Annotated in this window: 86 protein-coding genes (2 of these 86 running past the window's edge); 42 read left to right on the top strand and 44 right to left on the bottom strand. The window is 71.8% G+C overall.

Annotated elements, in window-relative coordinates; all coding sequences use genetic code 11:
- Positions 1–388: the 5' portion of a YIP1 family protein gene (locus VIS07_11945; protein HEY8516217.1), read on the bottom strand. It extends 185 nt beyond the left edge of the window; the window shows 388 of its 573 coding nt (coding positions 1–388); it begins with the start codon at positions 386–388; its stop codon lies off the left edge, out of view.
- A gap of 63 nt (positions 389–451) precedes the next feature.
- Positions 452–1,753, bottom strand: a complete 1,302-nt coding sequence (locus tag VIS07_11940; GenBank protein HEY8516216.1) for an AarF/UbiB family protein — start codon at positions 1,751–1,753, stop codon at positions 452–454.
- Between the two features lie 844 nt (positions 1,754–2,597).
- Here VIS07_11940 and VIS07_11935 point away from each other — a divergent pair.
- The 4 genes from VIS07_11935 to VIS07_11920 all read left to right on the top strand — a co-directional run bounded on the left by VIS07_11935 (position 2,598) and on the right by VIS07_11920 (position 9,664).
- Entirely contained in the window at positions 2,598–6,371 is a 3,774-nt protein-coding gene (locus tag VIS07_11935) for a hypothetical protein (GenBank protein HEY8516215.1), read from the top strand.
- A gap of 502 nt (positions 6,372–6,873) precedes the next feature.
- Complete coding sequence (locus VIS07_11930; protein ID HEY8516214.1) at positions 6,874–8,316, top strand: metallophosphoesterase; 1,443 nt, start codon at positions 6,874–6,876, stop codon at positions 8,314–8,316.
- Between the two features lie 185 nt (positions 8,317–8,501).
- Positions 8,502–8,789, top strand: a complete 288-nt coding sequence (locus tag VIS07_11925; GenBank protein ID HEY8516213.1) for a hypothetical protein — start codon at positions 8,502–8,504, stop codon at positions 8,787–8,789.
- A gap of 161 nt (positions 8,790–8,950) precedes the next feature.
- Positions 8,951–9,664: a hypothetical protein gene (locus tag VIS07_11920; protein ID HEY8516212.1), complete on the top strand. Its 714-nt coding sequence runs from the start codon at positions 8,951–8,953 to the stop codon at positions 9,662–9,664.
- Between the two features lie 383 nt (positions 9,665–10,047).
- Here VIS07_11920 and VIS07_11915 read toward each other — a convergent pair whose 3' ends face one another.
- Positions 10,048–10,764, bottom strand: coding sequence for a carbonic anhydrase (locus VIS07_11915; GenBank protein HEY8516211.1), 717 nt, complete (start codon positions 10,762–10,764; stop codon positions 10,048–10,050).
- A gap of 573 nt (positions 10,765–11,337) precedes the next feature.
- Here VIS07_11915 and VIS07_11910 point away from each other — a divergent pair.
- The 3 genes from VIS07_11910 (at position 11,338) to VIS07_11900 (ending at position 13,589) form a co-directional block, all read left to right on the top strand.
- A complete protein-coding gene (locus VIS07_11910; protein ID HEY8516210.1) occupies positions 11,338–11,760 on the top strand; it encodes a DUF3597 domain-containing protein in 423 nt (140 codons plus the stop codon).
- Positions 11,761–11,985: 225 nt separating this feature from the next.
- Positions 11,986–12,846 carry an acyl-CoA thioesterase II gene (gene tesB, locus VIS07_11905; GenBank protein ID HEY8516209.1) on the top strand — a complete coding sequence of 287 codons (861 nt, stop codon included), beginning with the start codon at positions 11,986–11,988 and terminating at the stop codon, positions 12,844–12,846.
- Positions 12,843–13,589, top strand: coding sequence for a glucose 1-dehydrogenase (locus VIS07_11900; GenBank protein HEY8516208.1), 747 nt, complete (start codon positions 12,843–12,845; stop codon positions 13,587–13,589). Before tesB ends, VIS07_11900 begins: the two co-directional genes overlap by 4 nt.
- A 21-nt stretch (positions 13,590–13,610) precedes the next feature.
- Here VIS07_11900 and VIS07_11895 read toward each other — a convergent pair whose 3' ends face one another.
- Entirely contained in the window at positions 13,611–14,582 is a 972-nt protein-coding gene (locus VIS07_11895) for a YihY/virulence factor BrkB family protein (protein HEY8516207.1), read from the bottom strand.
- 186 nt (positions 14,583–14,768) lie between these two features.
- Here VIS07_11895 and VIS07_11890 point away from each other — a divergent pair, with 186 nt between their 5' ends.
- Positions 14,769–17,525 carry a bifunctional acetate--CoA ligase family protein/GNAT family N-acetyltransferase gene (locus tag VIS07_11890; protein HEY8516206.1) on the top strand — a complete coding sequence of 919 codons (2,757 nt, stop codon included), beginning with the start codon at positions 14,769–14,771 and terminating at the stop codon, positions 17,523–17,525.
- Positions 17,526–17,614: 89 nt separating this feature from the next.
- Here the strand turns inward: VIS07_11890 and VIS07_11885 are convergent, their stop codons facing one another.
- Positions 17,615–18,187: a hypothetical protein gene (locus VIS07_11885; GenBank protein HEY8516205.1), complete on the bottom strand. Its 573-nt coding sequence runs from the start codon at positions 18,185–18,187 to the stop codon at positions 17,615–17,617.
- A 94-nt stretch (positions 18,188–18,281) separates the two neighbouring features.
- Here VIS07_11885 and VIS07_11880 point away from each other — a divergent pair, with 94 nt between their 5' ends.
- Positions 18,282–19,529: a CaiB/BaiF CoA-transferase family protein gene (locus VIS07_11880; protein HEY8516204.1), complete on the top strand. Its 1,248-nt coding sequence runs from the start codon at positions 18,282–18,284 to the stop codon at positions 19,527–19,529.
- 7 nt (positions 19,530–19,536) lie between these two features.
- Here VIS07_11880 and VIS07_11875 read toward each other — a convergent pair whose 3' ends face one another.
- Positions 19,537–20,466 carry a DUF547 domain-containing protein gene (locus tag VIS07_11875; protein HEY8516203.1) on the bottom strand — a complete coding sequence of 310 codons (930 nt, stop codon included), beginning with the start codon at positions 20,464–20,466 and terminating at the stop codon, positions 19,537–19,539.
- Positions 20,463–21,632 carry a radical SAM protein gene (locus VIS07_11870; GenBank protein HEY8516202.1) on the bottom strand — a complete coding sequence of 390 codons (1,170 nt, stop codon included), beginning with the start codon at positions 21,630–21,632 and terminating at the stop codon, positions 20,463–20,465. The genes VIS07_11875 and VIS07_11870 overlap by 4 nt, the downstream gene beginning before the upstream one ends.
- Before the next feature lie 117 nt (positions 21,633–21,749).
- Between VIS07_11870 and VIS07_11865 the strand changes: the two genes are divergently transcribed.
- Both VIS07_11865 and VIS07_11860 read left to right on the top strand, forming a co-directional pair.
- A complete protein-coding gene (locus VIS07_11865) occupies positions 21,750–24,167 on the top strand; it encodes a tetratricopeptide repeat protein (protein HEY8516201.1) in 2,418 nt (805 codons plus the stop codon).
- A 143-nt stretch (positions 24,168–24,310) separates the two neighbouring features.
- Complete coding sequence (locus VIS07_11860; protein ID HEY8516200.1) at positions 24,311–24,445, top strand: hypothetical protein; 135 nt, start codon at positions 24,311–24,313, stop codon at positions 24,443–24,445.
- A 68-nt stretch (positions 24,446–24,513) separates the two neighbouring features.
- Here VIS07_11860 and VIS07_11855 read toward each other — a convergent pair whose 3' ends face one another.
- Entirely contained in the window at positions 24,514–25,359 is an 846-nt protein-coding gene (locus VIS07_11855) for an SDR family oxidoreductase (protein ID HEY8516199.1), read from the bottom strand.
- Positions 25,360–25,458: 99 nt separating this feature from the next.
- Between VIS07_11855 and VIS07_11850 the strand changes: the two genes are divergently transcribed.
- Both VIS07_11850 and surE read left to right on the top strand, forming a co-directional pair.
- Positions 25,459–26,451, top strand: coding sequence for a D-2-hydroxyacid dehydrogenase (locus VIS07_11850; protein ID HEY8516198.1), 993 nt, complete (start codon positions 25,459–25,461; stop codon positions 26,449–26,451).
- Between the two features lie 49 nt (positions 26,452–26,500).
- The gene (gene surE / locus VIS07_11845) at positions 26,501–27,400 is read left to right on the top strand and encodes a 5'/3'-nucleotidase SurE (GenBank protein HEY8516197.1); all 900 of its coding nucleotides are present in this window, start codon (positions 26,501–26,503) and stop codon (positions 27,398–27,400) included.
- 44 nt (positions 27,401–27,444) lie between these two features.
- On the opposite strand, the gene VIS07_11840 is transcribed toward surE, so the two are convergent.
- Together VIS07_11840 and VIS07_11835 are read right to left on the bottom strand one after the other, a co-directional pair.
- Positions 27,445–28,203 (bottom strand): enoyl-CoA hydratase-related protein, encoded by a 759-nt coding sequence (locus VIS07_11840; protein HEY8516196.1) that lies wholly within the window; start codon positions 28,201–28,203, stop codon positions 27,445–27,447.
- Positions 28,204–28,214: 11 nt separating this feature from the next.
- Positions 28,215–30,494, bottom strand: a complete 2,280-nt coding sequence (locus tag VIS07_11835) for a sulfatase (GenBank protein HEY8516195.1) — start codon at positions 30,492–30,494, stop codon at positions 28,215–28,217.
- Positions 30,495–30,722: 228 nt separating this feature from the next.
- Between VIS07_11835 and VIS07_11830 the strand changes: the two genes are divergently transcribed.
- Genes VIS07_11830 through VIS07_11820 form a run of 3 tightly spaced genes read left to right on the top strand, consistent with a single transcriptional unit; the run spans position 30,723 to position 38,843 of the window.
- Positions 30,723–32,285, top strand: coding sequence for an MFS transporter (locus VIS07_11830; GenBank protein HEY8516194.1), 1,563 nt, complete (start codon positions 30,723–30,725; stop codon positions 32,283–32,285).
- Positions 32,286–32,295: 10 nt separating this feature from the next.
- A complete protein-coding gene (locus VIS07_11825; GenBank protein HEY8516193.1) occupies positions 32,296–35,538 on the top strand; it encodes a fused MFS/spermidine synthase in 3,243 nt (1,080 codons plus the stop codon).
- 41 nt (positions 35,539–35,579) lie between these two features.
- The gene (locus VIS07_11820; GenBank protein ID HEY8516192.1) at positions 35,580–38,843 is read left to right on the top strand and encodes a fused MFS/spermidine synthase; all 3,264 of its coding nucleotides are present in this window, start codon (positions 35,580–35,582) and stop codon (positions 38,841–38,843) included.
- 16 nt (positions 38,844–38,859) lie between these two features.
- On the opposite strand, the gene VIS07_11815 is transcribed toward VIS07_11820, so the two are convergent.
- Complete coding sequence (locus VIS07_11815) at positions 38,860–39,285, bottom strand: HIT family protein (protein HEY8516191.1); 426 nt, start codon at positions 39,283–39,285, stop codon at positions 38,860–38,862.
- 62 nt (positions 39,286–39,347) lie between these two features.
- Between VIS07_11815 and VIS07_11810 the strand changes: the two genes are divergently transcribed.
- The 3 genes from VIS07_11810 to VIS07_11800 are packed head-to-tail and all read left to right on the top strand — an operon-like array spanning position 39,348 to position 42,530.
- Positions 39,348–40,874 (top strand): PQQ-dependent sugar dehydrogenase, encoded by a 1,527-nt coding sequence (locus VIS07_11810; protein ID HEY8516190.1) that lies wholly within the window; start codon positions 39,348–39,350, stop codon positions 40,872–40,874.
- 60 nt (positions 40,875–40,934) lie between these two features.
- Positions 40,935–41,825, top strand: coding sequence for a hypothetical protein (locus VIS07_11805; protein HEY8516189.1), 891 nt, complete (start codon positions 40,935–40,937; stop codon positions 41,823–41,825).
- Positions 41,826–41,864: 39 nt separating this feature from the next.
- Complete coding sequence (locus tag VIS07_11800; GenBank protein HEY8516188.1) at positions 41,865–42,530, top strand: SGNH/GDSL hydrolase family protein; 666 nt, start codon at positions 41,865–41,867, stop codon at positions 42,528–42,530.
- Here the strand turns inward: VIS07_11800 and VIS07_11795 are convergent.
- From VIS07_11795 to VIS07_11785, 3 genes are all read right to left on the bottom strand, one after another.
- Complete coding sequence (locus VIS07_11795; protein HEY8516187.1) at positions 42,527–43,504, bottom strand: hypothetical protein; 978 nt, start codon at positions 43,502–43,504, stop codon at positions 42,527–42,529. The genes VIS07_11800 and VIS07_11795 overlap by 4 nt on opposite strands.
- Before the next feature lie 116 nt (positions 43,505–43,620).
- Positions 43,621–45,837: a TonB-dependent receptor gene (locus VIS07_11790; protein HEY8516186.1), complete on the bottom strand. Its 2,217-nt coding sequence runs from the start codon at positions 45,835–45,837 to the stop codon at positions 43,621–43,623.
- 147 nt (positions 45,838–45,984) lie between these two features.
- Positions 45,985–47,199 carry an MFS transporter gene (locus VIS07_11785; protein HEY8516185.1) on the bottom strand — a complete coding sequence of 405 codons (1,215 nt, stop codon included), beginning with the start codon at positions 47,197–47,199 and terminating at the stop codon, positions 45,985–45,987.
- Between the two features lie 177 nt (positions 47,200–47,376).
- Between VIS07_11785 and VIS07_11780 the strand changes: the two genes are divergently transcribed.
- The 3 genes from VIS07_11780 to VIS07_11770 all read left to right on the top strand — a co-directional run bounded on the left by VIS07_11780 (position 47,377) and on the right by VIS07_11770 (position 52,740).
- Complete coding sequence (locus VIS07_11780; GenBank protein HEY8516184.1) at positions 47,377–48,621, top strand: serine hydrolase domain-containing protein; 1,245 nt, start codon at positions 47,377–47,379, stop codon at positions 48,619–48,621.
- Positions 48,622–48,755: 134 nt separating this feature from the next.
- Positions 48,756–50,846, top strand: a complete 2,091-nt coding sequence (locus tag VIS07_11775; GenBank protein ID HEY8516183.1) for a DUF4838 domain-containing protein — start codon at positions 48,756–48,758, stop codon at positions 50,844–50,846.
- Between the two features lie 250 nt (positions 50,847–51,096).
- On the top strand, positions 51,097–52,740 hold the full coding sequence (locus VIS07_11770) for a choice-of-anchor A family protein (protein ID HEY8516182.1): 1,644 nt from the start codon (positions 51,097–51,099) through the stop codon (positions 52,738–52,740).
- 131 nt (positions 52,741–52,871) lie between these two features.
- Here the strand turns inward: VIS07_11770 and VIS07_11765 are convergent, their stop codons facing one another.
- Positions 52,872–53,858, bottom strand: coding sequence for a hypothetical protein (locus VIS07_11765; protein ID HEY8516181.1), 987 nt, complete (start codon positions 53,856–53,858; stop codon positions 52,872–52,874).
- Between the two features lie 142 nt (positions 53,859–54,000).
- Positions 54,001–54,294, bottom strand: coding sequence for a hypothetical protein (locus VIS07_11760; protein ID HEY8516180.1), 294 nt, complete (start codon positions 54,292–54,294; stop codon positions 54,001–54,003).
- Positions 54,295–54,358: 64 nt separating this feature from the next.
- Here VIS07_11760 and VIS07_11755 point away from each other — a divergent pair, with 64 nt between their 5' ends.
- Entirely contained in the window at positions 54,359–55,093 is a 735-nt protein-coding gene (locus tag VIS07_11755; GenBank protein ID HEY8516179.1) for a glutathione S-transferase N-terminal domain-containing protein, read from the top strand.
- A gap of 10 nt (positions 55,094–55,103) precedes the next feature.
- Here VIS07_11755 and VIS07_11750 read toward each other — a convergent pair whose 3' ends face one another.
- From VIS07_11750 to rsgA, 8 genes are all read right to left on the bottom strand, one after another.
- Entirely contained in the window at positions 55,104–55,679 is a 576-nt protein-coding gene (locus tag VIS07_11750) for a glutathione S-transferase family protein (GenBank protein HEY8516178.1), read from the bottom strand.
- Positions 55,676–56,647: an adenylate cyclase regulatory domain-containing protein gene (locus VIS07_11745; protein HEY8516177.1), complete on the bottom strand. Its 972-nt coding sequence runs from the start codon at positions 56,645–56,647 to the stop codon at positions 55,676–55,678. The genes VIS07_11750 and VIS07_11745 overlap by 4 nt, the downstream gene beginning before the upstream one ends.
- Before the next feature lie 7 nt (positions 56,648–56,654).
- Complete coding sequence (locus VIS07_11740; protein HEY8516176.1) at positions 56,655–57,401, bottom strand: N-acyl homoserine lactonase family protein; 747 nt, start codon at positions 57,399–57,401, stop codon at positions 56,655–56,657.
- Between the two features lie 186 nt (positions 57,402–57,587).
- Positions 57,588–58,868: an MgtC/SapB family protein gene (locus VIS07_11735; protein ID HEY8516175.1), complete on the bottom strand. Its 1,281-nt coding sequence runs from the start codon at positions 58,866–58,868 to the stop codon at positions 57,588–57,590.
- Positions 58,869–59,035: 167 nt separating this feature from the next.
- Positions 59,036–59,665, bottom strand: a complete 630-nt coding sequence (locus VIS07_11730) for a glutathione S-transferase (protein HEY8516174.1) — start codon at positions 59,663–59,665, stop codon at positions 59,036–59,038.
- 72 nt (positions 59,666–59,737) lie between these two features.
- On the bottom strand, positions 59,738–61,123 hold the full coding sequence (locus VIS07_11725; GenBank protein HEY8516173.1) for a chloride channel protein: 1,386 nt from the start codon (positions 61,121–61,123) through the stop codon (positions 59,738–59,740).
- A gap of 2 nt (positions 61,124–61,125) precedes the next feature.
- On the bottom strand, positions 61,126–62,907 hold the full coding sequence (gene pgi / locus VIS07_11720; protein HEY8516172.1) for a glucose-6-phosphate isomerase: 1,782 nt from the start codon (positions 62,905–62,907) through the stop codon (positions 61,126–61,128).
- A gap of 170 nt (positions 62,908–63,077) precedes the next feature.
- A complete protein-coding gene (gene rsgA / locus VIS07_11715) occupies positions 63,078–64,145 on the bottom strand; it encodes a ribosome small subunit-dependent GTPase A (protein ID HEY8516171.1) in 1,068 nt (355 codons plus the stop codon).
- Between the two features lie 77 nt (positions 64,146–64,222).
- Between rsgA and VIS07_11710 the strand changes: the two genes are divergently transcribed.
- The 3 genes from VIS07_11710 (at position 64,223) to VIS07_11700 (ending at position 69,630) form a co-directional block, all read left to right on the top strand.
- A complete protein-coding gene (locus tag VIS07_11710; GenBank protein ID HEY8516170.1) occupies positions 64,223–65,701 on the top strand; it encodes a DUF2868 domain-containing protein in 1,479 nt (492 codons plus the stop codon).
- Positions 65,698–67,116: a DUF3482 domain-containing protein gene (locus tag VIS07_11705; protein HEY8516169.1), complete on the top strand. Its 1,419-nt coding sequence runs from the start codon at positions 65,698–65,700 to the stop codon at positions 67,114–67,116. The genes VIS07_11710 and VIS07_11705 overlap by 4 nt, the downstream gene beginning before the upstream one ends.
- Before the next feature lie 234 nt (positions 67,117–67,350).
- Entirely contained in the window at positions 67,351–69,630 is a 2,280-nt protein-coding gene (locus VIS07_11700) for a dynamin family protein (GenBank protein HEY8516168.1), read from the top strand.
- Here VIS07_11700 and VIS07_11695 read toward each other — a convergent pair.
- Positions 69,561–71,702: a hypothetical protein gene (locus VIS07_11695; protein ID HEY8516167.1), complete on the bottom strand. Its 2,142-nt coding sequence runs from the start codon at positions 71,700–71,702 to the stop codon at positions 69,561–69,563. The two genes, VIS07_11700 and VIS07_11695, sit on opposite strands and share 70 nt — an antisense overlap.
- A gap of 62 nt (positions 71,703–71,764) precedes the next feature.
- Between VIS07_11695 and cyaY the strand changes: the two genes are divergently transcribed.
- From cyaY to VIS07_11680, 3 genes are all read left to right on the top strand, one after another.
- Complete coding sequence (gene cyaY / locus VIS07_11690; protein ID HEY8516166.1) at positions 71,765–72,088, top strand: iron donor protein CyaY; 324 nt, start codon at positions 71,765–71,767, stop codon at positions 72,086–72,088.
- 45 nt (positions 72,089–72,133) lie between these two features.
- Entirely contained in the window at positions 72,134–73,564 is a 1,431-nt protein-coding gene (locus VIS07_11685; GenBank protein HEY8516165.1) for a YdiU family protein, read from the top strand.
- 243 nt (positions 73,565–73,807) lie between these two features.
- Complete coding sequence (locus tag VIS07_11680) at positions 73,808–77,242, top strand: AAA family ATPase (GenBank protein ID HEY8516164.1); 3,435 nt, start codon at positions 73,808–73,810, stop codon at positions 77,240–77,242.
- Positions 77,243–77,247: 5 nt separating this feature from the next.
- Here the strand turns inward: VIS07_11680 and VIS07_11675 are convergent, their stop codons facing one another.
- Positions 77,248–78,579 carry a PQQ-binding-like beta-propeller repeat protein gene (locus tag VIS07_11675; protein HEY8516163.1) on the bottom strand — a complete coding sequence of 444 codons (1,332 nt, stop codon included), beginning with the start codon at positions 78,577–78,579 and terminating at the stop codon, positions 77,248–77,250.
- A gap of 211 nt (positions 78,580–78,790) precedes the next feature.
- Here VIS07_11675 and VIS07_11670 point away from each other — a divergent pair, with 211 nt between their 5' ends.
- Complete coding sequence (locus tag VIS07_11670) at positions 78,791–79,555, top strand: methyltransferase domain-containing protein (protein ID HEY8516162.1); 765 nt, start codon at positions 78,791–78,793, stop codon at positions 79,553–79,555.
- Here VIS07_11670 and nth read toward each other — a convergent pair.
- Positions 79,510–80,418 (bottom strand): endonuclease III, encoded by a 909-nt coding sequence (gene nth, locus VIS07_11665; GenBank protein ID HEY8516161.1) that lies wholly within the window; start codon positions 80,416–80,418, stop codon positions 79,510–79,512. The genes VIS07_11670 and nth overlap by 46 nt on opposite strands.
- Positions 80,419–80,537: 119 nt before the next feature.
- On the opposite strand from nth, the gene VIS07_11660 reads away from it, so the two are divergent.
- Positions 80,538–82,148: a peptide chain release factor 3 gene (locus tag VIS07_11660; GenBank protein ID HEY8516160.1), complete on the top strand. Its 1,611-nt coding sequence runs from the start codon at positions 80,538–80,540 to the stop codon at positions 82,146–82,148.
- 72 nt (positions 82,149–82,220) lie between these two features.
- On the opposite strand, the gene VIS07_11655 is transcribed toward VIS07_11660, so the two are convergent.
- Both VIS07_11655 and VIS07_11650 read right to left on the bottom strand, forming a co-directional pair.
- Entirely contained in the window at positions 82,221–82,904 is a 684-nt protein-coding gene (locus tag VIS07_11655; GenBank protein HEY8516159.1) for a DJ-1/PfpI family protein, read from the bottom strand.
- Positions 82,905–82,911: 7 nt separating this feature from the next.
- A complete protein-coding gene (locus VIS07_11650; GenBank protein HEY8516158.1) occupies positions 82,912–83,499 on the bottom strand; it encodes a Uma2 family endonuclease in 588 nt (195 codons plus the stop codon).
- A gap of 129 nt (positions 83,500–83,628) precedes the next feature.
- On the opposite strand from VIS07_11650, the gene VIS07_11645 reads away from it, so the two are divergent.
- Complete coding sequence (locus VIS07_11645; GenBank protein ID HEY8516157.1) at positions 83,629–83,874, top strand: hypothetical protein; 246 nt, start codon at positions 83,629–83,631, stop codon at positions 83,872–83,874.
- A 54-nt stretch (positions 83,875–83,928) separates the two neighbouring features.
- Here the strand turns inward: VIS07_11645 and VIS07_11640 are convergent, their stop codons facing one another.
- The 4 genes from VIS07_11640 to VIS07_11625 form a co-directional block, all read right to left on the bottom strand.
- Positions 83,929–84,495, bottom strand: coding sequence for a Uma2 family endonuclease (locus tag VIS07_11640; GenBank protein ID HEY8516156.1), 567 nt, complete (start codon positions 84,493–84,495; stop codon positions 83,929–83,931).
- A gap of 149 nt (positions 84,496–84,644) precedes the next feature.
- Positions 84,645–86,111, bottom strand: coding sequence for a carotenoid oxygenase family protein (locus VIS07_11635; protein ID HEY8516155.1), 1,467 nt, complete (start codon positions 86,109–86,111; stop codon positions 84,645–84,647).
- Positions 86,112–86,123: 12 nt separating this feature from the next.
- Positions 86,124–86,891: an SDR family NAD(P)-dependent oxidoreductase gene (locus VIS07_11630; protein HEY8516154.1), complete on the bottom strand. Its 768-nt coding sequence runs from the start codon at positions 86,889–86,891 to the stop codon at positions 86,124–86,126.
- Between the two features lie 60 nt (positions 86,892–86,951).
- Positions 86,952–88,136, bottom strand: a complete 1,185-nt coding sequence (locus VIS07_11625) for an acetyl-CoA C-acetyltransferase (protein ID HEY8516153.1) — start codon at positions 88,134–88,136, stop codon at positions 86,952–86,954.
- Between the two features lie 62 nt (positions 88,137–88,198).
- Here VIS07_11625 and VIS07_11620 point away from each other — a divergent pair, with 62 nt between their 5' ends.
- Complete coding sequence (locus VIS07_11620; protein HEY8516152.1) at positions 88,199–90,097, top strand: ABC transporter ATP-binding protein; 1,899 nt, start codon at positions 88,199–88,201, stop codon at positions 90,095–90,097.
- A gap of 101 nt (positions 90,098–90,198) precedes the next feature.
- Positions 90,199–90,990, top strand: coding sequence for a hypothetical protein (locus VIS07_11615; GenBank protein ID HEY8516151.1), 792 nt, complete (start codon positions 90,199–90,201; stop codon positions 90,988–90,990).
- Between the two features lie 140 nt (positions 90,991–91,130).
- Here VIS07_11615 and VIS07_11610 read toward each other — a convergent pair whose 3' ends face one another.
- Complete coding sequence (locus VIS07_11610; protein ID HEY8516150.1) at positions 91,131–93,671, bottom strand: PAS domain S-box protein; 2,541 nt, start codon at positions 93,669–93,671, stop codon at positions 91,131–91,133.
- Positions 93,672–93,997: 326 nt separating this feature from the next.
- Between VIS07_11610 and VIS07_11605 the strand changes: the two genes are divergently transcribed.
- On the top strand, positions 93,998–95,131 hold the full coding sequence (locus VIS07_11605) for an Hsp70 family protein (GenBank protein ID HEY8516149.1): 1,134 nt from the start codon (positions 93,998–94,000) through the stop codon (positions 95,129–95,131).
- Positions 95,132–95,229: 98 nt separating this feature from the next.
- Positions 95,230–96,804, top strand: a complete 1,575-nt coding sequence (locus tag VIS07_11600; protein ID HEY8516148.1) for an alpha/beta hydrolase domain-containing protein — start codon at positions 95,230–95,232, stop codon at positions 96,802–96,804.
- A gap of 63 nt (positions 96,805–96,867) precedes the next feature.
- On the opposite strand, the gene rssA is transcribed toward VIS07_11600, so the two are convergent.
- Positions 96,868–97,836 (bottom strand): patatin-like phospholipase RssA, encoded by a 969-nt coding sequence (gene rssA / locus VIS07_11595; GenBank protein ID HEY8516147.1) that lies wholly within the window; start codon positions 97,834–97,836, stop codon positions 96,868–96,870.
- 127 nt (positions 97,837–97,963) lie between these two features.
- On the opposite strand from rssA, the gene VIS07_11590 reads away from it, so the two are divergent.
- Positions 97,964–98,770: a sterol desaturase family protein gene (locus VIS07_11590; protein ID HEY8516146.1), complete on the top strand. Its 807-nt coding sequence runs from the start codon at positions 97,964–97,966 to the stop codon at positions 98,768–98,770.
- A gap of 88 nt (positions 98,771–98,858) precedes the next feature.
- Here the strand turns inward: VIS07_11590 and VIS07_11585 are convergent, their stop codons facing one another.
- Positions 98,859–99,338, bottom strand: coding sequence for a hypothetical protein (locus VIS07_11585; GenBank protein ID HEY8516145.1), 480 nt, complete (start codon positions 99,336–99,338; stop codon positions 98,859–98,861).
- A gap of 192 nt (positions 99,339–99,530) precedes the next feature.
- Between VIS07_11585 and VIS07_11580 the strand changes: the two genes are divergently transcribed.
- Genes VIS07_11580 through VIS07_11570 form a run of 3 tightly spaced genes read left to right on the top strand, consistent with a single transcriptional unit; the run spans position 99,531 to position 101,967 of the window.
- Positions 99,531–100,895: a chloride channel protein gene (locus VIS07_11580; protein HEY8516144.1), complete on the top strand. Its 1,365-nt coding sequence runs from the start codon at positions 99,531–99,533 to the stop codon at positions 100,893–100,895.
- Positions 100,892–101,578: an HAD family hydrolase gene (locus VIS07_11575; protein ID HEY8516143.1), complete on the top strand. Its 687-nt coding sequence runs from the start codon at positions 100,892–100,894 to the stop codon at positions 101,576–101,578. The genes VIS07_11580 and VIS07_11575 overlap by 4 nt, the downstream gene beginning before the upstream one ends.
- Positions 101,575–101,967, top strand: coding sequence for a protease inhibitor I42 family protein (locus VIS07_11570; protein HEY8516142.1), 393 nt, complete (start codon positions 101,575–101,577; stop codon positions 101,965–101,967). Before VIS07_11575 ends, VIS07_11570 begins: the two co-directional genes overlap by 4 nt.
- A gap of 48 nt (positions 101,968–102,015) precedes the next feature.
- Here VIS07_11570 and VIS07_11565 read toward each other — a convergent pair whose 3' ends face one another.
- The 4 genes from VIS07_11565 to VIS07_11550 are packed head-to-tail and all read right to left on the bottom strand — an operon-like array spanning position 102,016 to position 105,783.
- Positions 102,016–102,897, bottom strand: a complete 882-nt coding sequence (locus VIS07_11565; GenBank protein ID HEY8516141.1) for a hotdog domain-containing protein — start codon at positions 102,895–102,897, stop codon at positions 102,016–102,018.
- Between the two features lie 58 nt (positions 102,898–102,955).
- Positions 102,956–103,966, bottom strand: coding sequence for an HTTM domain-containing protein (locus tag VIS07_11560; protein HEY8516140.1), 1,011 nt, complete (start codon positions 103,964–103,966; stop codon positions 102,956–102,958).
- Positions 103,963–104,385, bottom strand: a complete 423-nt coding sequence (locus VIS07_11555) for a hypothetical protein (protein HEY8516139.1) — start codon at positions 104,383–104,385, stop codon at positions 103,963–103,965. The genes VIS07_11560 and VIS07_11555 overlap by 4 nt, the downstream gene beginning before the upstream one ends.
- A gap of 9 nt (positions 104,386–104,394) precedes the next feature.
- The gene (locus VIS07_11550; GenBank protein HEY8516138.1) at positions 104,395–105,783 is read right to left on the bottom strand and encodes an MATE family efflux transporter; all 1,389 of its coding nucleotides are present in this window, start codon (positions 105,781–105,783) and stop codon (positions 104,395–104,397) included.
- 209 nt (positions 105,784–105,992) lie between these two features.
- On the opposite strand from VIS07_11550, the gene VIS07_11545 reads away from it, so the two are divergent.
- Positions 105,993–107,333: an alkaline phosphatase family protein gene (locus tag VIS07_11545; GenBank protein ID HEY8516137.1), complete on the top strand. Its 1,341-nt coding sequence runs from the start codon at positions 105,993–105,995 to the stop codon at positions 107,331–107,333.
- 264 nt (positions 107,334–107,597) lie between these two features.
- On the top strand, positions 107,598–108,929 hold the full coding sequence (locus VIS07_11540; protein ID HEY8516136.1) for an LssY C-terminal domain-containing protein: 1,332 nt from the start codon (positions 107,598–107,600) through the stop codon (positions 108,927–108,929).
- A 105-nt stretch (positions 108,930–109,034) separates the two neighbouring features.
- Here VIS07_11540 and VIS07_11535 read toward each other — a convergent pair whose 3' ends face one another.
- The 4 genes from VIS07_11535 to VIS07_11520 form a co-directional block, all read right to left on the bottom strand.
- On the bottom strand, positions 109,035–109,403 hold the full coding sequence (locus VIS07_11535; protein ID HEY8516135.1) for a limonene-1,2-epoxide hydrolase family protein: 369 nt from the start codon (positions 109,401–109,403) through the stop codon (positions 109,035–109,037).
- A 106-nt stretch (positions 109,404–109,509) separates the two neighbouring features.
- The gene (metH, locus tag VIS07_11530; protein HEY8516134.1) at positions 109,510–113,211 is read right to left on the bottom strand and encodes a methionine synthase; all 3,702 of its coding nucleotides are present in this window, start codon (positions 113,209–113,211) and stop codon (positions 109,510–109,512) included.
- Between the two features lie 154 nt (positions 113,212–113,365).
- Positions 113,366–114,460 (bottom strand): membrane dipeptidase, encoded by a 1,095-nt coding sequence (locus tag VIS07_11525; protein HEY8516133.1) that lies wholly within the window; start codon positions 114,458–114,460, stop codon positions 113,366–113,368.
- A gap of 164 nt (positions 114,461–114,624) precedes the next feature.
- On the bottom strand, positions 114,625–115,343 hold the 3' portion of the coding sequence (locus VIS07_11520; protein ID HEY8516132.1) for a hypothetical protein. Its footprint extends 232 nt past the window's final position; only the last 719 of its 951 coding nucleotides appear in the window; the start codon falls outside the window, past its right edge; its stop codon occupies positions 114,625–114,627.

Here is a 115,343-nt window from a genome sequence, read left to right as displayed (position 1 = left end):
ACAGCGCAGGCCCGAGCGGCAGCGCGCCGAGCAGCCAGAGAAGCTTCGGCGCGTTGGTGAAGCCGAGCGTGCGCAGCAGGTCGGGATACTCCGCGCGCGCGCCGAGCAGGCCGACGCCGACCAGCCAGATGACGGCGGTCGAGACGATCCAGCCGAAGAAGCCGGACAGCACCATCGCGGCGATGCCCAGGATCAGCTCCGAGGTGCTCGTCGCCTGCACGCCGCCGATCCCTTGCGCGAGCGCGCCCAGCGCGACCACGGCGGCGGCCTGTCCCATCGCGTCGGGGTCGCGCGCGACCTCCGCGAACACGCTCTGGTCGAGGCGCAGCGCCCCCAGCAAGCGGTCGGTGAAGGGGCGTTTCCACTCCGTCGGTCGGGGAGACGTCATCATGGCGATCGCTCGTGCTCGTCCTGCAGCCCTATGCCTTGCCGGCGTCGCGCGGCAACCGCGTCACGCGGCACCTCGCGGGGCGGGCAACCCGAGCGCCTCGGCGAGGTAGGGCAGGGCCTCGTCGGTCAGCGACAGGTCGGGGGCGAGGCGCTTGCCGAGGCCCTCGGCCGTCATCATCGCGACGTTGACCATCGTCATGTGGCTGCGCGCCTGGATGCGGTGGCGGCGCAGGATGTCGAAGATGCGCCCGATCTCGCCGGTCACCTGCAGGTTCGCGAGACCCTTGCGCTTCACGTTGTCGACGAACGCCACCATCTCGCGCTCGTAGGCCGCGTAGTCCGGCGTCGCCGCGTGCGTCGCGTTCTCGTGGAAGAGCCGCGCGACCGTGACGCCGTCGCCGGTCGAGAGCGCGAACAGCGTGCGCGCGGTCATCAGGCGATCCTCGTCGGTGAGCTCACCGACGAGACCCAGGTCGAGCAGCACGAGGCGTCCGGGCGGCAGGAAGCGCAGGTTGCCCGGGTGCAGGTCGGCGTGCACGAAGCCGTGCAGGAAGATCATCCGGCAGATGCAGCGCATGCCGGTCGCGACCAGCGCGCGCGCGTCGACGCCGCGCTCCTCGAGCTCGTCCTCGTGAACGCCCTCGACGAAGTCCATGGTGAGGACGGAGTCCGAGCACGCCTCCGGGTGGAGACGCGGGAAGAGGATGTCGGGGTCGTCGGCGAAGTTCGCCGTGAAGCGCGCGTTGTTGCGCGCCTCGTTGGTGAGGTGGATCTGCTGGCCGACCGCGTCGCAGAACGTCCGGAGCGCGCCCTCGAGCGCGATCAGGCGCAGCGTCGGGAACAGGCGCTCGAGCGTGCGTCCGACGAAGAGCAGGATCGCGCGGTCGAGGCGCGCCTTCTCGAGGATGTCGGGACGCCGCACCTTGACCGCGACCACGTCGCCCGTCGAGCGCAGCACGGCGCGGTGCACCTGCGCGACCGACGCCGCCGCCACCGGCTCCACCTCGAAGCTCGCGTAGATCTCCTCGAGCGGGCGCCCGAAGTCGTGCTCGACGATGCGTCGTACCTCGGCGAACGGGAACGGCGGCACGCGGTCGCGCAGCAGCGCGAGCTCGTCGACCAGCGGACCGGGCAGCAGGTCGGAGCGCGTCGACGCGATCTGCCCGACCTTGATGAAGGTCGCGCCGAGCGTCGTGCACAGCCGCGTCAAAGCGTGGCCGAGCGCGCCCGGGAGCGCGTCGCGTCCGCGGTCGCGGCGGCGAACGAGCTCGCGCAGGAAGACCACGGCGGCGATCACGGCCGCGCGCGCCATCTGCGCGCTGCGCACGGTGATGCGCCAGAGGGAGGAACGGGGTGCAGGCATGACGGTCGAGTGCTCGGGCCCCGCGCAGCATAGGCATCGAGGACGGCGGGGACCACTGCGGCGGACGGCGCGTCCGGAGCGGCGAATCTTCCTTCGCCGTCGTGCCGCTCGACGCAGGCGACGGACTGCGGCTGCGGACCCGCGCGCTGGTGTGCAGAGAGAGCGAGCGTCTAGCAAAAAAGAACCGGCGAAGTGCCTTGATTCGAAAGAGTCGCGGCAGTAAGCGCGGCGATGAGCCTGGTGCGCCGACTGGTCACTGGCGTCGACTGCTGACGGGCGCGCGCACCGAATTCCACGACATGCCGTAGACCCGCGCGCGGGTCTCCTCTCTCGATCTTGCCGAAGGGCACCGGGCTCGGGAGCGAGGATCAGCGGCCCCGCCGCGCTCTGGCCGCCACCTCTTCCCGTCCGCGACGAGAACGAAGTCCGCGGGAGACGGCGATGTCGCGCAGCTCGAACCACCGTTCGGCGAGCTCGACCCGGCGTAGGTCGGCCGGTCGGGACGCGCCGGCGGTGCTGCCGGGGCCGGTTCGAGCCCGGACCCGCGCGAAGCGCGGCGCCTCGCCCGCCCTGCGCGACGTCGTCCGCACAGCACGCAAGACCGCCACTACCCGCCGCGTCGAATGAGGATTCGGGGGATCGCGCGGCGGCCTGAACCGAGGAGGGAGAAGCGATGTCGTTCACACGTTTTTGCGCTGCTCGCCCGGTCGTTCGACGACGCTCGACGGTCGCCAGACGACGAGCGGGGCTAGGCGACGGCGGCGTCCGCGCCGCAGACCCGGGCGGGAGCCCGCCGGCACGTCTCGCCGCGCGGCTCGCCCGGCTCGCGCTCGCCGTCCTCGTCGTGAGCGCGTTCGCCGCGAGCGCGCAGGCGGCGGAGAGCCACCTGCTGCTGAGCGAGTTCACCGGCGCCGACACGCCCGCCGGATCGCTCGGCAACAACGCCGACCGCGTCGACATTCGCCAGTCGAACGGCGACGTCTACGTGATCGACAAGCAGCACGGCGTGGTCGTCCGCTTCGACGCGGACGGCAACTTCCTCTCGGAGATCGGTCCGTTCTCGTTCAACGCCGAGCCCGGGCTCGCGGTCGACAACTCCGACACCGACTCCGAGGGCAACCTCTACGTCCTGCCGGAGTTCGGACCGCTCTCGGCGTACGACGCGTCGGGCACGCTGCTCTACCAGCTCAACGGCTCGACCACACCGGACGGTCCGTTCGGCGACGCCTGCGGCACGGCGGTCGATCCGGACGGCAACGTCTACGTCGCCGACTTCAGCCATCAGGCGATCTACAAGTTCGACTCGGCGGGAGCCTACCTCTCGACGATCGACGTCGCCTTCAACCCGTGCGACCTCGCGATCGACAGCGACGGCACGATCTACGCGATCGCCTGGCTGAACGCGGTGCACAAGCTCGCACCCGACGGCACCGACCTCGGCATCATCGACCAGGAGAGCCCGCGTGCGGTCGGCGTCGATCTCGCGACGCACCACGTCTACGTCGTCCACGAGAGCTTCGTCCGGGAGTTCGACGAATCCGGCAACCTCGTGAGCGAGTTCGGCCAGAACCTGGTCTTCAACGGGCGCGGCGTCGACGTCAATGCGGCGACCGGCAACGTCTACGTGACGTCGAACCCGTCGGTGGGCGCGCGCGTCCTGATCTTCGGACCGCTCGTCCCGGTGCCCGAAGCGACGACGGGTGAGGCGACCAACGTCATGACGACCAGCGCGACGCTGAACGGCGTCGCCGATCCCGCCGGCGCGGGCGACATCGCGGAGTGCCACTTCGAGTACGGCACGGACACCAACTACGGCAATTCCGCGCCGTGCGTGCCGGCGCCGCCGATCTCGGTCGAGACCGCGGTGTCGGCCGACGTGAGCGGTCTCACGCCGTCGACGGTCTATCACTTCAAGCTCGTCGTCGGGACCTCGGACGTCGGGACGGTGAGCGGCGCGGACATGACGTTCCGCACGAGCGGCCCGCCGCTGATCGGCCCCCAGGCGGCGACCGACGTCACCGACAGCAGCGCGAGGCTGAACGCGGCGGTGAACCCGTCGGGCTTCGACACGAGCTGCGTGTTCGAGCTGGTCGACGACGCGACCTTCCAGACGTCCGGCTTCGACGACGCCGACACGCTGCCGTGCGTGCCGGCGAACCTCGGCGCGGGCTTCGACCTCGTGCCGGTGAGCGCCGACGCGACGGGTCTTGCGTCAAGCACACTCTATCACTTCCGCGTCGTGGCGACGAACGCGGAAGGCACGACGAACGGCAACGACACGACGTTCCGCACCGCGGGTGTTCCGATCGTGATCGCCGAGTCGGCATCGGAGATCAGCGACACGAGCGCGCGGCTCGACGCGACCATCGTTCCGTCGGGCTTCCCGACGTCGTGCTTCTTCGAGTACGTCGACGACGCGACCTTCCAGTCGAGCGGCTTCGACGATGCGGCCACAGCGCCGTGCACGCCGGATCCGATCGGCGACGGCTTCGGCGAGGCGACGGCGAACGCCACGATCACCGGGCTCGAGCCGGGCACGACCTACCACTTCCGCGTCGTGGCGGAGAACCAGGTCGGCACGGCGACCGGTGACGGCGACACGTTCGAGACCCGACTCTCGTTCCTCGATCTGGTCGACACGTTCGGCGGCAGCGGGTTCGCCGGCGGACAGTTCTCGTCGCCGCTCGGCATCGCGGTCGACCAGCGCGGCGGCCGGTTCTACGTCGCCGACAGCGGCAACGCGCGCATCCAGCGCTTCAGCGCGCGCGGGCGCTTCCAGAGGGCGTGGGGCTGGGGCGTGCAGAACGGCTCCAACGCGAGCCAGGTGTGCCGCACCGCGGCGACCTGCCTCCCCGGCATCCCGGGCTCGGGCCCGGGCCAGTTCGAGGTCCCGGCCTTCATCGCGGTCGACAACTCGAACAGCCCATCGCGGCGCTCGGTGTACGTCGGTGACGCGGGCACCAACGTCGTGCAAAAGTTCAGCCCGGCCGGCAAGCTGCTCGCGACGATCGACGGCTCGAACACGCCGCAAGGGTCGTTCGGTGTCCTCGTCGGCGTGGCGGTCGATCAGAGCGGCAACCTCTGGGTGGCCGACGCCGCGAGCGGCACCGTCATCCAGTTCGACCACGCCGGCAACTTCCTCCAGCAGTGGACGACGACGTCGTTCGGCATCCAGGCGATCGCCGTCGACTCGGCGAACGACGCCGTCTACCTGATCAACTTCAGCGGGGCGACGGAGCGCTTCTCGCTCACCGGCGGGCCGGCGACCCCGGTCGATCCGGGCCCCGGCACGGCGCTCGCGATCGATCCCAAGACCGGCAACCTGTACGTCGACCTCGGCGACGCCGTCGCGATCTACGCGCCGACGGGTGAGCTCATCGACGAGCTGTTCTCGCTCCGCGGCGCGACCAACTCGCGCGGCCTCGCGTACTGGTCGGCGGGCTCGCCGGCCGGTCGTCGGCGGACGAGCCTGCTCGTCACCGACGCCGTCCTCGACGTCGTGCAGGCGTACGGCGCGCGTGGACCGGGTGCGCCGTTCATCACCGCGCAGCGTGTGGTCGGCGCCGGCAAGACGGCCAAGACCGTCGAGGCGACGATCGTCACGCGCGGTCGCCGGACGACCTGCAGCGTGCAGCTCGTCACCGCGGCCGAGTTCGAGCAGAACGGCTACGCCAACGCGACCACCGTTCCGTGCACGCCATCGGCGCTGCGTGCGGGCTACGACTACCAGGAGGCCAGCGGGACGGTCAGCGGGCTCGTGGTCGGCGACTTCTACCACGTGCGCGTGGTGGCCACGAACTCGGGCGGCACGACGTTCGGGCCCGACACCACGTTCCAGGCGGGTCCGGGCGCCTGGACGCCGTTCAACCGCTGCCCGGTCGACGATCCGGCGATGCTCGCCACCGACGGCGTGACCGTGACGCCGGTGTGCGTGGCGTCGAACTCGAGCCACGGCAGCATCAAGCTCGGCAACCTGGAGCCCACGATCACCGGCAACAGCAACCTGCAGGGTGGGCTCGTCGCCGACATCAACACTGCGACCTTCACCTTCATCGCGCCGCTCGACGGCGCGCTCGTGGCCGACCCGGTCGACACCATGGTCGGCACGGCCGTCATCACGGCGACCGTCGAGTCCGCGGGCACGCCGACCGACTTCGATCTCCTCGCCGGGATCGAGGTCGGCAGGCCGATCCTGACGCTGCCGGTCAAGATCCACCTCGTCGGCCAGAACATCGACCTGGGACCGAACTGCTACATCGGCTCGGAGGCGGATCCGATCGTCCTGCACCCGGCGAACACCGACATCTCGAACGCGATGGCGGAGTTCGTGTCGTTCGATCCGGACGGCACACCCAACCCGAACGGACCGCTCTCGGCGCTGATCGTCACCGGGACGACCCAGGGCGACAGCACGTTCTCGGTGCCGGTGGCGACCGGTTGCGGTCCGAACGGAGACGGCTCGCTCGACGCGGTGATTAACGCGCTCGTCGGCCTGCCGTCGCCGTCGGGCAACAACGTCCTCGTGCTCGAGGACGCCGGCTCGGCGCTCGCGCTGCCGGCGGTCCCGCTCACCGGGGCCGAGTTCGCGGCCTTCTGGCACAGCGCGTTCGACGACTGAGCGAACGCGCGGCGGCGCCGGGTGGGGGCAACCCACCCGGCGCCAGCCGGCGGTGGCGAGTGTTCGAACAAGACTGCGCGATCGCCGGCTCGCAGCTCCGCAGGGGCGCGCCGTTCTATACGTGTCGGACGAGCGGTGGCGCGGGGGAAGGTCCGCCGGCGCCCGAGACACGCTATGACGCAACGGGACCGACTCGCGATTCGCAGGGCCGTGACGCTGCTCGTGCTCGCGCGACGGACTCACTTCAGCGTCGTGGCTTCACGTGTGAGCCGCATTCGACGACGCACTTCTTGCGTGGATCGCGTCGCGACTCGCTGACTGCGAGCCGTGGAACGTGGAGTCCACCGCAGCGGACACGCTGTCCATTATATCGCACAGCGCCGATCGCGATTCGTCGTCTGGACACAGGCTTATACTTGACTGATGGCGGCACGTATCGTGCTCTTCGCGGTCCGACCAAGATTGGACCGCACTTGGGCGGGCCTCGGCACGGAGCGGCTAGATGGAGACCGAACTGAAGGAACTTTACCGCGAGCTCGGCTTCACCGGCCGCCTCGAGGACGCGCATCTGCTTGCGAGTCCGGGCGCGCTCTTGTCCGGATCCTTCGCTGAGGAGCTCGCATCAGGTGCCGTCGTCGACGGATTCATCGCCAAGGCCCTCTCCAGGGTGCTCGAGGAGGACCCTGACGGTCTGGTCGCGATCGTTCGCAAAACCGTCAAGCAGGACGTGTCCGCGAACGACCTGCGCGCAGCAGTCGGACAGATCACGCAGGCACTTCGCGATCCCGCCCCATTCGCGGCACAGCTCCGCGCGACGCGTGCGGCACGCGAAGCGGCGTTCCCTCCGCCGGATGGAATCCCCGTGTACGATGGGATTACCGTGTCGCCAGGCGAGCAACGCTACGAAGTGCGCGGTGATCTGCTCGGCTGGGTCGCGAACTGCGGCGGGTATTGGTTGCTGCAGAAGGCACATCTGCTGAAGCGCGCTCGGCGTCCCGTGCACGCGGCAACGTCTCGGTTTGTTTATCCGATGCGGCTTCGGAACGGCGACCTGGTTGGCAAGAACGACACGATCTCGGTCGCGCTGTTCAGCGACTTCGCGACCGGAACGTACGGGTCTCGTTACGTGGCAAAGGCCATCGAGATCCTACACCCGACCTACGCGATCCATTTGGGCGACGTATACTACGCCGGGACGTGGGGAGAGGTGGATGCGCATCTGCGCCGGCCACTTGAGCCCCTCTTTCCGACGTCGCGGGTCTTCGCGCTCAACGGCAACCACGAGATGCTGTCAGGGGGATTCGCGTACTTCGACTTCATCGCGCGCAAGCGCGGCGAGTACCCAGGCATGCAGGAGCAGGAGTCAAGCTACTTCTGCCTGCGCGGGCCCTACCACCAGATCGTCGCCATCGACACCGCCTACGACTACGCAAACGACGGCCGTCACCTTGCTCCCGAGCTCGGAGAATGGCTGCACGACCGACTTTGCGAGGGATACGACGCCGATCTGAAGAACATCCTTCTGAGCCAGCATGAGCCGTTTGGGCTTGGGGATGTCGAGGCGCGTCCGCTTTTGGAGGATGTTCGCAAGTATGCGCGCGACGCGAAGGGCAAGTGGTTGGTCGACTTGTGGTTCTGGGGCGATGAGCATTACTGCGCACTCTTCGACCCATCGGACGACGCGCCGTTCGTGGCGAGCTGTATCGGGCACGGTGGCTTCCCAGTGGATATCGCCGACGTCCAGCGACGCGAGTCCGCTGCCCGGCTCAACGGTGCATTTGGCAAGATGAAATGGGTTGACGCCTCTCCTCGTTTCCCCACCATCCGGGAGAACGAACTCGGCAACACCGGTTTCTGCGTGATGCAACTCGGTCCGGACGGTGTGTCGCTGACTTACCGCAACTGGCTTGATCAGGAGCTGCAGTCGCTTTCGTTTGCCGCATGAGTATGAAGCCTGGAGGGACACGCGATGAGCCCAAAGCGAACGAAGTTCCGCGAAGCGATTCAGCTCGAGTTCGAGAGGCGTGGCGAGACTCCGGCTCGTGGCGTTATCGCAGCGCTCGCCGACGTGGGTGTCGGGCACATGGAAGCGCAAGGGGCTGGCTCCCGCTCGATCCTGATCCTCAGACGATGCGGAGGCTCACGGCATCTCAGCTGGTCGTCAAGTACCTCGCCGGAGTCGATCCCAGTCCGCTGACCAAGGCGGTGTATCGGGGGCAGTTCTACACGAATCTCGACGCGCTCTTGGACGACGAGATTCGCGATGGAAAGCTCGCGCTGGCGGACATCGACGACGACGTGCAGCAGGCTCTAGCCGCGTTTGCGCTCGGCTGCTGGGACGAGAACGACTACCGCTTCATGCGCACGCTGATCCCCGGCTTCGTTGCGTCGTACTTCGTCCTTGGGACACGAAGCTGACGCCGCCGCGCCGCGTAGGTTGCACGTACGCAACTGATGACACTCGAATGGGGAGGCGGATGTCCCTCCGTGAACTAAGCGACCAGCTCCGGGACCGTGCGAATGCGAATCTCGCGGAACTGCTGCCGGGTACGTCGGTGCGCGGCTTCGGTGTTGGACCAATGCTGCTCCTGGCCGCGCTCGGAACTCGAGACGATAGAGATTCGTCTTCCGCCACAGCTGGCGCGGACCACGATCTGCAGCCGATCACGCATGACCTCGTCGAGCGGATCGTTCGCGAGGCGACGGATCGTGCGAACGTCCCGTTCCGCGAGGAGGAGGCGCGCAAGGTTCTCGAGCTGCTACGCAGCGGCGAGTTTCACCGCGACCTCGCGAGCGGCATCGTGAGTCTCCTCGTGCTGCTGCAGATCGCGCCTGGCCGAATTGTCGAGGAAGTTCTTGCCCTCCCCACGCTTCCCGCGGATCTGTTGTCTGCCGCGAAGCGGGATCTCTTGCGCACGCTCACCGATGTGGAGGTGCGTGGGCTCTTGGTGGATCTGAAAGATGGCCGGATCGACGATCCGCCCAACTTTCTTCGTGAGACGCTACGCGAGGTCCTGAACCGCGCGACCATCAACGCAGTGGTGGAAACGCTGCGTGCGCTGATTGCCTCCGAGAACGAGACCTTCCGGCTCGCCCTCATCGTCTACGCACGATCCCAGGGATACGACATCGACGAGGCCGACCTCGACGCACTCCACGCTGCACTGGATCCGGCGAACCCGAATGTCGAGCTACTCTTTGACCGTGGGCTCCAGTACGTCCGTCGTCGAGCCGGAGGTCCGGGCGAGGCTTCGGAGATCATCCAGCGCCTCGCGTTCTTGAGTCCTGCGTAGTTCTCCCGTTCGAGGATCTCAAAACGTCTGCCGCGCAGCCCCCGATCCACCTCTCGAGCGCTCCTTCGATGTGGTCTATGCAGGCCGGGAGGCGTCGACCTCGAGCCGCGGTAGCATCGAGCTCGGTAAGCTGCCGCCCACGATCACTGGCAACGGCACCTGCGGGGTGGCTCGTCGCCGGTCTCAACGCCGCTGTCTTCACCGTCATCGCACCGATCGACGGTGCGCTGGCGGCCGACCCGGTCGATACGATGATCGGCACGGCCGTCATCACGGCGACCGTCGAGACCGCGGGGACGCCGACCGACTTCGACCTCCTCGCTGGGATCGAAATCGGCAGCTCGAAGGGGTCTGCGAAGCACCCGAAGGCGCTCGGCGACGCGTCACTCGATGAAGCTCACCACGCCGGTGCGGATGTCGTAGACCGCGCCCGCGATCTTCATCTTGCCCGCGCTCTCCGCCTCGCGCAGCAGCGGGCTCTTCTCGCGAATCCGCTTCTGCACGGCGACGACGTTGCGGCGGACCGCGTCGTCGACGTCGCTCGCGCCCGCGATGCCGGGCGCGATCACGTCGACGATCGCGTCGATGTGCCCACCCGGGCGCTTGCCCTCGAACGCGGCCTGCACGGCGCCGCACGAGGTGTGGCCGAACACGAGCAGCAGCTTCGCGCCGAGCGCAGCCTGCGCGTACTCGAGGCTGCCGAGGTTGGTCGGCGAGTCGGCGATGTTGCCCGCCTCGCGCACGACGAAGATGTCGCCCAGGAACTGATCGAAGATGATCTCCGGCGCGAGCCGCGAGTCCGCGCAGCCGAGCACGGTCGCGAACGGTGCTTGACCGGTCGCGAGGTCGACCCAGATGTGCTCGATGTCCTCCGTGCTGCGCACGCGGGGCTGGTTGTCGACGAAGCGCCGGTTGCCCGCGCGCAGCGCCGCGAGCGCCTCGTCCGGCGTCGCGGGCACCGGATCGCGCGGCGGGACGTCGCCTGCACGGCTCGGCGCGGCGCGCGAGGTCAGGGCGAGCGCGCCGACGGCTCCGCCTGCGAGCCCCGCGAGGACGCGCCTTCGCGTCGTGTGTTCACGGACGTCGCTCTTCGTACGCATGTGGCAAACCTCCTCCAGGCGCACGTTCGGCGCCTGTGTCGTGCGGCCCGCGACTCGAGCCCCGTGATTCCAGCCTGGCGGATCTTTCGGAGCGCACGCGATCGGCAAACCGAGCTCGTCCGCCTCGGGGTAGGCGACTATGACCCGAATGTCGGATGGACCGCAAAGGCCCGTCCGATTCGCTCGCGGGTCGGCGACGAAAGACGCGACGCCGGAGCCAGCCATCGCGATCGCCTTGCACGGTCGCGTCCATCTCGAGCTGCCGAGAGATGGCGAGACGGAGCGAGCATGCTGCTGTTCATCCGCTGACTTCCCCGCTGCGCCTCGCAGCGGTGACGTCGAAGGCGTACGTCAACCTGCTTCGTGCTACGGCGTGCTTGCGTCGCGATGAGGTCGGGGAAGCGTCGTGGAGGCGTGGGCTTCGTAGATCCCCACAGGACCGAACGCGATCGGCTGCAAAGCCGGGCCGGCTCGCAGCACCGGCTGGATCCTCCGCGAAGGCCGTTCTTTCGTCTCTCGCCCTCCACTACGAGTGGGACACGGTCTCGTGCGACGCGAGGCAAGGAGGGCGCGATGAGCATCTTCGGCAAGATCCTGGGGAAGATCTTCGGCTCCGGGCGTGCGGAGGCGACGACGGCGTCAAGTAGCTCGGCCCCAGCCTCGAGCGCGCGACCCGCCGCGCCCGTGGCCGGCGGCTCGGCGGGAGCGGCCGCCGCACCGGCGCGCGCGCCGATGTCGCAGGTCGACGTCGCGGCCGTGCTCGACGACCTCGCTGGCAAGAGCAAGCAAAAGCTCGACTGGCGGCATTCGATCGTCGACCTGATGAAGCTCCTCGACCTCGACAGCGGCCTCGGAGCGCGCAAGGAGCTCGCGCAGGAGCTCGGCTACCGCGGCGACACCAGCGACTCGGCGACGATGAACATCTGGCTGCACAAGCAGGTGATGGTGAAGCTCGCCGAGAACGGCGGCCGCGTACCGGACGAGCTCAGAAGCTGAGCTCTGTCGGTCACGCCCGGGCTCACGCAGGAGCCGCTCGACTGGGCGTGATCCGCTGCGGACCACTCGCGACGCGACGACCGGCGTGAGGGGCGCGGCGTTCGTCGTGCGTCTCGTCGCGGGGGGACGTCGCCCAGGAGCGGGTCGAAGACGATCTCCGCCGCGAGCTGCGCGTCCGCGCCGCCGTCCCTTGTGACGGCGCATTCTTTTCCCGACAGTACCCGGATGCAAGAAGTTCTCGATCGCCTGATCGAGCTCCTCGACCTCGAGGAGCTCGAGGTCAACATCTTCCGCGGACGCAGCCCGCAGGAGAACCGCCAGCGCGTGTTCGGCGGGCAGGTGGCGGGGCAGGCGCTGGTCGCGGCGGGACGCACGGTCGAAGGTCGCGTCGTGCACTCGCTGCACGCGTACTTCCTGCGTCCGGGCGACCCGTCGATCCCGATCCTCTACGAGGTCGACCGCATCCGCGACGGCGGCAGCTTCACCACCCGCCGTGTGGTCGCGATCCAGCGCGGACACGCGATCTTCCACCTGTCGGCGTCCTTCCAGAAGATCGAGGACGGACCCGAGCACCAGCTCGCGATGCCCGAGGCGCCCGATCCGGAGACGCTCGAGCCCTGGGCCGAGTGGATGACCGAGCGCATGGGCCGCGTGCCGGAGCAGGTCAAGCAATGGTTTCTACGCGAGCGGCCGATCGAGGTCCGCTACGTGCCGCCAGACAAGAACGCGCCGCCGGGCTCCACGCGCCAGCTCGTCTGGATCCGCGCGCGCGGACGTCTTCCGGACTCGCCGCTGCTGCACCAGTGCGTCGTCGCCTACGCGTCGGACCTGACGCTGCTCGACACCGCGCAGATCCCGCACGGCATCACCTGGGCGGACCCGCGCTACCAGGTGGCGAGCCTCGACCACGCGATGTGGTTCCACCGTCCGTTCCGCGCCGACGACTGGCTGCTCTACGTGCAGGACAGCCCGTCCGCCTCGGGCGCGCGCGGGCTGTGCATGGGTCACCTGTTCACCCGCAGCGGTCAGCTCGTGGTGTCGGTCGCGCAGGAGGGGCTGATGCGGCCCGTGCGGGAGAAGCGATGAACGGACTCGCGGGGAAGGTGGCGCTCGTCACCGGCGCCGGCAGCGGAATCGGCAAGGCGATCGCGCTGCGGCTCGCGCGCGAGGGCATGCGCGTCGCGGTGACCGACCTCGACGAGCAGGCCGCGCTCGCGGTCGCGCGCGAGGCGGGGCAGGGCGCGATCGGGGTGCGCCTCGACGTCGCCGACGAGGAGAGCGTGCGCGCCGGCGTGGCGCGCATCGAGCAGGAGCTCGGCGGCATCGACTTGCTGGTGAACAACGCCGGCTGGGACAAGGTCGAGCCCTTCGTCGAGAGCCGCCCCGAGACCTGGGACAAGCTGATCGCGATCAATCTCAAGGGACCGCTGCTCTGCGCGCACGCGGTGCTGCCGGGGATGATCGCGCGCGGCCGCGGACGCATCGTCAGCATCGCGTCCGACGCGGGGCGCGTCGGCTCGAGCGGTGAGGCGGTGTACTCCGCGGCGAAGGCGGGCGTGATCGGCTTCTCGAAGACGCTCGCGCGCGAGGTCGCGCGCCACGGGATCCTGGTGAACGCGGTCTGCCCGGGCCCGACCGACACGCCGCTCTTCCATGGCATCGCGCAGGAGAACCCGAAGCTCGGCCAGGCGCTCACCCGCGCCGTGCCGCTCGGTCGCCTCGGACGCCCAGAGGACGTCGCGGGCGCCGTCGCGTTCCTCGCCTCGGACGACGCCGCCTACATCACCGGACAGACGCTGTCGGTGAGCGGCGGGCTCACGATGGCGTGACGCCGAGCGCTCGGCGACGCGTCACGGCGTCTGCGCGACGGTGTCCGCGACGTACGCGCCGCGCTCGCCGAGCGCGCGCTCCGGACCGACCGTCGAGTCGCGCTTCGTCTGCTGCTCGATCTCGGCGTTGAGCTCGGCGCCGAGCACGACGACGTAGGCGCTGACCCACATCCACATCAGCAGCACGACGATCGCGCCGACCGAGCCGTAGGTCTCGTTGTAGCTGCCGAAGCTCGCGACGTAGATCGAGAAGCCGGCGGAGCCGACGAGCCACAGGACGGTCGCGACCAGCGCTCCCGGGCGCACCCACGCCCAGGTGGCCGGACGGCGCGACGGCCCGAAGCGGTAGAGCAGGGCGAGCGCGTTCATGCCGGCGAAGAACAGGATCGGCCACGGCAGCAGACGCGCGAGCCAGGCGAGCCACGTCGGCAGGGGCAGGAGTGCGACCAGCGCGGGCACGGCGACGATCAGCAGCAGCGCGAAGACCACGAACAGGATCATCCCCGCGGTGAGCCCGAGCGAGAGCAGCGTCAAGCGCAGGAAGCCGCGCTTCTCTTCTTCCTCGTAGGCGACGTTGAGCGCCATGATCAGCGCGTTGACCGCCTTCGAGGCGCCGTACACGGCGAGCAGCACCGCTCCCGCGAGCCCGAGCCCGAGCGCGGACGACGGCGTCTCGGCGACGTGCCGCGCCTGCTCGGCGATGATCGTGCGCGCTTCCTGCGGCAGCGCCGGCGCGTTGGCGAAGAACTCGGTCGCCGACGCCGGGTCGGCGACGAGCCCGAACACCGCGATCACCGCCGCGATCGCCGGAAACGCGGCGAGCAGCCCGTAGAACGCGACCCCGGCGGCGATCAGCGACGCGTTGTCGCGCGAGAGCTCGCTCTTCGTGCGCCACAGGATGTCGCGCCAGCCCGAGCGCGGAATGCCGGCGGGCGTGCGCGCCTCGCGGCCGCGTCCGCTCTGGTCCTCGGGTCGTACGACGGGGTCGCCCACGAGGCGGGATCGACGCAAGGCTCGTGCCCGCGGCGGGACGCGCGGTGCTGCTTGACTGGCGCGGCTCTGCACTCGCGGGCTCGCGCGAGGAGCGTGAGGAGCGTGCAGAACCTACAGCCCTGCGGAACGGTTGGGGACAGCGCGCCGACGCGAGTATGGTGGTCGACGAACGGAGGAGGATGCCCCATGCCCACGCGAGCGACCGCGGCCGCCAATCGCGGCGACCGCGCCACCCAGATCCTGGGACACGCCGCACACCCGCTCGACGCGCTCTTTCGCCCGCGCTCGGTCGCGGTGGTGGGCGCCACCGAGACGCCGGGCAAGGTCGGGCGCACGCTGCTCGCGAACCTGATCAGCAGCCCGTTCGGCGGCACGGTGTTCCCGGTCAACCCGACGCGCTCGAGCGTGCTCGGCGTGAAGGCCTATCCGAATCTCGCCTCCGTGCCCGATCCGGTGGAGCTCGCGGTGATCGTCACGCCGGCCGAGACCGTGCCGGGCGTCGTCGAGGAATGCGTCGAGCTCGGCGTCCGCGGCGCGATCATCATCTCCGCGGGCTTCAAGGAGACCGGCCCCGAGGGCGCCGCGCTCGAGGCGCGCATCCTCGCGACCGCGCAGCGCGGCGGGCTGCGCATCGTCGGCCCGAACTGCCTCGGCGTGATGAACCCGGTGACGGGCTTCAACGCGACCTTCGCGGCGGGCATCGCGCGCGCGGGCTCGGTCGGCTTCATCAGCCAGTCGGGCGCGCTGATCACCGCGGTGCTCGACTGGGCGCACCGCGAGCACACCGGATTCAGCACCGTCGTGTCGCTCGGCTCGATGCTCGACGTCGGCTGGGGCGACGTCATCTATTACCTCGGCGACGACCCGCACACGAAGAGCATCGTCATCTACATGGAGACGATCGGCGACGCGCGCGCGTTCCTGTCCGCGGCGCGCGAGGTCGCGCTCACCAAGCCGATCATCGTGCTGAAGCCCGGGCGCACCGCGGCGGCGGCGCGCGCCGCGGCGTCGCACACCGGCTCGCTCGCCGGTAGCGACGATGTGCTCGACGCCGCGTTCCGCCGCGCCGGCGTGCTGCGCGTCGACAGCATCGCGCAGCTCTTCGGCATGGCGGAGGTGCTCGCGCAGCAGCCGCGGCCGAAGGGCAAGCGGCTCACGATCGTGACCAACGCGGGCGGGCCGGGCGTGCTCGCGACCGACGCGCTGATCGAGGGCGGCGGCGAGCTCGCGCCGCTTCCCGACGAGACCAGGTCGGCGCTCGACGCGCTGCTGCCCGCCGCCTGGAGCCACAACAACCCGATCGACATCCTCGGCGACGCCCCGCCGCAGCGCTACCGCGAGGCGGTCGAGATCGCGGCGAAGAATCCCGAGAGCGACGGCCTGCTGGTGATCCTCACCCCGCAGGACATGACCGATCCCACGGGCAGCGCGGAGCAGATCAGCGGGCTCGCGCGCGGCACCGGTGGTCCGGTGCTGGCGAGCTGGATGGGCGGCCGCGGCGTCGAGGAGGGGACGCAGCTCCTGCAGAAGGCCGGCATCCCGGTCTACGAGTACCCCGACGTCGCGGTGCAGATGTTCAACTTCCTGTGGCGCTTCTCGGAGAACCTGCGCGCGCTCTACGAGACGCCCGCGAGCACCGCGCCGACGGCGGAGCGCGAGCGCGTCGCGGCGATCATCGACAAGGCGCGCGCCGAGCGCCGCACGATCCTCACCGAGGACGAATCGAAGGACATCCTCGCGGCGTACGGGATTCCGGTCACCGACACGCGCGTCGCCGCGAGCGAGGACGACGCCGTGCGCGCCGCCGACGCGATCGGCTACCCGGTGGTGGTCAAGCTGTTCAGCCACACGATCACGCACAAGACCGACGTCGGCGGCGTCAAGCTCAATCTCAAGGACGCCGACGCCGTGCGCGAAGCCTATCGCGCGATCCGCGCCTCGGTCGCGAAGGCCAAGGGCGACGAGCACTTCCAGGGCGTCACCGTGCAGCCGATGATCAACTACAGCGGCTACGAGCTGATCATCGGCTCGAGCGTGGATGCGCAGTTCGGGCCGGTGCTGCTCTTCGGCATGGGCGGCACGCTGGTCGAGGTGCTGCGCGACCGCGCGCTCGGCCTGCCGCCGCTCACCACGACGCTCGCCCGGCGCATGATCGAGCGGACGCAGATCGCGAAGGCGCTGCACGGCGTGCGCGGCCGCGACCCGGTCGACCTCGCGGCGCTCGAGCAGCTGCTCGTGCGCTTCAGCGAGCTCGTCGTCGAGCACCCCTGGATCGCCGAGATCGACATCAACCCGCTGCTCGCGTCCGCGAAGCAGCTCATCACGCTCGACGCGCGCGTCGTCCTGCACCCGCCCGACACCGACCCCGCGAAGCTGCCGCGTCCCGCGATCCGCCCGTACCCGACGCAGTACGTCGACGAGTGGCGCTCGCCGAGCGGCGCGACCTTCACGATCCGGCCGATCCACCCGGCCGACGAGCCGCTCGTGGTCCGCTTCCACGAGCAGCTCTCGGAGGAGACGGTCTACGCGCGCTACTTCCAGCACCTGAAGCTCAGCCAGCGCACCGCGCACGAGCGCCTGACGCGCATCTGCTTCATCGACTACGACCGCGAGATGGCGCTGGTCGCCGAGTACCGCGATCCCGAGACCGGCGAGCGGCAGATCGCCGGCATCGGACGCCTGTCGAAGGCGCGCGGCCTGCCCGAGGCGGAGTTCGCGATCCTGATTGCGGACCGCTGGCAGCGCCACGGCCTCGGCACCGAGCTCCTGCGTCGTCTGGTGACGGTCGGGCGCGCGGAAGGACTCGAGCGCATCTGGGCCGAGATGCTGGCGAGCAACGCCGGCATGCGCCGCACGAGCCAGCGCGCGGGCTTCCACCTGCGGATCTCGCCGGATGACGCCACGCTGGTGCGCGCGGAGCTCGATCTGCGTGGCTCTACTTGACGGACACGACGGGGCGAGCCGGTGACGGAGCGGGCGGGGCGGCGTGGCGCGTCGCCTTGCGATGAAGAAGCTTCCGCCCGCCGTGCCCGCTACTGCACGCTCGGCCGCGCGCGGCCGACCTGCGCGAGCTTGAGGTCGAGCAGCTGACGCACCGCCGGGCGGCGGAAGAAGGGCAGCAGGTCCTCGACCGCGATCGTCGTGCCTTCCTCGTCCTCGCGGATCGTCCAGCCGAGGTCGCGCGCCATCGCGCGGATCACGTTGAGCGGCAGCTCGGACTTGACGCGCTTCAGGTTCACCTTGGTCAGCCGGATCGGCTGGTAGTCGGCGACCACGCGCGCGCGCTCGATGCGGTAGGAGAGCATCTCCTCCGCCATCTCCGCGAACGTCTCGAGCACCTTGCGCGGCGGTCCTGCGGGCGCGGTGCCGTTGCCGGCGCCGTTGGCGGCGCCGTCGAGGAGCGCACGCACCTCGGCGGCGGTCGCGGCGTCGCGGTCGGGAAGCACCGCCTGCCAGACGCGTTGCGCGACCTCGGGCGAGAAGCCGCACTCGACCGCGTCCGTGGGACGCAGGACGAGGTGGCGCCAGCGCACCCAGCGCTCGTTCGCGTTGGCGGCGTTGCTGCCGTTCGTGGAGTTGTCGGTGCTCGTGACCTCGGCGGACATTTCGACTGTCCGTACCAAACCGCGGCGCTTCGCCAAGATTGCTTCCTTCGCGACCTGCCCGTAACGTCCCGCCGTTGCGCGACGGAGGTGACGGATGACGACGCAGTGCGACGATGGAAAGCTCCTCGGCGGGGTGCGCGTCATCGAGAGCGCGCTGCTCGGCCCGGGCGCGGTGGGCATGCACCTCGCCGACCTCGGCGCCGAGGTGATCAAGGTCGAAGGGCCGGGCGGCGACTACGTGCGCAAGATGGCGTTCCCGATCGTCGACGGGATCTCGCTGCTGCACTGGCACCTGAACCGCGGCAAGAAGTCGATCGTGCTCGACCTGCGCAAGCCCGAGGCGGTCGAGGCGTACCTCGACCTGGTGCGCGGCGCCGACGCGGTGATCGAGGCGATGCGTCCGGGCGCGCTCGAGCGCCGCGGCATCACCTGGGAGCGCATGCTCGAGGCGAACCCGCGCATCGTCTTCTGTCAGATCTCGGGCTACGGCGCGACGGGTCCGTACAAGGACATGCCGAGCCACGGCATCGCCTACGACGCGTGGGCCGGCGTCGCGCGCCCGACGCTCAACGAGCACGGCATGCCGACGATCCCGAGCTACACCGCGGTCGGCATCAACGCGGGGCCGCTCTACGCCGCGCTCGGCATCTGCGCCGCGATCATCCGCGCGCGCGCGACCGGGCAGCCGTGCCGCTTCGAGGTCGCGCAATCCGACGCCGCCGCCGCGTTCAACTGGAACGGCATCGAGGGCAACAAGGCCTACGAGCGTCCGGAGGACGAGGTCACCGGCAACGACGGCGACGGCAAGGGACCGCGGCGGCCGGTCGGTGACGACAGCATGCGCGACTCGGTGCGCTACCAGATGTACCGCTCGAAGGACGGGATGATCCTGTTCATGGCCTCCGAGCGCGAGTTCTGGAAGAACTTCGCGTACGGCGTCGGACGCCCGGAGCTCTACGAGCAGAACCCGGGCGCCAAGTACGCCGACCACGCGCGCGGCAACCTCGAGCTGCGCCGCACGCTGGCGGAGATCTTCGCGCAGCGCACGACCGCCGAGTGGGTCCAGTTCGGGCTCGAGGTGAACACGCCGATCTGCCCCGTGAACGACGTCAAGAACATCGTTCGCGATCCGCAGTTCCAGCACCGCATGCCTTTCCGGCCCTACCAGGAGGCGGGCACCGACCTGATGCCGTCGCCGATCAAGCTGATCGGCGGCGAGCTGCCGGTGCCGGAGAAGGCGGCGGTCGAGCCGGGGCGCGACACCGCCGAGGTGCTCGAGCGCGTGCTGGGTTACGACGCGGCGCGCATCGAGCGTCTGCGCGCGGCGGGCGCGCTCGGCTGAACGCGCGTCAGCGCGACGGCGACGTCGGCGCGGTGCCTGCGCTCGCGTCCGCCCGCGCCTGGTCGTTGAGCCCCCAGTCGTAGGGCACGAAGCGGATCTCGTAGCCGCGCGCGCGCTCGAGCTCTGCGCGCCGCTCGGGCGTCACGTAGAGCGCGACGTAGTCGAGCAGCGTCGCGTCCTTCCCGGGATACCGCTCCTCGAGCCAGCCCGTGAAGTCGCCATCGTACCAGTCGAGGAGCGACGACAGGGAGACGACGCGCGCCGCGTGGTCGATGCGCAGGTTGCGCTCCTCGGCGAAGAAGCGCCGCGTCTCGTCGTCGAGCTGGCGCTCGAGCTCGTCCGCCGCGAACGCGCGCCGCGGCAGCCGCGGGCAGCCGAGCGACGCGCAGTTGAGCGCGAAGTGCACCCGCGGCTCGCGAAAGCGCGGCCGGATGAGGGAGTTCTCAAGCGCGTAGAGGCTCGTCGTCTCGCCGCCGAGCGTGATCCGCTGCAGAAGGAAAAAGCCGATCTTGTCCGACGCGAGCGACAGCGGAAACGGCGTGCGCAGCGCGGTGACGCTCGGGATCGGGTAGTGGCGCAGCACCGTCACCAGCACGGCCGCGTTGTAGGCGTTGATCCAGTAGGCGAGGCGATCGTCGCGCGTCGGGAAGAGGTCGGGGTGGCTGTCCGGGCTCACCGCGGCGAGCAGCGCGTAGTACCGCTCGAGGTCGTCCGGCTCGCGCGCGAGCGCGGCGTAGTCGACCAGCCCTCGATCGTCGACGTGGCGCGCGAGCACGCGGTCGAGGAGCGCGTGCGAGAACGGCGGCGCCGATGGCGGCGGAACGCCCGGCACGGTCGGACGGATCGCCGTGCAGCCGCCGCAGAGCGCGCCCAGCGCCGTCACCGAGGCGAGCGCCAGCGCCGCGCCGACGCGCACGCGACGAGCAGCGCCGCTCACGCCGCGCCGGCCGCCGCGCGCACGCGCTGCGGGAAGCGGTGCAGGTTGTTGAACGCGCAGAACGAGTACACGCCTTCCGCGTCGGTGATCCCGTAGCAGCAGCGCGCAATGCGCTCCGGATCGAGCGCGTCGCGCTCCATGAAGCTCTTCGCGAAGAGCAGGATGTGCTGCGAGCGCAGCACGTTGAGCGGGTTGCGGCCGAAGATCGGCGCCGCCTTGGCGATCAGCGCCCACGCGTTGCGGTTGCACAGGTACTCGAAGAAGAAGTCGCGCTTGCCGCGGAAGAGGGCGAGCACCTTCTCGCGCGCGTCGTCGCCGAGGAAGCGCAGCAGGTCGTCGCGCGTCACGTACTTGAAGAGCGGCTCGAGCCGCCCGTCGACGACGAACGCCAGCGACATCGCGTTGCACAGCGGGTGGCCCAGGTGCTCGGAGCGGAAGGTGTCGGCGGGAAGCCCCGTCTGCTCCTCGATCAGGCGCAGCAGCGCGGGCAGCGGATAGCCGCCGTGCTCCTCCGGCAGGTCGAAGCGTCCGGTGAAGCGCGTCGCCGACTGGAAGTTGATCGCGCGCACGGTGTCGATGTTGGCGATGCCGAAGCGCACGACGTCGCCGAGCTCGCCGTCGTTGACGCCGCGGGTGACGGCGACCGCGAGCGTGCAGCACAGCCCCGCGCGCCGCGTCGCCGCGACCGCGCGCTCGCGCACCTCGGTCATGTCGCGTCCGCGCAGCGCGAGGTAGGTCTCGCGGCGCAGGCCGTCGAACTGCAGGTAGACCGCGGTGAGCCCGCGCTCGCGCAGCCGCAGCAGCAGGTCGGGATCCTGCGCGATGCGGATGCCGTTGGTGATGAGCTCGATGTTGCGAAAGCCGAGCTCGCGCGCGATCGCGACGACCTCCGGCAGCTCGCGGTGCACGGTCGGCTCGCCGCCGCTGATCTGGATCGGGATCGGCTGCCCGGTGACGGCGAGCAGGCGCTCGAGCCGCCGGCGGACTTCCGGCACGGGCACGTCGTGCGCCGGGTTGTTCGCGTCCGAGAAGCAGACCGGGCAGTCCATGTTGCACCGGTTGGTGATCTCGACCATCGCCATCATCGGGCGCGTGCGGCCGGCGACGAACTCGCCGGCGCGCGGCTGCGGCGCGAGCGCGGTTGCGGATTCGGCGAGCGTCGTCATGGCGGCATTGGATGCGGGCTCGGCCCGCGCGATGCAAGCGGATCGCGGGTGCGAGCCGTGTCGCGCGTCTCGTCGCACGTCTTGCAGGCCCTATCGTTCTTCGATTGAAGCGCCGCCATGGCAGGCGTGCCGCCGCGTGGCGAGAGGGTGCCGGCGGAGCCGCTGCGCACGGGCGACGTGAACGAGGGGGAAGAGGGGAGGAGCGCGCCTGCGCCGGACGCCGGCGAGCGCGTCGGGCGGAGGTCCGCGGCGCGCGCGCTCGGAGCCGGTCGCCGTCTCGGGCTCGTCGCCGTCGTGCTGTGCGCGCTCGCGGCGACGCTCGCCTACTCGAACTCGCTCGAGAACGAGTTCGCGCTCGACGACAGCCACTCGATCGAGAGCAACGCCTGGATCCGCAGCCTGCGGCACGTGCCGCGCTACTTCGTCGACGCGACGACGTTCTCCACGCTGCGCACCAACGTCGACTACCGCCCGCTCCTGCAGACGACCTACGCGCTCGACTACGCGATCGCCGGCTACGACGTGCGCGTCTGGCGGGCGACGAACCTGCTGATCCACCTCGTCACCAGCGCGGCGCTCTTCTTCCTCGGGCGCAGGCTCTTCGGCTCGCGCGGCGTGGCGCCGCTGCCCGGGCTCGCGCCGCGCGACGGCGACCTCGCCGCGCTCGCGGCGGCGGCGCTCTTCGCGGTGCACCCGATCGGCACCGGCGCCGTCAATTACATCTCCGCGCGCTCGAGCTCGCTGGTCGCCGCGCTGGCGCTGCCGGCGCTCGTGCTCTACCTGCGCGCGCTCGCCGAGCCGCCCGCGCGGCTCGCGCGATTCGGCGCGCTCGTGCTTCTCGCGGCGGCGCTGCTGACCAAGGTCGAGGCGGTGAGCTTCCTCGGCGTGCTCGTGCTCGCCGAGCTGCTGCTCGACCCGGCGAAGCGCGATCGCGGGCTCGGCGCGCGTCTGCTCGACCTCGCGACCTGGAAGCGGCTCGCGCCGTTCGTCGTCGTGTGCGCGGCGTATCTCGTCCTGTGGTCGTCGCAGACCGCGCTCGACAGCGCGGCGACGCGTGCCGGCGCCACGATGACGCCCAAGGTCTACGCGCTCACGCAGCTGCGCGCCTGGTGGTACTACGTCGGCCTCGCGATCGCACCGCTCGAGCTGGTCGCCGACTACCCGTCGTATCCTCTGTCGCGCTCGCTCGCCGAGCCGCGGGTGCTGCTCGCGCTCGTCGGCTGGCTGCTCGTGCTGGCGGTGGCGCTCGCCTCGGCGCGGCGCGCGCCCGCGGCTTCCTTCCTGCTGCTCTCCTTCTTCGTCTGGCTCGCGCCGCACTCGAGCGTCGTGCCGCTGTCCGAGCCGGTGAACGAGCACCGTCCGTACCTGCCGCTCGCGGGAGTCTTTCTGCTCTTGACGGCGGGCGCGACCTGGGCGCTCGCGCGCTCGACGCGTCGTCCGCGGCTCGCGCTCGCGCTCGGCGTGGCGGTTCTCCTGGTGCCGCTCGTCGCTTTGACCCGCGAGCGCAACCTCGACTGGCGCAACGCGCTGACGCTCTGGCAGGACACGGTCGAGAAGGCGCCCGACTCGCCACGCGCGCAGATGAACCACGGCCTCGCGCTGATGCGCCGCGGTCGTCACGCGGAAGCCGAGGCGCGCTTCCGCGAGGCGGTGCGACTCGCGCCAGGCTACCACTTCGCGCACATCAACCTCGCGATCGTGCTCGCCGCGCAGGGCAAGGAGGCCGAGGCGCGCACGCACTACGACCGCGCGGTCGCGCTCGCATCGGGCGCCGACGCCCCGTACTTCTGGCGCGGGCGCTTCCGCGCCTCGCGCGGCGACTACGCCGGCGCGATCGCGGACCTCGAGCGCGCCGCCGAGCGCTCGGCGGCGCCGTTCCGCGAGTGGGTCGCGCTGAGCGTGCTGCTCGAGCACCTGGGACGTGCCGAGGAGGCCGAGCGCCGGGCCGCGCAGGCGCGCGCGGTCGACCCGGCGGGCTTCGAGGCCGAGCGCGCCGAGCTGCGCGCGACCCTCCTCGGGAATGCGCCCAAGCCCGCCGCCACCTCCGACGACGCCGTACGGATCATGAACGACGGCGTCGCGGCGATGAAGGACGGGCGGCTCGCCGAGGCCGAGGGCCGCTTCCGCCGCGCGCTCGAGCTCGCGCCGCGCTACGACCGCGCGCACACCAACCTCGGCATCGCGCTCGCCGCGCAGGGACGGCTCGAGGAGGCGCGCGCCGCGCACGACCGCGCGGCGGAGCTCGGCACCGACGGCGAGGCGCTCTACTGGCGCGGCCGCTTCTTCGCCGAGCGCGGCGAGCTCGCGCTCGCGGCCGACGACTTCGCGGCCGCCGCGGCGGCGAAGCCGGGCGGCGCGTCGCCCCGCGAGCTCGCGGCGCTCGCCGAGACGCTCGCGCGCGCCGGACGCGCGGACGAGGCCGCGGCCGCGATCGCACGCGGCGAGGCGCTCGACCGCAGCGCGTTCACCCGCGAGCGTGCACGGTTCGTCATGTCCGTGCTCTCGAAGAGCGAGCGTGCCGAGGAGCCGCGCTGACCGCTGGCCGGAGCCCGTCGCTCGCCACGGCTCGCACCTCGGCGTCGCATCCCTCGTCCCTCGGCGCGCGCCCGCCTCGTACCGTCCGCGCGTGTGGAAAGGCGCTTCCACTTTTCGCTTCGGCGCGGCATGCTGGCGGCACGATGGATCTCCACGGCAAGCTCTCCGCAGCACAGGTTCTCCTCGGGCTCACGCTCCTGACCTTCGTGCCGCTCGTCCTCACCACGCTGCTCGCGCCGTTGCGCGTGCGCGCCGAGCGCAAGTCGCGCCGCCGCTGACCCGCAGGTCGCGCCCGCTGATCCGCCGCGCGCGCCGCCGACGAGCCGCTTTGCCGCTCGGCCGCCGATCAACCGCGCGCGCGCCGCGGCAGCACGTCCGGGCCGAAGAAGCGCTCGATCATCGAGTCGATGCGCGGGCCGCGGCGCAGCGTGTGGCCGCCGTCGATCGCGAAGCACTGCCCGGTGACCCAGCTCGACTCGGGGCCCGCGAGGTAGCGCACGCCTTCCGCGATGTCGTCGACCGTACCGAGGCGCGCGATCGGCATCTGGTCGAGGTAGTCCTCGACGATCGCGCGGTCGTCGGTGAGCGGCATCGCCATGTCGGTCGGGACGAGGCCGGGCCGCACGACGTTGGCGCGGATGCCGAGCTCGCCGAGCTCGTCCGCCGCGACGCGGATCAGCATCTCGATCCCGGCCTTGCTCGCGCAGTAGGGCGCCATGTAGCGGTGCGTCAGCGGCCCCGCGATCGAGGAGATCGCGACGATCGAGCCGCCGCCTCCCTGGGCCATCTTCTGGCCCGCATGCTTGACGGTGAGAAACGTGCCGGTCAGGTTGACGTCGATCGTGTAGCGCCACATCTCGAGCCCGGTCGAGAAGATCGGACCGCCGGCACCGGCGCCTGCGTTGGCGACTGCGACGTCGAGCTTGCCGGTCGGACGCGCCGCGAGCTCGACCGCCGCCACGACCGCGTTCTCGTCGGTCACGTCGCACGTCGTCCACTGCACCTGCGCGCCTGCCGGTGCCTGCGCCGCGAGCTCCGCCGCGGCGCGCTCGAGCTTGTCTGCGGTGCGGCCCACGATCGTCACCGACGCGCCGTCGCGCAGCAGACGACGTGCGCAGGCGAGCCCGATGCCGCTGCCGCCGCCGGTCACGAGCGCGGTGGTTCCTGCGAGAGCCAGCTTCTGTTCGCTCACGAGCGTTCCTCCATGGTTGGGCCGTCAGGGTGCCGCGTCCGACGGCGGTCCGTCCATCGTTGACTCCCCGCGGCGCAGGTGCTCCCCTGCGCGCGAGCGATGAAGGTCGTTTCGTTTTTTCATCTGAAGGAGGTGCGCTGGGCGATCCCCGAGCAGGAGATCGCCGCGATCCGCGCCGAGCTCCCACAGGTCGAGATCTGCTCGGTCGAGGACGAGGCCGATCTTCCGGCCGCGATCGCCGACGCCGACGCGTTCGTCGGCTGGATCCTTCCTGCCCGAGCCTTCGCGCACGCGAAACGGCTACGCTGGGTACACTCGGCGAACGCAGGCGTCGAGGCGATTCTCTATCCCGAGATGGTCGAGAGCGACGTCGTGCTGACCAACGGCGCGGGGCTACACTCGGTGTCGATCCCCGAGCACGTGCTCGGGATGATGCTCGCGTTCTCGCGCAACCTGCACCAGGCGCTGCGCGTGCAGGCGCGCGGCCAGTGGGACCGCTTCGGGGTGATCGTCTTCGGCGGCGGCATCCGCGAGCTCGCCGGCAGCAACCTCGCGATCTTCGGCGCCGGCGCGATCGGACGCTCGCTCGCGCTGCTCGCCGCGGGGCTCGGCATGAACGTCCGCGTCCTGCGCCGGCGGCCGGACAAGCCCGTGCCGGGCGCAGAAGCCGTCGTCGGACCGCAGGACAAGCTCGCGCTGCTCTCCTGGGCCGACTTCGTCGTGCTCGCGACGCCGTCGACGCCCGAGACCGTCAACCTGATCGACCGCGAGGCGCTGCGCGCGATGAAGTCGTCGGCCTACCTGATCAACGTCGCGCGCGGCGATGCGATCGACGACGAGGCGCTGGTCGAGGCGCTGCGCAGCGGCGCCATCGCCGGCGCCGGGCTCGACGCCTTCCGCGAGGAGCCGCTGCCGCCGTCGAGCCCGTACTGGTCTATGGAAAACGTGATCTTGACGCCGCACGTCTCCGGCTACACGTCGGACTACTTCGGGCGCACGCTGGAGCTTTTCCGTGACAACCTGCGCCGCTTCGTCAACAGCGAGCCGCTGCGCAACGTGGTCAACAAGCGGCTCGGCTACGTCGAGGAGTGACGCAGATGCGCGCGCCGTGCGAAGCCGCGCAGCCGAAAGAGAGGGAATGATGAAGACACGCAAACCGATGCTCGCCACGGCCCTCGCGGCCGCTTTCGCCTTGGTCACGATGCTCGCCGCGCCGCCGCAGGCGGGCGCCGCGCCGTTCCGCATCGTGGTCGGCAACGACGACGGATACTCTGCCGAAGGCATCGCGGAGCTGGTCCGCGCGCTGACGCGCAACCGCTCGCTCGAGGTCTACGTCTTCGCGCCGGCGACCAACCAGAGCGGCACCGGCGACCGCACGACGCTCGGCCCGCTGCGGATCGACCCGAACGTGACGACGGCGTTCGGCTACCCGGCGACCGCGGTGGCCGGCTTCCCCGCCGACGGCGTGCTGTTCGGGATCCTGCAGGGCCTCGACCAGCGCCCCGACCTCGTCATCAGCGGCATCAACGAGGGCCAGAACATCGCCGAGCTGGTGAACATCTCGGGCACCGTCGGCGCGGCGCTGTGGGCGGCGCGCAACGGCGTGCCGGCGTTCGCCGTGAGCCAGGGGCTCGCCGCCGAGATGCACTACGAGGAGGCGGCCGACTACACGGCGCGGCTCGTCGCGCGCTACCGCTCGAGCCCGTCGTTCCGCAAGCTGATGCGGATCTCGAAGGACCGCGCGCGCGTGCTCAACATCAACTTCCCGACCTGCGTGACCGGCAAGCTGCGCGGCGTGCGCGCGGTGGCGGTCGGCCGCGCGCAGCAGATCGTCGGCTACGAGCAGGGCTCGAGCCCGAACACCTGGGACCCGATCGTGGTGACGATGCCCGCCGGCAGCACCAACTGCGACTCGACGCTGCGCCACCCGACGACCGACATCGAGGCGATGAACAACGGCTTCGCCTCGGTGACGCCGCTCAACCCCGATCTCACGAGCGACGAGACGATCAAGCCGCTCGTCCGTCTCGTCGAGGAGTGACGAGCTAGCCGCGGAGGATTTCACGGACGCGCGCCGGCGCGGTCTCAGCCGCGTCGGCGCGCGAAGAACTCCGTGATCGCCGCGATGTTCTCCGGCGATCCGATGCGCTCGGCGAACGCCGCGTCCTCGCGTGCGCGCGCGGCGCGCACGGCGTCGGCGCGCGTCGCGAGCAGGAGCTGCTTGGTGTGGCGCACGGCGCGCGGCGGGTGCGCGGCGATCTGGCGCGCCTTCGCGAGCGCCGCGTCGAGCAGCTCCGCGTCGGGCAGCATGCTCGCCGCGATGCCGAGCTCGACCGCGCGCGGGGCGTCGATCCACTCGGCGGTGTAGAGCACCTCGGCCGCGCGCTGGAAGCCGATCGTCGCCGGCAAGAGGTAGCTGCTCGCCGCCTCCGGCACGACGCCGAGCGTGACGAACGGGCAGCGCATGCGCGCGCTCTCGGCGACGTAGACCACGTCGCAGTGCAGCAGCATCGTCATGCCGAGCCCGACCGCGACGCCGTTCACCGCGGCGATGAGCGGCTTGTCGAACGCGCACAGCTCGTCCATCAGCGTCTGGAAGCCATGCGGACCCTGGTCGGCCGGCGGGGCGTCGGTCATTTCCGAAAAATCCTGACCCGCGGAGAAGCCGGCGCCGGTGCCGGTGAGGACGACGACGTGCACCGCGTCGTCGTCGCGCGCGGCGCGCAGCGCGCCGGCGAGCGCACGGTAGAGCGCGTGGTTGAACGCGTTGCGCCGCTCGGGGCGGTTCATCGTCAAGAGCAAGACGGCGTCGTGCCGCGTCTGCAGGATGAGCTCGCTCGACATGGGTGGGCTCCTCACTCGACGTATCCGAGCGCGCGCAGCTTGCGCTCGATCCGCTCGTCGGGCTCGGGCGCCGGAGTGGCCTGCGCCGGCGCCTCTTGCTCCGCCGCGGCTCCGGCAGCCTCTTGCGGCGCGGTCGCGGCGAGCGAGCGCGCCCGGTAGTCGGCGGCGGCGGCGTAGACGATCGCGAACTCCGGCCGCTCGTCCGGCGAGCGCGGATCGTGCTCCTTGGGGTCGGCCGCGAGGTCGTAGCACGCGTCCTTGCCGCCCGGCGCGCGTGCGATGCACTTGACGTCGGCGCTGCGCGCGACGAAGCCGCCCTTCGGCATCACCGGCGAGTTCGGGAATTCGCCGAACACGACGTGACGCTCCGGCGCCTCGCCCTCGCCGGTCAGCAGCGGAACGAGGCTCACGCCGTCGACGTCGTTCGGCAGCTTCACGCCGACCAGCGAGAGGATCGTCGGCGGCAGGTCGATCAGCGACACCGGCGTCGCGATGCGCTCGCCCGGCGGGATGACGCCCGTCCACACCATGATCAGCGGGATGTGCATCACCTCGTCGAAGAGCTGCAAGTGCGTGGTCGCGCGGTGCTCGTAGAACTCCTCGCCGTGATCCGCGGTGATCACGACCAGGAGATCGCGCTCGGGGACGACGCGGTAGAGCCCGTCGAGCAGGCGGCCGACCTGGTCGTCGAGGTAGCGCACGACCTGCTCGTAGGCGCGCTGCGCCTTGCCGAGCTCCGCGCCCGCGCCGTCGGTGAAGAGCTTCCGGTACTCCTCGGGCGGCTCGTACGGATGGTGCACCTCGTAGGTGTGCACGAAGAGGAAGAACGGCTCGTCGGCGTGGTGGCCGGCCCACTCGAGCGCGCGCCCGAACGTGCCCTCCGAGTCGCCCGTTCCGGCGGCGATGGTCGAGTTCTCGTAGTAGGTCGAGAAGCCCCGATCGAAGCCGCGGCGCGCGTCGAGCAGCGCGTCCTCGGTGAAGGCCGCCGTCGCCCAGCCTGCGCGCCGCAGCGCCTCGGCGAGCGTCGCATGGCGAGGGTTGAGCACGTCGGTCGGTCGGCGCACCTCGTGCGTGACCGGCAGCAAGCCGGTCAGCATGCTCATGTGCGAGCCGAGCGTGTTCGAGAAGGTCGTGAACGCCTTCTCGAACAGCGCTCCGCGACGCGCGAACGCGGTCATGTTGGGCGTCGTGTCGAGCGCGTAGCCGTAGGTGCTCATGCTGCGCGCGCGCAGCGTGTCGAGCGACACGAGCACGATCGACGGGCGCCGCTTCTTCTCCGAGGCCTTGCCGAGCAGCCGCGGATCGCCCCACACCGGCAGCGACGGTCGGGCGTCCCACTGGTCCACCGGCTCGGTGATGAAGCGCAGGCGCACGCGCTCGCCGGCGAGGTCGCTCAGATCGACGTCGGCGTCGAACCAGCGTCGGTGCTCGGGGCGTCGCGCGGGGTCGAGGCTGCGGCGCATCAGGTCCTGCTGATCGCCGCTCTCGCGCTCGACGACGATGCGGAAGGCGACGGGCGCGGAGTCGATCCACCACGCGGCCTCCTCGACGCCGTAGCCGAGGCGCAGCACGGCGTCCTGCGGCACCTCGAAGGCCTCGGTCCGGATGGTGCGGTCGCCGAGGAACGGCACCGAGAAGACCTTCGCGAAGTACGCCTCCTTGGCCGGAAGCCGCAGCCGTCGGGGGGCGTCCGGCGCACCGAAGAGCTGCACGGAGATCCTCTGCTCCGGCTCCTGGTGCGTCTGCGCGTGCTCCGATGACGTGCCATCGTGCGCCGCGTCGCCGTGCGCCGCGTGCTCGGCGACGTCCGGCGCGGCGTCGACGTGCGCGGTCGGCGTCGGCGCTGCGGCCTCGTCCGCCGCTGCAGCGTCCGGTGCGTTCGCATGCGGCGCGGCAGCGTCCGCGGTGGCCCCGCGCGACGCGGCGCGCTTCTTCGCGGCATTCGCCAGCGCGGGCCACGTACGACGGCCGAGGATCGGCCAGGTGAGGATGGTCGCCGCACCGTCGGGGATGGCGCGCGCCGGCAAGACCTCGCACTCGCGCTTGCGCGTGTCGGGCGAGGGCGGCGGGCAGTCGAGCGTCGGCTGGAAGGGCCGCGCGGCGCTCAGCACCGGACGCGACACGTCGGCGAGCGAGACGCGCACGCCGCGCTGCAGCCGCCGATCGCCGAGCGGCTCGATGCCACGGTCGACGAAGCGCAGCTCGGTTTCGAGGCGCGGCGCAGGCGGCGCCGGCGGACGCTCACGGCTGCAGCCAGCCGCGGCGACGAGCATCGCGGCGAGGACCGTCACACGCCGAGCGAGGCTCGAGCGCGGGATCCGGCGTTGGTGGGAAACACGCACGATGGGTGAAGCGGGCGCCTGTCGCGACGGCGCGACGAGCGCGTCGCGACGCAAGCGCCGCGCCACGTTACCGGTCGAGGCGGCGCGACTGCAAACGGCGCTTCGCGGAATCCGCCGCGCGCGGGCTTACGGGGCGCGTCACCGCGGTGTAGAGAAGCGCTGCGCAGGGCGCGGATCGTGGCAGGCGAGGTGGAGCAGCCGGAGACGACGCGCGCGGAGTCCGACCGCGACGCCGCCGTGCCCCAGACGGGCGCTTCGCAGCCCGCGCTCTGGGTGTCGAGCACATATTTCGCCGAGGGCTTTCCCTACGGCGTGGTGAACAACCTCGCCGAGATCCTCTTCAAGGAGCTCGGTGCGAGCCTGCAGGTCATCGGCCTCACCTCGCTGTTCCACCTGCCGTGGAACCTCAAGTTCCTCTGGGGGCCGCTGCTCGACGCGTACGAGACCAAGCGCTCGTGGATCATCGCCACCGAGGTCGCGCTGTCGATCGGGCTCGTGCTGCTCGCGCTGCTGGTCGGCGCCTCGCCGGGGCTCGGCGCGATCGCGCTGTGCTTCGCCGTGCTCGCGTTCCTCTCGGCGACGCACGACATCGCGATCGACGGCTACTACCTCGAGAGCCTGCGCGAGCGCGACCAGTCCGCCTACGTCGGCTACCGCGCGACCGCCTACCGGCTCGCGACGCTCGCGATCGGCGGACCGCTGCTCTACGTGATCGGCGGCGTGCTCGGCTGGAGCGGCGGCTTGTTGCTCGCCGCGGCGGTGATGGCGGGCCTGACCGCGTACCACGCCGGCTGGCTGCCGCGTACCGAGCGGCGGCGCGCGCCGTTCGACGAGCTCGTGCGGCAGATCGCGACGCCGCGGCGTCTCGCGTGGCTCGCCGGCGTGTGCGCCGTGGCGCTCGGCGTCGTCCTGCTGCTGCGCACGCTGCCGCTCGACGAGGCGACGGTCGCCGCGCTCTGGGAGACGGCGGCGCGCGCCGGCGTCACCCTCGCCGGGTGGACGGCGATGGCGCTGCTCGTCGTGCTGATCGTCGCGCTCGCCTCGCTCGACCGCATCCGCGGACGCCTCGAGCTTCGCAATTCGGTCTACGCCGACGCGTTCGTGAGCTTCCTCGAGCAGCCGCGCACGGCGCTCGTGCTCGCGTTCATCGTCGCGTTCCGCGTCGGCGAGTCCTTCCTGGTGAAGATGCGCTGGCCGTTTCTGCGCGACACCGTCGGCCTGTCGCTCGAGGCGTACTCGATCGCGAACGGGACGCTCGGCGTGGCCGCGGGCTTCGCCGCGACCATCGTGGGCGGCAAGCTGATCGCGCGCGACGGGCTGCGGCGCTGGATCTGGCCCTTCGTACTCGCGCAGAACGCGCTCAACCTGCTCTACGTCTGGCTCGCCGCGCTCGGCGCGTCGGCGTCGATCACGATGACCACCACGGTGATCGCGGTCGAGCAGTTCGGCGCGGGGCTCGGCACCGCGGTGTTCATGGTCTACCTGATGCGCTGCTGCGACCCCGCGCACCGCGCCGCGCACATGGCGATCGTCACAGCGCTGATGAGCGTCAGCTTCACGCTCGCCGGCGTCGCGAGCGGCTTCCTCGCCGACTGGATGGGCTTCGGACCGTACTTCCTGCTCACCTTCCTGGTGACCATCCCCGGCATGGCGCTGGTGCCGTTCCTGCCGCACCTCGACGGACGCGAGACGACGCCGCAGCCCAGAAAGCGTCTCGAACGTCGCCGAACGTCGTTGTAGCCTGCGCGCCATGCTCGCCCGGCGGGGTCTCCTCGTGCTCGGCGCCTGCTTCTTCCTCTCCGGGATGGGAAGTCTCGCGCTCGAGGTGGTGTGGACGCGGCAGATGCGTCTCGTGTTCGGCTCGACGACGCTCGCCGCGAGCACGATTCTCGTCGCCTACATGCTCGGGCTCGGCCTCGGCGGCCTCGCCGGCGGCCGCGTCGCCGGGCGCCTGCGCGACGGCGTGCGCGCGTACGGCTGGATCGAGATCGCGATCGGCGCCTACGCGCTCGCGGTGCCGTGGCTCCTGCTGCGGCTGCCCGACCTGAACCGCTCGCTGCTCGCCGGGATGAGCTTCTGGGAGGCGGCTCTGTGCCGCTTCGCGATCGCGCTGGTGCTGCTCCTGCTGCCGACGGTGCTGATGGGCGCGACGCTGCCGATCGTGGTCGACGCGGTGGTGCGGCGCGACCCGCGGGTCGGCGCGAGCACGGGGCTCTTCTACGGGCTCAACACGCTCGGTGCGGTCGCGGGCGTGTTCGTCGCGACCTTCGTCCTCTTTCCGACGATCGGGCTGCGCTGGACGAACGCGTTCGGCGCGCTGCTCGACGTCGTGGTCGGCGCGCTCGCGCTGACCATGGTCGCGCCGCGGCTGCGCGCGTGGCAGCCTGCGGCGGGCGGCGTCGGCGACCGCGCGCCAGCGTCGTCGGAGCCCGCCGCGCGCGCCCGCCACGGCGCCGCAGCCAGCGACGTGCCGGTGCCGCTCGCGCTGACGCTCGTCGTCTACGCGGTGGTCGGCTTCTCGGCGCTGCTCTACGAGGTCGCCTGGACGCGCGCGCTCGCCGTCGTCCTCGGCTCGTCGATCTACGCGTTCTCGTCGATGCTGGGCGCGTTCCTCGCCGGCATCGGGCTCGGCAGCCTCGTCTTCCGCCGCTGGATCGACACGACGCGCGCGCCCTACGCGCTGCTCGGCGGCGGCATCGCGCTGCTCGCCGTGCTGGCGCTCGCGACGACGCTCGCGGTGCCGCACCTGCCCGACGTCTTCCTCGAGCAGCTCGCGACGCCGGAGCCGTCGCCGGGCCGCATGCTCGCCGCACAGATCGCGCTCTGCATCCTCGCGATGCTGCCGCCGGCGCTGGTGCTGGGCGGTCTGTTCCCGCTGGTCGCGCGCCTCGTCGCCGAGCGCGCGCACGACGCCGGCGACGCGGTGGGCAAGGTCTACTTCGCGAACACCGTCGGCTCGGCGAGCGGCGCGTTCTTCACGGGCTTCGTCCTGATCCCCGCGCTCGGGCTGCGCGACACGCTCGCGCTCGGCGCAGCTCTCGACCTCGCCGCGGCGGGCGCGCTGCTCCTCGCCTGCGCGCGCGGCAGGCGAGCGGTGCAGGCGGCGGGTGTGGCGGCGCTCGCCGGGTGCGCGGCGCTCGCGCTCGTGCCGATCCCGTTCGACCGCGAGACGTTCACGCGCGGCGTCTTCAAGAGCCCGAGCCTGATGCTCGACTTCGGCGTCGAGTACGTGAAGCTCGAGGGCGTGCGCGACAAGGAGCTGCTCTACTACCGCGACGGCATCAACGCGACGGTGTCGGTGCACCGCGGCGGCGCGACGACCTTCCTGCGCGTCAACGGCAAGCCCGACGCCTCGAGCCACGACGACATGCCGACGCAAGTGCTGCTCGGCGAGGTCCCGCTCTTGTTCGGCGCGCCGGCGAAGAGCGTGGCGGTGATCGGCTACGCCTCGGGCGTGACCGTCGGCTCGGTCGCGCGGCACGCGGAGGTCGAGCGCATCGACGCGATCGAGATCGAGCCCGCGATCGTCGAGGCGTCGCGCTTCTTCGACCCGCAGAGCGGCAGCCCGCTCGACGACCCGCGCGTGACGCTGATCCTCGACGACGCGCGCTCCTACCTCGCCGCGACCGACCGGAAGTACGACGTCCTCATCTCCGAGCCCTCGAACCCGTGGATGAGCGGCGTCTCGAACCTGTTCACGCGCGAGTTCTTCGCGATCGCGAAGCGCGCGCTTGCGCCCGGCGGACGCTTGCTGCAGTGGGTGCAGCTCTACGCGATGGATCCGCAGGCGCTCTACTCGATCCTCGCCGCGGTGCGCGCGGAGTTCCCCTACGTCTATGGCTTCGCCAACGAGGAAGGCGGCTCCGACCTGCTGCTGCTCGCGATGGAGCGTCCGCTGACGCGCGACGAGCTGCCGCGCTGGGAGGACCTCTCGCCGAAGGTGCGCGCCGACCTCGAGCGGGTCGGGACGTACTCGACCGCGGACCTCTGGAGCCTCGTGCGGCTCTTGCCCGCGGACGTCGACGCGCTCGTCGCGCAGGCGCCGGTCGTCAATACCGACGACAACCTGTACGTCGAGCTCGGCACGCCGCTCATGCTGCAGGAGGACACGCTGACGCCGAACTGGGAGGCCTTCGCGAGCTTCCCGCGCGGCGTCCTGCCGCTGCTCGAGTCGGTCGGCGAGCCGCTCGACGCGACGCTGCTCGGCGAGCTCGCGCTGTCCTACATCGAGCGTCGCACCGATCCGACGGTCGGGCCGGAGCTGCTGCGCATCGCGCAGGAGCGCGGCAAGAGCGCGCCGCTCGTCACCGCCGCGGTGGTGCTCGGCCGGGCGGTCGGCGAGGAGGGCTTCTCGCTCGCGAACCAGATCGCGTCGCTCGACGACGCCATCGCGCTCGATCCCGCGGCGTTCGCGCCGCGGCTCCTGCGCGCGCAGATCCTCGCCGAGGCGGAGAACCATGCGGCGGCGCTCGAGGCGGTCGATGCGGCGCTGCTGCTGCGGCCGGGCGACGCGCGCGCGCGTGCGCTGCGCGCCAGGACGCTGTATGCGCTCGAGCGCTACGACGAGGCGCTTGCCGAGATCGAGACGCTCGCCGCGTCGGACGTGCCGCTCGAGGACGAGCTCGCGCAGCGCCGCGCCGAGCTCTACCTGCGCACCGGGCGCACCTCCGAGGCGGTGGCGGCGCTCGAGGAGGAGCTCGAGGTGAAGGATTCCACCTGGCTCGAAGGCTGGGTGATGCTCGCCCAGGCGTACGAGGAGACCGGCGACCGGACCGGCGCCGAGCGCGCGCGCCGCAACGCGCAGGCGACGCTGCGCAACCGCGCCCGCTCGTACCAGTGGCTCGCGCGCAGCGCGCTCTGGCGCGGCTGGCGCGACGACGCGATCCCGCTGCTCGAGACCGCGCTGCGCGCGGAGCCGGACAACCCGACGATCGCGAGCGACCTCGCGGCGCTGCGCGCGTCGCAGGCCGGCCAAGGCGCCGCGGAGCACTGATGCAGCCCGCTCGCGCGCAGCATCCTGCAGACGACGCACCCGTGTCCGCACGTCGCGGCACGCTGGTCGCGGTCGCTGCCTGCTTCTTCCTCTCCGGTCTCGGCAGCCTCGCGCTCGAGGTCGTGTGGACGCGCGAGCTGCGCCTGGTGTTCGGCTCGACGACGCTCGCCGCGAGCACGATCCTGGTCGCGTACATGCTCGGGCTCGGCCTCGGCGGGCTCGCCGGCGGCCGGGTCGCCGGGCGCATCGCGAGCGGCGTGCGCGCCTACGGCTGGTTCGAGATCGCGATCGGCGCCTATGCGCTCATCGTGCCCTGGCTGCTCGCGAAGCTGCCGGCGCTCAACCAGACGCTGCTCGCCGGGCTCGACTTCTGGCCGGCGGCGTTCTGCCGCTTCGCGATCGCGCTCGCGGTGCTGCTGCTGCCGACGCTGCTGATGGGCGCGACACTGCCGATTCTGGTCTCGACGCTCACGCGGCGCGACCCGCGGATCGGCGCGCAGACGGGTCTCCTCTACGGCCTCAACACGCTCGGCGCCGTGGTCGGCGTGGTGGCGACGACCTTCGTCTCCTTCCGCGTGCTCGGCCTCACCTGGACGAACCGCGCCGGCGCGCTGCTCGACGTCGTGGTCGGCGTGGTCGCGCTGCTGCTGATCGCGCCGCGGATGGCGACGGGTGACGCGGCGGAGGTCGGCGCGTTGCCGTCGTCGGCGGCGTCGCGCGAGCAGCGGCGCGGCGCGAGGGCAGGGCGGGCCGGCTCGCGCGGGGAGCGTCGCGAGGTCCTTGCGCGCGACCTGCTCGGCGAGGAGCGCGCGCCCGCGGCGGCGCTGCTCGCGGTGTACGCCGTCGTCGGCTTCACGGCGCTGCTCTACGAGGTCGCGTGGTCGCGCGCGCTCGCGGTGGTGTTCGGCTCGTCGATCTACGCCTTCTCGTCGATGCTCGCGGCGTTCCTCGCCGGCATCGCGCTCGGCAGCCTGATCTTCCGGCGCTGGGTCGACCGCACGCGCTCGCCGGTCGCGCTGCTCGCGGGCGGTCTCGTCGCGCTCGCCGTGCTCGCGACCTGCACGACCGCCGCGCTGCCGCACCTGCCGGCGATGTTCCTGCGCGTCGTCGAGTCGTACGGGCTCGACAGCGCGCGCATCGCGATCGCGCAGGCGGTGATGTGCGCGCTCGTCATGCTGCCGCCGACGCTCGTGCTGGGCGGACTCTTCCCGCTGGTCGCGCGCATCCTCGCGGACCAGGTCGGCGAGGCCGGCGACGCGGTCGGACGCGTGTACTTCGCGAACACGCTGGGCTCGGCGGCGGGTGCCTTCGCGACCGGCTTCGTGCTGCTGCCGACGCTCGGCCTGCGCGAGACGCTGGCGCTCGGTGCGGCGCTGAACCTGCTCGGCGCGGCGCTGCTGCTGTTCGCGGCGTCGCGCGACGCGCGCCGGCGCGCTCTCGCGCTCGCTCCCCTCGCCGCCGCGGCGCTGCTGCTCGTCGTCCCGATCCCCTTCGACCGTCAAGCACTGACGCGCGGCGTGTTCAAGGCGCCCGACGCGGAGCTCGACTTCGGCATCGAGCTGCTGCCCGTCGACGGACGTCCGGTGCAGGAGCTGCTGTTCTACCGCGACGGCATCAACGCGACCGTCTCGGTGCACCGCGAGGAGGGCATCGTCGCGCTGCGGGTGAACGGCAAGGTCGACGCGTCGAGCTTCGGCGACATGTCGACGCAGGTCCTGCTCGGGCAGATCCCGCTGCTCTACGGACCGCCCGCGAAGAACGTGCTGGTGATCGGCTACGCGTCCGGCGTCACGACCGGCTCGGTCGCGACCCACTCCGAGGTCGAGCGCATCGACGCGGTCGAGATCGAGCCCGCGATCGTCGAGGCGTCGCGCTTCTTCGACCGCGTGAGCGGCAGCCCGCTCGACGATCCGCGCGTCCACGTCGTGCTCGACGACGCGCGCTCGTTCCTCGCCGCGACCCGCGAGAAGTACGACGTCATCATCTCCGAGCCCTCGAACCCGTGGATGAGCGGCGTCTCGAACCTCTTCACGCGCGAGTTCTTCTCGATCGTGCGCCGCGCGCTCGCGCCCGGCGGACGCCTGCTGCAGTGGGTGCAGCTCTACGCGCTCGACCCGCAGGCGCTCGCGTCGATCATCGCCGCGGTGCGCGCGGAGTTCCCGTACGTCTACGGCTTCGCCGACTTCTCCGGCAGCCCCGATCTGCTGCTGCTCGCGATGGATCGTCCGCTCGGGCTCGAGGACCTGCCGCGCTGGGAGAAGCTGCCGCCGAAGGTGCAGGGCGATCTGCAGCGCATCGGCAACTTCTCGACCATCGACCTCTGGAGCCTGATGCGCGTCACGCCCAAGGACGTCGACGCGCTCGTCGCCAAGGCGCCGGTCGTGAACTCGGACGAGAACCTGTTCATCGAGCTCGGCACGCCGTGGATGCTCTACGACGAGACGTCGACCGCGAACTGGAAGGCGCTGGTCAGCACGCGCGGCGCGATCCTGCCGCTGCTGCGTGCGCTCGGCGAGCCGATGGATCGCGACCGCATCGGCGAGCTCGCGCTCGCGCACGCGCGCAAGGAATCGCAGGCGGTGAACGATCTGCTGATGGAGGCGGGCCGCACGGGGACGGCGATCGCGGCGGCGACGATCGTCGCGCGGCGGTACAACGACGGCTCGCTGTCGCTCGAGAACCAGCTCGCGACGCTCGACGAGGCGGTCGCCCTCGCGCCGCAGTCGTTCGAGGCGCGCTTGCTGCGCGCGCAGGTGCGCGAGGAGGCGGGCGACCTCGAGGGCTCGCTCGCCGACGCGTCGCGCGCCGTCGAGCTCTCACCCGGCGACCCGCGCGCGCGTGCGCTGCGCATGCGCGTGCTCGCAAAGCTCGGACGCTACGCCGAGGCGCGGCTCGACGCCGACTCGATCGTCGACACCGCGTGGGCGCAGGCGCAGCAGAACGTCCGCCGCGAGGCGGCCGAGGTCGTGCTGCGCGCGGGCGACCTGCCGCGCGCGACCGCGATGCTCGAGGCGCTGCTGCGCGGTCCGGATCCGATGTGGAGCGAGGGCTGGCAGATGCTCGCCTGGGCGTACGCCCAGCAGGGCGACGACGAGCGCGCGCGCGCCGCGGACGAGAACGCGCGCACGTCGCGGCGCAACCGCGCGCTCGGCTACCACCGCATGGCGCGCTCGGCGCTCTGGCAGGGCAAGCCCGACGACGCGGCGGTGCTGCTGAGCATCGCGCTCTCGGCCGACCCGGACTACGAGCAGGCGCGCACCGAGCTGCAGCAGCTCCAGGCCCGCACGTCGACGAGCGCGCGCTAGACCCGCGGCCCTCGACCTACGCCGAGCGCAGGCGCTCGCGCAGCTCGGCCGAGAGGCGCTCGAGCCGCTGCGGGTCGCCCGGCACGCGGGTGTGCAGCGCGAGCGGCTCGCCGCTGCGCCGCGGCAGCAGGTGCATGTGGTAGTGGAACACGGTCTGCATCGCAGCCGCGCCGTTGAGCTGGAAGACCATCATGCCCTCCGGCTGCACGACGTCGCGCAGCGCGTGCGCGACGCGCTTCGCGGTCGCCGCGACCGCCTGCAGCGCCTCCGCGGGCGCGTCGAACAGCGTCGCATAGTGCTCCTTGGTGATGACCAGCGTGTGGCCGTCGCTCACCGGGAAGATGTCGAGGAAGGACAGCGTCCGCTCGTCCTCCGCGACCCGATGGGCCGGCGCCTCGCCGCGCACGATCTTGCAGAAGATGCAGTCCTGCTCGCTGCTCATGTCGTCTGCCGTCCTCCTCTCTCGCGTTTGCCTGCTCGGGCAGCGCCTGCCTTTACTGCGGCATGACGCGCGCCCGATCTTCTTCCTGTCTCGTTCGGCTCGCCGTCGCGCTCGCGCTCGCGACCGCGCTCGGCTGCAGCAACTACTACCTCCCCCTCGGCCGGATGACCGTCAACTTCCCGGGCTTCACCGGCGACGCGATGACCGAGTCGGAGGTGCGCGCGCGGCTGCGCGTGCCCGAAGGCTTCGCGGTCAACTCGTTTGCGTCGGGGATCCCGAACGCGCGCATGATGCGCTTCACCGAGGCGGGGGACATGCTCGTCAGCTCGCCGCGCGAGGGCAAGGTCTGGCTGCTCGCGCGCGACCGCAACGGCGACGGCACGGCGGACGGCAAGCGCGTGCTGCTCGATGGGCTGAACCGTCCGCACGGGCTCGCGCTGCACGACGGCTGGCTCTACGTCGCCGAGACCGACGCCGTGCTGCGCGTGCGCTTCGACGCCGAGAGCGGCACGGTGCGCGGCGCGCCGGAGCGCATCATCACCGGGCTGCCGGGCGGCGGCAACCACTGGACGCGCACGATCGCCATCGGTCCGGACGGCAAGCTCTACGTCTCGATCGGCTCGAGCTGCAACGTGTGCATCGAGGACGATCCGCGGCGCGCGGCGATCGTCCGCTACGAGCTCGACGGCAGCAACGAAACTTTGTATGCGACGGGGCTGCGCAACGCCGTCGGCTTCGCCTGGCAGCCGGGCACGGGCGATCTCTACGCGACCGACAACGGACGCGACTTCCTCGGCGACGACTTCCCGCCCTGCGAGCTCGACCGCGTCGTCGAGGGCGGCTTCTACGGCTGGCCGTACGCGAACGGCGACCGCGTGCCGGATCCCGACTACGGCGCCGAGCGTCCGGACCTGGTCGCGAAGTCGATCCCGCCGGTGCACGGCTTCGGCGCGCACACCGCACCGCTCGGCATGACGTTCTACGACGGCGACGCCTTCCCCGAGCGCTGGCGCGGCGCGATCTTCGTCGCGCAGCACGGCTCGTGGAACCGCTCGCGGAAGTCCGGCTACCAGGTGGTCGCGGTGTTCCTCGACGAGGAGGGCGGCGCGCGCGAGGAGCCGTTCCTCACCGGCTTCGAGGTCGACGACAAGGTGTACGGGCGTCCGGTCGACGTCGCGGTCGGGCCGGACGGCGCGCTCTACGTGTCGGACGACTTCACCGGCTCGATCTACCGCGTCGCGTACGGCGCCGCGGCGCCGCTGCCAGCGGCGTCGCCGACCGCGGGCGGTGCAGCCGGTGTCCAGCCGGGGGCGGACCCGCTCGCCGGCCTGTCGCCCGAGGAGGTCGAGCGCGCGCGCGCCACGGGACGCACGCTCTGGGAGCAGAGCGCCTGCGCCGGCTGCCACGAGCCGCCGCAGGCGGGCACGCCGAGCGCGACCTACCGTCCGCTCGGCGGGCTCAAGGCGAAGTACACGATCGACTCGCTCGCGACGTTCCTGCGCACGCCGCAGCCGCCGATGCCGGCGTATCCGTTCCCCGAGGAGCAGCGTCGCGCCCTAGCGATCTACTTGCTGTCTGAGCACCCCTGAATTTTCGCTCTAGCCAGCCGACGTTGGGGCCGACGTAAGATGTGGGGAAGGAGAGCCGCCATGGTGTCTGGGATCGTGCGTTGCCGAAATGCGGCGTCGTTGGGCGCGACGCTCTTGACGCTCGTGCTCGTCGCCGCCGGCTGCGGCAGCGACTCGACGAGCAGCGACGGCGTCGGCGCTCCGGCGCCCGGCCCCGAGGTCGGCGGGCCGGCGATCACCGCCGGGCAGGTGACGTTCGTCAATCACTGCTCGGTGCCGCTGACGCTGCACTCGAGCGGTCCAGCGCTCGGCGTGCTCGCGGCGAACGGCGGCACGACGTCGGTCGCCGTCACACAGTTCACCCAGGGCGGGCCGAACATCGTCATTCCCTACCCGAACACGACCGCCCAGCAGTGTCCGGCGGCGTACTGCGACGGCTGGACCGCGCTCGGCGGTCCGCCGGGCACCGTGCAGCGCCAGGGCTTCATGTGGGAAGGCGAGAACGCGACCTACGCCGCGTACTGCAATCCGAACCTGAGCGGTCGCGGCATCTGCGCGCTGCAGATGAACTGCTGTGGCCCGGGCATGGTGCAGGACGGAACGTTCGGCACGACGTGGGAGTTCACGCCGAACGGCGCGAACGGCCTCGACTACCCCGACCTCAGCACGAACTACGGCTCGGGTCCGCACTCGCCGCCGAACCTCTGCCCGACGGGCGGCCCGGACGACTGCGTCAGCGCGGCGGCGAACATCTTCTTCAACGTGCCGATCCAGTGGACGACCAACATGCCGTGCACGTTCACCAGCGCGGGCACGCAGGTGATGGGCCTGCAGTGCTTCGAGGCGAGCTGCACCGACGCCTACCAGCACCCGACCGACGACAAGCAGTGCTCGTGTCCGTCGAGCCCGGACCGCGGCTACCTGGTCGAGTACTGCCCGCCGGGGTCGTCGATGCCGGCGCCGCCGGGGTGAGCTCGGCGTCCACGGGCTTTCTCGTCACGGCCGCGGTCGATGCGCGCCACGCGACGCCGTGGGGGTGGGCAGCAGCGGCGGGCGTGCAACCCCGGCCGGCGCGTCTACAACCTCGGCATGGTCGGCTTCGGGACCGATCTGATGCTGCGGGCGTTCGAGCAGGTCGTGCACAGCGACGACCTCCGCCGCGTCAGCCCAACGTACAACGGGATGGGCTTCCCGCTTCCCGAGTACGAGCTCGAGGAAGGCTGGCTCGTCTCGGTGCCGTATCGAGATCGCGCACCGTGGGAGCGTCCCCTCGTGCTGCAGGGCGTGCGCTTCGCGTGCTGGCGCTTCTCGCGCGCGTCGTTCGCGCTGAATGCGGCGATCCTCGACCGGATCCGGGAGCTAGCGAGCAATCCGAGAGCGGCGCTGGTGCTCGCTTACGCTCCGCCGCCGAACGAGGCCTGGCACGATCGCATGCGCGAGGAGTTCCTTGCGGAGTGGGCGTCGGAGCGCGGCGTGCCGTTCGTCGATCTGCGGCCGGCGGGTCGGTACGCGGGGCGCGCGTATCTCGAAGGCGACTTGCACTGGAGCGTCGCTGGGCACGAGATGGTGGCGGAGGTCCTGGCACCGGTGCTCAGTCGCGCGCTGCCTCCACAGGTCAACGTGGTGCGCAAGGCGACGTTCGGCCGCCATGCCGCCACCGAGGCTCCGTGGGACTAGCCGCAGAGTGGGCTAACAGTCGTCGCGGTCGAGTTGATGGCGCAGTCGTAAAGCGCCTTGGCGCCGTTCCCGAAGTACGGTGACAGCATCTCGAGCGATCCGTAGCCGTAGGAGTTGTTGCCGTTCAGAAAATTCCCGTTTCCGTAGTTCAAGATCCACGGACCGCCGCTGCTTCCTCCCGTTTGGTCGCAGCCGACGCCCATCGGAGCTGGCGAGAATGCCGTATCGACGTAGGCGAACGATGCTGCACAGACGATCTGCTTTTCGCCGGTGAACGGCGCGCCTGCGGGGTATCCCAGAAGGAACCAATGTCGTTCGTACGGTTGGTTCCAAGCGAACCCCAAACCGCCGACGACCTGACCGATTGTCTTGCCGTTGAGGGGCTGAAGGATCACCACGCCCATGTCGTCGCCGAGATCGGAAAAGTTCACCCAGTGCCCCGTCGAGATCAGATACGCCGCGTTCCAGTTGCCCTTGGGGCGTGATTTTTGTCGGTACTGAGGAACGAACACGACGTCCGTGGACCACACTCCATTGTCGACGAGGCAATGCCCGGCGGTCCAGATCGCATAGTTGCCGATCGACGCCGCCGAGCAGACCCAATTCGCTCCCCCACGTTTGAAGAAGAGCTTGCCGACCATCTTGTGCGGAGCCTTCTGGTACTTGCGATTGGGGAACGTGCGGAAGCGCGAGAATGGGGCCGGATAGGAGTAGCCTCGCACGCCCTCCCCGATACGCTCGCTTGGCTGTCCGGGTGCCGGTGCGCTCCCGCGTTGCGGCTCGCGCTGCGGCAGCGGCAGGGGCAAAGCCTTGTCCATCTCCTCTTCGGTCCAGGCTGGCTCGTCGCTTCTGGCTTCTGGGAGCCGGTGAATCACGATGCCGCCAACTTCGTCGGCTCCCGGGGCAGCCCCGCGAGCGAGAGTCGGCAACAGAACGAGAGTGACGGCAGCAGCAAGGGCGAGGGCGCGGGGCATCAGCTCCTCCAAGTGTGATGGGTAAGGCGTCGGTGAGTGCCATGACGCCGTGCTCGTCGTCAACAACTTTGGTCGGACGACCACGCGCGTAACCGCATTTCTTGGTGAGGTTCGGCTCACCCACCCACCGACGCCGCGATCGTCACCCCGCCGTACACATTGAAATCCGGCGCCGGCTCGAAGAACCGCCCGCCCTGCGCGTTGAGCCGCACGACGCCGTTGTAGTGCTCGTCGAGCAGGTTGTTGAGGCCGAGGAAAGGCGTGACGATCATGCCGCCGACCTCGCCCTGCCAGCTCGCGCGCAGGTTCAAGAGCTCGTAGGCGCCGTTCTTCGCGGAGTTGGCGTCGTCGACGAACATCTCCGAGACGACCAACGCCTCGAGCGCGATGCGCAGACCGCTCGGGTGCTGCCAGGCGAGCTCCTGGTAGAGCTGCCACTCGGGGATGCCGGGCTCGACGTTGCCGCCGAAGTCGCCGACGTCGGTGACGTAGTCGACGTAGCGCGCGTGCAGCCAGGTGAACGCGCCGCTCCAGGTGAGATCCGCCCGCGGCGACGCTTGCCACTCGAGCTCGGCGCCCCAGCGTCGCGAGCGCCCGGCGTCGCGGAACGCGACGTCGCCGCCTTCGATCTCGAAGGGGATGAGCTCGTCGTCGATGTCGATGCGGTAGCCGGCGAGGCCGAGCGTCAAGCGCTCGCCGAAGTCGGCGCGCGCGCCGAGCTCGTAGGTGATCGACGTCTGGGGCTCGATGTCGGGGTTGAAGCCGGGGCCGGTCGGGTTCGCGAGCTCGGTCGTCGTCGGCACCTGGAACGCGGTGCCGACGCTCGCGAACAGCGACAGCCACGGCAGCGGCGTGTAGAGCACGCCACCCGCCGGGCTCCAGGCGTCCATCGTGCGCGAGCCGGAGGCGTCGCTGTCCTCGGGGAAGAAGACGTCGACGTCGAAGTGCACGGCGTCGTAGCGCAGCGCCGCGCTGAGCTCGATCTCGGGCGTCACCTCGACCGCCTCGCGCGCGTACACGCCGACGCCGGTGACGCGCTCGCGCTGGTGCAGCGTCAGCGCGCCGCGCTCGCCGTTCTCGTTCAGGAAGCGGCGGCGCTCGTCGTCCTGGTGCTGCGCGTCGAAGCCGACGGCGAAGCTCTGCGCGAAGCCGGCGACGGGCTGGCTCCACGACCAGCGCAGGCCGCCGCCCGGTCCGAGGCGGTGGAAGGTCGTGATGCCGTCGCCGAGCTGGGGCAGGACGGGAAGGCGCGTGTCGAAGTCGCGGTAGAGGACGAACGCGTAGCCCGACAGGGCGCCGATCGAGAGCTGGGTGTCGCCGGAGACGCCGGCGCGGAGCTGCCGGACGGACTCGCCGGCGTCGAGCCGCACGTTCAGATCTCGTGCTTGACGCCGGTTCTCGCGCACCTGCTCCGCCGTGAGCCCGCCCGGGTCCTGCGCGATCGGCGAGTCGACGCCGTCGACGCGCAGGATCACGTTGCTCGCGTCGTCCGGCTGCCAGGCGAGGCGTGCGAGGAAGGTCGAGCTCTCGACGCGGCTGTGCTGGCGGTAGCCGCCGAGCTGGAACCAGCTCCCGGTGACGAACGGCGCCCAGGCGCCGAAGACGCCGCCCGCCTGCGCCTGGATCTTGGCGAGCCCGTACGAGCCGCCGGTGGCGGTCGCCTCGATCCCGGGCACGTCCGGCGCGGGCTCGGTGAAGAGCTGGATCACGCCGCCCGCGGCGTTGCCGTACAGCGCCGCCGCCGGCCCGCGCAGCACCTCGACGCGCCCGATCGAGCCGAGCTCCACCGCGTCGAGCTGCGCCTGGCCGTCGGGCAGGTTCTCGGGGAAGCCGTCGACCAGCACCAGCACCTCGCGCACGCCGAACTGCGCGCGCGTGCCGAAGCCGCGCACCTGGATGCGGAAGTCCTGCGCGTAGTTGCCAGCGTTCTGCACGAGCACGCCGGGCACGCGCGACAGCGCCTCCTCGAGGCCGAGCGTCGGGCGCGCGTGCTGGATCGCGTCCTGGTCGACGACCGAGAGCGACGCCGGCACGCGGTGCAGGCCGCGCGGCTCGCGCGTGCCGGTGACGACGACGGCGTCGAGCGCGCCGGCGCGGACCGGCGCGTCGTCGTCGGCGACGGCGGCCCCGGCAGCGTCGGCGTCAGGCGCGCGGCGCGGTGGTGCGTCCGACGGATCGAGCGACGCCGGCGACGCGGTCGGCGCGGGCGTCGGTTGGAGCGCGGAAGCTAGCGCCGGCTCCTGCGCCGCGGCGCTCGCAACGGACATCGGCGCCGCGAGCGCGACGACGACGAGCAGCGCGGGCAGCAGGCGGCGCGGGTAGGGGAGGGACATCGCGAACGCCGCATGACACGCGATCCCGAGCCCGCAATCAACGCTTCGGCCCAGCGCGCCTCGCGCGACCCGCTCGCGAGCGCACGCGCAAGCGTGTGGGGGCGTGCGCGTGCGTGCGCCCGCGCGCGCATGCGCGAGCGTCCCCGCTCAGCGCTCCGATCCGCCGTCCCCGTGCCCCACCGCGTCCGCGCGCGACGGCTGCGGCAAGAGCCGCGTCACGAGCACGGCGAGCGTCAGCGCGCCGGCGCCGCACGCGAGGTAGGTCGGGCGCGCGCCCACGGCATCGAAGACCACGCCGCAGACCAGGTTCGAGAGGATGCCGCCGAGGCCGACGCCGACCGTCGAGAGCAGCGCCTGCCCGGTCGAGCGCAGCGCCGGCGGCGCGGTCTGCTCGACGTAGAGCGGCCCGCCGACGGCGAGCCCGACCACGGCGACGCCGTGCAGCAGGCCGAGCACGGTCGCGACGCCGAGGTCGTCGGCGAGCGCGCTGCCGAACCAGCGCACGCCGCCCGCGAGCGCGCCGAGGCCGAGCATCCCGCGCGCGCCGAGCCGCGCGAGCAGCGACCCCGTCCAGGCGATGAGCGGGATCTCGAGCAGCAGCATCCACACCCACATGCGGCTCACGTCGCCGAGGCCGCCGCCGAGCGCGCGCACGAAGAGCGGGAAGAGCTGGATCGGTCCGTTCAAGCAAAAGAAAACCAGGAACGAGTACGCCATCACGCGACGCATCGGGCGATGGCGCAGCAGCTCGCGCAGCGCTCCCGGCGCGGCGCGCACCCCGACCTCGCCCTCGCGCGGCAGCGTGAGGGCGATCAGGCCCGAGGCGATCGCCAGCGCCGCGACCACCGGGAACATCCAGTCGAGGCTCGCCGGCACGGCGCCGGGCTCGACCGCGCCGCCGCCGAGCGCGCGCAGCAGCCACGGAAACGCGACGACCAGCACCAGGTACCCGACCGTGCCGGTCGCGCGGGCGATGCCGAACGCGTGTCCGCGCCCGTGCAGCACCGCGAGGCTCACCGACAGCGCCATCGGCATGACGGTCGAGTGGAACACCGCGAGCAGCGCGGTCGCGAGCAGCAGCTCGAGGAAGCCGCTCGCCCCGGCGATCGGCGCCTGCGCGAGACCGGCGCCGATCGCGAGCAGCGCGAGGATCGGTCCGCGCGCGCCCGAGCGGTCCGCGAGCTGACCCCACAGCGGCTGCGCGACGAGGCCGACGAGCGGCACCATCGACAGCACCGCGCCGACCTCGAACGCGGAGAGCCCGGCGCGTCCCCCGAGGTAGAGCGCGTAGTAGGGGAAGAACACGCCGAGCGAGCCCATGTAGACGAACCAGAAGGCGCACAGGCGGGCGAAGGCGGACATCGGCGCAAGACGCACAAGCACGGCGCACGGCGTCATGCACGCGCCGCCGCATCCTCGACTGGCGTGCGGCTCGCCGCCGACCGCTCGCTGCGTCGAACGTCCGATCACGCGCCGCTTCGCGCCCGCCAGCGGTTTGCGGCTTTCGCGAAACGTCTGCCACCGCTACGGTGCGCCGCGATGGAGAGCATCCGACGCGAGGTCCCCAACGGTGTGGTCGAGGGAAGCTGCGATGCGCGCTTCCTTCCGGTGGTCGACGAGTTCGAGCGCAACTTCCGCGAGCGCGGCGAGATCGGCGCCTCGCTGTGCATCCACCACCAAGGCCGGACGGTCGTCGACGTCTGGGGCGGCATGGCGCGCCCGGCGGAGAACGTCCCGTGGACGCGCGACACGGTGTCGATCGTCTTCTCCTGCACGAAGGGCGCGACCGCGATCTGCGCGCACATGCTCGCGTCGCGGGGCTTGCTCGACATCGACGCCCCGGTCGCCGAGTACTGGCCGGAGTTCGCGCGCAACGGCAAGGAGAACGCGACCGTCCGGATGATGCTCGACCACTCCGTCGGCGTCCCGGTGTGCCGCACGCAGGTCCGCCCCGGCGGCTTCTACGACTGGGACTACATGACGGAGCTCCTCGCGAGCGAGGAGCCGTTCTGGAAGCCGGGCGTCCGCAACGGCTACCACATGGTGAATTTTGGCTGGACGGTGGGCGAGCTGGTGCGCCGCGTGTCCGGCCGCTCGCTCGGCACGTTCTTCCGCGAGGAGATCGCCCAGCCGCTCGGCCTCGACTTCTGGATCGGCCTGCCCGAGGAGCACGAGGCGCGCGTCGCGCCGATGATCCCGTTCGTGCCGCAGCCCGGTGAGCCGCTCGGCACCTTCGTCTCGACGCTGCTCGGCGACCCGCAGTCGATCCAGGCGCTGTCGCTGCTCAACACCGGCGGCTACGACCCGAACTGCCGCGACGCGCACGCCGCCGAGATCGGCGGCGCGGGCGGCATCTCGAACGCGCGCGGGCTCGCCGGCCTGTACGCGCCGCTCGCGAACGGCGGCGAGCTCGACGGCGTGCGCCTCGTCGACCGCCGTCAGCTCGCGCGCATGAGCCAGGTCGCGATGGCGACGCACGAGGACGCGACGCTGCTGCTGCCGACCCGCTTCGGGCTCGGCTTCATGAAGTCGATGGACAACCGCCGCCGGCCCTACGGCGACCGCGACAGCGTCATCCTGTCGGCGCCCGCGTTCGGCCACGTCGGCGCGGGCGGCAGCATCGGCTTCGCCGACCCAGAGGAGGGCCTCGCCTTCGGCTACTCGATGAACCGCATGGGGAACGGCCTGATGCTGAACGAGCGTGGCCAGTCGCTGGTCGACGCGACGTACCGCGTCCTCGGCTACGCCTCGAACGAGTCCGGCGTCTGGTGCCGGCACGCCTGAGCGCCCCGCCTGAGCGCCCCGCCCGAGGGAGCGCGCCGCACGGAGTCCGCGGCGCGCCTCCTTCTCCGATCCCGCGACACAGGGAGCCTCGTCCCGCCCGACCGACGCCCCTCACGGACCTTTCCCTCGCCACGATGAAACCAATCCCTTCTCTCGCCCTCCTCCTCGTGTGCGCGCTGTCGTCGCTCGGCCTCGCGCGCCACGTGTCTGCGGCTCCGTCGAGCGCTCTGACCTCGACGGCGTCCTCCGAAGCGAAGCAGGTCGCGCTCGCGCGCGACGGCGCGAGCGACTGGCACATCGAGCTCCGCTCGCCCGACGAGCGCGCGGTCGCGTTCGCCGCCGCGGAGCTCGCGACGTACGTCGAGAAGATCAGCGGTGCGCGCCTGCCGGTCGAGACCGAGCCGCGCGAGGGCGGTCCGCGGGTCGTGATCGGGCTGCGCCAGGACCTCTCGGAAGCGGACCGCGCGCTCCTTCCCGAGCCGAAGGAGGGACACGACGGCTACGCCGTACGCGTCGCGAGCGACGTCGACGGCGCGCCGCGCGTCGTGATCGGCGCCGACGCGCCGCGTGGCGCGGTCTACGCCGTCTACGACCTGCTCGAGCGGCTGGGCTGCCGCTTCCCGCACCCGACGCTCGATCCGGACGACCCCGAGGTCGTGCCGCAAACGGACGCCCCCGCGCTCGCAACCGGCGCGTGGGCGGTCGCGTCGCCGATGCGGTTCCGCACGCTCGCCTGGTTCGAGTGGCGCGTTCCGCGCAACGCACCGACCATCGCGACGACGCCGGAGGAGCTCGCGCGGCAGATCGATTGGGCGATGAAGGCCCGCTACAACGTCTTCGAGACGCCTGCGATCGAGTTCGAGCCGACGCACCCGCTCTACCGTGCGCTCGCACCCGCGAAGCAGCGCGGCATGCTGCTGCAAGCGCCGGGGCACAACTTCGAGCTCTTCCTCCCGCACGACGACGAGACCTTCGCGAAGCACCCCGAGTGGTTCGGGATGCTCAACGGCCGGCGCAGGCGGCACCAGACCTACGGTGCGCAGTTCTGCTGGAGCCATCCCGAAGCGCGCAAGCGGTTCGTCGACAACGTCGAGGCGTTCGTGCGCGCGCGTCCGGAGCTCGACGTGCTCATGCTCTCCGGCATCGACGGCGGCTCGTTCGCGCCGCCGTGCGAGTGCGCGCTGTGCCAGACGCGGCACCCGAGCGACGGCGCGATCCAGCTCGCGAACGAGGTCGTGGCGCGGCTGCGCGAGGTCGCGCCGCACGTCGTGGTCGAGACGCTCGGCGGCTACCAGTACAGCAACAAGCTGCCGAAGTGGACCTGGCCCGATCCTGCGCTGCGCGTGGAGTGGGCGCACTGGGGGCGCAACCTCTCGATGGCCTACGACAACCCCCGCTACGCGCGCCGCGAGCGGCTCGAGCTCTGGGCGCTGCTCTTCGGCGGTCGCCTCACCGCCTTCCAGTACTACAGCGACCTCTTCGCCACCCCGTGGCCTTCGCCGGCGGCGGCGCAGATCGGGGGCGATCGCACGCAGCTCATGGCGTTCGGGGTCGACGGCATGCTGAACCTGCTCTTCCCCGACGGCGCGTGGTGGCGTGCGACGCTGAACGGCTACGTCGCGGGACGCGCCTTCTACGACGCCACGCTCGACCCGCTCGCGCTGCTCGACGACTACGCGCGCACCTACCACGGGCCCGGCGCCGGCTCGCTGATGGCCGAGTACTACGCGGAGTGGGCGGCCGAGCCGGAGCTCGCCTACCGCACGCGCGACCGCGCGACGCGCGAATCGCGGGCGAAGCTCGCCGCGCAGCGCGCGCGCTTGATCGAGCCGGCGATCGAGGCGGCGAAGTCGGATCCGACGTACGCGTACCGGATGCGCAAGGTCGAGCGCGTGCACCGTCTCGCCGAGATGATGATGGACGCCGAGATCGCGCGGCACGAGGCGATCGCGCTGCGCGAGGCGGGCGCCGTGGAGCGTGCGCGGGCGCGTCTCGTCCGCGCGAGCAAGCGCACGGACCGCGCGGAGCGCTTCGCGCGTCGCCTCGTGGCGACGAGCCCGGGGCTGGTCGATCCTTCGATTGACGACGTCTTCGGGCGCTGGCGTCAGGGGATCCGACGCGAGCAGAAGCTGCTCGACGCGCCGCCCGAGAGCGCGCCCCAGCCGAGCTCGTCGCCCGAGAGCGCCTCCCGGCCGCCTTCGCAGGCGGCTGCCGCGGCTCGCTGAAGCGCAACTTCCTGTCTTGCAGGATTGCACGAGCGCGGCTGCTTTGGCGCTACGCTGCGTCAAAACACGACAAATCTTGCAGCAGCGCAAGGGCCATCGCCAATGAACGTATCGGTTTTGCCAGGGCGTGGCATCGAAAATTTGAAAATTTTGAAGATTCAGACTTGCGCGAGCGAATCGGTCTTCGGCAACCTTTCGCGGTCAGCAGTCCCACCGTTCGCCGTCTCACCTGGAGGGAAATCTTGCGAGGTTGCATGCCCATGCGGAGCCCGATCCGCCATCTTCTCCTGCGTCCTGCGGCACTCGTTGCCTGCCTCGGGATGCTCGCTGCGCCGTCCGCCGCCCGCGCCGACGTGCTGGGGACCTCAAGCACTACAGCGTCATCGTGCTCGATGACCTGTCGACCAGCTCCGACGTCGAAGGCCGCACGTTCGTCGGCGACGACATCGTCAGCACGTCGTCGGCGAACTTCGCGATCGCCATCTCGACGACAACGGGCGACGGCACGCTGGTCGTGGTCGACGACATCGTCGCCGGCTCGCCGCTCAACCTGAACGCCGGCAGCCTGAGGATCGGTGGCACGACCAACGGCCGCGTCGTCAATTACAACGGCGGCGGCTCGCTGATCCCCGATCCGAGCCTGAGCGTCGCGCCGGTGATCGCGACGCTCACCGCTGGATCGGCGGCTCTGGCCGCGATCCCGGCGAACAACGTCGCCACGATCCCGGCGGGTCAGCCGGGGCCGCTGCGCTTCACCGTGACGTCGACCGACGAGTGCGGCGTCGCGGTGTTCAACGTCTCCGCGGCCGAGGTGTTCGGGAACCCGAGCGTGCAGCAGATCGAGCTCGACCCGAACGGCGCCTCGACCATCCTGATCAACGTGTCGGGGACGAGCGTCAACTGGAGCCACGGCAACATGGTGGGCTCGTTCACCAACACGCACTGGCGCGCGCGCGTGCTGTGGAACTTCCACGAGGCGACGAGCCTGCAGCTCGGGTCGCGCAACATCATGGGTGCGGTGCTGGCGCCCTACGCGGCGGTCACGACGTCGGCCAACATCGACGGCAGCATCGCCGCGAGCTCGCTCACCACGACCGCGGAGGTGCACCTGCCGACGTTCGTCGGCGAGGTGTGCGGCGGCCCGACGCCGACGCCGACCGCGACGCCGACGCCGACTCCGATCGTCACGCCGACGCCCACCCCCGTCGTGACCCCGACGCCGACGCCGGTGGTGACGCCGACGCCCACGCCGGTCGTGACGCCGACTCCCACCCCGGTGGTGACGCCGACGCCGACCCCGGTCGTGACACCGACGCCAACGCCCACGCCGGTCGTGACGCCGACCCCAACGCCGACGGCAACTCCGACCTCGACCCCGACGGCCACGGCGACGCCGTTCGTGCCGCCGACGCCGACGCCCACGGTCGCGCCGCCGCCGCAGCCGCCGGCCGAGATCTGCCACCACAACTGCCCCGACACGCTGAAGTTCGGGAAGAAGGGCAAGCTCGGTCAGCTCGTCGTGCGCACCGCGTTCCCGGTCGGCACGGAGATCGACCCGCTGAACGAGGCGTTCAGCATCGTGCTGAGCAACGCCAACGGCCCGGTGTACGTCGGCGAGCTGCAGCCCGGCGACTTCGTCAAGAAAGGAAAGAAGTTCCGCTTCCTCGACAAGGGCGCGCGCAAGGGCGCGGGCATCCGTGACGGTCTCGCCAAGGTCGAGATCAGCGAGGTGCCGAAGGTCGGCGGCTGGCGCGTCAACCTGCAGGCGTTCGCCGACCTCGACGCCGCGACGCTCGCCGAGATGACCCTCGAGGTGTGGCTCGGCGACGACGCCATCGCCCGCACGGACGTCTGGATCAAGAAGGCGTTCGGCTGGCAGAACAACCACCGCTGAGCGCGTGACGCGCGGGACGGCCCGAGCGGGCCGTCCCGCGTCACGAGCCGCGGTGCTTCGTGCGGCGCGTCGCCGGACGTCGCCCTCGGCCGAGAACGCCGGGTGGGGAGGAGCGCCCGGCGACGCGCACGTCAAGCAACGCGAATCACGTAGAGCATGCTGCCGCTGTCCTTGCCGGACAGGTAGCCGTCGACGCTCGACGTCTGGCCGGGCAGCGGCACCGGGCTCGCGGGCACGACGGTGCGCGCGCGGAACGGCGCGAAGTGCACCCGCACGCCGTTCAGCGCCTCGCAGGCGGCACCCGTCCACTGATTGGTCGCCTCGATCAGGAAGAAGCGGAAGCCGAGCTCGCGGTAGCGCTCCGCGGTCGCGGCGAGGAGCTCGAAGGTGTCGTTCTTCGCGAGCGCGTCCGAGCGCGCGATCATGAAGTGGTGGCCGACGAGCCCGCGCTCGTAGGCGTCGCGGAAGGCGCGATCGCGTGACAGCGCCGCGACGCCTTCCGCGTCCTGCGCCGACAGCAGCTCGACGATCGGCGCCGCGAAGCCGAGCGTCGCGTCGAGGAACGGGTCGCCGCTGCGCAGCTCCGCGTCCGCGCCGTGCGGCGCGAGCGTCTCGTTGATCGCGCCGCCGACCACCGCGCCGTGCTCGTCGACCAGCACGAGCGACTGCGCGAGCGCGTCCTCCTTGGTGCGGATCGCGCCGCGCGGGCTCGTCGGATCGGTGAGGATCAGCAGGCGGATGAACCAGTAGAGCAGGCGCTCCGTCGTCCAGGCACCGAAGGCCTCGGCGCCGAACGCGTCCTCGTGGCGCGCGCTCGCGAGCTCCGCGGGCGGCTCGCTCGCCGGACGCAGGTAGCGGCACTGCGGCTCGCGGTGCGCGAACGACTCGGCGACGACGCGCGCCATCTCGAGCGTGCGCTCCGTCGGCAAGTCGCCGATCACGTGCGTGGCGTGAAGTCGGCTGCGGTGCGGCGCGACGCGCTCGAAGTCGGCGAGCGGCAACCGATCGGGCAGCGGCTGCACGCCGTGGCGCGCGACGTCGGCCGCCGTCGGGTAGCTGCACCAGGGCAGCGGCCGCGCCTCGGCGGCGCGCGGCGTGAAGGTGTTCACGGTCGTCATCGTCTTCCTCCCGTGCGCCGCCGTGATGGGGCTCGGCGCTCATCGAGGAAGGCGTGAGTCGCGCCCTCACGCTGTGAGGGATCGTCCCTACCGAACGCGCGCGCAGGACGAGAGCTGCGCCGCCCGTCGTGGAAGCGAAACGCTAGCGGCGCGGCCGCCGTGGGCCGCGTGGCGGGTCGCTCACCGCGTCGAGGTGCGTGCGCGCGCGGGCGAGCGTCTCGGCGATGCGCTCGCGCGTGCCGGCGCCGGGAAGCGGCGCCTCGGCCGCGATCGGTGCGGCGATCGGTGCAGTGCTGGTAGCCGCGCTCGCGCCGGGTGCGATCGCGTCGGCGACGCCGACGAGCCAGGTCGCGACGGCGCGCAGCGCGTCGGCGAGCGACGCGCGCCCGCAGTCGAGGAGCGCCAGCGGCGAGAGCCGGTCGAGAAGCGAGGGCATCGCGCCCAGGCTAGCGCGCCGCGGCCGTGGACTCGACTTCGCCGCTCGGTCGTAATGCACGACCATGATCGACGTGCACTACTGGCCGACGCCGAACGGCAAGAAGGTCACGATCCTGCTCGAGGAGCTCGGCATCCCCTATCGGGTCGTGCCCTGCCGGATCGGCGAGGGCGATCAGTTCAAGGAGGAGTTCCTCAAGATCTCGCCGAACAACCGCATGCCGGCGATCGTCGACCACGAGCCCGAGGACGGCGGTCCGCCGATCTCGGTCTTCGAGTCCGGCGCGATCATGATGTACCTCGCGCGCAAGGCCGGACGCTTCTACCCGCAGGACGTGCGCCGCCGCGTCGAGGTCGAGCAGTGGGTGATGTGGCAGATGGCCAACCAGGGCCCGAAGAGCGGCGAGTGCGGTCACTTCCGCCGCCTCGGCCCGGAGCACGGCGACCAGTCGTACGCCATCCGCCGCTTCACCGACGAGGTGAACCGCCTCTTCGGCGTGATGAACAACCGCCTCTGGGACCGCCGCTACCTGGCCGGCGACGAGTACACGATCGCCGACATGATCTCGTATCCGTGGGCGGTCGGCTGGAAGGGCTTCGGGCAGGACATCGAGGAGTTCCCGTACGTCAAGCGCTGGCTCGACGAGCTCTCGGCGCGTCCCGCCGTGCAGCGCGGCATGGCGGTCGGCGCGGACTGGAGCACGGACGTCTCGAAGCTCTCGCCCGAGGAGCGCGAGCGCGTGCGCAAGCTGCTCTACAACCAGCGCGCGCGCCCGGCGCCCCCGGGCGGGCTGCTGTAGGTCGCTCGGCCTAGCTGCCCAAGCGCGGCGCCGCCGGACGCTGCAGTAGCCGCTCGACGTACGCCTCGAGCTTCGGGCGCTCGGGCGTCTGGTCCCAGAGCCGCTTCCAGATGAACATCGAGCCGATCAGCAGGTCGGCCGCGGTGAACCAGTCGCCGAACAGGAACGGCCCCTCGCCGAGCTCGCGCTCGACCACGTCCTTCGCGGTCTCGAGGTCGGTCCAGCCGCGCTGCGGCGGCGTCTCGACGCCGAGCATGCGGTCGACCATCGCGGGCTCGAGCTGCGCCACCGCGTAGACCATCAGCGACAGCCAGCGGCCGCGCCGCGGGTCGTCGAGCGTCGGCGCGAGCTTCGCCTGCGGAAACTTGTCGGCGAGGTACATGACGATCGCGCCGTTCTCGAAGAGCCGCGCCTCGCCGTCGACCAGCGCCGGGATCTTGCCCGCCGGGTTGATGGCGAGGAACTCGGGCGTCTTGTGCTCGCGCTTCTGCAGGTCGATCGTCACCAGCTCGTAGTCCGCGCCGCACTCGTCGAGCATCCACTTCGCGACCACGGCGCGGCTGTGTGGGTTGAAGTACAGCTTCATCGCTTCCTCCTCCGGCGCACGACCCACGGCCGCACCCGACCGATGCCCTGCAGCTGGACCGGCCGCAGGTGGCGGAGCTCGAAGCGCGGGTCGTCGCGCAGCGACTCGCCGAGCGCTTCGCCGGCGAGCACGGTGTTGGGACGCGCGATGTTCGCGAGCCGGCTCGCGAGGTTCACCGTCGGCCCGTAGAGGTCGCCTTCCCACGCGAGCGTCGGACCGCTCGCGAGTCCGACGCGCACGCCGGGCAGCTCCGGCTCCGCGTGGTACGCCTCGGCGAGCGACAGCGCGATCTCCGCGGCGACACCTTCCTCGTCGCTCGCGAACATCACCCCGTCGCCGATCATCTTGACGATGCGTCCGCCGTGCTCGGGGATGTGCTCGTAGGCGACGGCCTCGAAGCGGTCGACGATGCGCGCGAGCTCGCGGGTCTCGATCGCCTGGCTGAGCGAGGTGAAGCCGACGAGGTCCGCGAAGCCGACCGCGAGCGGCACGTCGGTGGCGGTCGGCGTCGCGAGGCGCGAGCGCAGCGCCGCGAGCAGGTGGCGTCGCCAGACGTAGCCGAGGAACTGCTCGAGCGCGGGGGCGAGCGTGGTCGCGCGCTGCAGCGGATCGGCCGGTGCGCGCCCGCTCCGCTCCCGGCGCTCGCGCTGCAGGCGCTCCATCACCGCCGACACCTGCGCCTCGGCGACCCGCTGCAGCGCCTGTCCGATCACGCGCGTCACCTGCACGACGTCGTCCGGGTGCACGCCGTCGGCCTCGATCAGCGTGCGCACCGCGCGCAGCACCTCGACGTCGACGCGCGTGAAGACGCGCTCCTCCTCGCCGACCGGCGGGAAGCCGAGGGCGCGCCAGAGCTTGCGGCTCTCCGCGAGATCGAGGCCGGTCTCGCGCGCGACGTCGAGAGCGGTCAGCTCGGGCTTGCCGAGCAGCAGATCGGCGAGCGGGCCGAGCGGATCGTGCGCATCCATGATCGGCTCACGTCATCTCTTCCGGCACCGTGCTCCACGTTTCCGGATCGTGCCCGAAGACGATGCGTGCGCCGGCGTCGCGCAGCGCGCGCAGGCGGCGCACGGAGGCGAGCGCGGCGTCGCGGTCGAAGGAGAGCGAGGGCAGGTGCTCGTGCTCGAGCGTGCGTCGCAGGTAGCAGGCGTCGGCGGTGAGCACGACCTCGCCCGAGTCGAGGCGCACGCGCAGCGACTGGTGACCGGGCGTGTGGCCGTGAGTCGGCAGGCAGACGACGCGCCCGTCGCCGAAGAGATCGTGCTCGCCATCGACCAGTAGCACGTCGTGGCCGTGGTCGAAGTCCGCCTTGGCGAAGGTCAGCGAGGCGGCGAGGTCCGGGTCGTGACCCGCTTCCCACTCGCGGCGCTGTACGACCAGGCGCGCGTTCGGGATCGTCGAGAGTCCGCCCGCGTGGTCGAAGTGCAGGTGCGAGAGCACGACGTGGTCGATGCGCTGCGGGTCGAGGTCGCGCGCCGCGAGCCGCGCTGCGACCTCCTCGCCGGGCGCGAACTCGACCTCGAAGACGTCGGCGAGAAAGCCGAGCCGCGCCCGCGCGTCGCGCTGCACGTCGGGGTGGAGGCCGGTGTCGAACAGCACGGTGCCGCGCGGGTGCTCGATCAGGAACGTCGGCACCGGCACGCGCAGGCGCCCGTGCTCGCCGTCGAGAAAGAGCCCGGTCGGGCCGGTCAGCCAGCCGCAGGTGAAAGCGAGCAGTCGCACGCGCGTCCCCCCATGCCGCTCTCGCTGCGAGCGGGCGTTCAGTCGTAACAGAGCCTGCCACCTCAGGGGAGCGGGGCGTCGAGCCGCTGTCGTCGCGGGCGCCGCAAAGGTGGCCGCCCTCTCGAGCGTGTGCGATGGCACGACCCGCCGCCTGCGTCGTGCCGCACGCGCCGCGCGGCGCGCGCGTCAAACCAGCGCCAGCATGACCGCGCCCGCGAGCAGCACCGCTGCGGTCGCCGTCGCGATGCGCAGCTTGAACCCGGTCGACCCCAGCACCAGCACGAACGCGCACTTGGTGAGCGTGTTGCTGAACGTCGCGACCGTGATCGCCTGCGCGGCGAGCGTCGGATCGCCGCCGCGGCTCGCGAGCGACGCCATCGACAGCGTGATCGCGTCGACGTCCGACAAGCCGGCGAGCGCCGCGACCGCGAGCTCGCCGCGTCCGGGCGCGTAGCGCTGCACGAGCGCGACGGCGAGCATCACCACCGCGAAGAAGGCCGCGAAGCGGATCGCGGCGGTCAGGCTGAACGGGTTGCGCAGCAGCACCTCGGTGCCGTCGCGCGTCGCGCCGGAGCTGCGGCGATAGAAGAGGAACGCGGCGCCCGCGGCGACGATCAGCATCGCGACCTGTGGCGCCGCGACTTGCGGCAGCAGGGCAGGGTGCACGACCGCGACCTCCACCAGCACGCGCCCGAACATCATCATCCACGCGAGCAGGATGCCGGCGGTCAGCGCGTCGAGGTGGGTGCGATCGTCGAGCTCGCGGCTGCGGCGCGCGAAGCTCAGCGTCACCGCCGTCGACGACGCGAGCCCGCCGAAGAACCCGGTGAGCGCCGTGCCGCGTCCGGTGCCGAGCACGCGCACGGCGACGTAGCCGAGCAGCGACAGCCCCGAGATCAGCACCACCAGCAGCCACAGGTGGTACGGGTTCAGCGCGCCCCACGGGTCGAGCGCCTCGTTGGGCAGCAGCGGCAGGACGATGAAGCTCGCGATCAGCAGCTTCAGCCCCGCGTACAGGTCCTCGAGGTCGAGCTTGCCGATGAAGCCGTGGATCGGCTGCTTGAAGGCGAGCAGCGCCGCGGTGAGGATGCCGAGCGCGCCGGCGAGCTGCGGAAAGCCGAACAGCGCCGCCCCACCGAGCAGCGTGGTGACGAGCGCCGCGGCCTCGGTGGTGAGGCCGATGTCCGCGTCGCCGCGCGTCGCGTGCGCGACCACCGACGCGGCGATGACGAGCGTGACGCCGAGCACCGCGAGCGCGAACGGCCACGGGCTCGCGAGCTCGCGCGAGACCCAGGCGGCGAGCGCGCCCACCTGGCTGAACAGGATGAAGGTGCGGATGCCGCCGACCTCGCCGACGCCCTCGTCGTGCTTGCGCTTCTCGCGCTCGATGCCGATGAGCGCGCCGATCAGCAGCGCGATCGCGAAGTCGCGCGCGGCGTGCGGGTCGAGGACGAGGCCTTCCTGCATGGGCGCGCGAGTCTAGCGTGAATGTGCGTAAGCGAGCAGGCGCGCGACGGCATTCCGCCGCGCCGCGCGGGCAGGCCATCGTGCGGCGCTCGCCCGCGGCCGCGCAGCGCGCACCGAGTCCCGCGCCGCGCGCGAACGCGCGAGCCGCGGTCGATCGGCGTCGCGCGTCAGCGCGCCATGAGCTGGTACGGTCCGCCCTTCTCGAGCGCGCGCTTGTACGCCGGACGCGCGTGCAGGGCGTCGAGGTAGCGGCGCAGCTCCGCGTGTCCCGCGAGACGTCCGCCGGCGTCCGCCGCCTCGAGCGGGAAGCTGACCATCACGTCGGCGCCGGTGAGGTCGTTGCCGACGAGGAAGCTCCGGCCGCGCACCGCATCCTCGATGTAGGACAGGTGCTTCGTGATCTCGCCGTCGATGTAGGGCTTCAGCGGTGCGGCGCCGTCGCCGAGCATGCCCGCGTAGAGCGCGAGCAGCAGCGGCACCATCGCCGAGCCCTCGGCGTAGTGCATCCACTGGACGTACTGTACGTGCTCCGGCGTGCCGGGTGTGGGACGCAGGCGTCCGCCGCCGTACGTGTCGAGCAGGTACTCGACGATCGCGCCGGACTCGGCGACCGTGACGCCGTCGTCGGTCACCACCGGCGACTTGCCGAGCGGGTGCACTTCCTTGAGCTCCGGCGGCGCGAGCGGCAGCGGCTCCATCCGCTTGTAGTGCTTGATCTCGTACGGCACGCCGAGCTCCTCGAGAAGCCAGAGGATGCGCTGCGAGCGGGAGTTGTTGAGGTGGTGAACCGTCAGCATGGCGCCCTCCTGTGCGGATCCTTCCGATCGCGCGAGGAAACACCGCTGCGCGACCCAAAGGAAGAGCGTCGCTCACGCCGTGCCGCGCATGCGCGCGAGGAAGCCCTCGGCGAGCGCCTCGTAGAGCGCCGTGCGGCACACGAGCCGCGACGCCTCGTAGGCGAGGATCGCGGCGACGAGCAGCGGCAGCGTGAAGAAGCGCGCCGACGTCATCTCGACCAGGATCACCGCCGACGTGATCGGGCTCTGCACGACGCCGCAGAAGAACGACACCATGAAGAGCAGCACGGTCTCCTGGCGGTCGAGCACGGACACGAACGGCGCCGCGAGCTGACCGAGCGCCGCACCGGTCGTGAGGCTCGGGTCGAAGAGCCCGCCCGGGATCGCGCTCACCAGCGTCAAGAAGCTCGCCGCGGCGTGCGTCGGCAGGAACCACCACGGCATGTCCTCGCCGCGCATCAGGATGCGCTCCGCTTCGGGGTAGCCGCTGCCGTAGGACATGCCGTTCGACGCGAGCCCGAGCGCGCCGAGCCCGAGGCCCAGCGCGAGCGCCCAGAGGAGCGGTCGCGCGCGGTAGAGGCGTCCGTAGCGCGGCGACACCCACACCAGCGCCTGCGAGAAGGCGCCGCCCAGGAAGCCGCCGACGACGCCGATCACCGGCACCCACAGCCACTCCTCGAGCGTCGTGAGCGACGCCTCGACGCGGCCGTAGAACAGGTAGTCGCCGAAGACGACGATCGACACCAGGCAGGCGACGATCGCAGTGCGCACGATGACGCTCGCGTTCGCCTTCTCGAACGAGCGCCCGATCTCCTCGAACGCGAACATCACGCCCGCGACCGGCGCGTTGAACGCGGCCGCGATGCCGGCCGCGCCGCCGGCGAGGATCAGCCCGCGGTCGAGCAGGTGGCGCGGGAACGCGGCGAAGCGGCGCGCGAGGTACATGAAGCACGCGCCGACGTGCACCGACGGTCCCTCGCGTCCGATCGTCGGACCGAGCCCGAGCGCGAGCACGAGCAGGATCATCTTGCCGATCGCGACGCGCAGCGACAGCACGTGCGCGCGCGCCGCCTCGTCCTTCGACTTGAGCGCCGCGATCGCCTGCGGGATGCCGGTGCCGTCGGTGCCGGGGAAGAGGTGGTCGCGCAGCTGGCAGAGCACGACCATCCCGAGCGACACCATCGCGAACGGGATCCACGGCGAGACCGCGTGCAGGCGGTCGATCAGCTCGGCGCCCCACGAGTCCGCGAAGTGGAAGAGCAGGGCGCCGCCGCCGGAGAGCAGCGCCGCGACGAGCCACACGACGTGACGCCGCCAGGCGGCGAGCGAGAAGATCGTCTCGCGCCACCCGGCGAAGCCCGGGGGCAGCTCGTCCGTCTCGTCGCCCGCGGCGAGCGCCGCCGGCCGCTCCTCCTTCTCCTCCCCCGCGTCCCGCGCGCGCGGACGGTCACTCCCCATGCTCAGCGACGACGAAGCTTGCGATAGAGCCGGATCAGCGCGTTGGTCGAGCTGTCGTGGTCGAGCTTGGGCTCGGTCTTCGACTCGAGCTGCGGCACGATCCGGTTCGCCAGCACCTTGCCGAGCTCGACGCCCCACTGATCGAACGAGTTGATGTTCCAGATCCAGCCCTGCGTGAACACCTTGTGCTCGTACATCGCGACGAGCTGACCGAGCACGTGCGGCGTGAGCTCGCGCTTGACGAGGATCGTGTTGGTCGGGTGATTGCCGCGGAAGGTGCGGTGCGGCACCTGGAACGCCGGCACGCCCTCCGCCTCGACCTCCTTTGCGGTCTTGCCGAAGGCGAGCGCCTCGGTCTGCGCGAAGAAGTTCGCCATCAGGAGGTCGTGGTGGCGCCCGACGTCGTTGTTCGGCTTCGCGAAGCCGATGAAGTCGGCCGGAATCAGCTTCGTGCCCTGGTGGATGAGCTGGTAGTACGCGTGCTGCCCGTTCGTGCCCGGCGTGCCCCAGACGATCGGACCGGTCTGGTAGTCGGTGATCGGCCGTCCGTGCCGGTCGACCGACTTGCCGTTGCTCTCCATGTCGAGCTGCTCGACGTACATCGAGAGCCGGCTCAGGTACTGGCTGTAGGGCAGGATCGCGACCGTCTCGGCGCCGAAGAAGTCGTTGTACCAGAGGCCGATCAGGCCGAGCGTCATCGGCAGGTTCTTCTCGGGCGGCGCGGTGCGGAAGTGCTCGTCGATGACGCGGAAGCCCGCGAGCATGTCGCGGAAGTGGTCGGGGCCGATCGCGATCATCAGCGAGAGCCCGATCGCCGAGTCGTAGCTGTAGCGCCCGCCGACCCAGTCCCAGAACTCGAACATGTTGTCGGTGTCGATGCCAAACTTGGCGACTTCTTGCGCGTTGGTCGACACCGCGACGAAGTGCTTGGCGATCGCCTTCTCGTCCCGCAGCCGCTGGAGCGCCCACTTGCGCGCGGTGTGCGCGTTGGTCAGCGTCTCGAGCGTGGTGAAGGTCTTCGACGAGATGATGAACAGCGTCTCCTCGGCGTCGAAGTCGCGCACCGCCTCGACGAAGTCCGTGCCGTCGACGTTCGACACGAAGCGGAACTGCATGTCGCGTCGGCTGAACTGCTTGAGCGCCTCGTAGGCCATGGCCGGGCCGAGGTCCGAGCCGCCGATGCCGATGTTGACGACGTTGCGGATGCGCTTGCCGGTGTGGCCCTTCCACGCCCCGCTGCGCACGCGCTCCGAGAAGCGCGCCATCTTGTCGAGCACCGCGTGCACCGCCGGCACGACGTTCTGGCCGTCGACCTCGATCACCGCGTTGCGCGGCGCGCGCAGCGCGACGTGCAGCACGGCGCGGTTCTCGGTGACGTTGATCTTCTCGCCGCGGAACATCGCGGCGATGCCGTCACGGACGCGGGCGCGCTCGGCGAGCGCGCGCAGGAGCTTCAGCGTCTCGTCGGTGATCAGGTTCTTCGAGAAGTCGTAGTAGAGGTCGCCCGCCTCGAGGACGAAGCGGGTGCCGCGGCGCGGATCCTCGGCGAAGAGCTCGCGCAGGTGCAGCCGCTCGATCCTTCTCTTGTGGCGCTCGAGCGCCTTCCACTCGGGCCAGCTCGTCGGCCGCGGCGGTGCCTGCTCGCGCCGCGCCGCCGTGCGCTTCGACGCCGCGCGCTTCGACGCCTTGCGCGTCGATGCGCCGCGCGACGGTGCGACGCTCTTGCGGGGCGGCTTCTTCGCCTGCGGCTTGCGCGTCCCGGCCTGCTTGCCTCTCGTCGCCATCGCTCGCCCCTCCCCGTGCCACCTCGTGGCGCGACTGCGCCGATTATCACCATCGTTGCGGTGGGCCAAGGTCGTTAGCCCGTCGCTCGGATTGGTGCCCACGCCGTCGCGGCCGCACGCGCGTCCGCCGGCGCGCCGGCGGCGAGCGCCGCGGGTCGGCCGCCGACGCGCTACCGCCGACGGTGCGGGGGCGCCGGGTTCAGGCCGGGGCGCGGGCGCCGGCCGCGCGAGCGCGCGCGCCGCGCCTCGTCCTGGTCGGCGAGCGTCGCCTGCAGCGAGAGCTCCTGCTGCAGCTTGAGGTAGCTCTCCCAGCGCTCGCGCGAGAGCGCGCCGCTCGCGAGCGCTTCGCGGAGCGCGCAGCCGGGCTCGGTCTGGTGGCGGCAGTCGCGGAAGCGGCAGCGCGCCGCGATCTCGACCACGTCGCCGAACGCGCGCTCGAGCCCTTCCTCGTCGCCGACCAGACCGACCTCGCGCATGCCCGGCGTGTCGATGATCATGCCGCCCGAGGGCAGGAAGACGAGCTGGCGCGAGGTCGTCGTGTGGCGGCCGCGGTCGTCGGGCAGCGTCTCGCCGACGGCCTGGATCTCGCGTCCGGCGAGCGCGTTGACCAGCGTCGACTTGCCGACGCCCGACGAGCCCAGCAGCACCGCGGTGCGCCCGGGCCCGACGTACGCCTCGAGCTCGGCGAGCCCGCGCCCGTCGACGGCGCTCACCACGTGCAGCGGCACCTCGGGCGCGACCTTCGCGACCTCGGCGAGGATCGGTGCGCTGTCGCTGCACAGATCCGCCTTGCTGAGCACGATCGCGGGGGCCGCACCGCTGTTCCAGGCCAGCGTCAAGTAGCGCTCGAGCCGCCGCGGGTTCAGGTCGCGGTTCATCGACGTCACGATCAGCACCACGTCGACGTTCGCGGCGACGACCTGCGGCACGTCCTGCCCGGCCGCGCGCCGCGTGAAGGCGGAGCGTCGGTCGAGGACGCGCTCGATCATCGCGCGCGTGTCGTTGACGCGCCGGCGGACGAGCACCCAGTCGCCGACCGCCGGCAGCCCGAGCGGGTCCGCCAGCCGCCGCAGGCGGCCCGGCACGACGGCCCAGGTCTCGACGTCGTCGGCCCCGAGGATGCGATAGGCTCCGCGCTGCTCCGCGATGACCCGGGCGGGCGACAGACGGGCGTCGTCGCCTCGAAGCTGCTCTGCGAAGAACGGCTCCCAGCCGAGCGTTGCGAGATCGCGTGCCAACGCCCATGCGGTTAGCACGCGAGCGCCTCACATTGCCCGGGCTGCCAGCCGTTGTGTACACGGGGGAGGCGTCCGTGATGCGCGAGCTCGAAGCCCAGGCCGTCGTCCTCGCGCGCGCCTTCGAAGAGGCGGACCCGCAAGGCGTTCTGCTGTCCGCCCGCGATCGGCAGGAGGCCACCGAGGCGGCGCGAGCCGCGGGCGGGTCGCCAGAGTCGCAGGCCGCGCAGCGGGCCGACCATCTGCTTGCCCGCCTCGAGCCGGCGGTGCCCGGTCTGGGGGCCGTCCGGCGGGCGACGCGTGTCCCGCTGCGCCTGCTGCTCTGGCTGCCGCTGGTGTCGTTCGTCGTCGGCCTCGCGAGCAACGAGCTCGGCCCCGAGCGGCGCATCAACCTGCTCGCCTTCCCGCTGCTCGCGCTGCTCGCCTGGAACGTGCTGGTGTACGCCGTCGTCGTGGCCGGCGCCGTGGGACGCCTGCTGCGCGGACGGCGCGGCGAGGCGTCGGACCGCACCGGCGGCTGGCGCGGCGTCCTCGGCTCGATCGCGAGCTTCTTCGCCGAGCACTCGCTGCGCCGGGTCCGCGTCCGCGACACCGCGAAGTCGACCATCGTGACGCGCGCGCTGCGCTCGTACTGGCAGAGCTGGGCGCCGGTCGCCGCGCCGCTGGTCGCGACGCGGGTGCGCGCGACGCTGCACCTCGGCGCCGCGTGCCTCGTCCTGGGCGCGATCGTCGGCATGTACGTGCGCGGCCTCACCTTCGAGTACCGCGCGACCTGGGAGAGCACCTTCATCGGCCCGGAGGCGGCGTCGGTGCTGCTGCGCGCGGTCCTCGGACCGGCGGCGGCGCTGCTCGGCGTCGCGCTGCCGACGCCGAGCGAGCTCGAGGCGATCCGCGCGCCGGACGGCTCGGACGCGGCCGCGACCTGGATCCACCTCTGGGCGACGACCGCGCTGCTCGTCGTCCTGCTGCCGCGCTCGGTGCTCGCGGCGCTCGCGCTGTGGCGCGAGCGCCGGCAGTCGCGCGCGCTGCCGGTCGAGCCGCTCGCCGGCTCGTTCCGCGTGCTGCTCGCGCCCGACCGCGGCGCCGGCACGCGCATCGACGTGCTGCCCTACAGCTACGGCGTCGGCGGCCGCGAGGCCGACACGCTGCGCGAGCTGCTGCACGACGTCTTCGGGCTGCGCGCCGACGTCCAGATCCTGCCGACGCTCGCCTACGGCGACGAGCCGCCGGCGATCGGCAACGGCGGACCGCCGGCGTGCGCGGTGGTCGTCTACGGGCTCGTGCAGTCGCCCGAGCGCGAGGTGCACGGACGCTTCGTCGAGGAGCTCGCGCGCGCGACCAACGGCGGCTGCGTGCTCGCCGTGGTCGACAGCTCGGCCTGGCACGCGCGCTTCGGCGCGGCGGGCGAGCGTCGCGAGGGCGAGCGGCGCCGCGCCTGGGACCGCGTGCTCGGCGACGTCGGGCTCGTGCCGCTGCACGTCGACCTCGCCGCGCCGCTCACCACCGAGATCGTCGAGGAAGCCGAGGAGAAGCTCGCGCTGCACGGTGCGCCGAGATGAGCGACGTCACGCTGAGCCTCATCTCGCACACCAACGTCGGCAAGACGACGCTCGCGCGGACGCTCTTGCGCAAGGACGTCGGCGAGGTGCTCGACCAGGCGCACGTCACCGAGGTGAGCGAGGCGCACGAGCTGGTGACGAGCGGCGACGATCGCCTGCTGCTCTGGGACACGCCCGGGCTCGGCGACTCCGCGCGCCTCGTCCAGCGGCTGCGCAACGAGGGCAACCCGCTCGGCTGGCTCCTGCACCAGGTGTGGGACCGCACCCGCGACCGGCCGCTCTACTCGAGCCAGGAGGCGGTGCGGAACATCAAGGAAGCGGCCGACGTCGTGCTCTACCTGGTCAACGCCGCCGAGAGCCCGGAGGACGCCGGCTACGTGAGCTACGAGCTCGAGCTCCTCACCTGGATCGGCAAGCCGGTGATCGTGCTGCTGAACCAGATGGGCGAGCCCGGCACGACCGGCGAGGACCAGGCGGTCGCGCGCTGGGAGGAGTTCGTCAAGGGCTGGCCGATCGTCAAGCACATCCTGCCGCTCGACGCCTTCACCCGCTGCTGGGTGCAGGAAGGCGTGCTGCTCGAGCGCGTCGAGGACGTGCTGCCGCCCGAGAAGCGCGAGGTCATGCATCGGCTCGCGCAGGCGTGGCGGGAGCGCAGCCTCGCCGTCTTCGAGCAGGCGACGCTGCGCATCGGCGCGTACTTGACGGCGGCGGCGGCCGACTCCGAGCCGCTCGGCGAGAACGCCGGCCGCGCCGAGAAGCGGCGCGCGATGCGCGCGCTCACCGACCGCCTCGACCTCGCGACGCGCGCGCTGATGGACGATCTGCTCGAGCTGCACGGCCTCAAGGGACGCTTCCAGGACGAGGCGCGCACGCACCTCGAGGAAGACTTCCGCATGCCGGGCGAGGCCGCGTGGTCGGGCGGCGCGGCGATGCTCGGCGCGGCGATGGGCGGAGCGGCGGGCGGGCTCGCCGCCGACGTGCTCACCGGCGGCCTTTCCTTCGGCGCCGGCGCGCTCGCGGGCGCGATCCTCGGCGCGATGGGCGCCGCCGGGCTGCTCAAGGGCTTCCAGCTCGCCGTCGGCCCCGAGGAGCCGGCCGTGCGCTGGGCGCAGGAGTTCCTGCGCGACCTCACGCAGCAGACGCTGCTCCGCTACCTCGCGATCGCGCACTTCGGACGCGGGCGCGGCGAGTTCCGCGAGCTCGGCACGATGCAGAGCTGGAGCGCGCTCGTCGAGCGCATGCTGCGCTCGCGGATCGACGCGCTCGCCGCGCGCATCGTCGAGGCGCGACGCGAGGCGCCGCCGCGCGACGGCGTCGCCGCGCGCACCGCGACGATCGTCCGCGACGTGCTGCGCGACGTGCTGTCCACCGCTTATCCACAGGCTGTCGACATCCTGTCGCCGCGCTGGCGCTGAGCGACGCGCGACGGCGATCGCGGCCGTGCACAGGTCGTGCACACGACGTGCACACGTCCTGAACACGATGTCCGCACCTCGTGCACACGATGTCCACAGCGACGTCGCCGCATCGATCGAGACGTGCGAGCGCGACGCGCGAGCGTGCGTCGTCGCGACGACGCGCGCGACGAAATCGCTGCGATCGCGCGCGAACGTCTGGACATTCTCTCAGGCGATCGCGAGAATCGCGCGATGCAAACCGTCCTGAGTCAGTTCTGCGAGGAGTTCGAACGTCAAGTACGACCGGTTCTCGAGCCGCTCGATCGCTTCGCGTCGAGCCTCGGTCAGACTCGGGACGGCACACCAGCGCGCAGCGTGCTGCCGACGCTGCTCGACCTGCGTCACCAGCTGCGCGCGCTCGCGGAGAAGGTCGAGCGTCAGCAGGCGTACGTCATCATCTTCGGCCCGCTGAAGAGCGGCAAGTCGACGCTGATGAACGCGATGAGCGCGGCGTACGTCAGCGAGGTGACGACGCTGCCCGCGTACCCGTGCATGGTGTACGTCTCGCACGCGGACAAGCGCGAGTTCGTGCTCACGCGCTACGACGGCACGACGGAGACGCTGACCGACGTCGGCGCGATGCGCGAGCTGATGCGCACAGCGCACGTCGAGCTCGCCGAGGCGATCCGGGCGTGCGAGGCGCGCGGCGAGGAGTTCGATCCGGCGCAGCACCTGCCGCGCGCCGTGCGGCGCATCGACGTGCGCACGCCGGCCGCGCAGCTCGCCGGCTCGGGCGCGGTGCTGGTCGACACGCCGGGCCTCTACAGCCGCATGAAGTTCGGCTACGACCTGATGACCCGCGAGTGCCGCGACGCCGCGGCGAGCGCGGTCTTCGTCGTCAAGACCGACAACCTCTTCCTCGAGCAGGTGTTCGCCGAGTTCTCGGACCTGCTGCGCCTGTTCAGCCGCATCTTCCTGGTGGTCAACCTCGACTCGACCAAGCAGGACCTGCAGCCCGACGGCGAGCTCCGTCCGAGCCTCGAGTGCATCGACCCGCAGCAGATCGTCGAGGCGTTCGAGCGTCTCGCGATGAACGCCGCCTTGAAGGAGGCGCGCGACGACGGGCGCCTGCGCATCTATCCGATCGACCTGCTGCGCGCCGCGCGCGAGCGCCTGCGCGCCGCGAACACGGCCCAGGCGGAGGCCGCGGCCACCGACGCCGAGCGCACGGTCGCTGGACAGATCCAGGCCGCGCGGCCGCAGACCGACGGCGACGACCGCGATGACGCGAGCGATGCGACGCCCGCCGAGGTTGCGAACGGCGATGCCGCCGGCACGCCGTCCGCGGAGGCCGCGAACGGCGACGCGCCCGCCGCGACGCTCACGAACGGCGACGCCGCCGGCGAGGCCCCGGCGGAGGCCGCGGATCCCACCGCCGACTTCGCGCGCTTCCTCGACGACCTCACGGAGTACCTGAACAGCACGGACTACCTGGTCGCCTTCCTCGGCGACAGCCTGCGCCAGGCGCGCAGCCTCCTCGGCGAGCTGCGCGCAGTCGACGACCTCGAGCCGGTCGTGACGCTCAAGCGCGAGGTCGAGTCGCTGCAGGCCGATCGCGACCAGCGCGTCGCGCGCGCCGCGGCGCTCGCGCGCCTCGCCACCTTCGGCTGGGAGGACGCGCTCGCCACGCAGCGCGACGACGTCGAGCGCTTGACCTTCGAGCGCAGCGGCGCGGTGCGCAGCCAGGCGAGCGAGCAGGCCGACGCGGCGCTCGCGCGCTGGTTCGACAGCGACGCGAGCTTCGCCTCGTTGCTGCGCGACGGCCTCGGCCCCGTGCTCGGCCGCTACCGCGACGAGGTCGCGGCGATCGCGAGCGAGGTCACGCAGACCGTGCTCGGCAGCGACGTCTCGGTCGCGACCATGCTGCGCGCGCACCGCGAGGACGTCGCGCGCTCGGGCGTCGAGATCGCGCCCGTCGCGCGCAAGGCTCTGACCGGCCTCGCGCCGACGCCGAAGAACGACGTGCCGCGGCTCGACGTCCCGGTCGCCGTCGTGCAGGTGAAGAAGTCGATCTGGGATCTGCTGCTGTTCCGCAGCCAGGCGAAGGTGCGCCGCCGGCTGCTCGGCCCGGACGACGCGCCCGAGAAGCCGATCCCGCGCCGCATCAAGCAAAAGCGGCTCGGCGCCGCGCGCGTCATGCTCGGCGAGGTGCTGCGTGCGCGCTTCGCGCGCTTCGCGACGGAGAACCTGAAGGAGTCGGTGAGCGAGTCCTTCGCGGCTGCGTCGCTGGCGGTGGTCGGCGCGGTGCGCGCCGAGGTCGACGCGCGGCGCAAGGAGAACGCGGCGGCGCTCGAGCGCACCGAGGAGCGGCTGCAGGGGCTCGCCCGCGCCCGCGAGGACCTCGACGCCATGCTCGCCGCGGTCGACGCGGCGACCAAGGCGGTCGAGCGTCTGACGGGACGCTACGGCGAAACGAGCCCGAGCGAGCTGCTCGCGCCGGCCGGCTCCGAGGCCTCGACCCCGGGCGCCTGAGCGAGCCGCACCGGGCGCCGCGCGAGCGTCAGATCCGGCGCGCTCTCCGGTGCGACCTCGACCGTGTAGCGTCCGCTCGCGAGCGACGCGGGGACGTCGAGCGCGAGCTCGATCGTGTCGCTCGCGCCGGGCGCGAGGGCGATCGGCAGCAGCGCGCGCGCCGACGAAACCGCGCGCGCCTCGCCGCTCGCGTCGAGCCAGCGCACGACGAGCGGCGTCGGCTCGAGCGTCGGGTTGCGGAACGACGTGCGGCCGCGGTTGGTGAACGAGAGCTCGAGCGTCGCCCGTGGCCGCGCGAGCACGACGGGCGTCGCGGAAGCGAGCGCGGTCGCCTCGGCGGGCGCCGCGATCAGCTCGAGCGCCTGCGAGGTCTCGTGCGGGCTGCGTAGCTCGTAGAGCAGGAGATCCTTGCTCGTCGTGAGCTGCACCGCGTGCTGCGGGTCGTCGAGCAGCGGGGCGAGGTCCTGTCCGCGTCGCGCGAGGCGCTGGCGGTGCACGATCAGGCTGCGAAAGCCGAGCGCGTGCAGCGCTTGCGCGGCCTTGGGGTCCGGCAGGCGCGCGGCGAGCTCCGCGACCTCGTACTGCAGCGGCGTGCGGAACGAGTTGTAGCAGGCGGCCGTCGGCTGGTGGTGGTAGGCGGCGAGCAGCACGTAGTGCGGCATGTCGACGAGCTTTCCGTCCGCCTCGTAGGAGAGCGGCAGGTCGAGCACCGCGCCTTCGGGAACGCGCCGCGCGAGCATCACGTCCTGCGAGGACGGCTCCACGCGGTACGCGACCAGCGTCGCCGGACGACGGCCGGCGGGCGGCAGGCTCGCCGGCGCGAAGATCTCCCACAGCGCGGCCGCCGCGACGAGCGTCGTCACCGCCGCGCGCGCCACACGCGGCAGACGCTCGACCAGCACCAGCACGCCGTACGCGGCGAGGAACGAGACCGCGAGGTAGACGCCGAAGCGCAGCGCGCGCAGCACGCGCACGGCGTCGAGCCCCGGCACCCACGCGGACAGCGCGACCAGCGGCGAGGTCACCCGAACGCCGAGCCCCGGCAGCGGGAACGGCAGCATCGTGCACCAGAACACCATCAGCCCGGCGACGAGCATCAGGAGCCGCGGGTCGACGCCGTCTTTCGGGCGCGCGCCGCGCAGACGGTCGACGAGCCCGACGAGCGCGAGCACGAGCGCCAGGAGGCCGGGCGACGCGGGACCGCTCGGCAGGTAGTCGCGCGGCGCGAAGAGCAGCGTCTTCGCGCGTCCCTGGAGCACGTTCCACACGGCGCGCGTCTCGAGGTACGGCGCGAACACGAGCCAGGTGACGATCCCGACCAGCAGCGCCACGACCGCGAGCTTCGGCAGGACCGCGCGCAGCATGTGCCGGTAGCGCACCAGCAGGACGCCGCCGTAGACCGAGCCCAGCACCGCGAGCCCGAGCACCTGGTAGAAGCTCTCGAGGAGCTGCAGCGAGACGAACAGCGCGAGCGCGAGCGCGTCGCGCCAGCGCCCCGTGACCAGGAGCCGGTGCGTGAACAGCAGCGCGAACGGCGTCCACAGGTTGCCGTGCACGAAGGGGTGCGCGGGATTGAGGACCTTGTTCGGATGGAAGGCGAACAGCAGGCCGGCGACGAGCGCCGCGGGGACGCTGCCCGTCCAGTGCAGCGCGAGCGCGTACATCGCCATCCCGGTGAGCCACAGCGCGACGACGACCATCAGGTTGTAGCTCAGCACCGGGTCGCCGGTCGCCGCGTAGAACGGCAGCTCGAGCAGCGTCTCGGCGAACATGTGCTCGCCGAGCGTGTAGGGCGCGCGCAGCGGGTAGCAGAGCCCGTAGCCCGTGAGCCCGAGCGGGTCGTGCAGCACCTGGTGCACCTGGCGCGCGAGCGCGCCGATCACGAAGCGCTGGTCCGCCTGGTAGAGCAGCGCCGCCGGACGGTTCAGCATCGCCGCCGGCATCGCGGCGCGTCGGCCCGGCTCCGGCAGCACGTCGCGGTACGCCCACAGCGCGACGGCGAGGTAGAGCAGGGCGGCGAGCGCATGGCCGAGCCGCGTCGGCCGCGTCGCTGGCGCTTCGGTCGGGGTCATCGTCGCGGGGACGTCGTACGGGGGCGCTGGTCGGCGATCAAGGCGTGCTACAGTCCCAGGCGATGACCGTCCAGGAGTATCTCCACCTCGCCGACGAGTGCCTGTCGCGCGTCACGGCCTGGCTCGAAGATTTCGACCCCGACGAGGTCGACTTCTCGACCACCGACGGCATGGTCTCGATCGAGTTCGCCGACAAGACGCGCTTCGTCCTGAATCGGCAGTCGGGCAACCACCAGATGTGGTTCGCGGCGGGCGTCCGCGCCTGGCACTACGACTGGAGCCCCGAGCGCAACACCTGGGTCGACGACCGCGACGGGCACGATCTCTACGAGCGCATCGCCGCCGTGGTGTCGGAGAAGCTCGGGCGCGAGGTCAAGCGGCCGTAGCGCGCGGGGCGCGCGTCCGCGCGCCGCGACGGCTCGCAGAGCGCGATGCCCATCTCCCCGACGTACCGTCCGGCGCCCCGCATCCTCGAGCTCGGCGACGGCTTCTACGACGTCGTCACGCCGGCGCGCTTCCCGATGCACCGCCTGCGCTTTCGCAACCAGCGCTGGGCGGAGCGCGTCGGGCTCGGCGAGCTCGACGCGGACGAGTGGGAGCGCCACTTCGCCGCCTTCGCGCCGCTGCCCGAGAACCTCCCCGAACCGCTCGCGCTGCGCTACCACGGTCACCAGTTCCGCGTGTACAACCCGGACCTCGGCGACGGCCGCGGCTTTCTCGCCGGGCAGCTGCTCGACGCCGAGGACGGCCGGCTCCTCGACCTCGCGACCAAGGGCAGCGGCACCACGCCGTGGTCGCGCGGCGGCGACGGACGCTTGACGCTCAAGGGCGGCGTGCGCGAGGTGCTCGCGACCGAGATGCTGGAGGCGCTCGGCGTCCCGACCTCGAAGTCCTTCAGCCTCTTCGAGACCGGCGAGCAGCTCTGGCGCGGCGACGAGCCGTCGCCGACGCGCTCCTCGGTGCTGGTGCGCCTCGGACACTCGCACATCCGCTTCGGCAGCTTTCAGCGCCACCTCGCGCTCGGCGACCGCGCGCGCATCGCGCAGCTCCTCGACTACTCGGTGCGCCACTACGCGCCGGGGCTCGAGCCCGGCGACGGCGAGGATCTGCCGTCGGCGTTCCTGCGCGAGGTCACGCGGCGCAGCGCGCGGCTCTGCGCCGCGTGGATGACCGCGGGCTTCGTGCACGGCGTGCTCAACACCGACAACATGAACGTCACCGGCGAGAGCTTCGACTACGGTCCGTACCGCTTCCTGCCGACCTACGATCCGTCGTTCACCGCGGCGTACTTCGACCACGCGGGGCTCTACGCCTACGGACGCCAGCCCGACAGCGTGCTCTGGAACCTGCAGCGCCTCGCCGACACGCTGATCGAGCTCTCGTCGCGCGACGCGCTCGCGCGCGCGCTCGACCACTTCATCCCGGAGTTCTTCCGCGCCTGGCGCGAGATGCTGCTGCGTCGCCTCGGGCTCAGGCCGCTCGGCGACGAGCGCGACCAGGACCTGCTGTCGCTCGTCCGCGCTTTTCTCCAGGAGAGCCAGGTCGGCTACGATCGCTTTTTCTTCGATTGGTACGGCGGTGCGGCGAGCGCCGCGCGCGCCGCCGCGAGCCCGGAAGCCGACAAGTACCGTGGCCCCGGCTTCGTCGCGCTGCGCGCCGCGCTCGACGCCTACGAGCCTCTGGCGCCCGAGCGCCTCGCGCTGCCGTACTTCCAGCGCGAAGCGCCGTGCTCGCTGCTGATCGACGAGATCGAGGATCTGTGGGCGGCGATCGCCGAGCGCGACGACTGGGGTCCGTTCGAGCGCAAGATCGCGGACATCCGCGCGATGGGCGAGGCGACCGGCCTCGCGGCGCGCGCGTAGCGCGCGCTCGGAGCGAGCGTCCGCAGCGAGCATTCCTGCGGACGCCCGCGGCGCCGCGCGAGCGCTCGCGGACGCAATGGGCGCGACCGAACGCGTCGTCTTCCTCGCCGGGAGGCGAGCACCATGCGCGAGCAAGTCGGCCGCTGCGAGCGTTCCGGGGCGCTGACGGAGGCGCTCGACGGCTGTAGCGAGGATCCCGCGGACGACGGAGCGAGTCGCCGACGCGACCGCGATCGGGGACGGGTGCGTCCGCTGCAGCCGGTGCGGATCGACGCCGCGCGCGGACGTCGGCGGCTCGTCGGTGCCGCACCGCAGCGCACGACGCTCGAAGGACGCGCACACGAGCGTGCGCTTTCTCTTTCACGAGTTCCGCTCGTCGGCCGCGAGCGCGAGAGCGGCGTCCTGCGCGATGCGCTCGACGCGGCACTCTCGGGCAGCGGACGCGTCGTTCTGCTCGGCGGCGAGCCGGGGATCGGCAAGACGTCGCTCGCCGCGGCGCTCGCCGACGAGGCCGAGGCGCGCCGCGTCCCCGTGTGGTGGGGACGCGCCTTCGAGGACGGCTCGGCGCCGGCGTACTGGCCGTGGAGCACGGCGCTGCGCCGCCACGTCGCGCAGGCGGGGCACGCGGCCGTCGCCGCCGCCGCGGGTCCGTTCGCTTCCGAGCTGGCGCGCGTCTTCCCCGCGCTGCGCGCGGACCGTGCGGACGACGCTCCGAGCGTGCCCGCGTCCGAGTGCGGCGAGTCCGACAGCGCGCGCTTTCGCCTGTTCGAGCTCGTGAGCCGCTTCCTCGCTGCGGTCGCGTCGCCCGCGGGTCTCGTCGTCGTGCTCGACGACCTGCACTGGGCGGATCAGCCGTCGCTGCGTCTCCTCGAGTACGTCGCCGCCGACCTCGCCGACGCGCGCGTGCTCGTGGTCGCGACCTACCGCGACACCGAGCTGCGCCGCGACCACCCCGCGACGACGACGCTGTCGCGGCTCGCGCGCGAGCCGGTGACGCGCCGACTCGAGGTCGGCGGGCTCTCGCCCGCGGACTGCGCGCGCTGGCTCGCGCTCGTCGGGACGCAGAGCGACGTCGTGGCGCTCGGCGCGACGCTGCATCGCGAGACCAACGGCAACCCGTTCTTCGTGCGCGAGCTGGTGCACGTGCTCGGCCGCAACGGCGACGTCGCGGCGGTCTCGGACGTGTGCCGCGTGCCGCAGAGCGTGCGCGACGTGGTGGCGCTGCGTCTCGCGCGCCTCGGCGAGGACTGTCGCAGGACGCTCGTCGTCGCAGCGCTGCTCGGTGATGTGATCGACGGTCCGCTGCTCGCGCGCATCCTCGACGACCCGCGGCACGCGGACCACCTGCAGCACGCGCTGCAGGATCGTCTGCTGGTCCCGGGCGACGCCCCGGGGCAGTACGCGTTCGCGCACGCGCTGATCCGTCGCGTGCTGCTCGACGACACCGCGGCGAGCGTGCGCGCTGCGTGGCACGCGCGCATCGCCGACGTCGTCGAGCGTCACGCGACGGCGTCGCCGGCGCTCACCACCGACCTCGTGCGCCACCTCGCCGCGGCGGGAACGCCGGACGCGCTGCGCAAGGCGTTCGACTACGCGTGCCGCGGCGCCGAGCAGGCGGCGCGCGCCTTCGGCTGGGAGGAGGCCGTGCGGCTCTGGCGCGTCGCGCTCGAGGTCGGCGCGCGCGCCGACGCGCTCGATCCCGCCCGCGCGCTCGAGCTCGAGCTCGCGCTCGCGCGGGCGCTGCGCGCGGCGGGCGACGTGCCGGCGGCGCGCGCGTGCTGCGAGAAGGTGATGGCGGCGTGCCGGCGCACGCCGAATCCGACGGCGTTCGCGCGCGCGGCGCTGATCCACGCGGGTCCGTACGCCGAGTGGGGCCGCCTCGAGCCCGAGGTGCGCGCCGTCCTCGAGGAAGCGGCGCGCGCCGGCGCCGCGCTCGACGACGCGCTCCGCGCGCGTCTCTACGGACGCCTCGCGGGCGACATCGTCGCGGTGAACGAGCGCGCGCAGGGCGCGCGCGTCTACGCGCTGTGCGACGAGGCCGCCGACGCCGCGCGCCGCGCCGGCGATGACGGAGCGCTCGCGATCGCCCTGACCGGGATCTACTACGCGGCCGCGATGGGGATGCGGCGCGAGGGCGGCGATGCGCCGCTGCCGAGCATCGACGAGATCCTCGCCGCCGCCGAAGCAGGCGGCGAGCACGCGTTCGCGGTCGCGATCCGTCACGCGCGCGCGATGACGCTGCTCGCCCTGGGTGCGCCCGAGGAGTTCTCCGCCGAGGTCGACGCCGTCGCGACCTTCGCCGCGGCGACGCGCGCGCCCGAGGCCGCGTGGCTCGCCGAAGCGCTCGCAGGGCTGCGCGCGACGCTGCAGGGACGCTTCGCCGAGGCGCACGAGCGCATCGAGCACGCGCTCGCGATCGGACGTCGCATGCAGCTCCCGAACGCGGTGCCGACCCACGTCGGGCAGCGCATCATGTGGCACGCGTTCCAGGGACGGCTCGCGGAGACGGCGTCGGAGATCGAGGCGTTCGTTTCCGATCATCCAGGAGGTGCGGCGTGGCGGCCGTTCCGCGCGCTCGCGCGCCTCGCGCGCGGCGACGCCGTCGCGGCGCGCGCCGACCTCGAGGAGCTGCTCGCGGCGGGCTTCCCGCCGGCGCAGCGCGGCGTCATGGCGCGCTGTCTGCTCGCCGGCTTCGCCGCGCTCTGCGTCGCGCTGCGCGATCGCGAGCACGGCGAGCAGGTGTACGCGCTGCTCGCGCGGCGCACCGACGTGTGGAGCATGGACGGCATGCAGACCTTCGGCCCATGGGCCCTGCTGCAGGCCGGGCTCGCGCGCCTGTGCGGACGCAGCGACGATGCCGTCGAGCATCTCGAGACGGCGATCCAGCAGGGACGCCGCATGGGCTCGCCGCCGATCGTCGCGCGCGCACAGAGCATGCTCGCGAGCGTGCTCGTCGCGACGGCGTCGAGCACCGCGGATCGGACGCGCATCGACACGCTGCTCGCGGACGCGGAGCGCACCGCGCGCGCTCTCGGGCTCGCGGACGTCGCGGGCCGCGTCGAGCGCGTGCGCGCGCGGCTCGCGTCCGCGCCGGAGACGCCGGACGTGAACGCGTTCCGCTGCGACGGTGAGGTGTGGAGCGTGCGCTTCGCCGGGCGCGACGTCCGCCTCAAGGACGGCAAGGGGCCGCGCTACCTCGCGACGCTGCTCTCTTCGCCGCGCCGCGAGCTGCACGTGCTCGAGTTCCTCGGCACGTCCGCTGCACCGTCGCGCCCGGTCGAGGACGGGCTGTCGGTCGGCGCGCCGGGGGCTGCGCTCGAATCCGGTCCCGACCAGCGGGCGCGGAGCGAGTACCGCGCGCGCGTCGCCGAGCTGCAGGCGGAGCTCGCCGAGGCCGAGGAGCGCGCGGACCTGGGACGCGCCGAGCGCCTGCGCGCCGAGCTCGACGAGCTCGTCGACGAGCTCGCGTCGAGCTTCGCCGGACGTCCGTCGCGCACGGGGCCCACCGAGACCGCGCGCAAGGCGGTGACCAAGGTGCTCCGCACCCAGATCGGCAAGCTGCTCGAGCTGCACCCGGCGCTCGGCCGCCACCTGCGCGACACGGTGCGCATGGGGACGGTGTGCGTGTACGCGCCCGCGGACGACGTCGCGTGGGACGTCGGCTTCGGGCCGTCGTGAGGCGCTTACGGGCAGTCGCCGATCGCGTACAGCACCGGCGCCGCGCGGTCCCCGGTGCCGACGTAGAGGCGTCCCGGCGCGCCGATGATCGGGCTCGACGCGTAGACGCTCGTCGCCTCGTCGAAGGTCCACAGGATCTTGGCGTTGCCGTCGCCGTCGCCCGCGGGATCGAAGGCGTAGACCTTGTTCTTGATGGCGACGTAGACCGTGCCGTTGGCGCCGATCACCGCCTGGTTGTTGCGGAAGCGTCCCGGGCCGGGCGGGATCGGGTGCTTCCAGCGCACGCTGCCGTCGGGACGGATCGCGTAGAAGGTCGAGTGGCTGCCGCGCGACGCGCCGACGTAGAGCGTGCCGTCCGCGCCGAGCGCGGGCGGCGACTCCATCTTCTCGCGGCCGCTCGCGTAGAGCAGGCGCACGTCGCCTTCGGGCGTGACCTCGAAGAGCCCCTCGTCGAAGCCGAGGTAGACCTTGCCGCTCGCGGGATCGACGACCGGCGTGTAGTTCGGCCAGCGCGCGGCGTTCGCGCGGCGCTCGATCTGGCGTCGCCAGCGCTCGGCGCCGGTCGCCGCGTCGAGCGCGTGCAGCGTCCGGCCGCGGCTCGTGACGTACACCGTCGCGCCGTCGGGGCTCACCGCGGCCGATACGTTCTTGACGCCGCCGCCGAGCTTCGTGCACCACTTCACCTGCCGCGTCGGACCGGGGCACATCGCGAAGAACCAGCCGGCGCTGAGCGAGTCCGAGCCCATGTAGACGACGCCGTCCGGGCCGATCGCGGGCGAGGTCGTGACGTCGCCGTCGGTGCAGATCTTCTGGCGCCAGAGCACGTGCGCCGGCGGCGACGGCTGCGGCGCGATCGACCACAGGTCGTTGTCGCGCGTGCCGATGTACACCGTGCCGTCGGCGGCGACGGCGGGCGACGAGCGGTCGGCGAGCCGTCCTTCCTGATCGGTCTCGCACCAGCGCGTGCTGCCGGTCGCGGGATCGATCGCGCACACCGGGTGGCGGGCGTTGCCGACGTAGATCGTGCCGTCGGCGCCGACGGTCGGGGCGCTCAGGAACTCGGCGCTGCCTCGCCAGCGCCAGATCACGCGGTTGCACGACGGGCCGTCGAGGTGGCTGCGTCCCGTGTGCTGCGCGTCGTGCTGGAACATCGGCCACGCCGACGGCGCCGCGCCGCCGCCCGGCGGGCAGATCGGGTTCGCGTCGGGACAGAGAAGCTTGCGCTCCTCGCGCGAGCAGCGCACGTCCGCGCTCGCCGGAGCGGCGGCGAGCAGCGTCAGCGTCAGCGTCGCGGCGAGGGCGGCCGCGACCGCGGCGGTGACGAGAGAGCTGCCCACGTCGTGTCGGGGGAGCCGAGAGCCGTCGTCCTGCGCCGGGTGCTTCACGGGCGAAAGCTAGTGCCATCCGCCGTCCGGACGCAAGCAAAATTTGCACGCTTGTTGCGCGGCCGCGTGCTCGTCGGGCGCGTCGACGGGCTCGGGGCGCGTCGTTTCGACGCTCGGCGACGTCCTCTCGCCGGCGTCGTGGCGCGGTGCTAGCCGTCGTGGGATGGCGAGCCGTCAGACCTGGGATCCCGAGCGCTACGCGCGCAACGCGCGCTTCGTCTCGGAGCTCGGCGCGCCGGTCGTCGAGCTGCTCGCGCCGCGGCCGGGCGAGCGCATCCTCGACCTCGGCTGCGGCGACGGCGCGCTCACCGAGCGTCTCGTGGAGCTGGGCTGCGAGCTCGTCGGCATCGACGCCAGCGCGGCGCAGGTCGAGGCGGCGCGCGCCCGCGGCCTCGACGCGCGCGTCGGCGAGGGCGAGGCGCTCGAGTTCGCCGAGGAGTTCGACGCCGTGTTCTCGAACGCGGCGCTGCACTGGATGAAGCGTCACCCCGAGCGCGTCGTCGACGGCGTCTGGCGGGCGCTGCGTCCCGGCGGACGCTTCGTCGCCGAGATGGGCGGGCACGGCTGCGTCGACAAGATCAAAAACGCGCTGATCGCGGCGCTCGACGCGCGCGGCCACGACGGGCGCGCCGCCGATCCCTGGTACTTCCCGACGCCCGAGGAGTACGGCGCGCTGCTGCGCGCGCGCGGCTTCGTCGTCGAGTCGATCGCGCTGATCCCGCGCCCGACGCCGCTACCGGGCGACGTCACCGGCTGGCTCGAGACCTTCGCCGAGAGCTTCACGTCGCTGCTGCCGGAGGGCGAGCGCGGGGCGTTCCTCGCCGAGGTGCGGGAGCGGCTGCGCCCCGAGCTGTGCGGGGCCGACGGCGTCTGGGTCGCGGACTACGTGCGGCTGCGCTTCGCGGCGCGCAAGCCGTCCGCCGGCTGAGCGGCGGCGCCGCGCGACTCGACGATCTCGCGCTCGCGCCGCGCGCGCATCCGCCAGGTGTCGTGCGGCGGGAGCTGCGCGCTCGGGCAGAGCTCGTTCAGCGGGCAGATCTCGCAGCGCGGCGCGCGCGCGAGGCAGACGTAGCGTCCGTGCAGGACGAGACGATGCCCGAGGTCGATCCACTCGCGGCGCGGAAACGCGGCGCGCAGGTCGTCCTCGATGCGCGAAGGGTCGCTCTGCGCGGTGAGCCCGAGGCGCTGCGAGACGCGCATCGCGTGCGTGTCGACGACGACGCCCTCGGCGATGCCGTACGCCGTGCCGAGCACGACGTTCGCCGTCTTGCGCGCCACGCCGGGCAGCCGCAGCATCTCTTCCATCGTGCGCGGCACCTCGCCGCCGAACTCGTCGGCGATCATCGCGCTCGCCGACTGGATCGCCTTGGTCTTGCTGCGGAAGAAGCCCGTGCGGTGCACGACCTTCTCGACCTCCTCGGGAGGAGCGTCGGCGAGCGCCTGCGGCGTCGGCCAGCGCGCGAAGAGCTCCGGCGTCACCGAGTTGACCATCTTGTCCGTGCTCTGCGCGGAGAGGATGGTCGCGATCAGCAGCTCCCACGCCGAGCGGTGCTCGAGCTCGCAGCGCGGCTCGGGGATCGCGGCCTCGAGACGCGCGAGGATCTCGCGCGGCGTCGCCTTGGGCTCGACGGGGGACGTCTTCGCCTCGGGGCGCGTCTTCGCCTTGGACTTGGCGGTCGACGTCGTGGGCTGCGCTGCGACGCGCGCGCGTGCGGCGGTGGTCGTGGACGTGGTCGCGTTTGCGGCGGTGCGTGATCGGCTGCGGGCGGGACGCTGGCTCGGCGTCGGCATGACGGCGTCACGATGGCGGGCGCGAGGCTGCGCTTCAAGGGGCGCGTGACGCGAGTCCGTGCGGCTCGGACGGCCATCCGCTATCTCCAACGAACCCACCCGGTTTTCGGCGAGCTTCCATGCAGGACGGACACGACGACATTGCGCGCGAGGTCGCGCGGCGGCGCACCTTCGCGATCATCTCGCACCCCGACGCGGGCAAGACGACGCTGACCGAGAAGCTGCTGCTCTTCGGCGGCGCGCTGCGCGAGGCGGGGGCGGTGCGCGCGCGGCGCGCGGCGCGGCACGCGACCAGCGACTGGCTCGAGATCGAGAAGCAGCGCGGCATCTCGGTGTCGAGCTCGGCGATGCACTTCGTCTACCGCGACTTCCGGGTGAACATCCTCGACACGCCGGGCCACCGCGACTTCAGCGAGGACACCTACCGGACGCTGGTCGCGGCCGACAGCGCGGTGATGCTGATCGACGCCGCGAAGGGCGTCGAGGCGCAGACGCGCAAGCTGTTCGAGGTCTGCCGGCTGCGCGGCATCCCGATCTTCACCTTCATCAACAAGATGGACCGGCACGGCCGCGACCCGCTCGATCTCATGAGCGAGATCGAGGAGGTGCTCGGCATCGACGCGGTGGCGCTCAACTGGCCGGTCGGCGCGGGCAACGAGTTCGTCGGCGTCTACGACCGGCTCGGGCAGCGCCTGCTGCTCTTCTCGGGCGGCGAGCACGGCTCGAGCGTGGTCGACGAGGAGGTGGTCGAGGGACCGCACGACGGCGACGCGGTGCGCGCGGCGATCGGCGCGGACAAGGCGGACGCGCTCGCCGAGTCGCTGGCGCTGCTCGAGGGCGCGGGCGCTCCGTACGACCCGGAGCGCGTGCGCGCCGGCCAGCAGACGCCGCTCTTCTTCGGCAGCGCGCTCACCAACTTCGGCGTCAAGCCGTTTCTCGAGCGCTTCCTCGAGCTCGCGCCGCCGCCCGGACCGCGCGACTCGACGCGCGGCCCGATCGATCCGGTGACCGAGCCGTTCTCGGGCTTCGTCTTCAAGATCCAGGCGAACATGGATCCGGACCACCGCGACCGCGTCGCCTTCGTGCGCGTCTGCTCGGGGAAGTTCGTGCGCGGCGCGACCGCGCGCCACGTGCGCAGCGGCAAGAACGTGCGCCTCGCGAACTCGACGCTGCTCATGGGGCAGGGCCGCGAGGAGGTCACCGAGGCCTACCCGGGCGACGTCGTCGGGCTCTTCGACCCGGGGCTGTTCCGCATCGGCGACACGCTGAGCGAGAGCGGCGGCTTCTCCTACCAGGGCTTTCCGGTGTTCGCGCCCGAGCACTTCATGCGCGTCGAGCTCGGCCTCGTCGAGCGGCGCAAGGCGCTCGCCAAGGGGCTCGAGCAGCTCTCGCAGGAGGGCGCGGTGCAGCTCTTCACCGACGGCGGCAACGGCACCGGCGCGCCGATCGTCGGCGCGGTCGGCCCGCTGCAGTTCGACGTGCTCAAGCACCGCATGGTGACCGAGTACAAGGTCGAGCTGCGCTTGACGCCGATGCCGCACAACGTCGCGCGCTGGCCGCGCGGCAACTTCGACCCGGAGATGGTGCAGCACTCGCAGCTCGTCAAGCTGGTGCACGATCGCGAGGGGCGGCCGGTGCTGCTCTCGGAGAGCGCGTCGTACCTGCAGCGGCTGACGGAGCGCTACCCCGGGCTCGAGCTCGCCGACACGGCGGTCGACACGCCGGCGTAGCTTCTCCTCGCGCACCGCGCGGCGCGACGCGCCGGGCTGGTTTTTCTGGATTGACGCCGAGCTGGCCGCCGCTCAGCCGGCGGCGTCGAGCAGCTGCTTCGCGCGCTCGACCTGCGCCGCGCGGTAGCGCTGGCGCTCTTCTGCCCGCGCGCGCGTCGCGGCGACGATCTCTGGATCTGCGGTGCGCGGCGTTCCCGCATCGAGCGGCGGCTGCGGGTCGTACTGGATCATGAGCTGGATCGCTTCCGCGGCCTCGCGTCCCGCGACCTGCGCCGCGACCTGCAGCGCGAAGTCGATGCCCGCGGTGATGCCGCCGCCGGTGACGACGTTGCCGTCCGTGACGACGCGCGCCTCGACCGGCTCGGCGCCGAACGCGCGCAGGAAGTCCATCGACATCCAGTGCGTCGTCGCCCGCCGACCGCGCAGCAGCCCCGCCGCGCCGAGCACGAGCGCGCCCGTGCACACCGAGGTCACCCAGCGCGCCCCCTCGGCCGTGCGCCGCAGGAAGTCGAGCACGGTCGTGTCGGTGAGGAGGTCGTTCACCCCCGGACCGCCGGGCACGCAGATCAGGTCGAGCGGCGGGCAGTCGTCGAAGCGCGCGGTCGGCAGCATCGCGAGCCCGTGCTCGGTGCGCACCGGGTCGAGCGTCTTCCAGACGAGGAAGGTCTGCGCGCCCGGCAGGCGCGCGAAGACCTCGTACGGTCCGGTCAGGTCGAGCTGCGTGAGGCCGGGGAAGAGAAGGAAGCCGATGCGCATGTGTGCCTCAGTCGATCCAGAGCGGTGCGAGCTCGAGCGCGCGCGCGGCGAACGGCTCGGCGTGCACGATGGCGTCGCCGTCGTGCACGTCGGCGACGACCCAGCGGCCGCCCTCGAGCGCGAGCACCTCGAGCGTCCGCGCCATCGGGTCGAGCAGCCAGACGTGGCTCACGCCCGCGCGCGCGTAGATGCGCAGCTTGCGGCTGCGGTCGATGCGCGCGGTCGACGGCGAGAGCGTCTCGCAGAGCCAGTCCGGCGCAACGTCGAACCACGGCGTGTCGGGGAAGCGCGGCATGCGCTCGCGCCGCCAGCCGGCGAGGTCGGGCACGACGACGTCGTCGCCGAGGTGCAGCTCGGGCTCGAAGACGATCCACCAGCCACCGGGACGCGCGGGGTCGCCCGGCGGGCCGTGGAACGAGCTGATGAGATGACCTCCGAGCACGCTCGACGCGAGCGCGTGGCGGCTCGCGGGACGCGGGCTCAGGAAGAGCTCGCCGTCGAGGATCTCGGCGATCTGGTGCTCGGGGGCTGCGAGCACGTCGTCGTAGGTCGCCTTGCGCTTCGGCTCGCCCACGGCGCCGAGGCTAGCATCCATGCCGGCGTCCTACGATCGCCGGTGGCGCAGGCGCCCATGGCACGGCCGTCAGATTCGCCCCGGCGCTTTGCGCCGTGGCTGGCGCTGATAGGCTCGAGCGTGTCTCTCGACTGGGTTCAGTGGCCGGCGATGGCGGTGACGGTGCTCGCCGCCTGGCTCGTGGCTTCCAAGCGCGAGTTCAAGCGCAACTGGGGCTTCTGGTGCTTCCTCGCGAGCAACGTGCTGTGGGTCGTGTGGGGCGTCTACGCGCGGGCGTGGGCGCTGATCGTCCTGCAGGTCTGCCTCGCGGCGCTCAACATCCGCGGCACGATCAAGAACCGGCCGGACGCGGAGGTCGACGAGGTGGCGTCAAGCACAGCGGCGTCGGGGACGTGAGCGTCGGGCCGGCGCCGGACGCGTGGCCGCGACGGGCGCTGGTCGTCGCGCGCGTCAGTCGAGCCAGAGGCGCGCGAGCGACAGCTCGAGCGCGGGGAAGGGCTCGGCGCGTACGCTCGCGTCGCCCGCATGCACGTCGGTGACCACCCAGCGGCCGCTCTCGAGCGTCAGCACCTCGAGCGTGTGCGCGAGCGGGTCGAGCAGCCAGACGCACGCGACGCTGGCGCGGGCGTAGATGCGCAGCTTGCGACTGCGGTCGATCGTCGCGGTCGACGGCGACAGCGTCTCGCACAGCCAATCCGGCGCGACCTCGATCCAGGGCGCGTTGGGGATGCGCGGCAGGTGGTCGCGCCGCCAGCCGGCGATGTCCGGCACGAGGACGTCGTCGCCGAAGTGGAGCTCGGGCTCGCCGAGGAACCACCAGCCACCCGGTCGAGCTGGATCGCCGGGCTCGCCGTCGTAGGAGCCGAGAAGCGCGCCGACGAGACCGGTCGTCGCGCGTGCGTGCGGCGTCGCAGGACGCGGGCTCAGGAAGAGCTCGCCGTCGAGGATCTCGGCGACCTTGTGCTCGGGCGCCGCGAGGACGTCGTCGTACGTCGCCTTGCGCTTCGGCTCGCCCACGGCGGGAACGCTACCACCCATGCCCGGGCCGTACGAGGGGGTGCGCCCGGGCGCCATGGCAGCGCAGACAAGATTTCGCATCCCGCGTCGCGGCCTGCACCGCAGCACGCCGCCGCCGACGCGGACGCGCGGCGCGGACGCGGCTCAACTCACGCCGGCACCCACACCGCGTGGAACCCGTACGGCACGCGCCGCGGCAGCCGCACCTCCGCGACCGGACCGCGCTCCACGCGCTGCGCGTCGAGGATCACGAGGTCGCTCGTGTCCGACGCGCGGTCGTAGACGAACGTCAAGAGCCAGCCCTCGCCCTCGCCGGGGCCACCCGGGACGAAGAACGCCTCCGCCGCGTGCCGGTTCGGACCGGGATCCCAGACGCGCAGGTCGCCCGTCCGGTAGTCGATCATCGCGGTGCCGGAGAAGTTGAGCGTCAGCGGATGGTCCTCGCTGACCACGAACCACCCGTAGCGGTGCGGACGACCGGTGAAGCGCCGGTCGTGCGTCGGCAGCTCGAGCGAGAGCTCGGTCACGCGCTCGTCGCGGAAGGTGAGCTGCTCGCCCGCCGTGCCGATGCGCCAGCGGTGCACGTGCAGCGGCGCCTCGCCGAAGCGCTCGCCGGCGAACATGTAGTCGTGCCGGCAGACGTCGAGCACAATCTCGTCGCCGTCCCGGTAGGCGTTGACCTCGTGGTAGACGTAGCACTCCGGGATCTCGACCCAGCGGATCTCGCTGCCCTCGCCGCCGAGCGGCATGACGCCGATCCGCGCGCCGTACTCGGGGTACCAGGAGAACGGGTTGTCCGCGCCGTTCACCGCGTCCTGCAGGCCGAACAGCACCGGCAGCTCCCAGAAGATCGCGTCGCGCTCGGTGATCGCGAACGAGTGGATCATCGTCGACGCCGCGACCGGGATCTCGGTGGAGTGGATGATGCGCCCCGAGGGATCCGCGACGTGGTACGTCAAGTATGGCGGGATGAACCAGTAGCCGAAGAAGTGCAGGTTGCCGGTCGCGGGATCGATCTTGGGGTGCGCGGTGAACGACGTGTTGAGCCTGCCGTCGAACTCCTGCACGCCGATCGTCGACAGATCCGACGGGTCGATCTCGTACGGCGCGCCGACCTCGCCCGAGACCAGCAGCTTCCCGCCGTGCCAGACGCAGCTCACGTTCGCCTGGTGGTTGCCGCCGGTCGGCAGCGTGACGCCGTCGCCGAAGTCGCGACCCTCGAGGAAGAACGGCGTGCGGATCCAGCGGTTGCGGTACCAGGCGGCGCGCCCGCGCTCGAGGCGCACGCCGTGGATCATGCCGTCGCCGAAGAACCAGTGCGGCGACTCGCCGCTCTGCGGGTTCGATCCGTTGCGCACGTAGAGACCGTTCAGCTCGGGCGGAATCTTGCCCCGCACCGGCAGGTCGAAGGCGTCGAGCTCGTCGAACACCGGCGCGAAGTTGTTCTGCAGCCAGAACGGCCGGTTCGGATCGACGATCAGCGGCGCCGCAGTCTGCGTGCGGTCGCCGCAGGCGGCGATCAGCGACGAGGGCAGGGCGAAGCCCGCCGCGAACAGCGCCGAGCGCTGCAGGAAGGCGCGGCGGGAGAGCGGGGCAGGGGTCGGTCGCGTGCGCATGGGCGGCGATTCTCAGCGCGTCGAGATGCCGCCGTCAACCGGAATGACGGTACCGGTGACGTACGCGCCGGCGCGCGACGCGAGGTAGATCGCGATGCCCGCCATGTCCTCGGGCTCGCCGATGCGGCCGAGCGGGCACGACGCGACGATCGCGTCGCGGAAGCGCTCGAGCGTCGCCTTCATCATCTTGCTCTCGAACGGTCCCGGCGCGACCGCGTTCACCGTGATCTTCTTCTCCGCGAGCTTCATCGCGAGCACGCGCGACATGTGGTGCACCGCGGCCTTGCTCGCCGAGTACGCGTAGGTCTCGAGCAGCGGCACCTGGATGCCGTCGATCGAGCCGATGTTGATCACGCGCGCGGGATCCTCCGCGGTCGCGGCCTTCTCGAGCAGAGGCAGGCAGGCGACCGTCAGGTGGAACACGCCCTTCACGTTGAGCGCCAGCACCTTGTCCCACGCCGAGTCCGGATACTCGGCGAGCGGCGCGCCCCAGTTCGCGCCCGCGTTGTTCACCAGGATGTGCAGCGCGCTCTCGCGCTCGGCGAGCCGCTTCGCGAGGTCCTTGCAGCCGGCCTCGGTGCTGAGATCCGCCTGCAGCGCGTAGCACTCGCCGTGCGCCGACAGCTCCTGCGCGACCTTCTCGCACTCGTCACCCTTGCGCGACGCGACGTACACCTTGGCGCCGTTCTCGACGTAGCCGCGCGCGATCATCAGACCGATGCCGCGCGACCCGCCGGTGACGAGCGCGACCTTCCCTTTGATCGAGAACAGATCCTTCACGACGTTCCTCTCCCTCCGAGCTGAAAACCGAGAAAAAAAGAGCGCGCTCGTGCGCGCGGATCAGAGACGCTCGACGAGCAGCGACACCGCGCCGCCGCCGCCGAGGCAGAGCGTCGCGAGACCGCGACGCGCACGCCGCGCGCGCAGCGCGTAGAGCAGCGTGGTGAGCACGCGCGCGCCGCTCGCGCCGATCGGATGGCCGAGCGCGACCGCGCCGCCGTGCACGTTGAAGCGATCCTCCGGCACGCGAAGCTCCTTTGCGACCGCGCACGACGCGGTGGCGAAGGCCTCGTTGTGCTCGAAGAGGTCGACGTCCTCGATGCGCAGCTGCGCCTTCTCGAGCAGCCGGCGCACCGAGCCGATCGGCGCCTCCATCACCCACTCGGGACGCGTCGCGGAGCTGTCGTAGGCGACGATGCGCGCGAGCGGCGTGATGCCGCGACGCTCGGCCTCGCGCGCCGACATCACGACGAGCGCGCTCGCGCCGTCCGAGATCTGCGAGGCGTTGCCCGCGGTGACGATGCCGTCCTTGCGGAACGCCGGACGCAGCTTCGCGAGGCTCTCGGGCGACGCGTCGCGCCGGATGCCCTCGTCCTGCGTGACGCGCGTCGTCGCGCCGCGTCCGCTCTCCACCTCGACCGGCACGATCTCGTCGTCGAACAGCCCGCCGTCGGCCGCCGCCGCGGCCTTGCGGTGCGAGGCGAGCGCGAGCGCGTCGGCGTCCTCGCGCGTCACGCGGAAGCGCTCGGCGACGATCTCGCCGGTCTCGCCCATGTGGTAGCCCTCGTAGGCGTCGAGCAGGCCGTCGTGCAGCAGCGCGTCGAGCGCCTGCTGGTCGCCGAGCCGCCAGCCCGTGCGCGCGCCGCGCAGCAGGAACGGCGCGTTCGACATCGACTCCTGGCCGCCCGCGACGACCACCTTGGCGTCGCCGGCGCGGATCGCCTGCGCGGCGAGCATCACCGCCTTCAGGCCCGAGCCGCAGACCTTGTTGATGGTCAGCGCGGGGACGGGCTCGGGGATGCCGGCGCCGAGCGCCGCTTGCCGCGCCGGCGCCTGGCCGACGCCGGCGGTGAGCACGTTGCCGAGGATCACCTCGTCGACCTCGGCGGGTGCGACCCCGGCGCGACGCAGCGCTTCCTTCACCACCACCGCGCCGAGGCGCGGCGCGGGCAGCGAGGAGAGCGCGCCCTGAAAGCGGCCGATCGGAGTGCGGCACGCGGCGACGATGACGGCTTCTTCGAGCATCGGCCTCCCTTAGCACACGGCGCCGCCGGGAAGGCACGCCGGTCTGATACGTTGAAGGCGCGATGGAAGCGCTGCGACGTCAGCGACGCCGCGTGCGCGAGCTGCGCACCGTGCTCGGCAACGCGCGGCGCACGTTCGTGCTGCTCGCGTCGGCGGACCTGCGCCTCGCCGCGGGGCTGGTCGCGCTCACCGTGCTCGACGGCGTGCTGCCGGTGACGATCGCCTGGGTCGGGCAGCGCATCATCGACTCCGTCATCCAGGCGGCCTCCGACGGCACGGCGGCGGCGCGCACGAAGGCGCTGCAGTGGGTCGCGATCGAGTTCGTGCTGATGGCGGCGCGCGCCGGCGTGACGCAGGTCAACGCGCTCTGCCAGACGCTGCTGCGCTCGGAGCTCGGCCTGCTGATCAACACGCGGATCCTCGAGAAGGCGATCAACGTCAGCTACCGCCACTTCGAGGATCCGCACTTCGCGAACCAGCTCGCGCAGGCGCGGCGCGAGGCGAGCTCGCGGCCGCTCGACGTCGTGCGTCAAGTGCTGCTGCTCGGCCGCAGCGCGATCGTGCTCGCCGGCTACGCGGCGCTGCTCGCGGGCTTCAGCTGGATCGCGGTGCTGGCGGTGATCGTCACCGCGGTGCCGCCGTTCCTCGCCGAGGCGCGCTTCGGGCGCGAGGCGTTCCTGCTGACCCGCAGCCGGACCTTCGCCAACCGTCAAGCACACTACCTCGAAGCGCTGCTGTCGCACGAGGCGAGCGCCAAGGAGGTGAAGCTGTTCTCGCTGAGCGCGCTCCTGCTCGGGCGCTACCGCGAGCTCTACGAGCGCTTCCTCCGCGAGGACGCGGCGCTCGCGCGACGACGCATGCGCGCCGCGCTGTCGCTCGGGCTCGTGAGCACGCTCGCGCTCTACGCCTGCTACGCGTGGGTCGTCGTGCGCGCGATCGCAGGGCTGCTCACGGTCGGTCAGATGACGCTCTACATCGTCGCCTTCCGCGAAGGGCAGGGCGCGCTGCACGCCGGTCTGCTCGCGATCGCACGGCTCTACGAGGACAACCTCTTCATGACCAACCTGTTCGAGTACCTCGACGTCCCCGAGGACGAGCCGCACGAGCCGATCCCCGAGGAGCCGGCGGCGACCACGTCGGGCGTCGAGGCGCTCGAGCAGGGCGCGGCGGCGGGCGCTCCCGAGGGCAACGGCGCGACGCGCCGCCCGCCGCGCATCGAGCTGCGGGACGTCTCGTTCCGCTACCCCGACGCGAGCCGCGACTCGCTGTCGCACGTGACGCTCACCATCGAGCCCGGCGAGACGCTCGCGCTCGTCGGCCCGAACGGCGCCGGCAAGACGACGCTCGTCAAGCTCCTGACCGGGCTCTACCGGCCGACCTCCGGCCGCATCCTGATGGACGGCCAGGACGTCACGGAGCTCGGCACGGCCGAGCTGCGCTCGCGGGTCGGCGTCATCTTCCAGGACTTCGTGCGCTTCCACTTCACGGTCGCCGACAACATCGGCGTCGGCTGGCTGCCGGCGATGGACGATCAGGACGAGATCGCGCGCGCCGCCGCTGCAGCAGGAGTCGACGGCGTCATCGCCAATCTTCCCGGCGGCTACGAGCAGAGCCTCGGGCGCTGGTTCGGCGGCGAGGAGCTGTCGGTCGGGCAGTGGCAGCGCCTCGCGCTGTCGCGCGCGTTCATGCGCCGCTCGCCGGTGCTGATCCTCGACGAGCCGACGGCCGCGCTCGACGCCGAGTCCGAGGCCGAGCTCTTCGGCCGCTTCCAGGCGCTCGCCGCCGGACGGACGGTCCTGCTGATCACGCACCGCTTCTCGACCGCGCGCGGCGCCGACCGCATCGCGGTCTTCGAGGAGGGGCGCTTGACGGAGCTCGGCACGCACGCCGAGCTGCTCGCCCGCGACGGACGCTACGCGCGGATGTTCCGTCTGCAGGCCTCCGGCTACCTCGAGGCCTGAGATTTGTGTTGACCTCGGACGCGAAATCGGCCTATACGGGCGCCTCGCGAAGCGCATAGCGTCCGCCGTGGCAGCGGCGGCATCAGGAACCGGAGGTATCCATGTCGACCCGGCGCGTCCTGCCCCCCATCCTCGTTGCCCTCACGGCTGCGCTCTCGATCGCGGTCGCGCCGATCGGCCCACGCGACGCCGACGCCGCGCAAGGCACGCTGGTCAGCGCGTGCAAGGGCACGATTGGCTGTCCCAACAAGGTGATCCTGCGCGGCGCGGTCGACGTGCTGCAGTTCCACGCGGACATCACCCCACAGAGCCCGATCAATCCACCGGCCGAGCATTTCACCTTGACGCTGAGCAACGCGAACGGCGTCATCTTCAGCGAGACGCTGGGCGCGAACCAGTTCAAGAAGAGCGGCAACCGCTTCCAGTTCCGCGATCCGCACGCGCGCAAGTCGTTCGGCTTCAGCCGCGTCACGATCCGCAAGCGGCCCGGCGCGAACACCTACCGGATCGACCTGATCGCGCACGGCGACATGGCGGCGGCGACCCTGCCGCTGATGGCCGTCGAGATCGCGATCGGTGACGACACCTTCTTCACGCAGAACGTGTGGCAGCAAAAGGCGTTCGGCTGGCAGCTGCACCTGCCGGCGGTGCCGGCGACGCCCACGCCCACGCCGATCGTGACGCCGAGCCCGACGCCGTCGCCGAGCCCGATGCCGCCGACGCCGACCCCGAGCCCGTCGCCGACTCCGGCGCCGCCGACGCCGACCCCGAGCCCGTCGCCCACCCCGGCGCCGCCGACGCCGAGCCCGTCGCCGAGCCCGACGCCGACGCAGAACCCGTACGGCTCGGCGTTCAACGCCTTCGTCGCGGCGCCCGCGAGCCTGCTGGATTGACCGTGAGCGGTGCGTCTCCGGGCTTCGTCCCGGGGACGCACCGCCGCCTCTCGGATCCGCGCGCGCGCCGCGGAGGCGACGCGCGCTTCACGCGCGCCGCGCGCGACCTTCCAATCTCCTCGACGTGCGCGGGCTTCGCGTCAGATCCGCGTCGGCAGCTCGACGCGGAAGGTCGAGCCGCGCCCGACCTCGCTCTCGACGCTCACGTTGCCGCGCAAGAGCTCGGCGAAGCGCGCGACGATGAACAGCCCGAGCCCGACGCCGCCCTGCGCCTGCGCCGTCGAGGCGTGGCCCTGGCGGAAGGGCTGGAAGATCATCGGCAGCGTGTCGCGCGGAATGCCGATGCCGGTGTCGATCACCTCGATCAGCACGCGATCGCCCGCGGTCTGCGCGCGCACCGTCACCGAGCCGCGCTCGGTGAACTTGAGCGCGTTCACCACCAGGTTCTTCAGGATCAGCTTCAGCTTCGACGGATCGGTGCGCATCGGGATGCCGTTGCGCTCGATCTCGATGCGCACCGGCACGCCGCTCTTCTCCTGCAGCTCGCGCGTCTCGGCGTCGATCGTCGTCACGATGTCGCGCAGCGACGTCTCGTGCAGGTCGAGCGGCACCTGACCGCGCTCGAGCCGGCTCGCTTCGAGCGTCGAGTTCACGAGGTCGAGCAGCTCGCGCGCGCGGCGGTCCATGCGCTGCAGCGTGCCGCGCTGCTCCTCGTTGAGCTCGCCGAACGTGCCGGTCAGCAGCAGGTCGCCGTAGCCGAGGATGATGTTGAGCGGCGTGCGCAGCTCGTGCGACACCGTCGCGACGAACTCGGAGCGCACGCGGTTCGCGCGCTCGAGCTCGTCGACCAGGTTCGCGTGGCTCAGCGCGAGCGACGCGATCTGCGCGAGGCCGCGTCCGATGCGGCGCTCGGTCGGGCTGAAGACGCCGCCGCCGCGCCGGTAGGCGACCTGCACGCCGGTGACCTCGCTGCCCGTGCGTAGCGCCATGCACAGCGCCGCCGTGACGCCGTAGCGCTGCTGCTCCTCGCTCGACAGCAGCGCCTGCGGGATCGACGTCACCTCCATGACGTCCTCGCGCTCGAGCTTGCTGAGCAGCCAGCGCATCGCCTCGTACGGCAGCTTGAGCAGACGCGCGATGTCCTTCTCCTCGGGCGTGTTGCCGTAGGCCGCGATCGGCACGTAGGCGTTCTCCTCGGGACGCTTGAGCAGCGTCGCCGAGACGTCGCAGCCGAGGACGTCGGCGCAGGTCTCGCACAGGCGATCGAGGAACTGCGGGTGGTTGATGTTCGAGATCAGGTCGCGCCCGACCCGCGCGAGCGCGCGCGCGACCTCGGCTTCCTCGCGCTGCGTGCGGAAGAGCTCGAGCGCCTCGATCGCGAGCGCGACCTGGCTCGCGATGCCGGTGACGAGCTCCGCCTGGTCCTCGTCGAACGGCCGGCCGCGGCCGAAGTTGAACGCGACCAGTAGACCGAAGTGACGGCTCCAGACGTTGAACGGCGCGATGATCTGCGAGGCGATCGCGATGTCGTGCATCTCGGGCGGCAGCCAGGGCCGCGAGTCGAAGTCGCGCAGCACGACGGTCTCGCCGCGCGCGCTGCGCTGCGCGAACGGCAGCGTCGGTTTCGGGTGCTCGAGGCGCGCGATCAGCGGCGCCACGTGCTCGGGGAAGCCGTAGTGCGACACCACGCGCAGCACGTCGCGCTGCGGATCGTCGTAGAACACGGCGACCGCGTCGCACGGGACGGTTTCCGCCGTGCGCTGCTCGACGCGCGACAGCATCTGGTGCAGGTCGACCGTGCCGACGATGTCGCCCGCGACGGCGAGCAGCGTCTGCGCGCGCTGCTCGGCGCGCCTGCGCTCGGTGACGTCGCGCGAGTGGGAGACGACGCCCGCGATCAGCGGGTCGTGCAGCAGGTTGCTGCCGACCGACTCGAGGATGCGCCACGAGCCGTTCGCGTGCCGCAGGCGCAGCTCGATCGGCGGCACCGGATGGCTCGTGCGCGCGATCTCGTCGAGCGCGGCCTCGGCCTTGGCGACGTCGTCGGGGTGGATCAGCGTGCGCATGTCGACGCCGACCAGCTCCTCGGGAGCGTAGCCGAGCACCTCCTTGTGCGACGGGCTCACGTAGCGCAGCGTCCCGTCGACGCCGAGGATCGACACCATGTCGCGCGCGTTCTCGGTGATCAGGCGGTAGTAGCGCTCGCTGACGCGGAGCTGCTCTTCGGCCTCGCGCTGCTGCGTGACGTCGCGGAAGCTCCACACCCGGCCGCGGATCTTGCCGCCGAGCCGGTAGGGCTTCGAGTAGCGCTCGAAAATGCGGCCGTCGCGCAGGCGGATGACGTCGTAGCTCTCGGCCTCGAGGTTCTCGTAGAGGTGCGTGACCTTGCCGACGAACTCGTCCTGGTCGTCGACCATCCGCATCGCGTGCGACACGGCGCGCTTCTCCTCGCGCGACGCGAGCACGTCGTCCGGGAGCTGCCACATCTCGGCGAAGCGTTTGTTGTAGGTGACGATCGTCCCCTCGGCGTCGACGACCAGGATGCCGTCGAAGGTCGAGTCGAGGACGCTGCGCAGAAGGTCCGCGCTCGGGTCGAGCGCGGCGGGCGCCGGTACGGTCGCGTGCCTCTCGCCTGCGGGCGCGCGCTCGCCTTCGCTCCTGGGCCCCATCTTCTCGGTCATCGCGCTGCTCACCAGACGCCTGTGCGCGAGGCGCGGGTGGCGGAGCCCCGTCGTTCGCGTCGGGCGAGTCCTTCACACGGTCGCACCGAAAGCATCATCGGCGAAATGGACGCGCCACTCGACGACGTTGAAGCAACGCCCTGTCGGGCGCCATAAGCGCATACATGCTGGGGCTCGATTTCGGCACCACGAACAGCGCGGTCGGCGCCGTGTCAAGCGACGGAGCCTCGCGGCTGGCCACCTTCGGCCGCGACGGGCGACGGACCGCGACGTTTCGCTCAGTCCTGCACTTCAGCGCGCTCGACCGCAAGCCAAATCAGCGTCCCGTGCCGACCGCGGGCCCCGAGGCCATCGCGTCCTACCTCGACGAGGGCGCCGGCGGACGCTTCCTGCAGTCGCTCAAGTCCCACCTCGCGAGCCGCCACCTGAGCGAAACCTATGTTTTCGGTTGGAAATTCACGCTCGAGGAGCTGGTCGCGATCCTGCTCCGCGAGCTGCGCGACGCGGCGCGCGAGCAGCTCGGCGACCCGGGCGAGCGCGTCCTGCTCGGCCGCCCGGTGCACTTCGCCGCGGGCCCCGAGGGCCACGTCGACCCGGAGGGCGACGAGCGGGCGCTCACGCGTTTGACCGAGGCCGCGCGCCAGGCGGGCTTCACCGAGGTCGAGTTCGAGTACGAGCCGGTCGCCGCGGCCTACGAGTACGAGCGCGGGCTCGACCGCGACGAGCTCGTCCTGATCGGCGACTTCGGCGGCGGCACGAGCGATTTTTGTCTGATCCGCCTGGGTCCCACCGCCCGCCGCGCCGCGGACCGCCGCGACACCATCCTCGGCGTCGACGGCGTCCCGGTCGCGGGCGGCGCCTTCGACGGCCGCATCGTGCGCGCGCTGGTCGCGCCGCGGCTCGGCCTGGGCTCGCTGCGCCGCTCCGAGCACGGCAAGACGCTGCCCGTCCCGGGCTGGCTCTACCGCCGCCTCGAGCGCTGGGAGGACGTGTCGTTCCTCGCCACCCCGGCGACGCTCGACACCCTGCGCCAGCTCCGCTTCCAGGCGCTCGAGCCGAAGAAGATCGACAGCCTGATCAAGCTCGTCGCGGACGATCTCGGGTATCTCCTCTACGAGGCGGTCGAGCGCACCAAGCTCGAGCTCTCCGCGCGCGAGCAGGCGCGCTTCGAGTTCCGCGAGCTGCCGCGGCTCATCGTGCAGGACGTCGCGCGCGCGGACTTCGAGTCCTGGGTCGCGGATCAAGTGGAGCTGCTCGCATCTTGCGTCGACCGGCTGCTCGAGCGTTGCGGCGTCGCGCCGGGCGAGGTCGACCGCGTGTTCTTGACGGGCGGCTCGTCGCTCGTGCCGTGCGTGCGTCGGATCTTCGTCGAGCGCTTCGGCGCCGAGCGCCTGCGCGGCGGCGAGGAGCTGACCACCGTCGCCCGCGGCCTCGCGCTGATCGCCGCGGCGCGCGGCTAGCGTCCGGTCCCGGACGCGCCCGGGCCGCAGCCTGCGGACGATTCCCGGTTGCCGTCGGCGCGGCGGTTGGGATAGGCGCTTCCGCCGGAGGGAAGGCCATGTCGCACGCTCGCCTCGCCGCCGCGCTGGTCGCGGCCTTCGCACTCAACGGCGCCGCCCCCGAGCCGCTCGCCCAGGCCGCGCCGCGCTGCGCGCGCACGGTGCGCGACGCGCCCGCGTCCGTCGCCGCGGCGGACGTCCTGCCGGCGTGCCGGCCGATGCGGTTGCGCTTCGAGCGCTCGAGCGTCCCGAGCCCGACGATCGAGGATCCGGGCGACGCCGGACGCGGCACGCCGACCATCGCCGGCACGGCGTTCGACCTCGAAGCGCAGGGCTACGAGCAGGCGGAGTACTTCCTCTCCGGCGAGGCGAGCGCGTACACCGCGCTCGCGCCGCTGCGCTCGGACGGCCGCTGGCGCGTCGCGCGCTCGGGAATCACGGCGCCCTACAAGACGCGCATCGTCGTCCACCGGCCGATCGACCCGGCGCGCTTTTCCGGCACGGTCGTGGTCGAGTGGCTGAACGTCAGCGGCGGGCTCGACGCGGCGCCGGACTGGATCGCGCTGCACACCGAGATCATGCGCACCGGCGACGCGTGGGTCGGGGTGTCGGCGCAGTTCGTCGGCGTCGAGGGATCCGCGTCGCCGCTGACGCCGCTCGTCGGCGGGCTCAAGACGTCCGATCCCGAGCGCTACGGCTCGCTGTCGCACCCGGGCGACAGCTTTTCCTACGACATCTTCTCGCAGGCGGGGCAGGCGCTGCGCGCGCCGACCGGCATCGATCCTCTCGCGGGTCTGCGGATCCGCAAGCTGATCGCCGCCGGCGAGTCGCAGTCCGCGTTCCGCATGGTGACCTACGTCAACGCGGTCGATCCGCTGGCGCGGGTCTACGACGGCTTCCTCGTGCACAGCCGCGGCGGCGGCAGCGCGCCGCTCGCACAGGACCCGCTCGAGCCGATCCCGACGCCCGAGGTGGTGCGCATCCGCACCGACGTGCGCGTTCCGGTGATGACGTTCCAAACCGAGACCGACCTCGTCACGCTCGGCTTCCTGCCCGACCGCCAGCCCGACTCGCGCAACATCCGCCTCTGGGAAGCGGCCGGGACCGCGCACGCCGACACCTACACGCTCGGCGACGGCTGGACCGACGTCGGCGACGATCCGTCGGTCGCCGCGGTGCGGGTCACCGACGCGCCGATCCCCGGGATCATCCAGTGCGACTCGCCGGTGAACTCGGGGCCGCAGCACTGGGTGCTGAAGGCCGCGTACGCGGCGCTCGAGCGCTGGATCGGCGGCGGCCCGCCGCCGGCGCGCGCGCCGCGCCTCGAGATGAAGGACGGCGCGTTCGTGCTCGACGAGCACGGCAACGTCCGCGGCGGCATCCGCACCTCGTACGTCGACGCGCCGGTCGCGACGCTCTCGGGCCTCGGGCAGTCGGGCGGCGGCTTCTGCCGCATCTTCGGCACCACGACGCCGTTCGGCGACGAGAAGCTCGCCGCGCTCTACCCGAGCAACGCGGACTTCGTCGCCGCAGTCCGGCGCTCGAACGAGCGCGCCGTGCGTGCGGGCTTCCTGCTGCGCGCCGACGCGGACCTGATCGAGGCCTGGGCGCGCGAGTCCGGAATCGGCGATTGACGCCGCGTCGGGCCGGCGCAGCTTCGCGATGTCGCGGCGTCGCTGCGAGTCGGCGCAGCGTCGTCAGCGCGCGCGGCGCAGCGCGCGCTCGATGCTCGCGTGCGCGCTCTCGACGCTCGCCTCGCCGGCGGCGATCGCCTCGGCGGCGCGGTCGAACTCGAGCATGCGGATCTGCATGACCTCCGGCGAGAGGACGACGTCGGGCGGGTCGCCGGCGAGGCGGTCGCGCGTGATGCGGTCCTGCATGATGTAGATCGAGCCCGCGACGACGTCGAAGAGGCCCGGCGCGCGCGGACGGTCGCGGCTCGAGGTGAGGAGCCCCGCGGCGGCGCGCACGCGCTCCTGCAGGGAGCGCGGCAGGCGCGAGATCGCCTCCTCGAGCATGGTCGGCTCGGCGAGCTCGGGCAGCGCGGCCTGCATGTTGCGGCTCGAGAGGTCGCCGCCCAGGTTGACGGCGATCACCACGTCGGCGCCGAGCGCCCGGCAGACCGACACCGGCACCGGGTTGACGAGGCCGCCGTCGACCAGCCAGCGGCCGTCGACGCGAGCAGGCACGAAGATTCCCGGCAGCGAGATCGAGGCGCGCACGGCCTCGAGCAGCGAGCCCTCGCGCAGCCAGACCTCGCGGCCGGTCTCGAAGTCGGTCGCGACCGCGGCGTAGGCGATCTCGAGGTCCTCGATCGCCTTGTCGCTGTCGGCGCTGCGCAGCCGCTCGAACAGGCGGGCGCCGGCGATGAAGCCGCCGCGTCCGGGGTAGAAGTCGAGCAGGCGCAGGATGTCGAGCCGCGTGATCGAGCGTGCCCAGCGCTCGAGGCGCGCGAGCTGGCCGGTCACGTACGCGGCGCCGACGAGCGCGCCCATCGAGGTGCCGCAGACGACGTCGGGCGCGACGCCGGCGTTCTGCAGCGCGTTGAGCACGCCGATGTGCGCCCAGCCGCGCGCCGATCCGGCGCCGAGCGCGACGCCGAGCCGCGGTCGCCGGCGGTGTCGCGTGGTCGTCTTCGCATGAGCATGCGTCTCACCGCGCGTCACGCCGCGGAGCTACCATCGCGCGCGCGCCGATGCGACGTCGCGCCGACGCGAGCTGCATCGTCTGCGCGCGCTGCGGCGCCCGCACGCGCCGATGGCGTCCCGCTCCTGCAGCGGGTAGAACCGGCGCGTGGCGCCGAGCCTTGCCTCCGTCGCCGTCGGTCTGGTCGTGCTCGCGGTCGTCTTCGGCGTGCTCGAGCGCGTCGCGCCCGCCGTGCCCGGACAGCCACGCTGGCGGCGCGGGCTCGGCGTCGACGTCGCGTGGTGGTTCGTCACGCCGCTCGCGACCAAGTGGTTGACGCGCATCGCGATCGTGCTCGTGCTGGTCGCGACCGCGCTGCTCGCCGGCGTGCCGATCGACGAGCCGCACTTGCGCGAGTACCTCGCGCCGAGCCCGACGATCGCGCAGCTGCCGTGGCTCGTGCAGCTCCTGCTGTTCCTGCTGCTCGCGGACCTGCTCGCGTACGTCATGCACCGCGCGCTGCACGGACGTCGGCTGTGGCCGATCCACGCCGTGCACCACTCGTCGACCGAGGTCGACTGGCTGTCGTCGGTGCGCGTGCACCCGCTGAACGACGTGCTGGTGCGCGTCGCGCAGGCGGTGCCGATCGTGCTGATCGGCTTCGACCCGCTGGTGATCGCGGCCTACGTGCCGCTGCTCGCGTTCTACACCGTCCTCGTGCACGCCAACGTCCCGTGGGACTTCGGGCCGCTGCGCTACGTCCTCGCGAGCCCGCACTTCCACCGCTGGCACCACGCCGCGGAGGAAGACGGCATGAACCGCAACTTCGCGGGCCTGTTCCCGTTCATCGACCTCGTCTTCGGCACGCTGCACCTGCCGCGGCACCGGCCGCAGCGCTTCGGCATCCCGGACGGCGACGTGCCGGAGCGGCTGTGGGGGCAGGTCGCGTACCCGTTCCGCCGCAAGCGGCGCTGAAGCGAGCCCGCGGCGCTCGGCGCAGCACGCGACGCTTCAGCGACCGCGCGCTGGCGCGTGCGTCGGCCGATGCGTCAGGAGGCGCGCCTCAGAACGTCGCGTGGATCGTCTCGCCGTTCGAGATCTGGCACTCGCCGACGCCGCCGCCCGTCATGCCGTCCTCGGGATTGGCGAGCGTGAAGCGACAGCGCATGGTGTGGCGCTGATCGCCGAACAGCGTCGCGATCACCTTGCCGTCGTAGTTGCGCACGAAGCTCGAGTAGTCGCCGCCGCCCCAGTCGCCCCAGAACGGCTTCCACGGACCCCAGCCGCCCCAGCCGGGTCCGAACGCGTCGGCGGTCGTCTCGGAGGTGATCTGCATGTAGCGGCCGGTGAAGTACTCGCCGGAGGGTAGCGTCGTGCTGATCGTGCCGCCCGAGCCGAAGCGCCGGGTCGTGTAGGTCATCTCGATCGGCTTCGGCTGCATGCCGGGCGCCTCGAGCCGTCCCGCGATCGCGCCGCTGTAGCTGCAACCGCCGAGGCACAGCGCGAGCGCCAGCCAGCGCGCGAAAGCTCCCCTTCCTGCCATCGTGACGTCCCCTTGCGCTGCGTGGTGGGCGCTCCCGCGTTCCGGAGCGCGACGAGGTTGCTACGTCGAATCGGATTGCTTGGCAAATTCGCCCGCCGCGCTCGGCCTGGCGCGAGCGGCGTGCTATCCGTGCGGCGCCGGTCTGCCGATGGAGGGGAGGCAGCCGCGGGCGGCGTCCGGAGCAGAGCGAGCGTGGAACATCGGAGCGGCGACGGCGCCGGGCGGACCGAGGAGGTGTCGCTCGTGCGCAGCGTGCTCGCGTCGCTCGTCGTGCCGTGCGCGATCGGCGTCGCGACCGGCGCGTGCGTCGCGGGCGCGTCCCACCTGGTCGAGGACCTGGCGCTCGCCGAGCTCGCGAAGCTGCCCGACGCGTGGCCTGCGCTGCCGTCGCTGTTCGGTCTGCTGCTGACCTTGCTCGCGGTGCGCTGGGTGACGCGCGTCGCGCGTCCGGCGACCGCCGAGGTCTACATCCTCGCCTACCACGACCCGCACGGACGGATCCCGCTGCGCCAGCTGCCAGGGCGCGTGCTCGCCGCCGCGGCGACGGTCGCGAGCGGCGGCTCGCAGGGTCTCGAGTCGCCGTCGGCGCTGCTCGGCGCGTCGTTCGGCCAGATCGCGGGCGGACGGCTGCGCTCGGTGGTCGGCGCGTACCACGCGCGCTCGTGGATGATCGCCGGCGCGAGCGCGGGCATCGCGGCGGTGTTCTCCTCGCCCGGCGTCGGCATGATGTACGGCATCGAGGTGCCGTTTCGGCGCGACGTCGATGCGCCGCGCCTCGTGCCGGCCGCGGTCGCGGCGGCGGCGTCGTACGCGACGCGCGCGGCGCTGGTCGGTCCGAGCACGCTGGTCACGCTGAGGATGGAGCCGACGCTGGACGTGCTGCTGCTCGTCGGCTGTCTTCTGACGGCGGTCGGCTGCGGGATCGGCGCGCGGCTCTTCGCGCTCGCGACCGAGGAGCTGCGCCGGCTCGCTTCACGCATGAGCGCCGTCGTGCGCGCGGCGGTGGGCGGCGTGCTGCTCGCGACGCTCGCGTTCACCGCACACGAGCTCTCGGGCGCGTGGCTGACCTTCGGTCCGGGCTACGTCGCGGCGCGCTGGCTCGAGGGCGGCGAGCACGCGATCGGGCTGCTCGCGCTCACCATGCTCGTTCGCACGGCGGGGACGCTGACCTGCGTCTGGGGCGGCGGCGGAGGCGGCGTCTTCACCTCGCTCGCGGTGACCGGCGTGTTCGTCGGCGAGATCGTCGCGCAGGCGCTCGGCCGCAGCGAGAGCAACTTCCTGCCGCTGCTCGGCTCCGCGATCTTCCTCGGCGCCGGCTACCGCATCCCGCTCGCGGGCATGTTGCTCGTCGCCGAGTCGAGCGGCAGCCTGGTCCTGACGATGATCGGTGTGGTCGGCGTCGCGATCGGCCAGGTGCTGATGGGACCGCGCTCCGTGTCCGACGCGCAGCGCGAGCGTCGCACGCCGGAGGAGCTGTTCGACGAAGCAGCGCAGCGTGGTACGGGGGCTGCGAGCGCGCGCTCCGACGCCGTCGGGGCAGGAAGGGGATCGCGATGACGAGGCACCGGGTCGTTTCGTTGTTCGACGTCGACAACACGCTGCTCGACAACGACCGCGTCGTGCACGACATGATGCGCTTTCTCGATCGCGAGGTCGGCCACGAGCGCCAGCAGCGCTACTGGGCGATCTTCGAGGAGCTGCGCAAGGAGCTCGGCTACGCCGACTACCTGGGCGCGCTGCAGCGCTACCGCGTCGAGAACCCGCGCGACTCGCACCTGCTCGCGGTGTCGTCGTTTCTCGTCAACTATCCGTTCGCGAACCGGCTGTTCCCGAACTCGCTCGACGTGCTCGAGCACTTCCAGCAGTGGGGACCGACGGTGATCCTGTCCGACGGCGACGTCGTCTTCCAGCCGCGCAAGATCGAGCGCTCGGGGCTGCAGGAGGCGACCGACAGCAACATCCTGATCTACGTGCACAAGGAGCTCGAGCTCGACGACGTCGAGGCGCGCTATCCCGCCGACCACTACGTGCTGGTCGACGACAAGCTCCGCATCCTGACCGCCGTCAAGAAAGTCTGGGGCGAGCGCGTGACGACGATCTTCCCGCGGCAAGGACACTACGCGCACGACGCCAACGAGATCGCGAAGTATCCACCCGCCGACATCACGGTGGAGCGCATCGGCGATCTGGTCGGCGTCGAGCTCGACGCGCTGCTCGCGGCGGCGCGCGCGAAGAGATGAGGCTCGCGCGCGCGGCCCTGCTGCTGGTCGTCGCGGCGGCGACCGGGTGCGCGCTGTGGGCGTCGGACGACGCGCCACGACCGGCGGCGCTGATCGTCGCGCCCGGCGAACGCTTCACGATCTCGCTCGAGGCGAACCACTCGACCGGCTTCTCGTGGCAGCTCGCAAAGCCGCTCGCCGAGAACGTCGTGACGCTGGTCGAGACGACCTACGAGACGCCGCCGGGCGCGCCGCCCGGCGCTCCCGGCAAGGAGCTCTGGACGTTCGAGGCGGTCGCGCCCGGCTGGACGTCGATCGACTTCGCCTACCGGCGTCCGTGGGAGGAGAACCTCGCGCCGGCGCGGCTCGCGTCGTACTCGGTCGACGTGCGCGCGGGCGACGCGCCGTAGCGCGCGCTCGGTCCCGTCGCCGCTCGCGCGACACGCCGCAGTGCGTGCTCAGGTCCCGTCGCCGCTCGCGCGGAAGCGGCGACGGCGTGCGGCGGCGCTCTCGCGCGGACGTCGTGCGTCGCTCGGTGGGGCGGGCTTCTCGGGCGCGGGCGTCTCGGCGCTCGGCGGCTGGGCAGCGCTCTCCGGATCGGCAGTGCCCTCCGGCTTGCGTGCCTCGTCGGCCGGCTGCGCGTCGTCGCGCTGTGTGCCGTCGTCCGACGACGCCGGCGACGCGCTCGCGTCGAGCAGCCGCATCACCTTCTCGTACGACATGTGCACGAAGCGTCCCTCGGCTTCCGCGGTGACCCGGTCGCCGGCGAGGACGCGGCCGAGCGAGCGCACGTCGCGTCCCTCGACGCTCTCGACCCAGCCCTCGAAGCGCAGCGGCACGCCGAGCGGCGTCGGCGCGAGGTAGCGCACCTCGAGCTTGCGCGTCGGCCCGGCGACGCCGCGCATCAGGTTGGCGACGTTGAGCACCTGGTCGAAGGTCGCGGCGATGACGCCGCCGTGCACGCAGCCCGGCGGACCTTCGTACGGCGTCGTGAAGGTCACGGTGCCGATCGCGCGCGGCTCTTCCCAGACGATGCGCAGCGGCGGCGCGAGCGGGCTCAGGCGTCCGGCAATCGGATCGTAGGGGAACGAGTCCGCGACGCTCTCGGGCTCGGAGCTCGTGCTGCCGGGGTAGCGCGGCGGCCGCGGCTCGGGGACGAAGCGCTCGAGCTCGTGCACGATCGCGGCGACGGCTTCGGTCGCGCGCGCGAGCGCGCCGGGCGGCGCGTCCACGCTCACCGTCGCGTCGATCAGCCGGCGCACCTTGCTCGCGAGCGCCATGAGCTCGCCGCGCACGGCGTCGATCCGCTTCCCCCAGTCGTCGCCGCTCCTCTCGCTCATGCTGCTGGCTACCACGGAGCGGCGCCGCGCTGCACGACTCGCGACCTGCGCGCGAGCTCTACGTGGCGAGCTTCCCGCCCGCGGCGAGCGCGCGTCGCGGCGGCGCGCTCGAGGTCTCGCCGGACGGCTCCGCGTCGGCTGCGGGCGACCGGCGGCGGCCGCCGAGCGTGCGGCGCAGCTCCGACCACGGCACGGCGAGCAGGTAGGTCGCGGGCACCGGCCAGAAGCTCAGGTTCATCAGGACGTGGTTGCCGAGGTGGAACAGCACGCCGAGGCCGAGAAACGGCAGCCGCAGCCGGCGCACCACGATCGCGAGCGGGAAGCCGAGCTCGAAGAGCAGGGCGCCCCACGACAGCACGCGGCAGAGCGTCAGCGACGACGCGACCCACTCTCCGGCCGGGAGGCCGCGGTGCAGGAGGTAGTACTGCAGCGTCGCGCCGTCGGCCCAGGCGAAGCCGCTCGTCACGACCTTCGAGAGGCCGGCGTCGAAGTAGTAGAACGCGAGCTCGACGAACAGCAGCTCGAACGGCCAGCGTGCGAAGCGCGAGCTGCGTGCGGCGACGTCGTGGCGGGGCTCGGCGCCGCGCCACCGGCGGCGCACCAGCGCGTCGACCGACCAGACGCGCCCGCACGGCGACAGCGCGAGAAACAGCATCGCGTGCAGCAGCGGAATCGTCGAGTGCGCCACCTTGCCGAAGCAGTTGAGCAGCGCCTCCTGCAGGAGCTGCAGCAGGAAGGCGCCGAGCAGCGCCAGGTTGGTGAAGATTCCGAGGCCGCCGGCGACGAGCAGCGCCCGGGTCGCGACGTGCAGGGCGTGCATCTGCTCCGCGCTCGGCTGGTCGAGCCCGAGCAGCCGGACGAGCGCGACGGGATCCCACGTGAAGGCGGGCGCGTTCGCGACCGAGGCGAAGCGCGAGCGGCCGTTGAGCCATAGGACGATGAGGGCCAGGAGGACGCGCGCGATCGCGAGGTCCGAGAGCGGCGCGAGCGGGAACCAGACGCGCCGCCACGCCTGCACGAGGCGTCGCGGGACGGACGTCGCGCGAGCGCTGATCGGCGCCTCGCTCAACGCCGCCCCTTCGCGAGGGCGCACTTGGTGCGGACGACCGAGCCGTGCTCGGGCGCTTGCGGCCGCGCCACGGTCGTCAAGACCACCACGGCGGCGTCGACGCGGCGCTCCGGCGGACGGGACGCGTTGAAGCTGCGCACGAGCTCGCCGCAGGCGGCGGCCATGTCGAGCGAGTGGAGCAGGCGACGCTTGAGCTGGTCAGGATTGAGCCCGAACTGGAACGGCCGCATCTCGAACCAGGCGCCGCGGCGCAGCCCGTAGAGCGTCAAGCGGCGCGGCAGATCCCACTCGGGGTGCGCGGCGCGGAACATCGGCACGTGGGTGAGGGGGAACTCCTCGAGCTCGCCCCAGCCCTCGGCCACCTTCAAGACGAAGAACGCGACGAAGAGCAGCGACAGCAGCCATTCGCGCGCGCTCACCGGGGCACCTCAAACGGCGATCGCTTGCCAGTCGCCGCGGCGGAAGCGCCACGCCTTGAGCGTCGCGCGCGCGACGTAGTCGCCGATCAGCGCGGCCCACAGCCACGTCAAGCTCAGGTGCAGCACGTTGACCACCATCCAGGCGAAGCCGAGGCGACACCCGTAGAACGCGATCAGCACCGTGAGCAAGGGAAAACGTGTATCGCCCGCGCCGCGCAGCGCGCCGCCGAGCGTGAAGTCCATCGCCATGAGCGGCTGCGAGACGCCGAGCATGTAGATGAACGACACCGTGCCGGCGACGACCTCGGGCTGGTCGACGAACAGCCGCGCGATCGGCTCCGCGAACAGGAAGATCACGACGCCGATCGCCGACATCAGCGCGACCGACATCCAGGTCGCATGCCACCCCGCGGTCTCCGCGCGTCGCGGCTCGCCGGCGCCAAGGTTCTGGCCGACGAGCGCCGCCGCCGCGGCGGCGAAGCCGAAGCCCGGCAGGAACGACAGCGCGAGGATGCGCACGCCGATGAAGTACGCGGCGATCGCGTCCGTGCCGTAGCGCGCCGCGAACAGCAGGTAGAGGAAGAAGCCGATCTGCATCAGCAGCTGCTCGGCCGCCGCGGGATAGCCGATGTGCAGCACGCGGCGGATCGTGGCGACGTGCAGCGCGAGGTCGGCCCAGTCGAGACGCAGGCGCAGCCGTCCGACGGCGAGCAGCACGAGCGACAGCGCCATGCCGACCGTGAACGAGATCGCCGACGCGAGACCCGAGCCGCGCACGCCGAGCGCCGGCAAGCCGAGCTTGCCGAAGATCAGCACGTAGTTGAGCGCGACGTTGAGCACGTTGACCACGACACCGATCGCGAGCGGCGTGCGGGTGTCGCCGGTGCCGCGCAGCGCGGAGGCGACGACGAAGAACACCGAGTACGCCGGCACCGACAGCATGACGAGGTGCACGAACGCGGCGCCGAGCTCGACGACGTGGTCCTCGACGCCGAAGGCGCGCACGAGCGGCGCGGCGAACGCGATCACCGGCACGATCGCTGCGACCGCGAGCGCCGCGGCGACCAAGATCGATTGCCCGAGGATGCGCTCGGCCTCCCCCCGCTGCCCGGCGCCGATGCTGCGCGCGACCAGCGCGAGCGTCCCGGTGCCGACCGCGGTCATGGTGACCGTCACCGCGCCGAGGATCTGCGCCCCGACGCCGACCGCGGCGACCGAGGTCGCGCCGAGCCGCGACACGAACAGCATGTCGACCAGCCCGACCAGCGACTCGGAGAGCATGGTGACGATCACCGGCCAGGCGAGCGACCAGATGACGCGGCGGGACTGCGCGAGAGGCGCGCTGCGTGGAGCGGACGCCTCGGAACCCAGGATCAGGCTTGCTGGCTCTCCCTCCATCGCGCGCTCGTCCTGGCAAAGCGGACGCGACGAGCGTACGCAACTCGGCCCGGAGGGCCCGATCCTCGGCATCCGTGCGGCGGCGGCGTGAACGGACGGTGAAGCTTTGCCTTGGCCGCCGCGTCCGCGGCGAGGACTGCGCTCGCGCGCTTGCACCGGGGGCCGGGAACGTCGAAGATCCGGCCGGCCAATCCAGGCAGGAGGGATCCATGAGCAGTAAGAAGGACGATCTCGAGGCCAAGTCGGAGCTGTCCCGCCGCGAGTTCCTCGCGGGGCTCGCCGCTGCGACCGGCGCGTTGATGGTCGGCAGCTGCAGCGACAGCTCCGACAGCGACTCCACCGACGTCGAGCATCTGCCGCTTCCCGACCCCGAGACGTCGGGCATCGAGCACATCGTCGTCGTGATGATGGAGAACCGCTCGTACGACCACTTCCTGGGCTGGCTCCCCGGCGGCGACGGCCTCCAGTCCGGGCTCGAGTACGTCGACCGGCGCGGCGTGGCGCACGCGCCCTATCCGCTCGCGCCCGAGTGGCAGGGCTGCCAGTACGGCGATCCCGACCACAGCTACAACGGCGGTCGGATCCAGTTCGCCGACGGCGCCTGCGACGGCTGGCTCCGGGCGTCGACCGACGACCTCTTCCCGATCGGCTACTACCGCCAGGAGGATCTCTCGTTCTTCGGCCAGGCGGTGCCGTCGTGGACGACGTGCGACCGATACTTCTGCTCGCTGATGGGCCCGACGTTCCCGAACCGGATCTACCAGCACGCGGGAGCGACCGACCGTCTGCGCAACACGCTCGATCCGAGCGACCTGCCCGCGATCTGGGACCGGATCGCCGAGAAGGGGCTGAGCGGCCGCTACTACTACAACGACCTGCCGGTGACCGCGCTGTTCGGCGCGCGCTTCATCGACATCAGCAAGCCGTACTCGGAGTTCCTCGCCGACGCGGCGGCGGGGCGGTTGCCCAACCTGGCGTTCGTCGATCCGCGCTTCGTCAACGAGGAGCTCGGCACCTCGAACGACGACCACCCGTTCGCCGACATCCGCAACGGGCAGATCTTCCTCAACGAGATCTACGAAGCCATCGTGTCGAGCCCGAACTGGCCGAACACCGTGCTGGTGATCAACTACGACGAGTGGGGCGGCTTCTACGACCACGTGCCGCCGCCGCTCATGCCGCAGACTGCGCTCGACCGCGAGATCGGCAACGATGGTCGTCTCGGCTTCCGCGTGCCGCTGCTCGTGGTGTCGCCGCTCGCGCGCCGCGGCTTCATCGGCCACGAGGTCTACGACCACACCTCGATCCTGCGCATGGTCGAGTGGCGCTGGGGACTCGATCCGCTCGCCGAGCGCGACGCGACGGCGTACAACCTTGCGCACGTGCTCGACTTCCAGAAGGGCAAGGACCTGCGCGCGCCGCGCTTCGACGTGCCGCAGGGCCCGTTCGGCCACGAGTGCATCCACGGCGAGGCGTCGCGCGCGGCGCGGGCCGACGTGGTCGAGCTCGGGCAGCGCGCGCGGCGCTACGGGTTCGACGTTCCGTGGTGATGCGCTGCTGATCGTCGGGCGCGCGGCGAGCGGGATGCGCTCGTCGCTGCGATCGTCGCTGTGAGATGTGATTGACGCGCGCTGCGTCGCTCGCCCGCGAGGTCGTGCGGGTGGCGGCGCGGCGTGTCGTTGCTTGACGCCGCAGCCGCGGCACGCCGCTCCCGCGTAGCGTCGACCGCGTTGCGTCGGGGCGTCGCCGCGCCACGCCGCTGCCGCACCGCGCTCCGCGTTTTCACCGCGCGCCCGTTCGTGCTTTGGCTCTGCATGATGCGCCCAGTCCTCGGCCCCCGCCGGACGCTCGCCGCGTGGCTCGTGCTGTCGCTCGCGCTGCACGGCGCCGGCTGCTCCGCGTACCGGCCGACGCCGCCCGATCCCGCGACCTTCCGCCACCGCGCGCAGGCGCAGACGCGCAACGACGTCACGGTGACCGTCGCCGTCCTCGACGCGGACGAGGCGAGCCGCGTCTTCGGCGTGTCGCTCTACCGGCGCGGCATCCAGCCGATCTGGATCGAGGTGCACAACGGCAGCGACGGTCCCTATCTCCTGTCGAAGCCGAGCATCGACCCGCACTACTACTCACCGCTCGAGGCGTCGTACGTGAGCCACTACCGGACGACGGGCTACCTGCCGGGCGGCCTCAAGAACCTGCTCCTCTTGCCGCTGGTCGTGCCGGGCGCGCTGCAGTCGCTCGGCGCGCGCCGCGCGAACGCCCAGATGGACGAGTACTTCCTCTCGCAGGGCTTCGGCTCCGAGGTGATCGGCCCGGGCGAGACGGAGAGCGGCTTCGTCTTCGCCGGCATCGACGAGGGCACGCGCAAGGTGAACGTCGTGCTCTACGGCGAGGACGGCAAGCTCAGCTTCCGCTTCCTCGTGCCGATGCCCGACATCGAGCGCGACCTCGATCCGGAGGGGATCGCGCGCCTGCACCCCGACGAGCAGATCGTGCACGTCGACGAGACGGGTCTGCGCACGGCGCTCGAGGCGATGCCGTGCTGCACGACCGACGCCGACGGCACCAAGTACGGCGATCCGGTCAATCTCGTGGTGATCGGCGACCTCGAAGACATCCTCGACGCGTTCAGCCGCGCCGGCTGGTACGAGACCGAGCGCATCCACGCCGGCTCGATCGTGCGCACCGTGCAGTCGTTCCTCTTCGGCTCGACCTACCGCGTGTCGCCGGTGAGCGATCTCTATCTCTTCGGACGCCGCCAGGACATCGCCTTCCAGAAGGTGCGGCGCACAGTCGACGACCGGCACCACTTCCGGCTCTGGGTCACCTGGCTGCGCTTCCAGGGCAAGCCGGTGTGGGTCGGGCAGGCGAGCCGCGACATCGGCGTGCGCTTCACGACGCAGACCTGGAATCTGACGACGCACAAGATCGACCCCGAGGTCGACGACGCGCGCGACTACGTGATCGGCGACCTCGTGCAGCAGGAGTCGGCGAGCCTGGTGGGCTACGTCGAGGGTGTCGGCGCCGCGCCGCCGAACGCGCCGCGCGAGAACCTGACCGGCGATCCGTACTTCACCGACGGCTGGCGCGCGTTCGTGGTGCTGGCGGAGCCGCCGGCCGAGCTGCGGGTGACGGACCTGCGCTGAGCCGGCGCGCGCGGGCGCGGTCGGGCGAGCTCGTTCCGCTCGGCGGATTGCGCACGTCGGCCGCGGCGGCGAGGGCGGCTCGCGCGTCCGCGCGCGCCGCGCGGCTCAGCCGAGCTGGCTCGTGAACTGCTGCATGTCGAAGTAGTCGCGCCAGGCGCTGATCTTGCCCTCCGGCGTGACCTCGAACGCGCCCATCACCGGCAGCTCGATCGACTTGCCGTTCATCACGAAGCGGTCGACGCGCTCGGTGAGGACGACGCTGCCGGTGGTCGCGAGCGCGCGCATCTCGAACTCGACCTTCGAGGACGGCGTGATGAACTGCGCGAGCGTCGCCTCGATCGCCTCGCGACCGCTCACGGGCGCGAGCGGAATGTTGTGATAGACGGCGTCGTCGGTGAAATAGCCGGCGAGCTCCTTCACGTCGCGACGCTCGACGGCCTTGCAGAAGCTGCGCACGGTCTCTTCTGGCGTCATGGCGATCCGCTTACGACGGATCGCGACGCGATGCGAGACTCCTGCGGGCGTCGAACGACGCGGCGCGTCCGCAGCGGCAGCTCCGCGCCGCGAGCGCGCGCCGGCGCTAGTCCGGATCGTACGCCAGGTTCGCCGTGAGCCAGCGCTCGACCTGCTTCACGCTCACACCCTTGCGCCGCGCGTAGGCCTCGACCTGGTCGACGTTGATGCGACCGACCGCGAAGTAGCGCGCCTCGGGGTGCGCGAGGTAGATGCCGCTCACCGACGCCGCGGGCTGCATGGCGAAGCTCTCGGTGAGCGTGATGCCGACCTCGGGCGCACGGAGCAGCTCGAAGAGCTTGGTCTTCTCCGAGTGGTCGGGGCAGGCGGGGTAGCCGAACGCCGGGCGGATGCCGCGGTACTTCTCGGCGATCAGCTCCTCGTTGGTGAGGCTCTCGTTCGCGCCGTAGCCCCAGTCGCGCCGCGCCTGGGCGTGCAGGTACTCGGCGAAGGCCTCGGCGAGGCGGTCGGCGAGCGCCTTCACCATGATCGCGCTGTAGTCGTCGTGCGCGGCCTCGAAGGCGCCGACCACCTCGTCGGCGCCGAGCCCGGCGGTCACCGCGAAGCCGCCGACGTAGTCCTCGAGCCCCGAGTCGATCGGCGCCACGTAGTCGGCGAGCGAGCGGTAGACGCTCTGACCCTCGTACTTGGTCTCCTGCTGGCGCAGCATCGCGAAGCGCGCGAGCTCGTGCTTGCGCGTCTCGTCGGTCCACAAGATGATGTCCTCGCCGTCGCTGTTCGCCGGCCAGAACGCGTAGACGCCGCGCGCCTTGAGCAGGCGCTCGTCGACGATCCGCTGCAGCAGCTTTTGTGCTTGCGCGAAGAGCTCGCGCGCCGCCTCGCCGTAGGTCGGGTGCTCGAGGATCTCGGGGTACTTCCCGCGCAGCTCCCAGGCGTGGAAGAGGAACGTCCAGTCGATGTACGGGACGAGCTCCGAAAGCGGCACGTCGTCGAGCACGCGGCGTCCGGTGAACGACGGCCGCGCGATGTCCTCCGCGCGCCACTCGATGCGCAGCCGACGCTCGAGCGCCTGCTGGTAGGGCAGCAGCGGCCGGCTCTGGCGCTCGGCGTAGAGCGCGCGCAGGTCCTGCTGCTCGGCGCGGTTCTTCGCGTCGAACGCCTCGCGCTGCGCCGGGTCGAGCAGCCCCGCGACGACGCCGACCGCGCGCGACGCGTCGAGCACGTGCACCGTCGAGTGCGAGTACTCGGGCGCGATCTTGACCGCGGTGTGCTGACGCGACGTGGTCGCGCCGCCGATCAGCAGCGGCAGGTCGAAGCCCTGGCGCTCCATCTCCTTCGCGACGTGCACCATCTCGTCGAGTGACGGCGTGATCAGACCCGAGAGCCCGATGATGCTCACGCCCTGCTCGCGCGCGGTCGCGAGGATCTTCTCGCACGGCACCATCACGCCGAGGTCGATGACCTCGTAGTTGTTGCAGGCGAGCACCACGCCGACGATGTTCTTGCCGATGTCGTGCACGTCGCCCTTGACGGTGGCGAGCAGGATCTTGCCCTGCGGACGCACGAGCTCGCCGGCCTCGGCGCGGCGCTTCTTCTCCTCCTCCATGAAGGGCAGCAGGTAGGCGACCGCCTTCTTCATCACGCGGGCGCTCTTCACCACCTGCGGCAGGAACATCTTGCCCGAGCCGAACAGGTCGCCGACGATCTTCATGCCGTCCATCAGCGGACCTTCGATGACGTCGAGCGGCTTGTCGTACTTGCGCCGCGCCTCCTCGACGTCCTCCTCGATGAAGTCGACGATGCCCTTGACCAGCGCGTGCGACAGGCGCTCCTCGACCGTGCCGTCGCGCCACGCGAGGTCCTCGCCGCGCGCCTGGCTCTTGCCCTTGACGGTCTCGGCGAAGGCGACGAGGCGCTCGGTCGCGTCCGGACGCCGGTTGAAGATCACGTCCTCGATCAGCTCGAGCAGGTCCTTGGGGATCTCCTCGTACACCGCGAGCTGGCCCGCGTTGACGATCCCCATGTCCATCCCCGCCTTGACGGCGTGGTAGAGGAAGGCCGCGTGCATCGCTTCGCGAACGACGTCGTTGCCGCGGAACGAGAACGACAGGTTCGAGACGCCGCCGCTCACGTGCACGCCCGGGCAGGTGCGCTTGATCTCGCGCGTCGCCTCGATGAACGACACCGCGTAGTCGTTGTGCTCCTCGATGCCGGTCGCGATCGCGAGGATGTTCGGATCGAAGACGATGTCCTGCGGCGGGAAGCCGACCTCCTCGGTGAGGATGCGGTAGGCGCGCTGGCAGATCGCGACCCGACGCTCGGTGGTCGTTGCTTGACCCTCCTCGTCGAACGCCATCACGACCACGCCCGCGCCGTAGCGGCGGATGCGTCGCGCCTGCTCGCGGAAGACGTCCTCGCCCTCCTTGAGGCTGATCGAGTTGACGATGCCCTTGCCCTGGATGCACTTGAGCCCGGCCTCGATCACCTCGAACTTCGAGCTGTCGACCATGATCGGGACGCGCGCGATCTCGGGCTCGGTCGCGACCAGCTTCAGGAACGTGCTCATCTCCTTCGCGGAGTCGAGCATGCCCTCGTCCATGTTGACGTCGATCAGGTTGGCGCCGCCGCGCACCTGCTCGGCGGCGACCGCGAGCGCGCCCTCGTGGTCGCCGGACTTGATGAGCCGCGCGAACTTCTTCGAGCCGGTGACGTTCGTGCGCTCGCCGATCATGACGAAGCCGGTCTCGGGCCGGATGGTGAACGGCTCGAGGCCGCTGAAGTGCGAGAAGCCGTCGGGCTCGACCGGCACGTGCGGCGCGACGCCGCGCACCGCCTCGGCGATCGCGCGGATGTGATCGGGCGTGGTGCCGCAGCAGCCGCCGACGATGTTGAGCCAGCCGGCTTCCGCGAACTCGCGCACGATGCGCGCGGTGTCCTCGGGCGTCTCGTCGTAGCCGCCGAACGCGTTCGGCAGGCCCGCGTTCGGGTAGCAGCTGATGAAGGTCGGCGCGGTCGCGGCGAGCGTCTCGAGGAAGGGACGCATGTCGCTCGCGCCGAGCGCGCAGTTGAGCCCGACCGCGAGCGGCTTCGCGTGCTCGACGGAGTACCAGAAGGCTTCGATCGTCTGCCCCGACAGCGTGCGTCCGCTGCGGTCGGTGATGGTGCACGACAGCACGACCGGCAGGCGGATGCCGCGCTCCTCGAAGACCTCCTCGATCGCGAAGATCGCGGCCTTCATGTTGAGCGTGTCGAAGCTCGTCTCGGGCAGCAGCAGGTCGACGCCGCCGTCGATCAGGCCGCGCACCTGCTCCGCGTAGGCGTCCTTCAGCTCGTCGAACTCGATCGCGCGGTACGCCGGGTTGTTGACGTCCGGCGAGATCGACAGCGTGCGGTTGGTCGGGCCGATCGCGCCCGCGACGAAGCGCGGCTTCGACGGGTCCTTGCGCGTGTACTCGGCCGCCGCTTCCTTCGCGACCCGCGCGCCCTGGACGTTCATCTCGTAGACCAAGTGCTCGAGCCCGTAGTCCGCCTGCGCGACCGAGGTCGAGGTGAAGGTGCAGGTCTCGATGATGTCGGCGCCGGCCTCGAGGTAGGCGCGGTGGATCTCGCCGATGACGTCCGGACGGGTCAGGACGAGGACGTCGTTGTTGCCGCGCTGGTCCTTCGGGTGATCCTTGAGCAGCGTGCCGCGGAAGTCGGCCTCGGTGAGACCGTAGCGCTGCACCATCGTGCCCATCGCGCCATCCAGGACCAGGATGCGGCGACGGAGCAGGTCCTCGAGGACGCTCTGGGTGTTCGTGTCGGCCAAGTCGGGGTCCCTCGTCAAAGGCCGCGCCGGGGCGCGGAAATCGAGTCGTCGAGTCTAGCGGACGGGGTAGGGCGAGGCATCCCGTTTCCTGCGACGATCGTCGAGGGCCGGGGACGCTCCGCGCGGCGGGCGGCTCGATCTCGGGCGCCCGCGCTCAGCCCCGCACCGCCTCCAGGACGCGCAGGAAGTTGCCGCCCAGGATCTTGCCGATCCGCTCCGCGCTCCAGCCCCGGCGCAACATGAGGTCGACGAGCCGCGGCAGCTCGAGCACCGTCGGCATGTCGCGCGGCGGGTTGATCGCGCCGTCCCAGTCGCTGCCGAGCGACGCGAAGTCCTCGCCCACCGTATCCACGATGTGCGCGAGGTGGCGCACGATCGTCTCGGCGCGGCCGCCCGCCCACGGGTCGCCGAGGAACGGCGAGTGGTACATGACGCCGATCGTGCCGCCGCTGTCGGCGATCGCGCGCAGCTGGTCGTCCTCGAGGTTGCGCCAGTGGCGAAACACGCCGGCGACGCCCGTGTGGGTGACGACGATCGGCAGCGAGCGGTCGTGCACCGCGACCGCGTCGAAGAAGCCGGCGCGGTTGATGTGCGCGAGGTCGACGAGGATGCGCTTCTCGTTCATCCGCCGGACGTAGTCGCGTCCGGCCTCGGTCAGCCCCTGGTCGCGCCGCTTGTCGACCGGCGCGCTGGTCGCGCCGAGCGACGAGGACGACAGGTGCACGAGCGTGATGCGCACGACGAGATCGTCGGGGATCAGGTCGAGCGCGTCGGGGCTGCCGTCGAGCGCGTTGCCGCCCTGGATGCCGATGAAGGCGCCGTGCTTGCCGGCTGCGCGCGCGCGCCGGTACTCGGCGACGTTGCGCACCACCGCGAAATCCTCCGGCACGCTGTCGAAGAGGCTCTGCAGGTGGCGGAGATTCTTCAGGAAGACGTCGGCGCGGCGCTCGGCGCGGCGCGACGGGTTGGTGGTGATCACCCAGATCGCGCCGGTCAGCCCCGCTTCGCGCGCGCGCGGGAAGTCGACCTGCGAGTAGAAGCGCGCGCCGAAGAGCCCGTGTCCATGCCGGCGGCGCAGGTCGTAGCCGAAGACGCGCGTCCAGATGAACGAGTCGACGTGCAGGTCGATCACGTCGCTCGCCAGGTAGATCTCCACCGCTTCGCGCGACACGCCGAGCTCGCGCGCCCAGAGCGCGGGATCGGCGCGGTGGTCGCGCCAGGCGAGCCGTGAGCGTCCGAGTGCAGGCACGTCGCTTCGATACGGTGGCGTGCGGCGGGCGGCAAGGCACGATGCGTCTCGGGCGGGCGGTGTCGCGGCGCGCGACGGTGCAGGGAGTTGCGCCGGTGCGCGGGCGCGGTTCCCGGCGCGTTGCTGTCGCCGCGTGAGCCCGGCCGATGAGGCTGCGCGCGCGGCTACGGCTTGTTCTGCGGCTTCGCGTACGTGAGCCGCTTGCCCTTGCGCTCGAGCAGCACGGTGTCGGTATAGGTCTCGCCGCTCGCGTCGACCGTGATCTCGAGCTCCGGCCCGTAGTCCGGCGGCAGCGCGAGCTGGTGCGTGCGCACGAGCAGGCTCGCGTTGTTGCGCTGCAGTTGGTTGGCGCGCAGCAGGATCGTCAGACGGTCGAGCCCGAGCGGTCGCCACGAGCGCGGATCGGCGAGCGTGCAGCGCACGCTCGAGAGCCCGCGGCAACGAAACGCCGTGCCGGGGACGGTGACGTCGAGCACCGGCGGCCCGCCGACCTCGCCGACGCGCACCCGCACGCCGTTCGTGAGGTCGATGGTCGGTGGCGGCGGCAGCAGCGGCGACTCCCAGCCGTTGCGCCCGACGTCGCCCTCGAGCTGGATGCGGTCGCGCCCCGGGATCGCCGCGAAGTTGACGCGTCCCTTGCGGATCGCGAACGAGCCCGCCGAGGTGTAGGTCGCGTGCGAGTCCGGCTTGAAGGTCGCCGGGTCGGTCGAGGTGACGCTGACGCTCGCCTGCATGATCGTGCCCGGCTCGACCTCCGGCTCGACGCGCACCCGCGCCCAGATGTCGCGGCACGCGGGCAGCCCCTTCTTGTCGCACGGCGGCACGTCGCCGAGGTCGAACGACACCGTGTTGCCCGCCACGCTTCCGTCGATCGGCTCCCAGT

The sequence above is a fragment of the Candidatus Binatia bacterium genome (assembly GCA_036563615.1).
Classification (GTDB): Bacteria; Desulfobacterota; Binatia; order UBA12015; family UBA12015; genus DATCMB01.
This window is presented reverse-complemented; position numbering and strand designations above follow the sequence as displayed.

Excerpts from the sequence above, each read along its gene's own strand:
- VIS07_11940 (HEY8516216.1), bottom strand. The coding sequence starts at position 1,753 with ATGCCTGCACCCCGTTCCTCCCTCTGGCGCATCACCGTGCGCAGCGCG.
- VIS07_11930 (HEY8516214.1), top strand. The coding sequence starts at position 6,874 with ATGGAGACCGAACTGAAGGAACTTTACCGCGAGCTCGGCTTCACCGGC.
- VIS07_11925 (HEY8516213.1), top strand. The coding sequence starts at position 8,502 with ATGCGGAGGCTCACGGCATCTCAGCTGGTCGTCAAGTACCTCGCCGGA.
- VIS07_11920 (HEY8516212.1), top strand. The coding sequence starts at position 8,951 with ATGCTGCTCCTGGCCGCGCTCGGAACTCGAGACGATAGAGATTCGTCT.
- VIS07_11915 (HEY8516211.1), bottom strand. The coding sequence starts at position 10,764 with ATGCGTACGAAGAGCGACGTCCGTGAACACACGACGCGAAGGCGCGTC.
- VIS07_11910 (HEY8516210.1), top strand. The coding sequence starts at position 11,338 with ATGAGCATCTTCGGCAAGATCCTGGGGAAGATCTTCGGCTCCGGGCGT.
- tesB (HEY8516209.1), top strand. The coding sequence starts at position 11,986 with ATGCAAGAAGTTCTCGATCGCCTGATCGAGCTCCTCGACCTCGAGGAG.
- VIS07_11900 (HEY8516208.1), top strand. The coding sequence starts at position 12,843 with ATGAACGGACTCGCGGGGAAGGTGGCGCTCGTCACCGGCGCCGGCAGC.
- VIS07_11890 (HEY8516206.1), top strand. The coding sequence starts at position 14,769 with ATGCCCACGCGAGCGACCGCGGCCGCCAATCGCGGCGACCGCGCCACC.
- VIS07_11885 (HEY8516205.1), bottom strand. The coding sequence starts at position 18,187 with ATGTCCGCCGAGGTCACGAGCACCGACAACTCCACGAACGGCAGCAAC.
- VIS07_11880 (HEY8516204.1), top strand. The coding sequence starts at position 18,282 with ATGACGACGCAGTGCGACGATGGAAAGCTCCTCGGCGGGGTGCGCGTC.
- VIS07_11870 (HEY8516202.1), bottom strand. The coding sequence starts at position 21,632 with ATGACGACGCTCGCCGAATCCGCAACCGCGCTCGCGCCGCAGCCGCGC.
- VIS07_11865 (HEY8516201.1), top strand. The coding sequence starts at position 21,750 with ATGGCAGGCGTGCCGCCGCGTGGCGAGAGGGTGCCGGCGGAGCCGCTG.
- VIS07_11860 (HEY8516200.1), top strand. The coding sequence starts at position 24,311 with ATGGATCTCCACGGCAAGCTCTCCGCAGCACAGGTTCTCCTCGGGCTC.
- VIS07_11850 (HEY8516198.1), top strand. The coding sequence starts at position 25,459 with ATGAAGGTCGTTTCGTTTTTTCATCTGAAGGAGGTGCGCTGGGCGATC.
- surE (HEY8516197.1), top strand. The coding sequence starts at position 26,501 with ATGAAGACACGCAAACCGATGCTCGCCACGGCCCTCGCGGCCGCTTTC.
- VIS07_11840 (HEY8516196.1), bottom strand. The coding sequence starts at position 28,203 with ATGTCGAGCGAGCTCATCCTGCAGACGCGGCACGACGCCGTCTTGCTC.
- VIS07_11825 (HEY8516193.1), top strand. The coding sequence starts at position 32,296 with ATGCTCGCCCGGCGGGGTCTCCTCGTGCTCGGCGCCTGCTTCTTCCTC.
- VIS07_11815 (HEY8516191.1), bottom strand. The coding sequence starts at position 39,285 with ATGAGCAGCGAGCAGGACTGCATCTTCTGCAAGATCGTGCGCGGCGAG.
- VIS07_11810 (HEY8516190.1), top strand. The coding sequence starts at position 39,348 with ATGACGCGCGCCCGATCTTCTTCCTGTCTCGTTCGGCTCGCCGTCGCG.
- VIS07_11805 (HEY8516189.1), top strand. The coding sequence starts at position 40,935 with ATGGTGTCTGGGATCGTGCGTTGCCGAAATGCGGCGTCGTTGGGCGCG.
- VIS07_11800 (HEY8516188.1), top strand. The coding sequence starts at position 41,865 with ATGCGCGCCACGCGACGCCGTGGGGGTGGGCAGCAGCGGCGGGCGTGC.
- VIS07_11795 (HEY8516187.1), bottom strand. The coding sequence starts at position 43,504 with ATGCCCCGCGCCCTCGCCCTTGCTGCTGCCGTCACTCTCGTTCTGTTG.
- VIS07_11790 (HEY8516186.1), bottom strand. The coding sequence starts at position 45,837 with ATGTCCCTCCCCTACCCGCGCCGCCTGCTGCCCGCGCTGCTCGTCGTC.
- VIS07_11785 (HEY8516185.1), bottom strand. The coding sequence starts at position 47,199 with ATGTCCGCCTTCGCCCGCCTGTGCGCCTTCTGGTTCGTCTACATGGGC.
- VIS07_11780 (HEY8516184.1), top strand. The coding sequence starts at position 47,377 with ATGGAGAGCATCCGACGCGAGGTCCCCAACGGTGTGGTCGAGGGAAGC.
- VIS07_11775 (HEY8516183.1), top strand. The coding sequence starts at position 48,756 with ATGAAACCAATCCCTTCTCTCGCCCTCCTCCTCGTGTGCGCGCTGTCG.
- VIS07_11765 (HEY8516181.1), bottom strand. The coding sequence starts at position 53,858 with ATGACGACCGTGAACACCTTCACGCCGCGCGCCGCCGAGGCGCGGCCG.
- VIS07_11760 (HEY8516180.1), bottom strand. The coding sequence starts at position 54,294 with ATGCCCTCGCTTCTCGACCGGCTCTCGCCGCTGGCGCTCCTCGACTGC.
- VIS07_11755 (HEY8516179.1), top strand. The coding sequence starts at position 54,359 with ATGATCGACGTGCACTACTGGCCGACGCCGAACGGCAAGAAGGTCACG.
- VIS07_11750 (HEY8516178.1), bottom strand. The coding sequence starts at position 55,679 with ATGAAGCTGTACTTCAACCCACACAGCCGCGCCGTGGTCGCGAAGTGG.
- VIS07_11745 (HEY8516177.1), bottom strand. The coding sequence starts at position 56,647 with ATGGATGCGCACGATCCGCTCGGCCCGCTCGCCGATCTGCTGCTCGGC.
- VIS07_11735 (HEY8516175.1), bottom strand. The coding sequence starts at position 58,868 with ATGCAGGAAGGCCTCGTCCTCGACCCGCACGCCGCGCGCGACTTCGCG.
- VIS07_11730 (HEY8516174.1), bottom strand. The coding sequence starts at position 59,665 with ATGCTGACGGTTCACCACCTCAACAACTCCCGCTCGCAGCGCATCCTC.
- VIS07_11725 (HEY8516173.1), bottom strand. The coding sequence starts at position 61,123 with ATGGGGAGTGACCGTCCGCGCGCGCGGGACGCGGGGGAGGAGAAGGAG.
- pgi (HEY8516172.1), bottom strand. The coding sequence starts at position 62,907 with ATGGCGACGAGAGGCAAGCAGGCCGGGACGCGCAAGCCGCAGGCGAAG.
- VIS07_11710 (HEY8516170.1), top strand. The coding sequence starts at position 64,223 with ATGCGCGAGCTCGAAGCCCAGGCCGTCGTCCTCGCGCGCGCCTTCGAA.
- VIS07_11705 (HEY8516169.1), top strand. The coding sequence starts at position 65,698 with ATGAGCGACGTCACGCTGAGCCTCATCTCGCACACCAACGTCGGCAAG.
- VIS07_11700 (HEY8516168.1), top strand. The coding sequence starts at position 67,351 with ATGCAAACCGTCCTGAGTCAGTTCTGCGAGGAGTTCGAACGTCAAGTA.
- VIS07_11695 (HEY8516167.1), bottom strand. The coding sequence starts at position 71,702 with ATGACCCCGACCGAAGCGCCAGCGACGCGGCCGACGCGGCTCGGCCAT.
- cyaY (HEY8516166.1), top strand. The coding sequence starts at position 71,765 with ATGACCGTCCAGGAGTATCTCCACCTCGCCGACGAGTGCCTGTCGCGC.
- VIS07_11685 (HEY8516165.1), top strand. The coding sequence starts at position 72,134 with ATGCCCATCTCCCCGACGTACCGTCCGGCGCCCCGCATCCTCGAGCTC.
- VIS07_11670 (HEY8516162.1), top strand. The coding sequence starts at position 78,791 with ATGGCGAGCCGTCAGACCTGGGATCCCGAGCGCTACGCGCGCAACGCG.
- nth (HEY8516161.1), bottom strand. The coding sequence starts at position 80,418 with ATGCCGACGCCGAGCCAGCGTCCCGCCCGCAGCCGATCACGCACCGCC.
- VIS07_11660 (HEY8516160.1), top strand. The coding sequence starts at position 80,538 with ATGCAGGACGGACACGACGACATTGCGCGCGAGGTCGCGCGGCGGCGC.
- VIS07_11655 (HEY8516159.1), bottom strand. The coding sequence starts at position 82,904 with ATGCGCATCGGCTTCCTTCTCTTCCCCGGCCTCACGCAGCTCGACCTG.
- VIS07_11650 (HEY8516158.1), bottom strand. The coding sequence starts at position 83,499 with ATGGATGCTAGCCTCGGCGCCGTGGGCGAGCCGAAGCGCAAGGCGACC.
- VIS07_11645 (HEY8516157.1), top strand. The coding sequence starts at position 83,629 with ATGGCGGTGACGGTGCTCGCCGCCTGGCTCGTGGCTTCCAAGCGCGAG.
- VIS07_11635 (HEY8516155.1), bottom strand. The coding sequence starts at position 86,111 with ATGCGCACGCGACCGACCCCTGCCCCGCTCTCCCGCCGCGCCTTCCTG.
- VIS07_11625 (HEY8516153.1), bottom strand. The coding sequence starts at position 88,136 with ATGCTCGAAGAAGCCGTCATCGTCGCCGCGTGCCGCACTCCGATCGGC.
- VIS07_11620 (HEY8516152.1), top strand. The coding sequence starts at position 88,199 with ATGGAAGCGCTGCGACGTCAGCGACGCCGCGTGCGCGAGCTGCGCACC.
- VIS07_11615 (HEY8516151.1), top strand. The coding sequence starts at position 90,199 with ATGTCGACCCGGCGCGTCCTGCCCCCCATCCTCGTTGCCCTCACGGCT.
- VIS07_11610 (HEY8516150.1), bottom strand. The coding sequence starts at position 93,671 with ATGACCGAGAAGATGGGGCCCAGGAGCGAAGGCGAGCGCGCGCCCGCA.
- VIS07_11600 (HEY8516148.1), top strand. The coding sequence starts at position 95,230 with ATGTCGCACGCTCGCCTCGCCGCCGCGCTGGTCGCGGCCTTCGCACTC.
- VIS07_11585 (HEY8516145.1), bottom strand. The coding sequence starts at position 99,338 with ATGGCAGGAAGGGGAGCTTTCGCGCGCTGGCTGGCGCTCGCGCTGTGC.
- VIS07_11575 (HEY8516143.1), top strand. The coding sequence starts at position 100,892 with ATGACGAGGCACCGGGTCGTTTCGTTGTTCGACGTCGACAACACGCTG.
- VIS07_11570 (HEY8516142.1), top strand. The coding sequence starts at position 101,575 with ATGAGGCTCGCGCGCGCGGCCCTGCTGCTGGTCGTCGCGGCGGCGACC.
- VIS07_11565 (HEY8516141.1), bottom strand. The coding sequence starts at position 102,897 with ATGAGCGAGAGGAGCGGCGACGACTGGGGGAAGCGGATCGACGCCGTG.
- VIS07_11550 (HEY8516138.1), bottom strand. The coding sequence starts at position 105,783 with ATGGAGGGAGAGCCAGCAAGCCTGATCCTGGGTTCCGAGGCGTCCGCT.
- VIS07_11545 (HEY8516137.1), top strand. The coding sequence starts at position 105,993 with ATGAGCAGTAAGAAGGACGATCTCGAGGCCAAGTCGGAGCTGTCCCGC.
- VIS07_11540 (HEY8516136.1), top strand. The coding sequence starts at position 107,598 with ATGATGCGCCCAGTCCTCGGCCCCCGCCGGACGCTCGCCGCGTGGCTC.
- VIS07_11535 (HEY8516135.1), bottom strand. The coding sequence starts at position 109,403 with ATGACGCCAGAAGAGACCGTGCGCAGCTTCTGCAAGGCCGTCGAGCGT.